Raw genomic sequence first — 113,405 nt, forward strand, 5'->3', positions numbered from 1 at the left:
CAGTTTGCGCTGATGGCGTCACCGAACGCCACCGTGACGATGAGGATGCCCGCGGCCTTCGTGTTCGTCGCGACCGACGTGAAGTTGTTGCACGCGGCTGCGCCGTTCGACGTGCCGATGTCCCCGGCGACGTTCAGGGACGTGTTGCCGGCAATGTTGTTCTCGTTCGGCTGGCCGTCGGTCTCGAAGATGATGGCCTTGCGCACCTCACCGATTCGCGGCGGCAACGTGCCCACGTTGTTGGCGTCCGTGCCGAGCAGGTAGCGCGCGGACGCCTTGAGCGGTGAGGCGAGGTACGTGCCGGTGCTCGACGAGCTGAGGCAGTTCAGCCCCGCGACGAGACTGTTGCCGTTGTTCAGCGGGGGTGGCGCGCCCGGCGCCGTCGGGGTGCCGGTGTAGTCGTTGGAGAACTTCACCGGGATCCAGGGGCCGTTGTTGTCGTTCCCGCTCGCCCGGGTGATGCACGTGTCGCCCAGACTGCTCCGGCCGATCGTGCCCAGGGCCACGTACTGCTGATCCTTAGACATGGTCTGCAGAGTGCTCTTGATGGCGCCGACCATCAGGTTGCGGTCGGGCGTGGACATGCTCCCCGTGCGGTCGGCGACCACGACGACGTCCATCGGGTTGGGCGCCTCCCCGCCGCAGGAGCCCTTGCACGCGGTGGACGTCAGCACGCCGGTCGAGCCCTCATCGATCCCGATCGTCGGGGCGAAGGAGAACGCGACGTTCTTGTCGTCCGTCACGCTCAGGGTGTTGCAGGTGTTCCCGCTGACGGGCGGGCAGGGGATCGCGCAGATCGACTCGTTGCACTTGGCGCCGGCGATCGTGCCGGGATTGCACACCCCGGGGATCTGCGACGTCTTGACCGTCTGCGTCTGACCGGTGGAGGCGACGACACACCAGAAGGAGATGGACGGCGCCGCCTCCGGGTCGTTGGCCTGCGCGAAGGTCTGGGCAGCCGCCGTGGCTGCGACGAAGTCCGGGAGGGCGTAGGAGCCCGCCTGGGCAGCTGCGTCTAGCGCGTTGCTGAGGTTCTGTCGCTGGTGGGCCAGCATGCTGATGTCGATGGCCAGGGCCGCCGCGGCGAGCAGCACGGGAAGCAGCAGGGCCACGACGACGGCGACCGCGCCGCGTTCGCGCGCTCGGCCCAGCTCGCGCCGCATCACTCGATCCTCATCTCGCTGGACTTGACGATCGTCGCATCGTTGCCCAGGCCCAGGGGCGTCAGCCACGTGTGTACGTAGCTGATCTCGACGATCGCGGTGCCGCCAGCTGCGGCATCGGCGTACGAGGCGCACTGGGCGCCCGCCGGCGTCAGGCACAACTCCGCAATCGACGTGGCCGGGAGCGCGGCACCCGGAAGGTCGCTCATCGCGTTCTTGACGACGGTCGTGATCTCGGTGGACGTGGCGCCCAGGCTTGCGACGCGAACTCCCTCACGGGCGGCGTTGCCCACGACCGACGCCGCGTTGATGTAGAGCCCGAAGTCGATGATTCCCAGAACCAGGACGATCAGGACCGGCGACACGAGCGCGAACTCGACGGCGGAGGCCCCACGCTGCGACCGGAAGAGCCACGGCTTTCTATGCGTGGCCTTCTTGCCTTCTTGTGACGCAAAGTTCCTAGGCGTCGTGGTCACCAACGGAGAGGGTCTCGTCAGCTGCGTGGGGACCAGCATCTTTGGAGTGGTCATGTTCGGAACATAGGAGCGAAGCGTCCGCGCGCGAGGGTTTTCCGAGCGATCACTTCTCAAATGACGTGGCTGGTGCTGGGCAGGGTGACGACGTCTGAGCAGGGCGGGCGACGCTTTCGACCATTTGAGGGTGAGTGGACTGAGGGGGCGGGTCTGCCTGCGAAGATGCGCCGGTTCTCGGCTTTTATGTTGACCTTTCCAACCGTCAACAAGGCTAGCTGGCAGGGAAGTACACCCGTGTCACTCACCTCCACTGCGCATGGTTCTCACCCTAGGTCACCCGCATGATGATTTTTCGGCCGCAGAAAAGTTCGCCCCTACGAAGTGGTGCCGACGCCGCAAAGTTCTGCCACGTTTCGGTCCGTCACCGGTTCATACGGAATCGGGAAACCAGCACCGGGAACCCCCTCCCGGCGCACCTCGGAAAGGAACACCATGAACCGCGCAGCCGCTTACCTCGTCACCCTCTACACCGTCGTCGGCGACCGCTTCGAGAACCGGAAGGACCGCGGCGCGACCGCCGTCGAGTACGGCCTCATGGTCGGTCTCATCGCCGTGGCAATCATCGTCGTCGTCGCACTTCTCGGTCGTCAGCTCAGCGCGCTGTTCACCGAGATCACCAACGGGCTCGCCGGCCCCTCCAAGGTCGCGGTCTGATTCGTAACCCGAAGGCTCACTCTCGGCGCGGTGCTCACGCTACGAGCACCGCGCCGGGTGGTCTCCCACCCCTCATCTCACGCATTGTCCCGCCGACACGTAAGGAAATGAGCTCATGGCACGACGAGTCATAGCCGCCGTTGCCGCGATCCTGCTTGCCAGCGTCGGGGCGTTCGTCCTGGTCGGCTACGTCGGCGGCGCCGACCAGCGCGCGATGGCCGGGATGGCGAGCACTAGTGTTCTGGTGGTCCGCAGCCCCATCGCCCAGGGCACCCCCGCAGACCAGCTCATTGAGCTGGTCGAGCCGCGGGAGCTGCCGGCCAAGACCCTTGTCCCAGGCGCCGTCACCACCCTCGACGAGCTCACCGGGCTCGTCGCCACCACCGACCTGCAGCCAGGTGAGCAGCTTCTCGCCGCCCGGTTCGCCAATTCCGTGACCGAGACGGCACCGCATGCCGTCGAGATTCCTGCCGGCATGCAAGAGGTCTCCGTCCTCCTCGAGCCGCAGCGGGTGGTCGGCGGGCACCTCACCGCCGGCGACACAGTCGGTGTCTTCATCTCTCTTAGTGGGGAGGTGCCCCAGACTCACCTCCTCCTGCACAAGGCGCTCGTCACGCAGGTCCAGGGCGCCGTACCTCCGCCCACGACGGAGGGCGCCGCGACCACAGGCGCCGTACCGGCAGCGGAGTTGGCCACGACAGCGGAGTCGGCACCCCCGACCGCAGCCCCCTCTGAAAGCGTCATGGTCACCCTCGCCCTCACCGGTCCCGACGCCGAACGTCTCGTCTTCGGCTCCGAGCACGGCACCGTCTGGCTCTCCAAGCAACCCGCCGACGCCTCCACCGACGGCACCCGCATCGTTACCCCGGAGAACGTGCTCCAATGACACGCACCGTTCTGGCGACCGCCTCGGCGGAGCTCACCCAGCACCTCCATGACGCCACTCGCGGCGACTTCACCGCCCTCCCCCTCGGACCCCTCCCGCAGGAGACCACCGCACTTCTCACCGCGACCGGTGGCGAGCCCCTCGACGTCGTCGTCCTCGACGCCGCCGGCGCGACCGAGCACGCCCTCGCTCTCGCGGCACAACTAGGCCAGGAGCACCCCACCGCAGCAGTCGTCCTCATCAGCGACGAGTGGACTGACCTCGCAGCGACCGCTTTGCGTCACGGCGTCCTCGACGTCATCCGCCCGGATGCCTCCGTCCCCGAGCTGGAGCTCGCGCTCGGCCGTGCCCGACACGTCGCCCAGCTCCGCGCCCACGCCGCACTCACCGGCATACCGGGCAACGACGCCGCCTCCAACCGCGGCCGGGTCATCAGCGTGGCCTCCCCAAAGGGTGGCGTCGGCAAGACGACGGTGTCCACCAACCTCGCCGTCGGGCTGGCGAAGGCCGCCCCGCAGTCAGTGGTCCTGGTCGACCTCGACATCCAGTTCGGGGACGTCGCCCACGCGCTCAACCTCACGCCCGAGTTCACCCTGGTCGACGCCGTCCGCCCCGCCGGCCATGACGCGATGGTCCTCAAGACCTACCTCACCCTCCACGAGACCGGCCTGTACGTCATCTGCGGCTCGGACAACCCGGCCGAGGCCGACGGCATCAACGCCGAGGACGTGGCCAACCTGCTCGAGCTGCTGGCCGCGGAGTTCCGGTACGTCGTCGTCGATACCGCCCCCGGAATGTCCGAGCACACCCTCGCGGCGATGGATCACACCAACGACCTGGTGATGGTCACGAGCATGGATGTGCCCGGCGTGCGGGGACTGCGCAAGGAGCTGGACACCCTCACCGACCTCGGCATGTTCACCGACGCCCGGCACATCGTCATCAACTTCGCCGACCCGAGCCGCGGGCTCTCGGCCGCGGACGTCCGCGGCACGCTCGGCACCGACGTCGACCTCCTCCTGCCGCTGTCGAAGGCCGTCCCGGTCTCGGTCAACCAGGGCGTCCCGCTCCTGCAGAGGGGTGGGCGCGGCCCGGTGACCAAGCAGCTGCGCCGCCTCGTCGAGCGCTTCACGTCGTCCCTGGCCGCGGAGACACGGACCAGTCCCCGCCGATCCTGGGTAGGTGCACGATGAGTCTGTCCGACCGCCTCCGCGCCAAGCAGTCCGCCGTCCCGGCCCTGCTCGAACCGTTTGCCGCACCGACGGCGGTCCCCGCACCCGCCGTTCCCTCCGGGGCTGGCGCCGCACCGGCCGCTGCCGCCGTAGCGGCTCCCGACGCAGCCGCTCTGCCGGCCGCGCCCTCACTGCCGACCGCGCCCGACGACGGCGCATCCCGCCCGGCCGTCCGCCCCGGCTCGCTCTCCGCTCGCCACGCCGCCCCACCCGAGACTGCGCCGACCAGCGACGCGCTCGCCAAGATCAAGGAACGCGCCGCGAACGCCCTGTTCGACCGGGTCGGTGCCCGGCTGAGCGACCCGACCCTCAGTGAGGACCAGCTCCACGCGCTCGTGCGCAGCGAGCTCAACCAGGTCGTGGAGGAGGAGAAGCTGCCCCTGACGGGGGAGGAGCGCAAACGTCTCACCCGCGAGGTCAAGGACGACATCCTCGGCCTCGGCCCGCTCCAGCGCCTCCTCGACGACGAGCGCGTCACCGAGATCATGGTCAACGGCCCCGACCTGGTCTACGTCGAGCAGGACGGCAAGCTCACCCGCAGCCCCGCCCGCTTCACCTCCGAGGAGCACCTGCGGCGCATCATCGAGCGCATCGTCTCCAAGGTGGGCCGCCGCATCGACGACTCCTCGCCGCTGGTCGACGCCCGCCTCGCGGACGGCTCGCGGGTCAACGCGGTCATCCCGCCGCTGGCCTTCAGCGGCTCGTCGCTGACGATCCGCAAGTTCGCCAAGGACCCCTTCCTCGTCGACGACCTCATCCGGTTCGGGACGATGAGCCCCGACATGGCCGTCCTGCTCCGCGCGTGCGTCGAGGCACGGCTGAACATCATCGTCTCCGGCGGCACCGGCACCGGCAAGACCACCCTGCTCAACGTCCTGTCCTCGTTCATCCCCGACGACGAGCGCATCGTGACCATCGAGGACGCCGTCGAGCTCCAGCTCCAGCAGGAGCACGTGGTCCAGCTCGAGTCCCGCCCGCCGAACACCGAGGGCAAGGGCGAGGTCACCATCCGCGACCTCGTGCGCAACTCCCTGCGCATGCGGCCCGACCGCATCGTCGTCGGCGAGGTCCGCGGTGGGGAGTCGCTCGACATGCTCCAGGCGATGAACACCGGCCACGACGGTTCGCTCTCGACCGTGCACGCCAACTCTCCGCGTGACGCCATCGCCCGCCTGGAGACGCTCGTGCTCATGGCCGGCATGGACCTGCCGCTGCGGGCCATCCGCGAGCAGGTTGCCTCCGCCGTCGACGTGATCGTCCAGCTCACCCGGCTGCGCGACGGCACGCGCCGGGTCACCGCGATCACGGAGATCCACGGCCTGGAGGGCGACAAGGTCACCCTGCAGGACGCGTTCGTCTTCGACTACGGCGCCGGCGTCGACGCCGTCACCGGCAAGTTCCTCGGCACCACCGTCCCGACCGGGATGCGGCCACGCTTCACGGACCGCTTCGCCGACCTCGGCATCGCGCTGCCACCGCACATCTTCGCCACCCCGGCCCTCGGAAGGGCAGCGCGATGACCACCGCCCTCTCGCCCGCCGCGACCGGCGCTGTCGCGGCACTCGCCCTGGCGGTCGCCATGAGCGTCTACCTCCTGCTCAGCCCCGGCCCGGTGCGGCTGTCGCGAACCCGGCGGCGCCCCGGCGCCGAAGGCACCAACGCGCTGACCGGAATCGCCAACGCCGCCACCGGCGCCGTCGAGAAGGTGCTGCGACGCCGCGGCGTACGGGTCGGGGCGCTCGAGCGGGCAGGGCTGAAGATGCGGCCCCAGGACCTTGTGTTCCTCGTGCTCGTGGGCGCGGTCGCTGCCGGCGCGATCGGCCTGGCGCTGGCCGGGCCGTGGCTCGCCGTCGTCCTCGCTCTGCTCGCCCCCGTCGGGGCGAAGGTTTACCTGGGCATCCTCGCGGCACGGCGTCAGCGCGCGTTCGCCGACCAGCTCGCCGACTCCCTGCAGCTGCTGGCCTCCACCCTCCGGGCCGGGCACAGCCTGCCCCAGGCGCTGGCGTCAGTGGCCCGCGAGGCGGAGGAGCCGACGTCGGAGGAGTTCGCCCGGGTCATCAACGAGACCCGGGTGGGCCACGACCTCACCGAGGTGCTCGAGGACACCGCCGACCGCATGGGCAGCCAGGACTTCGTCTGGGTCACCCAGGCCATCGCCATCAACCGCGAGGTCGGCGGCAACCTCGCCGAGGTGCTCGACGGCGTTGGGCACACCATCCGCGAGCGACACCAGATCCGCCGCCAGGTGAAGGCACTCTCGGCCGAGGGCAAGCTCTCCGCCTACATCCTCATGGCACTGCCGTTCGGGGTGGTCGGCTTCCTTTCGCTGAGCAACCCGCAGTACCTCGCCAAGTTCACCCAGAGCCTCATCGGCTACGGCCTGATGGGCTTGTCCGTCGTCCTGCTCGTCGTCGGCGGCTTCTGGCTCAGCAAGACCGTGAAGATCAAGTTCTGACGCGGAAAAGGAAACCACTGTGCCCGCTCTCGTCATCGTCGCCATCGCCGCCGTCAGCGCGTCCCTGCCCGTCCTTGCCTGGGTGGTGATCGCCGCCCCGGACCGGGTGCACCGCCGCGCCGTCGCGAATCTGCACCGCGGTCTGCCGGTCGCGGTGCCCCGCAGGCCCCTGGCCCTGGGCGAGCTGCCGCGGCGCTTCACCCCGCCCCGCGCGCTCCGGTCGCTGGACGGGCTCCTCGCCCGCGCCGGGCGCCCGGCCGCGTGGCCGCTGGAGCGGGTGCTGGCGGTCAAGTTGGTCGGCGGTGCCGCCGTCGGGGCGCTCAGCCTCCTGTTCGCCTTCTCCGTGCCCGGCCTGGTGGCAAAGCTGCTCGCCGTCGTGGTCACCGTGGTCGTGTACTTCCTGCCCGAGATCCTCCTGTACAACATTGCGATCAAGCGCAACGAGCAGGTCCAGCTCGACCTGCCGGACACGCTGGACCAGATGACCATCGCTGTCGAGGCCGGCCTCGGGTTCGACGCCGCGATGGCCCGGGCCGCCAAGAACGGCACCGGCCCCCTCGCTGAGGAGTTTGTCCGCGTCCTCCAGGACATCCAGCTCGGGCAGCCGCGCCGGCAGGCGTACGACGCCATCACCGACCGCACCGACGTGACCGACTTGCGCCGCTTCATCCGCGCCATCGTCCAGGCGGACTCCTACGGCGTGTCCGTCGGCGACGTGCTGCGCACCCAGGCGGGCGAGATGCGACTAAAGCGCCGGCAACGGGCCGAGGAGAAGGCCATGCAGATCCCTGTGAAGGTCATCTTCCCGCTCATCCTCTGCATCCTGCCGGTGCTGTTCATCGTCCTCCTCGGCCCCGCCGTGATGGACATCGTCGCCGCCTTCAGCGAGTAGGGGAGCGCGCTGATGTCGGTCGTTGTCGTCCTCCTCACCGCCCTGGCCGCCGGGGCGGCTGCACTCGCCCTCGGGCCGTGGATGCGCCGGGTGGCCCGGGTGCGGTCGCACTGGCTCAGCTCCGGGGCGCACGTCCTGCTCGCCGGCGCGCTCGGGGCGGGAGCGGCCCTGCTCGCCCGGTCCTGGCCGGAGCTGGTGGCCTTCGCCGTGCTCGCCCTCGCCTGCGCGCTGCTAGCGGTCATCGACCTGGCCACCTACCGGCTGCCCGACGTCATCGTCGGGCCGACGTACCTCGTCTTCTTCAGCGCCCTGGCGCTCACGGCCGCGGTCGACGGGGACTGGGGCCGGCTGGGTCGCGCGGCGGCGGGCGCCGGCGTCGTCCTGGTCGGGTACTTCGTGCTCGCCTTCGTCTCCCCGTCCGGGCTGGGCCTGGGCGACGTGAAGTTCTCCGGCGTGCTCGGCGGGTTCCTCGGCTGGTTCGGCTGGCAGCAGGTGCTCCTGGGCACCCTCGCCGCGTTCGTCCTCAGCGCGTGCGTGGCCGGGACCCTGCTCGTGACCCGCCGGGCCGACCGGCGCACCGAGTTCCCGTTCGGTCCGTGGATGGTGGCTGGCGCCGGGATCGGCGCGCTGTGGGTCCCGGGCGTCCTGGGCTGACGGCGTCGGAGCGCCGCTACCCTCGCGGGGTGAGCCCCGACACTTCCCTCCCCACCGCCACCGCCACCGCCGACGGCGGCGTCAGCCCCGACGGCGTCGCTAGCCCCGACGGCGTCGCCCACTTCGAACGGGCCAGGCACTCGATGCGACGTCGCTGCCCATGCCGCACGCCGCCGTCGCCCCGGAGCATGACCGTACCGGCGGCACCACCACCGCCACGGTTCCTCTGGACGGCGTGGACGGGCTCGACGTCGGCGTGTGGGAGATGAGCGCCGGCACCATGACCGACGTCGAGGTCGACGAGCTGTTCGTGGTGCTCGCCGGCCGGGCGACCGTGGAGATCCTCCCGGCGAACGGCTTCACCGCCGCCGTCGCTGAGCTGCGGCCCGGCACCGTGATGCGGCTGGCCGCCGGCATGCACACCGTCTGGACCGTCACCGAGCCGTTGCGCAAGGTCTACGTCGCCCGCTGACGGCGGCTGCGGACCGCCGAGGAGCCGTGTCGGTGCCGCCAGGTAGCCTGAAACGCATGAGCACCCAGACTCCCTCGACCGAGACCGGCCTGCGCGCGGACGGCCGCCGCCCCGACGAGCTGCGCGACGTGCGCATCACCCGCGGCTGGCTCGACGAGGCCGAGGGCAGCGTGCTGGTCGAGTACGGCCGCACCCGTGTGCTCTGCGTGGCCTCCTTCACCGAGGGCGTGCCGCGGTGGCGGCAGGGCTCGGGCCAGGGCTGGGTGACCGCCGAGTACGCCATGCTGCCCCGGGCCACCTCCACCCGCAGCCAGCGCGAGTCCGTCAAGGGCCGCATCGGTGGCCGCACCCACGAGATCTCCCGCCTCATCGGCCGGTCCCTGCGCGCCATCATCGACGTCTCCGCGCTCGGCGAGAACACCATCGTGCTGGACTGCGACGTGCTCCAGGCCGACGGCGGCACTCGCACGGCCGCCGTGACGGGCGCCTACGTGGCGCTCGCCGATGCCGTGGCGTGGGGCACCGCCCAGGGGCACATCAAGCCGCGATCGGGTGCCCCGGTGCTCACCGACTCCGTCGCCGCCGTCTCCGTCGGCATCATCGACGGCCGGCCCGTGCTCGACCTGCCGTACGTGGAGGATGTGCGCGCCGAGACTGACATGAACGTCGTCGTCACCGGCTCGGGCGACTTCGTCGAGGTGCAGGGCACCGCGGAGGGCGTCCCGTTCAAGCGGGCCGAGCTCGACACCCTGCTCGATCTCGCCGTCGCGGGCACCGCTCAGCTGCGCCAGATCCAGGTCGACGCGCTCGCCCAGCCGCTGGCGCGGCGATGACGCCGGTCCCCGCCGGCACCCGGCTCGTGCTCGCCACCCACAACCTGCACAAGGTCCGCGAGCTCGGCGAGATCCTCGCCCCGCTCGTGCTGGGCTTCGACCCGGGGGCGGTGCGCGGCGCCGCCGACCTGGGCGCGAGCGAGCCGGTCGAGGACGGTGTCACCTTCGCCGAGAACGCCCTGATCAAGGCCCGCGCGCTGGCTGCGGCCACCGGTCTGCCGGCCGTCGCGGACGATTCCGGGCTGTGTGTCGATGTCCTCGGCGGCGCGCCCGGGGTGTTCTCCGCCCGATGGGCGGGACGGCACGGGGACGACCGCGCGAACCTCGAGCTCCTGCTTGCCCAGCTCGCCGACGTGCCCGAGCGCCACCGCGGCGCCCACTTCGCATGCGCGGCCGCCCTGGTTACGCCGTCGGGCCTGGAGATCGTGAAGGAGGGCACGATGCCCGGCACCCTGCTGACCGCCCCGCGCGGAGCCGGTGGCTTCGGGTACGACCCCATCCTGCAGCCGGCGGGGGAGACCCGCTCCGCCGCAGAGCTGAGCCCGGCCGAGAAGAATGCGATCAGCCACCGGGGCAAGGCGTTCGCCGCACTGGCCTCGCACATCGTCGCCGCGCTGGGCTAGCGGGCACACCGTCCCGGCGTCGCCCTGACGGAGCACGGCCCTTGGTGGGACAACGAGCCCTAGGGGACGACGGTGCCGGGTGGTCGACCGTCAGCAGCGGCCGAGACCCGGCCGCGCCCACCAGGCCTCCGGTCCTCGGAGGCCGGCGACCCTGAGGTGATCCCCCAATGATGCAGACCCTCCCCGCTACGCCGACCAGCGCCACCCCCGCGGCCAGATGTGCGCCGCCCTCGTCCGCGAGCTCGTACAGCCGCTGACCATCGACAGCGTCGCCGTTCCCGCGCCAGGACCGTTCGAGGCGCCGGTCGGGCCGCTGGCCGACATCAACGCGATCTTCACCGAGATGGAGGAGGGGTGGAGCCTCCTACAGCGCCCGCATCCGGTTGTTACGCGGGTTGTGCTCGAGCTCGGCCAGGCCGAGGGCCTCGAGCAGCGGTGGGAGGTACATGCCGAACCGACCCCGGTAGCCCTTGCGCAGCCCGTACCAGCCGCCGACCGGGTTGTCCGCCGACCGGCCCCACGCCTCGACCGTGCCCTCCTTGGCCGGTTTCTGCTCGTCGGCGGCCCCGAGCGGCACCCAGTCGCCGACCTCCTTGAGCATGGCGTGCAGGTCCCCGACCGCCCGCGCCTGGTAGGTGAGCGTCGTCGCGCCGACCACGCAGACCAGGGTCGGTGGGTCGGCCGAGCCGTCCCGGTACATCGTGTACTCCGAAGTCCCCGGTGGCGTGCGCAGCACCCAGGGATCGTCCTTGGTGCCGGTGGTGTCCTGTGCCATGGTGTTGCCCCTGTCTTCGGCGGGTGGGGTCGGTCGCTATCAGAGGTAGCGCGCCTGGCGCCCCCGGCGCCGTACGAGCACCTCGGGTACCACGCGCCAGCCGATGAGCAGCACGGCGAGCACCGCAGCCGTGACCAGCGGGAAGGCGCCCGAGAGCCCGTCGCCACTGGCCCAGCGCAGGCCGAGGCCCACCACGGTGGTCACCGCCCAGACGAGCACGCCGGTCGGCCAGAGGATCGTCGGCACGTCGCGGGTGCCGGGGGCCATCCACGCCACGACCAACCCGACCACGAACGGCCACGCCGTGCCGAGGTACTCCCCGAGCGGCGTCCCGTGCGTGAGGTTGCCCACCACCACGAACCCCAGCACGCACACCAGGTCCAGGGCGAACCACAGCAGGACGTTGGTGGAGCTGTCGCCAACCGGCTCCGGATCGGTCTCCATCAGCGCAGCCTTCCTAGGTGGGCCAGGGCCTGACGCAACAGGCTCGCATGGCCCTCGCTCATGTCGCCGAGCACCTCGGGCGTCAGCGCCTCGGCGGGGGTCAGCCACGTCAGCTCCAGCGTGTCGTGGCTGGGTCGGCAGTCTCCGACGACCGGCACCACGTAGGCGAGGGAGACGGCGTGCTGGCGGGGATCGTAGAACGGGCTGCCCGGCGTGGGGAAGTACTCCCCGACGGCGTAGGGCAGCGGCGAGAGCGGGATGCGCGGCAGGGCCATCGGACCGAGGTCCTTCTCCAGGTGCCGCTCGAGGGCCTCGCGAACCGTCTCGTGGAAGAGCACCCGTCCGGAGACGAGTGCCCTCGAGATGGTGCCCGCCTCGGTGGCCCGCAGCAGCAGGCCCACCTCCTCGAGCTCACCACGTCCGTCCACCCGCACCGGCAGCGCGTCGATGTACATGATGGGCACTTTGCGGCGCACCAGGGCCAAGTCCTCGGGGGAGAGCCAGGGCCCGAGGTCACCGCTCGCTATGTCACTCACGGAACCGTTCTATCGTGCCCGGCCGCCAGACGCGAGATCGCCCCGCCGTGGGGGCTGCCGGGGCGGGTGCCGGACCCGGCCTGGCCGGTCCGTCCGCGCGGCTGCGGGCGCCGGTCCCGCCGGCGCCCGCAGCCACGTCCGGGTTCGCCGCGCTACTCCACGGTGATCGCGCGCAGGACGTCCACCCGGCTGGCCCGGCGTGCCGGGCCGACCGCGGCGAGCACGCCCACCACGGCGGCGACCACGAGGTAGATCCCGAGCGTGGGGACGGGTACGGCCACCGAGCTGATGCCCTGCTCGCTCAGCGCCCGGGCGAGGGCGACGCCGGCGGCGGTGCCCAGCCCGATGCCGGTGACCGCGCCGAGCAGCGCCATGAGCACGGACTCGCGGCGCACCACCGCGCGCACCTGGCGCTGGGTGGCGCCCACGGCCCGCATGAGCCCCAGCTCGCGGGTGCGCTCGACCACCGAGAGCACCAAGGTGTTGACGATGCCGAGCACCGCGACGATGACCGCGAGCAGCAGCAGCGCGGTGACGATCCCGAGCATCTGGTCGATCTGCGCCCGGACATCGGCCGTGAGATCGGCCGTGTCCTTGACGGCGACGTTCGGGTACCCGGCCAGCGCGTCCGCGATCGACTGCTTCGCGTCGCCCGTGGTCGTGGTGACCAGGATCGACGCGGCCAGCCTGGAGGTGACGTTGGCCTCGTAGTCGCCCAGCTCGAGGATGTAGGCGGACCCTACGAGGTCATCGGCGGTGAAGGTGGCCGCCACGGTCAGGTCGACCGGGCCCGTCTCCGGGAAGGTCACCGTGACGGAGTCGCCCGGCGCGAGGCCGAACGCCTCGGCCTGATCGACGCCGAGCAGCATGGTGCCGGGGCCGAAGTCCTCGACGGAGCCGGCGGTGATGCCGAGGTCGGCGACCTGCTCCAGGTCCGCGGCCGGGGCGCCGACGACGAACGTGCCGGCGTCCTGGACGCGGGCGCCGGAGAAGCGCATCTCCACCGCGGCCTCGACGTCGTCCCGGTCGCGCAGCACCTCGACCACCTCGGGGCTGATCCCGCTGCCCTGACCGACCGGCTGGAGGATGAGGTCCGAGCGCATGCCGTCGCCGACCATGCCCTCGATCGAGCCCTTGGCGGACTCGGCGGTCACGGCCACCGCCGAGACGACTGTCAGGCCGATCGTCAGGGCCAGCGCCGTCGCCGCGGCCCGCTGCGGGGAGCGGGCGATGTTGCGGGCGGCGAGCCGCCACCCGCCTCCTCGTCGGCCACGGCCGGCGACGGCGGCCATCGCCTGGGCGAGCAGCGGACCAGCTGCCACCAGGCCGGCGAACGCCGTCAGCGCCGCGACCCCGGTGAGGACCGGCTGGTCGCCGACGACCGCGCAGGCCGTCAGGCCGCCGAGCCCGGCCACGAGGAGGACGACCCCCGCCACCCGCCGTACGGGCCCGATGCCGGCGGCGGTCGGCGCAGCGTCCCGCAGCGCCTCGATGGGGGCGACCCGCGTGGCGGACAGCGACGGGACCACGGCGGCGGCGACCGTGACGACGACGCCCACGAGCAGCGCGGCCACGACGGTGCGTGGCTCCACGGCCGCGGAGGTGGTCGGCATCTCCATGCCCATCACCGCGAGCAGCTCGCGGATGCCGGTGGCCAGACCCACCCCGGCGCCCAGCCCGAGGGCGGCGGAGACGAGTCCGATGATGCCGGCCTCGATGACGAGCCCGCCGAGGACCTGGCCCCGCTTGGCGCCCACGGCGCGCAGCAGCGCGACCTCGCGACGCCGTTGGGCGACGATGACGTTGAAGGTGTTCCAGATGACGAACGAGCCGACCAGCAGCGAGACCCCGGCGAAGACCAGCAGGATGTTGGTGAACACCCCGAGCCCCTCGCGGATCGCGGCGGAGCCCTCCGCGGCGAGCTGCTCGCCGGTGAGCGCCTCGGTGCCGCTCGGCAGCACGGCCTCGACGTCGGCGCGCAGCTCCTCGGCGCTGACGCCGTCGGTGGCGGCGATGTTGATCTGGTCGACCTTGCCGGTCTTGCCGAGGAGCTCCTGGGCGGTGGTCATGTCGAAGGACGCCATCGTGGCGCCCGCCAGGCTGTCGGTCTCACCGAAGCCGGTGATGCCCGCGACGGTGAACGTCTGGGGCCCGCCCTCGAGGACGACCGTGACGTCGTCGCCGACGGCGTAACCAGCCTTCGCCGCGGTGGCGGCGTCGAGCGCCACCTCGTCGGGACGCACGGGCGCGCGGCCCCCGCGGTAGGAGAAGTTGCCCATGAGGAGCGGGTCCGCCGGGGCGTTCGCGCCGAGCGTGGGCGCACCCCCGGGTTGGACGGCCTCACCGTCCTTGTCGAGGACGAGCGCGAAGCCGGTGAGGCTGCCTTCGGCGGCGGCCACGCCGGGCAGGGCGGCCACCGTCTCGAGGAGGTCGTCGTCGAGCGGGCGCGGCTGGCCCTGGGTGGTGATGTCGGAGTAGGCGGCCTCGGCGCGCACCGCGACGTCGGTGCCCTTGGTCAGGCCGGTGTAGAGCTCGTCGAAGGCCTTGCTCATCGTGTCCGAAAGCACGAACGTGCCCGAGACGAACGCGACGCCGACCGTCACGGCGAGGACGGTGAGGACCAGGCGGAGCTTGTGCGCGAGGAGGCTGCGCAAGGAGACCTTGAACATCGTCTACTCACCCAGCCGCTTCATGGTCTCGAGCACACCGTCGCGGGTAGGCGCGGCCAGCTCGTCGACGATCGCGCCGTCGGCCAGGAAGATCACACGGTCGGCGTAGGAGGCGGCGACCGGGTCGTGGGTCACCATGACCACCGTCTGACCGAGCGTGTCCACGGCCGAGCGCAGGAACGTCAGCAGCTCGGTGCCGGTGCGGGAGTCCAGGGCGCCGGTGGGCTCGTCGGCGAAGACCACCTCGGGCCGGGAGACCAGGGCGCGGGCAACGGCGACGCGCTGCTGCTGCCCGCCCGAGAGCTGGCTGGGGCGGTGTCGCAGGCGGTCGCCGAGCTTGAGGGTGGAGATCACCGTGTCCACCCAGTCCCGGTCGAGGCGGCGGCCCGCCAGGTCGGCCGGCAGGGAGATGTTCTCCTCCGCAGTCAGGGTCGGCAGGAGGTTGAACGCCTGGAAGACGAATCCGAGGCGGTCGCGGCGCAGCACGGTGCGCTCGGCGTCGCTGAGAGTGGCGAGGTCGGTGCCGCCGATTAACGCCTGCCCGGAGGACAGTGTGTCCAGGCCGGCGAGGCAATGCATGAGCGTGGACTTGCCGGAGCCGGACGGGCCCATGATCGCGGTGAAGGCGCCGGGTGCGAAGGAGACGCTCACGCCGTCGAGGGCGACGACGCGTGACTCGGCGTCGGTGCCGTACTCCTTCCGGGCGTCGAGGACCCGGGCGGCGACGCCGCGCTCGGCGGCGGGGGTGGGTGGGACCAGCGCGGTCTGGCGCATGAACGGATTCCTTCGGAGGGTCGGTGGTGCGCAACGGAGGATCCGGGCCGAACGCCCGGTGCCCAGCCTGAAACTAGGGCCGGGCCGGGGTTGCGCGGATCGGCCGCGGGAGCGAGCTTCGGAGCGGGCCCTCCGCCTTGAGGTGGAGCGGGTCTCCGCCTCAGGTGCCAGACAGAACCCGATACAAACCCCAACAGGAGTGCGAGATGTCATCTCCTCCGACAGATGTCACCCCGCCCGTACGGCCGGGTCAGACGTTGACGTGATCAGCGTCGGACTGCAGCGAGTCCCCGGGAAGAATCGTGAGCGCTTCGAGGTCGGGGGCGGCAAGGACCGCGCCGATCGTCTCCGCCGTGCCGGCGACCAGGGTGGAGTCGAAGTCGACCTCGGTGGCCACGCACCAGGCGTGGTCGGCAGGCCAGAACAGGCTGGGTGACTGCGTCCACGGGACCCTCGCGCCGTCGTACCGCGCGAGCTCGGTCATCGCGTCGAGCGGCCCGCGGAACACCCGATACTCGCGGCCGGGCAGCTCAAGGGGCTGCGCGGGCGGGTAGAGAGCGGGCAGCTGCTCGACGGCGCTCGTCCCGCCGTCGGTCAGCGTGAGGCGGGTGCTGGCACCGTTGTGCGATCCCCAGCCCTCCCACATCGCGAAGTAGCAGTCGTCGGGGGCGGCGGTGTGCGTGGCGAGCAGGTCGACCAGTGCCTCGAGGGCGGGGAGCGGGAGGTTCCCCTCGGGTGGTTCGCCGCCCTGCCACAGCTCGGAGTCGTGCGCGTAGGGGTCGTCCGCGCCGATGAGGGCGTGCCACTGCACGGTGGGGTGCACGCGCCGGCCGGTGAGCCGGGCGACGTCGGCCCACGTGGAGTAGCCGTCGCCGTCGTCCCGCGCGACCGGGTGAAGGACCCTTGCGTAGGCGGGGTAGCCGTCCGGTGCGACGCCGGTGACTCGGCCCCACCCGCCGGTGAGGCGGTCGGTGAGCCAGGCGGCCGGGGTGAGGTCGTCGACGATCTGCACCTTGTCTGTCCACATGCCGCCATGGTGGCAGCACCGACAAGGATGGGTGCGCGAGAGGGGACTCGAACCCCTACGCCCGAAGGCACCAGGACCTAAACCTGGCGCGGCTGCCAATTACGCCACTCGCGCTCGCGCCCCAGCGTAGTGGGGCTGTCGGGACGTCAGGCGTCGACGCCCAGCAGCTTGCGCAGCCGGGCCACGTGGCCGGTGGCGCGCACGTTGTACTGCGCCTCGGTGACGGTGCCGTCCGGTGCCACCACCACGGTGGACCGGATGACGCCGACGTAGGTCTTGCCGTAGTTCTGCTTCTCGCCCCACGCGTCGTAGGCCTCGAGCACCTGGTGCTCGGGGTCGGACGCGAGGGGGAAGGTCAGGCCCTCGTCGGCGGCGAACTTGGCGAGCTTGGCGGGCGGGTCGGGGGAGATGCCCACGACGGCGTAGCCCGCGCCCTGGAGAGAGGCGAGGCTGTCGCGGAAGTCGCAGGCCTCCTTCGTGCATCCCGGGGTGCCGGCGGCGGGGTAGAAATAGACGACGACGCCTTCTGTGGCGGCGCGGCGCAGGGCGGCCAGGCTCACCTCGCCGTCGGCGGTGGGCAGCGTGAAGTCGGGGGCGGTGTCGCCGGGGGTGAGGCGCGTCATGGGGGTCTCCGAGAGCTCGAAAGGGTGGGGTCAGGGCCGGACGGCGGCGTCGACCGGCTCAAGCACACCGAGCTCGGCGCGCAGGGTGCGCACGTGCCCGTCGGCGGCCACGTCGTACCAGGCGAGCCGGAGCGTTCCGTCGGGGTTCACCACGAAGGTCGATCGGTGTACGCCGTCGAAGGTGCGGTCACCGAAGGTGAGCGGACCCCAGGTGCCGTACGCCTCGGCGACCGTGTGGTCGGCATCCGAGGCGAGCGGGAAGGTCAGGTGCTGGTCCGCCGCGAACGCCTCGAGGTCTTCGACCGGATCCGCCGAGACGCCGACGACGCCGAACCCGGCGCCGCGGAGGGAGGCGAGGTTGTCGCGGAAGTCGCACGCCTCGGTGGTGCACCCGGGCGTGGCCGCCTTCGGGTAGAAGTACACGACCACCCCGCGCTCGTGCGCCGCACGCAGCTCAGCGAGGGAGACCTGCCCGCCGCCCGCGACGGGCAGGGTGAAGTCCGGGGCGACGTGGGACGGGTGCAGGGGCATGGATCCTCCGATGGTGGGCGTGCGGATCCATCTTGTCATCACCTACTGGAATACGTCAGGCATGCTCCGGAATCCGCGGGTGGGCCGCGCACCGGCACCTGGACAACATCTTCGCCGTGTCTTGACGGTCACACCGAGCGGCCGCGCCCAAGGCGTCTCGCTCGCCCTCGTGGAGCCCGATCCGACGACGCCCGGCTAGCGTCGCCCTGACCGCCTGACGCACCGGAAACCGATGTGCGTCGTCGCCGAGTCCTCCGACTCCGGTGACCGAGCCGCGGGCCGGTAGCGCTCGCAATACTCGGGGGCGCAAAGATGGGAGCCGCCCTTGAGCGTCCGCGCGACGCCGGTTGCCGGCCGGGCCACCGGCTGGAGCGGAAGGCCGACCGTCGCGGGGCTGCAGCAGGAGGGCACGACGTGCGTGGAGGCGTAGGGGGTGGTGGTCCACTCCCAGACGTTTCCGATCATGTCAGCAAGGCCGAAACCGTTCGGGGGGAAGCTTCCGACCGGTGACGTCCCGAACCAGCCGTCGGCACCTGTGTTGTCGTACGGGAAACGTCCCTGCCAGGTGTTGGCCATGAGAGTGCCGCGGGGTCTGAGCTCTTCGCCCCATGCGTAGGTCGCCCCGTCGAGCCCGCCACGGGCGGCGTACTCCCACTCCGCCTCGGTCGGCAGGAACGCGCCCGCCCAGGACGCGTACGCGGCGGCATCCTCGTAGCTCACCTGTACCACTGGGTGGTCGGCCTTGTCGTCGATGCCGCTGCCTGGTCCGTGCGGTGTCCGCCAGGTTGCCCCAGCCCGCCAGTCCCACCACTGCCGCCAGAGGGTGAGGTTCACCGGGCCGGGCGTGCCGACGAACACAACGGAGCCGGGCGCAAGGTCTTCCGCGGCGGCACCGGGAACGAGGGCGGGGTCGACGGGCCGCTCGGCAACGGTGACATAACCAGTGGCCCCGACGAACCTGGCGAAGTCGGCGTTGGTGACCGGATTTACGTCGATCTCGAACCCCGGCACCGTGCGGTCGTGCACGGGTCCCTCGTCGGAGTAGTGCCCCGTCGCGCCCATCCGGAACCGTCCGGCGGGGATACGGATCATGCCGTCGGACGTCACTGGGCCATGTTGGCTGCTCGCCCTCATGGAGTCCTCCCTCGTAACGGGTGACCGTCGCGCCGTTGGCGATGCCGGCCGGGTCATCAGGTACGGGTCCTGTCTTGCACGCCCTCTGCTGGCGACCGCGGTCCAGAGCCCCCTGCCGGCGACCGCGGTCCCGGCCGGCACTCGAGCCGCCCTGGCGAGGCCTGTGGTTTCCCGCCCGTGTCGCCATGATCCCTCGCCGCTGCGCTTGAGCGGTCCGACGGCCTGCGAATCCCCGCTGCAGGGTCATCCATGGCGGGTGACGCCCGTTCCAACCAGCGGTTCTATGGTCGGATGGCAACGTAGGAGGCGGTCATGGCCCAGCAGAGCCCCAGCCCCGCAAGCACTCCTGGAACTGGCGGCGGGCGCACCAAAGCCGGACTGAGCGGCGCGATGCTCGCCACGCTCGCCGGCGGCGGGCTGCTCCTCGTGTTCATCCTGCAGAACCGCGACGACGTCACACTGCAGTTCCTCGTCTGGAGCTTCACCTGGCCGATGTGGCTGTTCACCATCGTGGTGGCCGTACTCGGGTCGCTCGTGTGGATCGGGCTCGGCCTCATGCGGCGTCACCGCCGCCGTGTGGCGAGGCGGGACGCCCGAGGCGACTGACCCGCAGCACCCGGCACCCGGCGGAGGTGCTGCGGTCACGCCGCGCCCTGCCGCGGGCTCGCCCATGGTCGGCAGCGACACGACGCAGAACGGACACGCTCCGACGACGTTTCCCGGGACATGTCGGTACGCCCTCCACCTCGATCGAAGAGCGGTCGCGCAGATCCCGACTAGTCCCGTGCCATGAGGACGCGCAGGTCGGCCTCGTCGTCCGAGATCAGCTCGCCCGCGAGATCGACGGCAACCTGGTGGATCGTGCCGGTGAAGGCGAAGGGGGGCTTGTACTCCGCAGCCGGGGCGCCGAAGTCGGACCCGCAGCTCAGGCCCTCCAGCTCGAACAGCAGCGGTGTGGTGTACGGGAACTCGGCAGCGCCCACCAGGGCGCCGTCGACGTAGAGCTGCGCGCGTCCCGGCACCCCCTTGCCGTGCGGGATGTCCGGGTCGCCGGTTGGCTCGAACTCGTAGCGCAGCACGTGGTGGCCCTCGGTGAGCCCCCCGTCCTCGGAACTCACCTCGAAATGGTCGAGACCGACGTAGTTGTACAGGAAGATGAGCCGGCCGTCCTTGACGTAGAAGCTGTACCCGCCGGCGTCGCCGCCCTGGGCCAGCAGCACACCTTCCGCGCCACCCGCCGGGATCTCGACGTCCGCCTCGATGGAGTACGCGCGGTTGTAGATCGGGGGCGCCGCGAACGGGGGCACCACCGACCCGCCGGGGTAGTACACGAACCGGCTACGCGGCTTCGATGTCTGTGGGCGCGCGGTGGCAAGCCTGGCCTGGGCCGACCCGTCTAGCGGCAGCACCTTGTACTTTGCCGCCTCAGCCCACCAGCGGGAGACGAGGTCACGCAGGATCTGCGGATGGTCGGCGGCGACGTCACGGGACTCGGTGGGATCGTCGCTCATCCGGTAGAGCTCCCAGCCGGTTCGGTCAAGCTCCTCGAGCACGTCGGGCGTGATGGGGCTGCCGAACGAGCGGCCGCTCCGGCTCGCCGTCGTGAAGTCCGGTCCCGGCCAGGGGCACACCGCCCGCCAGCCGTCGTGGTAGATCGAGCGGTGGCCGAACATCTCGAAGTACTGGGTCACGTGCTGCGAGGGGGCGCCCGCCCCATCGAAGGTGCTGGCTAGGCTGACGCCCTCCAGGGGCGTCTGCGGCACACCGCGGACCGTCTCCGGCGGCTGGACTCCGAGCGCATCGAGCACCGTGGGAACCATGTCGATCGCGTGCGCGTACTGCGTGCGGACCTCCCCCCGTGCCGCTATCCCGGCCGGCCAAGCGAGGACGAAGGGGTCCGTCGAGCCGCCGCGGTAGGTCTCTCGCTTCCATCGCCGGAACGGCGTGTCGCCGGCCCACGCCCAGCCCCAGGCGTAGTGGTTGTAGGAGGACGGCCCGCCGAGGTCGTCGATGTGCGCGAGATTGTCCTCGAAGCTCTCCGGCACCATGTTGAAGAAGCGCATCTCGTTGAACGAGCCCGTGGCACCGCCCTCGGCGGAGGCGCCGTTGTCGGAGATGATCATGATGAGCGTGTTGTCGAGCTCACCGATCTGCTCGAGCGTATCGAGGAGCCGCCCGAAGTGGTGGTCCGCGTGCGTGACGAACCCGGCGAACACCTCCATCATCCGCGCGTAGAGGCGCCGCTCGTCCGCCGAGAGCGTCGACCACTCGGGGACGTCCGGGTCCCGGGGCGACAGCTGGGCGTCGGCGGGGAGCAGACCCATCCTCTTCTGGCGCCCGAGGACCGTCTCACGGTAGGCGTCCCAGCCCCCCTCGAACCGGCCCCGGTACCGGTCCGCCCACTCCTTGGCAACGTGGTGCGGCGCATGCCCGCACCCGGTGGCGTAGTACATGAAGAACGGCTTCTCAGGCGCGTTGACGTGCGCGTCGAGCAGGAACGTGATTGCGTGGTCAGCAAGGTCCTCGCTGAGGTGGTAACCCTCGTCGGGGCTCCGTGGTGCGGGGATCGGGGAGTTGTCCAGCGTCAGATCGGGATACCACTGGTTGGTCTCACCGCCGAGGAACCCGTAGAAGCGCTCGAACCCGCGGCCGAGCGGCCAGCGGTGAAAGGGTCCAGCCGCCGTGTTCTCCTCCGACGGCGAGAGGTGCCACTTGCCCAGGCAGAACGCGTTGTACCCCGCGGGCACCAACATCTCAGGCAGCATGCCGTTCTCGAACGGCATGCGGCCGTCATAGCCCGGGTACCCGGTCGCGAGCTCCATGATGCAGGCGACACCGCTCGAATGGTGGTTGCGACCAGTGAGGATGCTCGCCCTCGTGGGCGAGCACAGCGCGGTGGTGTGCATGTTCGCGTAGCGCAGCCCGGCCGCGGCTACCCGGTCGATGTTCGGCGTGTCGACCAGCCCACCGAAGCAGCCGAGCTGGCCGTACCCGACGTCGTCGAGCACGAAGAACAGAACGTTCGGTGCGCCGTCCGCAGCGCGCGCCGGTGCCGGCCAGGCTGGGCTCGACTCATGGACCGTGCGCCCGATCGTGCCGGGGAACTCGCCACCGGGAGGGTACTCAACGAGATCGCTCATCGACGCTCCTGGATCGGGAGGGTTGCACGAGGCGGATGGCGCGACTATCAGCCGTGCCGCTGCACGGGGCATCATCCGGCCGGGGTGACTGGCTCCCGCGTCGCCCTTCCCGCTACGACTGGCGACCGGCGGGGGACGGCGCCTGCCGCGTACGCGGTGGGAGGCCGGCAGGAACAGTCCGTGCAACGTGACGCATGTCGCCCGGGGTGACCGGAGCCTGGCTGCTGGGCGTGTACGACGAAAGGTCCCCGCCCCACGGAGCGGGGACGAGGACCTTCGGGAGTACACCGCCCGGGACTTGAACCCGGAACCCACTGATTAAGAGTCAGTTGCTCTGCCAATTGAGCTAGCGGTGCTCGGCGCCTGCGGAACTCTGCCCCGGCGCGAGTTGAAACATTACCGCACCCGTCGGAGGCCCTCAAACTCCAGGGGTACCCGCGGCCGGGTGACATCAGGCACACCGGCGTCTGGGGGAGGGCATGTCAGTCGCGGAGCGGATGACATGTCGCGAGCAAGTCGCGGGTCAGCGGTGCAGCACCTTCCGGGCGAGGTAGTTGCCGAGGAACTGCACCGCCTGAACGAGGGCCACGATGACCAGCACCGTGATCCACACCGTCACCCAGTCGAAACGCTGATAGCCCTGCGTCAGGGCGAAGTTCCCGAGGCCGCCACCGCCGACGATGCCGGCCAGGGCGGACATGTCCACGACCGCGACGAAGATGAACGTGTAGCCCAGGATCAGCGGGGCGAGCGCCTCCGGGATGACCACCGTGCAAATGATCCGCAGCGGGGACGCGCCCATGGACCGGGCAGCCTCGATCAGGCCCGGGTCGAGCGCCACGAGGTTCTGCTCGACGATCCGTGAGGTGGCGAAGGACGCCATGATCGCCGCCGGCACGATGAAAGCGTCCGTGCCGATACGTGAGCCGGTGATCAGGATCGTCAGTGGACCCATCGCCGTCAGGAAGATGACGAACGGGATCGGCCGCACGAAGTTCACGAGCACGTTGAGGAACGTGAACACCGCGTTGTTCGCGAACAGCCCGCCCTTGCGGGTGGTGTACAGCGCCAGGCCCAGGACGAGGCCCACCAGACCACCCACGCCCAGGGCGACGGCGACGATGTAGATCGTCTCGCCGAAAGCCTCGAGGAACACCTGCCAGTCTTCGGCCCAGTCGAACTTCATCGCTGTTCCTGTCCTTCGCTCGGGGGCGCGCTACCCGTCGCGGGCGAGCCGGGGACGGCGCCGGCGAGCTCGGGGTACTCGTGCACGGTGGTGTGGGTGCGGAGGTCGGTCAGCGCCCCGTCGATGGCGGCGGGCTCGCCGGTGAGGGCGAGCGTGAGCGACCCGAAGGGGCGCTCACCGATCTCGGTGATGCCGCCGTACACGATCGCCCCGTCCACCCGGTACTCGGCGAGGGTGCGCATCAGGCGGGCGGAGGAGCCGGTCTCCTCCTGGATGCCCACGGTCACCAGGGTGCCGGGGTGGGTGGCGGCCAGCCGCCGCAGCGACTCGGGGCTGGGACGGTCCCGCAGCGAGGTGCCGACGAACCGGCGCGTGGCCTCCTGCTGGGGGTTGGAGAACACGTCGTAGACGGCGCCCAGCTCGACTACCCGCCCCAGCTCCATGACGGCGACCCGGTTGCACAGGTACTTGACCACGTCCATCTCGTGGGTGATGACCACGATCGTGACACCGAGCTCGGCGTTGACACGGCGCAGGAGCCCAAGCACGTCGCGGGTGGTCTCGGGGTCGAGCGCCGACGTCGCCTCGTCGGCCAGGAGGATCTTCGGGTCCCGGGCCAGGGCCCGGGCGATCCCCACACGCTGCTTCTGCCCGCCGGAGAGCTGCGGCGGCCGGACATTCGCCTTGTCCGCAAGCCCGACGAACTCCAGCAGCTCGGTCACCCGGGCCGCGCGCCGCACCTTGTCCCAGCCGGCGACGCGCAGCGGGTAGGCCACGTTCTCGGCGACGGTCTTGGACGGGAAGAGGCTGAACTGCTGGAACACCATGCCGATCTCGGCGCGGACTCCGCGCAGCGCCTTCTCGCCCATCGCCGAGACCTCAGCGCCGTCGACCACGAGACGCCCGGTGGTGACCGGCTCCAGGCCGTTGATGAGCCGCACGAGCGTGGACTTACCGGCGCCCGAGTACCCGATGACGCCGAAGATCTCGCCCCGGTCGATGGAGAGGGTGACGTCCTCGACCGCGTGCACCGCGCGCGGGCCGTCGCCGAACGTCTTGTGCACGCCCTCGAGGCGGATGAAGTCGGTCATGGGGTCATTGTCCCGGTACGTCTGGTTCGTTCGCTGACACGGCAGGGGCCGACGGCGGGACGCACCCGCCGTCGGCCCCTGCCGTCTGGGCTCACTTGGTGAGGCTGGCCTGGACCTCGGCGAGGATCTCCTGGAGCTCCGCGGCCGACTGGTTCGCGATGGACGCCGTGTCGCCGGAGCTCTTCATGAGCTCCTTCTCGACCTCGGGGGACTTGTGGAGCTCGATGATGCGCTGGAACAGCTCGCTGTCCGCGTCCTCGGCCCGGGAGACCCAGACGTTGATGTACGGGCGGGCGCCCTCGGACTCGGCGCTGTCCGCGAAGAGCGCGTCGTCGGGGTTGAGGCCGGCGTCGTCGACGAAGTCGTTGTTGACGACCGAGGCGTCGACCGAGTCGAGCGCGACGGCGGTCTGGTTCGCCTCGACCGGCGTGACGGTGACCTTGGAGGCGGCCTCGTCGATGTCGGTGGGGTCGGGGACGATGCCGGCGTCGTCCTTGAGGGTGATCAGACCGGCCTCCTCGAGCACGAACAGCGCGCGGGCCTGGTTGGTCACGTCGTTGGGGATGGCGATCTCGCCGCCGTCGGGGATGTCCTCGACGCTGGTGTGCTTCTGCGAGTACAGCGCCAGCGGGTAGACGGCGGTGGCGCCGATCGGGGTGAGGTCCTGCCCGTCCGCCTCGTTGTACTGGGCGAGGTAGAGGATGTGCTGGAACTGGTTGAGGTCCAGGTCGCCGTCCGTCAGGGCCGGGTTGGGCTGGGTGTACTCGGTGAAGTCGACGATGTCGACGGCGATGCCGTCCTCCTCGGCGAGGTCCGAGAAGACGTCCCACTGCGGGTCGGACGCGCCCACGACACCGATGCGGACGGGGTTGTCCTCGGACCCCTTCTCGGCGTCGCCGCCGGCCTCCGAGTCGCTGCTGCAGGCGGCCAGGGTGAGGGCGAGGGCGGCGGAGGCAGCCAGTGCGACGCCGCGACGGAGGTTGGTGCTCATGGTGGTCCTTCGATCGTGTCTCCGACGCGGCGGGGGCCGGCCGTCGGTGGGGAGGGGGCGCAAAGAGCGGCGCCGCTGAGTCCAAGACTCGTTGCTGCCGGGTCCGGCACGCGAACCAGCGTGCCCAGTTTCTCACCATTCGGAATCACCGTCTCGCCGGTGAGAGTGAGGTCACACGGCTGGTGAGACGGTGCGGGGCGCGGGCGCTGAAGGGGTGCTCAAGCGGGGTCGCCCTCGGGTCGCTGGAGGGGCGTCGGCATGTGACGGGCCGGGCGTCCGGAAGGTCCGCCCGCGGCGACCCGCGGTCCCGCCTGCGCGTCCACGGTAGGTTTGGCGCGTGTCAAAGCCGATCGTGACCCTCGCCACCTGCGCAGCGCTGCCCCATCTCGCCGAGGATGATGCCGCCCTGCCCGACGCCCTCGCCGAGCGCGGCATCGAGCCGCGGATCGCCGTGTGGGACGACCCCGACGTCGACTGGTCCGCCGCTGGGCTCGTCGTCCTTCGCTCGGTGCACGACTACGCCGCGCGGCGCGACCAGTTCCTCAGCTGGGCAGAGTCGGTGCCGAAGATCGTCAACCACGCCGACGTGCTGCGGTGGAACACCGACAAGCACTACCTGCTCGAGCTCGCCGAGCGGGGCATGCCGATGATCCCGACCGTCTGGCTCGAGCCCGAGCGGAAGCTCAGCAAGCACCAGGTGCACACCCGATTCCCCGCAGGCGGTGAGTTCGTGGTCAAGCCGGCGGTCTCCTCCGGGTCGGCCGAGGCGGGCCGGTACACGGCGGTCGACGGGAACTCGCGCCGGGAGGCCATCAACCACGCGATGGACCTGCTGAACCAGGGCCGCACCGTGATGGTCCAGCGCTACCTGGAGTCGGTGGACAAGCGGGGTGAGACCGCGCTGATCTACATGAACGGCCTCGTCTCCCACGCCGTCGAGAAGGAGGCCATGCTCCAGGGCCCGTACCGGCCCGGGACGCAGGCGCCCCGGGAGGTCGCGCACGCGCGCCAGGCCACCGACGCCGAGTGGCGGCTGGGCGAGGAGGTCCGGGGCGCCATCCACTCCTACATCAAGAGCCGGCTGGGCCGCGACGAGCAGCTCACGTTCTGCCGGATCGACGTGGTCGAGGGCCTCAACGGCACCATGAGCGTCATGGAGGTCTCCCTGGTGGACGCCTCGCTGTACCTGTCCACGACGCCGGGTGCTGTCGACAACTTCGCCGACGCGATCGCGGTCCGCGCATTCTGGTAGCGAGCGGCCATCTGGGCGCCGCGTGGCCGCCGTCCGGACGGGCAGCACGACGAAGGGGCGGGTCCGTGACGGACCCGCCCCTTCTTGGTGGGGTGAGTGACGGGACTTGAACCCGCGACATCCGCGACCACAACGCGGCGCTCTACCAGCTGAGCTACACCCACCATGCTGTTGCAGGAAACTCCCGACAACAGTGGATCAGCATAGCGGAACCCGTGCGGCCGCCCGAATCCCGACGGGGTGGCCTATGTCACGCCTGCCCGGATGGCTCCGGAGCGGCGCCGCTCCGGGCGCCGCTCTGGGCGGCGCGCTGCGCCAGCTCAGCGATTGCGAGCGCCGTCGAGGTCGCGGTGACGTCGGCCGCGACCTGCTTCGCGGTGGCAGAGTCCGGGCCGTCGCCGCCGGGAAAGAGCACCGCACGGTAGTAGCGGAGCTCGTCGATCGACTCGAGGATGTCCGCCAGTGCGCGGTGCCCACCGCCCTTGGGCGGCGACTGGAAGTAGGCCCGCGGGTACCAGCGGCGCGCCAGCTCCTTGATGGAGGAGACGTCGATGATCCGGTAGTGCAGGTGGTCGACCAGCTCCGGCATGTCACGCGCGAGGAAGGTGCGGTCGGTGCCCACCGAGTTCCCCGCCAGGGGCGCCCTGCGCGGATCCGGCACCCACTGCCGCACATACTCGAGCACCCGGCGCTGCGCCTCCGCCATGTCGAGCCCGTCGGCCAGCTCCTCGATCAGCCCCGACCGGGTGTGCATGGTGCGGACGACGTCGTCCATCTGCTCCACCGTTCCGGGCGTGGGGGCGATCACCAGGTCGATGCCGGGGTCCAGCGGGCGCAGCTCGGAGTCGGTGACGACGACGGCGACCTCGATGAGGGCGTCCTTGACCAGGTCCAGCCCGGTCATCTCGCAGTCGATCCAGACGATCGCATCCTGAGGTCCATTGTTGCGGCTCACCAGCCCAGGGTAGTGGTGGGCGGCCCCCGCACCCGTCGGCCGACCACCGGGCCAGCGCCTGGGGTCCGACGCGCAGGCTGCCGAGCCGGCGGTTCAAGGCCGGCGAGTGGGGCACACTGCCATCACGGCGGCGCACGCCGCCGTCCAGCAGGCGCCAGAACGAGGGGAGCGACGTGGTCGCTGATCTGCTGATCGCCAAGAACCCGGACGCCGGCTCGTCGCTGCAGTACCTGATCCGGATCCCGCTCGGCGAGCGGGGCCTGGTGCTCAAGACCCGGGACACCTGGCCCGGACCAGCAAGCTGTACTGCCACCGGGCCGACGGGTGGCCAGCCGACGCGGAGATCGTGGAGCGCGTCGCGGTGCGCTCGTGCTCGCGCCGCGGCCCGGCGATCGACCTGGTGCTCGACCGTGCCCGGGAGAACCGGTCCCAGATCGTCCTCACCCGGGCGCGGGGCCGGGAGATGATCTTCTGGCAGTCACCGCGCACCGCGAAGCAGGCGCGGCCCAACGTCGCGCTGCCCACCCGCCGGGCCGCCGGGCAGATCCTCGAGATCCTCGTGGACTCCAGGGAGAAGTACCCGTACACCTTCTCTCACCAGCAGGCGTCCACACAGCGACGGGCACTGCCGGCGGGCGACTACGCCGTCGAGCTCGACGGCGAGGTGGCCGCCGCCGTCGAGCGCAAGTCGCTCGCGGACCTCGCCGGCAGCCTCACCACGGGCAAGCTCACCTACGCCCTCGCCGAGCTGGCAGCACTGCCCCGTGCGGCCGTGGTCGTGGAGGACCGGTACAGCGCGCTGTTCAAGCTCGAGCACGTCTCGGCGGGCGCCGTCGCCGACGCCCTCGCCGAGGCCCAGGCCCGTTTCCCGGCCGTGCCGGTGGTCTTCACCGAGACCCGTCCTCTAGCGCAGGAGTCGACGTACCGCTTCCTCGGAGCCGCGCTGCGGGAGCTGCGCGCCCACGCCGCACCCGCCGCGGCCGAGGTGTTCGCGCCGCAGGACGACGTCCCAGGGGTGGGCGGCGTCGTCGCCCCCGCGGCACGCGCCACGCGCGCCACCAAGCCGCGGGGCGACGGCGAGACCGCGGCGGTGCGGGCCTGGGCGCAGGCGCAGGGGTACACCGTCGCGGACCGTGGGCGGATCGCCGCCGACGTGGTGCGCGCCTATCGGGAGCAGCGCGGCTGACCGGCCTCCTCCCGTGCCCTCAGGTCGTCGGCCGCACGGCGTAGACCAGTCGGGCGAACTGCCCCACCGCCGTCGCCGAGACCAGCCGGAGCCGGTCGGACCCCACCCGGCGCGGCAGCAACGGGGCCCCGCCCGTCAGCGCGACAGGCGCCACCGACAGTGCGATCTCGTCGAGCGCGCCGGCGTCGAGGAACTGGCCCGCCAGGTCCCCGCCGCCGACCACCCAGATATCGCCGTCGCCCGCCGCCGCCCGGATCGCGGGCAGCGCATCGGCCACGCCGCCGGAGACGAACCGAATGTCGGCGCCTTCGGGCACAGGGAGGTCCCGGGTGGTGAAGACGAACGTGGCCTTGTCACCGTGGAACTCCTGCCACTTCTCCGGGTGGGCGAGGATGTCCTGCTCGGCGAGCACCCACTCATAGGTGGTGGAGCCCTCCACCATCACGGTCGCCTCGGCGGGGAACAGCCCGTCGTCCGGCTCCGTGCCGTTCTCGACGGCGAAGAGCCAGGCGAGCGAGTTGTCCTCGTCGGCGATCCAGCCGTTGATGGTCGTCGCGGTGTCGAACACGATGCGCCCCATGCCCGTGACACTAGGGGGCGCCACCGACATTCGGGACTGCCCCGTGGCCACCTCATGCGCGACCTCGTGCCCCCGCTGCGGCGACCCGCCGGGGCGCCGGGCACGACAAGTATCAGTAGGGCGGTGTCTCGCCCCGCCACTCGTCGGCCAGGAGCGCGTACGTGATGCCGTCGAGCCAGGTGCCGGAGCGGTGCAGCGAGTCCCGGATCGTGTAGGCCTCTCGGCGCATGCCGACCCGCTCCATCAGACGCCATGACGCCTCGTTGGCGGCGAAGCAGCTTGCCGTCAGCCGACGCAGGCCAAGACCCTCGAAGCAGAGCCGGATCAGCTCGCGGACGGCTTCGGTCGCGTAGCCGCGCCCGGCGTGGTCGGGGTGCAGGGACCAGCCCAGCTCGGCCTGCACGCCCGTGGCCTGGTCGGCAACCTCGGCCTGGGCCCAGGCATCCTCCACGCTGAGCATGAGGTCGCCGATCACCTGCCCGTCACGCTCGATGACGAGCGTCTTGGCGAGCCGGTCGGGATCCACGAACTGGGCGCCGTACTCCTCCAGGGTGGCAGGGGCTCTGGTGATCCAGCGGTTCACCTCGTCGAGACGGCGGTAGGCCCACGTCGCCACGATGTCGTCGGCGGTGGCCGGGCGAATGGCCAGGCGGGCTGTCCAGACGGGCCACGAGAGGGATGCGAGGTTCGGCACGGCGTCATCGTCGCAGGCGGGACGTCGATGAGCCCGGCACTGCACAGGCCGCCAGCAGCGACGGCGCACCGGTGCCCCCGGCAGGACTCGAACCTGCAACCTACGGATTAGAAGGCCGTTGCTCTATCCATTGAGCTACGAGGGCGCACGGCACAGATTAGCGAAGCGCCGAGCCGTCCCGTGCACGCCCGCGAGCCCGCGCACCACGCCCGCTGCGGCGCGCTTCCGCGGAAGCGGGCGGGTCGTCGTCGACAATGACCCCGTGACCGCTCAGTCAGACGTGATCGACGAGGTCATCGACGACCGGCCCGATGATCCGCGCACCGCACCCCTCACCGACCTCCGCGCCGTGGTCGAACGCCTGAGCTTCCCGCTCGACCTCGAGGCGACCGAGATGCGAGTCCTCCGCGAGCGCGTGCTGACCCAGGTCGACACCCGCCTGCTGCCCCGGCTCCGGGGCTCGGTGCCCGCCGTCGTCGTGCTGGGCGGCTCCACCGGGGCCGGGAAGTCCACCCTGCTCAACACCATCGTGGGTGCCGAGGTCAGCGAGGCCGGCGTCCTGCGGCCCACCACCCGCCGTCCCGTCCTGGCCGTCCACCCCGACGACGCCGCCGCCCTGGAGGCACACCCGCTCACCGCGCTCGCCGACGTCGTCGCCCACGACGGCGTGCCCAACGGGCTGGCAATGCTCGACGCCCCCGACCTCGACTCCGTGCACGCAGACAACCGCACCCTCTCGGCGCAGCTGCTCCAGGCGGCCGACCTGTGGGTATTCGTCACCACCGCCGCGCGCTACGGCGACGCCATCCCGTGGGCCACGCTGCGGGACGCGGACGAACGGGGCATCTCGGTCGCCGTCGTGCTCAACCGAGTGCCGACGGCGGCGCGTGCCGCCGTCCGCGCGGACCTGCTCACCCGGCTCGACGCCGCCGGGCTGGGCTCCGTCCCGCTCTTCCTCATCACCGACGCCGGGCCGCACGAGGGGCCGCTCGACGTGGCCCGCACCGGCGAGCTGGACGCCTTCCTGCGCCTGCTCGCCCGCCGTGAGCAGGCGGCCGGTGTGGTGCGCCGGACCACCCGCGGCACCGGTGGGGGGCTGCGCGCGGCGCTCGGCGCACTCGCGGATGGAGCGGACGCCCAGGGCGCGGCCGTGACCACGCTGCGCACGCTCACCACCGAGGCCATCGCGAAGTCCGCGGCGGCGATCAGTACCGCGCTGCGGGACGGGCAGGCAGCAGCCGGGACCCCCACCGCGCAGTGGGAGGCGGCGTCCGACGGCGGGCCGCTGGCCCCGCTGGTCGGGGCCGGCCGGATCCGCGCAGGCTGGCGTGGCCGCGCGCTCGCCGACCGGAACGCGGCGGCGCAGCGTGTGGCCGACGCGGCCGCCGCGCAGGCAGAGCTCCTCCTCGCCGACGCTCTGCGGGCCGTGCCCGCCGCCCTCACGCGGGCCTGGCCGGACCACGGCGCCCGTGCCCTCGCGACCGCAACCGCTTCGCCCTCGGCGGACGGCCTGGCCGGCGAGGTCGTGACCGCCTGGCGTGCCGCGGTCGTCACCGAGGTGACCCCGCTCGCCCCCGCGCGCACGCCACGCTCGACCTCTCCGGGCTGGCGGCGCTCGTCCAGGCGGCCGGCCTGGGCCTTCCCGGCGCGTCACCCGCCGTGACCCGGCTGCTCGGCGAGGAGGGGGCCGGCGTCCTCGACCGCACCCGCGCCGACATTCTCGCGCGGGCCGGCGCGGCGGTGCGCGGCGCCGCCGCGCCGTACCTCGACGCCCTGGCGGGGCTGCACACCATTGATGGCACCTGTCTGCGGGAGCTGGCCACCGAGCTGGGGGACCTCGCATGAGGCTCACCACCACCACCCGCCCCGCCGCCGCGGACCGCACCGCAGCGGAGCTCGAGGCACGTCTCGCCGTCCTCACCGACGCCCTCGACATCGCGGGCGACCAGGTCGCTCCGGCGGCCGCCGCGACTGCCCGCGCCGACCTGGAGGGCGTCCGCGCCCGGTTCGCCCTGGGTACGGAGCACACGGTCGTGGCCCTCGTCGGCGGCACGGGCTCGGGCAAGTCCTCCCTCTTCAACGCCATCTCGGGGCTCCTCTTCGCCGACGTCGGCATGCTACGACCGACCACCGACGAGGCCGCGGCGTGCGTGTGGGGCGCGGACGCCACCGCCCTCCTCGACTTCCTGCAGGTCGCGCCGCTGCGCCGCATCCAGCGGGAGTCCGAGCTCGATGGCGACCACGAGCGTGACCTGCACGGCATGGTGCTGCTGGACCTGCCCGACCACGACTCGATCGCGCGCGAGCACGCCGAGCAGGTGGACCGGCTGCTGCCGCTGGTGGACCTGCTCGTATGGGTGGTCGACCCGCAGAAGTACGCCGACAACCTCCTCCACGAGCGGTACCTGCAAACGTTGCACGACCGTCAGGAGAACCTGATCGTCGTCGTCAACCAGGCCGATACCCTTCCGGCCGGTGGGGTGGAGAGGGTGCGCGCGCACGTGCTGGAGCTGCTCGCGGCCGACGGGCTGGACGCCGTGGAGGTGCTGGCCACCTCCGCCGCCCAGCAGACGGGCATCGGCGCGGTCCGCGAGCACCTGGCCGACGCCGTCGCCCGTCCAACTACGAGGCTGGTCACTGCGCGGGCCGAGGTCGACGCCGTGGCAGCACGTCTGGCGGAAGAGGTCGGGAGCGCGGAGCCGGACCTGCCCGATACCGGTCGCGCCGCGGCCGAGCTCGCCCGTGCCGCCGGACCGGGCGTGGCCGACGCCGTCGTCTCGGCGGTGCGGACGCGGTGGGTGACCGTATCCACGGCCGGGCTTCCGGTGCGGTGGGCGGCCTGCGTGGACGCGACGGTCGCGTCGGCCGCGGAGCTGGGCGCCGCCACGGGCGACGCCGTCGCCGCGTCGTCCGAGGCCGAGGCGCCGGGGAGCCGGCGGGCGCGACGCTTCACGATCCTCGCCGCCGCGCTCGGGCTCGCGACCGTCGCGTACCTGGTGCTGGCCTTGGTGCAGGGGCTCAGTGCGGCCGCGACGGTGGTGCCGGCGCTGTCCGGGCTGCTCGCCGCCGCGGCGGTGGCTGCCCGGGCCGTCGCCGTGCGCCGCGAGGACGCTGCCGCGGCGACGGCGTCCGTGGAGAGACACCGTGTGGCGGCGGCGGGGGTCGTCGTCGACCGGCTGCTCACGGGCCCAACGGCCGCCGTGCTCGCCCGGCACCGGCAGCTGCGCGAGGCGGTTCGCACGCCCTAGCTGCCACTCCGTCCACAGGCCGTCCCCGGTACTCGGCGGCGGCGTGCACCGACGGGGCACCGTGTGTCTCGTGGCCGGCGCCGGGTCGGCCCGGACCGAGGAGCGAGCATGGCCGACAGGAACGAGATCACGGTGCAGGGCCGGCTGGGTGCGGACCCGGTGCGGCGCGTCGGGGCCAACCGTGCGAGCTGGGTCACCTTCCGGGTGGGCACGACCCCGCGCGGCCGGGACCGGAGCACGGGGGAGTACAAGGACGGGCGCACCGAGTGGTTCACCGTCAAGACTTGGGGTGACCTGTCCGAGAACGTGGCCGACTCCCTCCACAAGGGCAACCCGGTCGTCGTACGCGGCAAGGTGTACGTGGACACCTGGACCGGCGAGAACGGCGAGCGGTGGGACCACGTCATCCATGCCGACGCGGTGGCCGTCGAGATCAAGGGCGGCACGGTCAAGTACACCAAGACGATCCGGGAGCCGGCCGCCGTGCCAGGCACCGCGAACGGTGTGATCACCGGGCCGGACGGGTCCCAGTGGGAGGCGCGGGAGGACGACGACGCCGCTGGCGAGGGCGACGACGCCGCGGCCGAGGACGACGAGAACGCGCAGCTGCCGAGCGATGACGACATCACCGAGGAGGAGCTCGAGGGGGAGTTGTCGGCGGCCGGGCTCGGGACCTTTGGCTGAAAGCCCGGCCAGGGGGCGCGGCCCAGGAGTCTCACGGCCCAGAGTGTGGTGTTGGCAACGCGGAAGGAGATGCGGCGGGGCGGTGTCCTAACCTTGGACACTGAAGCGGTCTGCCCCGGGGCAGACCGACCCCACGTGAAGCGATGCGGAGAGCAGTGGCTGAGTACATCTACTCCATGGTGCGGGCGCGTAAGGCCCATGGCGACAAGGTCATCCTCGATGACGTCACCATGGCCTTCCTGCCTGGCGCCAAGATCGGCATGGTCGGGCCGAACGGTGCCGGGAAGTCCACCATCCTCAAGATCATGGCCGGGCTGGACACGCCCTCCAACGGCGAGGCCCGCCTCTCACCCGGTTACACCGTGGGCATCCTGCAGCAGGAGCCTCCGCTGAACGAGGAGAAGACCGTCCTGGGCAACGTCCAGGAGGGCGTGGCCGAGATCCTGGGCAAGGTCGAGCGGTTCAACGAGATCGGCAACCTCATGGCCGAGCCGGACGCCGACTTCGACGCGCTCATGGAGGAGATGGGCAAGCTCCAGACCGAGATCGACGCGGCGAACGCGTGGGACCTCGACTCCCAGCTCGCCCAGGCCATGGACGCGCTGCGCTGCCCCCCGCCGGACGCCGACGTCAGCATCCTGTCCGGTGGTGAGCGCCGCCGCGTGGCGCTGTGCAAGCTCCTCCTCGAGCAGCCCGACCTGCTGCTCCTCGACGAGCCCACGAACCACCTCGACGCCGAGTCCGTCCAGTGGCTCGAGCAGCACCTGGCCAAGTACCCCGGTGCCGTCATCGCCGTCACCCACGACCGGTACTTCCTCGACCACGTGGCCGAGTGGATCGCCGAGGTCGACCGCGGGCGCCTGTACCCCTACGAGGGCAACTACTCCACGTACCTGGAGAAGAAGGGCGAGCGTCTGCAGGTCCAGGGCAAGAAGGACGCCAAGCTCGCCAGGCGCCTCAAGGAGGAGCTGGACTGGGTCCGCTCCAACGCCAAGGGCCGCCAGGCGAAGTCCAAGGCTCGTCTGGCGCGGTACGAAGAGATGGCCGCGGAGGCCGAGCGCACCAGGAAGCTCGACTTCGAGGAGATCCAGATCCCGCCGGGCCCACGCCTGGGCTCGGTGGTCATCGAGGCCGACGACGTGCGCAAGGGCTTCGACGACCGGGTACTCATCGACGGCCTGTCCTTCTCGCTGCCGCCCAACGGCATCGTCGGCGTGATCGGCCCGAACGGCGTCGGCAAGACGACGCTCTTCAAGACGATCGTCGGGCTGGAGCCGCTGGACGACGGCGACCTCCGGGTCGGCGAGACCGTCAAGCTGTCCTACGTCGACCAGTCCCGGGCCGGCATCGACCCGAAGAAGACCCTGTGGGAGGTCGTCTCCGACGGGCTCGACTTCATCCAGGTCGGCAACGTCGAGATGCCCTCCCGGGCATACGTCTCGGCGTTCGGGTTCAAGGGCCCGGACCAGCAGAAGCCGGCGGGTGTGCTCTCCGGCGGCGAGCGCAACCGCCTGAACCTGGCGCTGACGCTCAAGCAGGGGGGCAACGTGCTGCTGCTGGACGAGCCCACGAACGACCTCGACGTCGAGACCCTCGGCTCGCTCGAGAACGCCCTGCTGGAGTTTCCCGGCTGCGCCGTCGTGGTCAGCCACGACCGGTGGTTCCTCGACCGCGTCGCCACGCACATCCTGGCGTGGGAGGGCGACGAGGAGAACCCGGCCAAGTGGTACTGGTTCGAGGGCAACTTCGAGGCGTACGAGACCAACAAGGTCCAGCGCCTGGGCGCCGACGCGGCACGGCCGCACGCGGTGACCTACCGCAAGCTCACCCGCGACTGACCGCCGCACACCGCGAGCGCCGTCGGGAGATTTCCCGACGGCGCTCGTTGGTTTGTGGCTGCTCGCCAGGTCGGAACCTTCTCGCCCGGGGGAGATCCGGGGGAGATGACGTCTCGCGGCCGCGGGCCCCTCGTTGCTCGGCCGACCCCTAGGGTGGGCCCGGAGCAAAGGAGAGCGGATGGCTCGGCTGACGATCCCGCTGCAGCTGCGGTGGAGCGACATCGACGGGTACCAGCACGTCAACAACGCGCGCATGTTCACGTTGCTGGAGGAGGCCCGCATCGCGGCGTTCTGGGCCTCGACGCCCGGCGACGCGCACTTCGACGCGATCGGCGGCGGCGTCGACCCCGCCGCCCGCACGCACGCGCCGGGCACGAAGGTGCTGGCCACCGGCCCGGGATCGGGCACCAACACCTACATCGCCCGCCAGGAGATCGAGTACCTCGCGCCGCTGCCGTACACGCTGCACCCGATCCCGGTCGAGCTGTGGATCTCCCACCTGGGCGGGGCCAGCCTGGACATCTGCTACGAGATCCCCGGGCCGGACGGGGTCGCGGCGCGCGCCATGACCACGCTGGTGCTCATCGATGAGAAGACCGAGCGCCCACGGCGGATGTCCGAGCAGGAGCGGGAGGCGTGGTCCGCCTACCTGGAGGAGCCGGTCAGGTTCCGCCGTCGGCCGCGGGACGACTGACGCGCTCCGGGGTCAGCCCGACGACGCATTCGCGGAGGACTCGTCCAGCAGGTCGATGACCGCCTGCTCCGGCTTGCCCCGCGTGTCCGGCGGCGTCTCCTCCTCGGGCTTGATCACCCGGCGAGCGAGCCCGGGGTCGACGGTCTCGCCGTCGTGCGCGAGCTCGATCAGGCGCGAGTCGATGTAGGCGGAGCGGCTCACCGCCGGCGTGTTGCCGAGGTAGCCCGCGACGGCGGCGACGGCCTCGCGCTCGGCGCGCAGGAGGGCGCGCTCGCTCTCGACGTCGGCACTGCGTGCCGCGAGCTCCAGCGCCGCCAGCACCGTGCCGTGCCAGGTGCGGAAGTCCTTGGCGGACGCGTCGGACCCGACCCGGTCCTTGATGTAGGCGTTGATGTCGGTGCTCGTGATGTCGTGCCACCCGCCCCTGTCCCGGTAGGCCAGCAGCTCCTCGCCGCCCCCGCGGCGGCGGCGCAGCATCCGCAGCGGAACGACGAGGTCGTCGTCGCGCAGCTGCAGCCGGCGCAGCTGACCCGACTTGGCCGTGTAGACGAAGGTGAGGAGGCCGTCCTTGCCGATGCGGACGTGGTCCTTACGCAGCGTGGCGAGGCCGTGACTGCCGTTGTCCTCCGCGTAGGTCTCCCCGCCGACCCGGAAGAAGCCGCGGTCGAGGAGCCGGAAGGCGACGGCGAGGGCCCGGGCGTGGGGCATGCCTGGCCGGGCCAGGTCGATGGAGACCTGGCGGCGCGCGGCAGGCAGGCGCTGAGCGAGCTCGAGGACGCGGGCGTGCTTCTCGGCGTCGCGCTTCTCCCGCCACGCGGGGTGGTACAGGTACTGCCGCCGCCCGGCGTCGTCGGTGCCGACGGCCTGGATGTGGCCGTTGGGTGCGGGGCAGATCCACACGTCCCGCCAGGCGGGCGGGATCACCAGCGCCTTGCAGCGGGCGATCACCTCAGGGTCGGTGATCCGGGAGCCGTCGACGTCGAGGTACACCCAGCCGCGGCCGGCACGCCGCCGCCCTAGGCCGGGGGAGTCCACGCTCACCCGCCGCAGTCTCATCGCCCGCCTCGCACGGGCACAGTGTGACTCGGGCGGGCGCCACGCGCACGGCAACCGTCGGGGCCCCGCGCCGCCATGGTTACCCTGGGGACGAAATCAGTCCATAACGTTCCGAAATGGAGGTGCGCGGTGTCTCCGGACCCCCAGCATCCCGGGCCTGCGGGAGCGCAGCCACAGTACGAGCAGTCACAGCCATGGCCGAACGCGACACCCCCTGCCTACGGCAACCAGCCGGGCGGTGGGTACGACTCTGGGCCGTCCTACGCGGCGGCGTACCAGGCTGGGAGCTATGGCCCGACGGCTCAGGCCACCGGCGCTCCCCACTCGCCCTACGGCCAGGCGCCATACCCGCCGGCCGGTCAGGGCGGCAGCTCGTTCTTCCACGCCCTCTTCGACTTCTCGTTCAGCAGGTACATCACCCTGACCTTCGCGAAGGTGATCTACGGGATCTCCATCGGCCTCTCCGTCGTGGCGTGGCTCATCTACCTCTTCGCGGGGTTCGCCTACGAACCCGGCCTGGGGGTGCTCACCCTGCTGCTCGGCTGGATCCCCGCCCTCTTCTTCATCATCGTCGCGCGCGTCTCGCTCGAGTTCGCCGTCGCCATGATCAAGACCGCGGAGAACACCTCGGCGCTGGCCGGTCGCCGCTGACGGCCGCGGCGGCCCGCCGGCTCAGCGCCGCCCGGGCCGCCAGCATCCTCGGGGAGCCCGCCAGCGCCGAACGCACGGGGGCCGGACGGTCACATTTCACAGTCTGGCTCAGCGCAACGCGGGCCGGTGCCACTCGCCGTCATCGTCGGTGGGGGCCGGTCGGTCGTCGTCGTCGGGCACCCGCACCATGCCCTCCTGACCCACTGTCGCCACGTGGGCGCCCGACCGGTCGAAGACCTTCGCGATCCCGAGACCGCGCCCGCCCTGCGCGCTGGGGGAGTGCTGGACGAACAACAGCCAGTCATCCACACGCACGGGCCGGTGCCACCACATGGCGTGGTCCAGGCTCGCCACACTCAGGCCCGGTGTGCGCCAGTGCAGGCCATGACGGCGAAGCACCGGCTCGAGCAGCACCTGGTCGCACGCGTAGGCCAGCAGGGCCCGGTGCAGGAGCTGGGTGGTCCCGGCCGGCAACGGCGAACGGGCCCGCATCCACAGCATCTGCTCGTCCGAACGCGCCTGCGGCGCATGCAGGTAGACGCTCTCGTCCACGTGTCGGATGTCGAAGGCGGCGATGGAGGACATGAACTTCGCGACCGGGTGGTCGATCGTGTCGAACAGCGTGATGGCGCTGGTCAGGCTCTCCGGGTCCGGCGCTGCCGGGGCGCTCTCGCCGTGCTCGCGGCCCGGCTGGTCCTCCTGGTAGGAGCTGATCAGCGACAGGATCGGCTTGCCCTGCTGCAGCGCGTGGGTGCGCCGGGTGCTGAAGGACCGTCCGTCGTGCAGCCGCTCTACCGCGAACGTGATCGGCAGGTCCAGCTTGCCCGGGCGCAGGAAGTACCCGTGGACCGAGTGCAGCTGGCGGACGCCGTCGCCGTCGCCGACCAGGGTGTCCGCCGCGGCGACGATCGCCTGCGCGAGCACCTGACCGCCGTAGATGCGCTTGTTGAGCTGTGGCAGCGAGCTGCCCGCGTACTCGTCCCCGCCGAGGCGTTCGAGCCTGAGGGTGCGCAGCACCGAGGCGAGGGGCTCGGCGTCGGTCTCGGGCACCGGCAGCACGTCGGGGCCGGCCGCCACCTCGGGGGTGAGCGGCAGCGGCCGGGGGGACTCGGGCATCGCGTTCCTTCTCTGGGCGGGGCCGCGCCGTCAGATGAGCGGGGTGCGGCTGGTCTCGGGGGTGTTGACCATGGAGTCGGCCGCCCGGATGAGGTAGTCCCACAGCAGGTTCTCGGCCTCGGGGGCGAGGTCGAGCTCGTCGAGCGCCACCCGCATGTGCGTGAGCCAGCGGTCCCGGGCGTCGGGCGTGACGGCGAAGCGGACGTGGCGCATGCGCAGGCGGGGGTGCCCGCGGGTGTCGGAGTAGGTGGTGGGTCCGCCCCAGTACTGCTCGAGGAAGAGGCGCAAGCGCTCCTCGGAGCCCTCCCAGTCGTCCTGGGGGTACATCGGCGCGAGGTGCTCGTCCGTGCGCACGCCCTGGTAGAACCGCGCGACCAGCCGCGCGAAGGTCTCGTGCCCGCCCAACGCGGCGAAGAGCGTGTCCGTCTCGGTCGGTTCGATACTCACGGCGTCATCATCCCACCCGTCACAGGCCCATCTCGGTCAGCACGGGCAGGCCGGCCCGGACGGCGTCGCGGGCGTCCTGGGCCGACTCGGCGTCGACGGCGACCCGCGCCAGCTCCCGGCAGCGCTCGAGGTCCGTTGCGGCGAGCACGGCCGCGACGTCGGCCAGCGCCCGCGGTGTCATCGACAGGCTTGAGACGCCCAGCCCGACCAGGACGACGGCGAGGGCCGGGTCCGCCGCCGCCTCGCCGCACACGCCCACCGGGCGCGCCTGCTGCGCGCCGCCGCGGCACGTGGCCTCGATGAGCCGCAGCACGGCCGGCTGCCAGGAGTCGGACAGGTCGGCGAGGGAGCCGAGGAGCCGGTCGGCGGCCATCGCGTACTGGGTGAGGTCGTTCGTGCCGATGGAGGCGAAGTGGGCGCGGGCGAGGATAGGCCCGGCCAGCAGGGCGGCGCTGGGGACCTCGACCATGACCCCGGCCATGCCCAGCCCGTGCCGGGTGCAGGCCGCCACGAACTCCTCGGTCTCGGCGACCGTGGCCACCATCGGTGCCATGACCCACACCTCGGCGTCCTCCGCCCCGGCCGCCTGCGCGATGGCCTCGAGCTGGTTGTCGAGCACCTCGGGGGCGCGCCGGGCGGTGCGCAAGCCACGCACACCCAGGGCCGGGTTGACCTCCTCCGTGGCCGTGACGAACGGCAGCGGCTTGTCGGCGCCGGCGTCGAGCGTGCGGACCACCACCTTGCGGCCGGGGAAGGCGGCGAGCACGGGACGGTAGGCGGCGACCTGCTTCTCGACGCTCGGCTCCTCGGTGTGGTCCAGGAAGCAGAACTCGGTGCGGAACAGGCCCACGCCCTCGGCGCCCGCGGCGGCGGCCGCCTCGGCGCCGGCCTGGTCGCCCACGTTGGCCAGCAGCGCCACCCGGTGCCCGTCCGCGGTGCGGCCGGCGCCGTCGAACGTGCGCACCCGGGCGGCGCGCTCGGCGGCCCGGCGCACCGTGGCGTCGTCGGGGTCGAGGGTGACCGTGCCTGCGCCGCCGTCGACGAGCACCTGCCGGCCCTCGGTGAGCGCGGCGAGATCACCGGCGCCCACTACCGCGGGGATGCCGAGGGCGCGGGCGAGGATCGCGGTGTGCGACGTCGGCCCACCCTCGGCCGTCACGATCCCCCGCACCTGGGTGGGGTCGAGCAGCGCCGTGTCGGCCGGTGCCAGGTCGTGCGCGACGAGGACGAACGGGTCCGTGCGCCGGGGGACGCCCGGCATCGGGGCGCCGGTGAGGACCGCGATGAGGCGGTCGCGCACGTCGTGCACGTCGCGGGCGCGCTCGGCCATGTAGCCGCCCAAGGCCCGCAGCTGGTCGGCGACCTCCCCGGCCGCCTCCCAGGCCGCGCGGGCGGGGTCGAGATGGTGCTCGCGGACCTTCTGCTGTGCGGCACGCACGAGGGTGGGGTCGGCCGCCATCTGCGCCGTCGTCTCGAGCAGCTCGCGCCGCTCGCCGTCCACCGTGGCGGCCGCCGTCGTCAGGTCGCCCGCCACCTGCTCCGCGGCCGCCGTCACCCGGGCGGCCTCGGCGTCGAGGTCGGCGTCCGGAGCGAGGCGTGCGATGGCCGGTTCCCCGGCCGGCGCGGCGAGCCGGGCCACCGGCCCCGCGGCGAGCCCGGGGCTGACGCCGACCCCACGGACGGAACCTGCGGCGGTACCCGCCACCCCCGCGGCGGTCCTCGCCGCACCAGGTGCGGTCCCGGCCTCCCCTGCTGTGGCCCCTGCTACGAAACCCGTGGCGGCGCGGTCCGGGCTCGCCCCGTACTGCTCGGTGCTCATGTGCGCTCCAGTCGACGACGGCTTGCGGTCATCATGCCCCGACGGCGCCCGCGCGGCCGGGCCGCGGCGGTGGCGGGCGAAGTGAGACGTGTCGCACAGGTAGGATTCCAGCAGGACAAGGTGGGAGCGCCCTCCCACAGCAATCGATCGTGGAGGACATCGCAATGAGCAAGGCCCAGGACATCCTCGCCGCACTTGGGGGTTCCCCCAACGTGGTCGACGTCGAGCCGTGCATCACCCGGCTGCGCGTGGAGGTCCGGGACCCCGCCGCGGTGGGTGAGTCCGACCTGAAGTCGACCGGGGCGTTCGGCGTGGTCCGCTCGGGCCGCATCGTCCAGATCGTCGTCGGCCCGGAGGCGGACAACCTCGCCGAGGAGATCGAGACCCTGCTCTGACCCCCGCGGCGTGAGCGGGCCGCGGGAGCATCCTGCGCCCGCCTGGTGGGGCGTGCCCGACGGCGCCCCGCCGACCTGGCAGGATCGGATCCCGATGCCGGCGACCGTGCCCACCGGGGGCGTGGTGGCCGGCCGAGCAGGAGCGAGATGAGCGACACCTCAGCGCCGTCGTCGGCGCCGCCCGACGACGATCTGCGCCGCCTGGCCGGGGCCCACGGCGTCGCCACGGAGTTCTGGGACTACACCGGGCGGCACCGCCCGGTCACGGCCGCGGCCATCCGCGCCGTCCTCGGCGCCCTCGGTGTGCCGGCCGGCACCTCCGAGGAGGTGCGCGCCGCGCTGGTGGAGGCGGAGCTCGCGCCCTGGCGGGCGCCCCTGCCGCCGTCGGTCGTCGTGCGGGCCGGCCGTGAGCACGAGGTACCCGTGCACGTGCCGGACGGCGCGACAGTGACGGTGCACGTCGACCTCGAGGACGGCGGGACCTGGCCGCTGACCCAGAAGGACCTCTGGGTCCAGCCCCGGGACGTCGACGGCCACCTGACCGGGCGCGCCACGTTCGTGCTGCCCGCGGACCTGCCGCTCGGCTGGCACGAGCTCGTGGCCCAGGTCGACGGAACCCAGACCTACCGGGCGCCGCTCGCGGTCACCCCGGACCGGCTGGCCGAGCCCCGCCTCGCCACCGGGCGCGGCTGGGGCGTGATGGCGCAGCTGTACTCGGTGCGGTCGGCGCGGTCCTGGGGCGTCGGCGACCTCGCCGACCTCGGCGAGCTGACCGGCTTCTTCGGCGAGCTCGGCGCGGACTTCCTCCTCATCAACCCGCTCCACGCGGCCGAGCCGACCGGCCCCATGACGCCGTCGCCGTACCTACCGGTGACCCGACGGTTCGTCAACCCGCTGTACCTCCGGCCCGAGGCCGTGGCCGAGGTGGCCTACCTCCCCGGGCCCCAGCGGGCCCTGGTGGAGTGGGCGGCCGAGGAGGTCCGCCCGGCGAACACCACCAACGACCCCATCGACCGGGACGCCGCCTGGGACGCCAAGCGCCGCGCGCTGGAGGTGGTCTACCAGGCCGGCCGGAGCCGGTCCCGGCAGCGCTCGCTGGAGCGGTTCCGCGCCGAAGAGGGGCACGGCCTGGAGGACTTCGCCCTGTGGTGCGCCCTGCGGGAGCACTACGAGGGGCAGGAGTGGCCCGCCGAGCTGGGCGACGTCCGCTCCCCGTTCGTGGCCCGTGCTCGCCGCGAGCTGGCGGACCGGGTGGACTTCTACGTCTGGCTGCAGTGGGTGGCCGACGAGCAGCTCGCCCACGCCCAGCGGGTGGCGCGGGAGGCCGGCATGGGCCTGGGCGTCATGCACGACCTCGCGGTGGGCGTGCACCCCGGCGGCGCCGACGCCTGGTCGTTACGGGAGGTGTTCGCCCACGGCATCGGCGTGGGGGCACCACCGGATATGTACAACCAGCAGGGGCAGAACTGGAGCCAGCCGCCGTGGCGGCCCGACGCCCTGGCCCGGACGGCGTACGCGCCGCTGCGCGACATGGCACGCACGGTGCTGCGGCACGCCGGGGCCGTGCGGGTGGACCACATCCTGGGGCTGTTCCGCCTGTGGTGGATCCCGGACGGGATGGGCGCGGGCGAGGGCACCTACGTGCGCTACGACCACGAGGCGATGGTCGGCGTCCTGCTGCTCGAGGCGGCCCGCGCGGGCGCCGTCGTCATCGGCGAGGACCTCGGCACCGTCGAGCCGTGGGTGCGCGACTACCTCGCCGAGCGTGGGGTGCTGGGCACCTCGGTGCTGTGGTTCGAGAAGGACCAGCGCGGTTACCCGCTGCAGCCGCAGGACTACCGACGGCTCGTGCTGGCGACCGTGGACACCCATGACCTGCCGCCGGTGGCGGGCTACCTCGCGGAGGAGCACGTCGACCTGCGCGAACGGCTCGGGCTGCTCACCGAGCCGGTCACGAAGGTCCGGCTGGAGGCCCGCACCGAGCGGGAGCGGATGTTCGCCCGGCTGCGCGAGCACGGGCTGGTGGGAGCCGACGCGACCGAGCGTGAGCTCGTCGAGGCGCTGCACGCCTACGTGGTCCGCACGCCCGCGCTGCTCGTCGGTGTCTCGCTCACCGACGCGGTGGGGGAGCGGCGCGCGCAGAACCAGCCCGGGACCGACACGGAGTACCCGAACTGGAAGCTGCCGCTGGCCGACGGCGCCGAGCAGGTGGTCCTCGGGGAGGACCTGCCGGGCTCGGCCCGGCTGCTCTCCCTGGTCGCCGCCGTCCGGACGGCGCTGGGCGAGGACGACCGCCTCGCCCCCTGACCCCGCGAGATGTCATCTTCTCGACGAGATGTCATGACATGTGGCCGAGAAGATGACATCTAGCGGGGACTGCCGAGGGGTCAGGCCGGGCCAGGGCCGGGGTCCCCACCCGCCTCACGCGTGCGGCGGCGCTCCTCGGCGGCCGCGTCCCCGCGCCCGGTGGCGTCCCGTTCGGCGTCGCGCTTGCCGGTGGAGACCGCGGCGGCCTCCTGCGCCTCGTCGAACACCGACGGCGCACCGCCGCCGGGTACGTCGCCCTCCTCCTCGCGGCCCGGGGTGCGCAGGTTCCACCATCGGATGACGAAGCTGAACAGCAGGTAGTAGATGACGGCGTAGCCGAGCCCGATCGGGATGAGCAGCAACGGGCTCGTCGCGATGCCGAAGTTCAGCGCGTAGTCGATCGCTCCGGCGGAGAAGGTGAACCCGTCCTTGATGCCCAACGCGTTGACCAGGGCGAGCGAGGAGCCGGTCAGCACGGCGTGCAGGAGGAAGAGCGGGAACGCCACGTAGGCGAAGGCATACTCCAGCGGCTCGGTGATGCCGGTGAGGAACGACGTCAGCGCGACCGAGAGCATGATGCCGCCGGTGACCTTCCGGCGGTCCGGCCGGGCGTTGCGCCAGATCGCGACGGCGGCGGCCGGCAGCGCGAACATCATGATCGGGAAGAAGCCCGTCATGAAGGTGCCGGCGGTGGGGTCGCCGGCGAAGAAGCGGAACAGGTCGCCCTGCGCGACCTCCCCGGTGGTGGGACTGGTGAACTCGCCGAACTGGAACCACGGCAGGTTGTTGAGCAGGTGGTGCAGGCCGAAGGGGATGAGCAGCCGGTTGAGGGTGCCGAACACGAACCCGCCGAGGACGACGTTGCCCTCGTCCGTGACCCACTCGCCGAAGCCGCCGATGACGAAGTCGAACGCGGGGTAGATGAGCGCGAACAGCACCGCGACGATCACGGCGACGAACGCCGTGATGATGGGCACCAGGCGACGTCCACCGAAGAACGCCAGGTACGGCGGGAGCTTGGTGCGGTAGAACCGTTGCCAGAGCAGGGCGGCGATGATGCCGATGGTGATGCCGCCGAGCACCCCGTAGTTGATCACCGGCTCGCCGCTGTTGTCCGGGAATCCGAACGTCGGCGCGAGGGCGCCGAGCACCGCGTCGAACGTGAGGTACCCGATCAGGCCGGCGAGCGCCGTCGAGCCGTCCGACTTGCGGGCGAACCCGATCGCCACACCGAGCGCGAAGATGATCGGCAGGTTGCCGAACACGGCGTTGCCCGCCGCGGCGAGGACGTCGGCCACGGGCTGCACCCAGCCGAACCCGTTCCAGCTCGCCACGCCCTCCGAGCCGAGCATGTCCGGCTGGCCGAAGCGCAGCATCAACCCGGCCGCGGGCAGAACGGCGATCGGCAGCATGAGGGAACGGCCCACCCGCTGGGCCTGCGCGAACCCGGGAATGTGTCGCTTCTGCCGCACGGCCGGAGCCCCTGCGGTTGTTGACGTCATCCGTGCTCCAAGGATCAGGGGGTGCCCATCCTGAGCGGACCACGGGAGTGGCCCGGCGGACGCCCCGTCGCGTCGGCGGCCAGGGGCACCGATATGCCCGTTTCTCTGGGGCCGATGTCGCACACTGAATCGCCCGGCCGGGGTTGTGTCAAGGTGCCCCGCCGCTGGTCAGGGCCCCACGCCGGGGTCCTCGGGCCCACGCAGGGCACGAGTGTCGTGGCCCGGACCCGGGACGCCTGCCCACGCACTAAGGTTCGAGCAGCGGGCACAGGACACGACGACGAAGGAGCAGACATGAGCCAGGCGGAGCAGATCCTCGCGGCCCTGGGCGGGGACGCGAACATCCTCGACCTCGAGGCGTGCATCACCCGCCTGCGGGTCGAGGTCGAGGACCCTTCGAAGGTTGACGAGGCCGGCCTCAAGGCCGCCGGTGCCTTCGGCGTGGTCCAGCAGGGGCAGGCGATCCAGGTGGTCGTGGGGCCGCAGGCGGACACCATCGCCGAGGACATCGAGGACCTGCGGTGACGGTGCGCGTCCTCGCGCCCGTCGCCGGCACCGTCCTCGCGCTCGAGGCCGTGCCCGACCCCGTCTTCTCCGGCGCCATCGTCGGCCCCGGGATCGCCCTCGACCCCGGCGACGTCGAGACGGCGGAGGTTCTCGCCCCGGTCGCCGGCACGATCATGAAGTTCCACCCCCACGCCTTCGTGCTCGTCGCCGACGGCGGCAACGGTGTGCTCGTGCACCTGGGCCTGGACACGGTCCAGCTCGGCGGGGAGGGCTTCACCCTCCACGCGGCCGAGAAGGACGTGGTCACGCCCGGCCGTCACCTGGTCACCTGGTCGCCGAAGCAGGTCCGGGCCGGCGGCCGCTCGGCGGTCACCCCGGTCATCGCCCTGGAGGCCAAGGCCGAGCAGCTCACCTTCTCGGTCGCGCCCGGCGACGTCGTCGCCGCCGGGGACGAGCTGTTCACCTGGTCCTGACGGTCGCCTGATGACCCGGGGGTACGACGTTGCGGGCCGGGTCTCGGCCGCGCTCGCCGCGCCCGGGGCGGCCCTGCTCCTGGATCTCGACGGCACACTCGTCGACTCTGAGGCCACCCACCGCGCCGCCTTCCACCGCTACTTCCGCAGTCGCGGCTGGCAGGTGGACGACGCCACGGTCCGGGCCTTCGCCGGCCGCCGGGGCACGGAGGTCTTCGCCGAGCTCGACGGCCCGTGGGCGGGCGAGGACCCGCACCAGCTGACCCTCGCCGTGCTCGACAGCCTCGACGTCACCCTCGACCCGCCCGCGCCCGTCCCGGGTGCTGCCCGTGCGGTCGCGGGCTGGCGTGAGGCGGGGGTGCCGGTCGCCGTCGTCACCTCCGCACGCCGCTCCTGGGCACGCGACGCACTGGCGATGCTCGGGGTTGCCGACCTCGGCGTCGAGCTGGTCACCGCCGAGGACACCGCCGCCGGGAAGCCGGACCCCGCTCCCTACCGCCACGCCGCGCACCTGCTCGGGGCCGACCCGGCGGCCTGCGTCGCCGCCGAGGACACCCCCGCCGGGCTGGCCTCCGCCCTTGCCGCGGGCGTCGGCCTCGTGGTGGGCGTGACCACCTCGCACCCCGGGGAGGTGCTCCGCGCCGCCGGGGCGCACGCCGCCGTCGCGGACCTCGAGCCGCTGGTGCCGCCGGCTCAGCGGTCGCGCAGGTAGCGCAGCATCAGCATGTCGCCGGCGGTCAGCACGTGCGCCAGGCGCATCGCCCGGGTCGCCTGCGCCCCGCCGGCGCTGATCCGGCCGGCCCGGCCTCCCTCGAGCACCGGGCTCAGGGTCAGGCACAGCTCGTCGACCAGGTCGGCGGCGATGAGGGTGCCCAGCAGGTGCGGGCCGCCCTCGCACAGCACCTGATGCAGGCCGCGCCGGGTCAGCTCGGCCACCGCACGTGCCGGGTCGACAGCGTCCCGCCCGCACACCACGATGTCGGCGACGGCGGCCAGCGCCCGCCGTCGCCAGGGCGGTGCGCCGGCGTGGGTGAGGACGAGGGGCCGGGAGGGGGCCTGAGTGAAGACGGGCGACTCCGGGTCCAGGTCGAGGCGGGCGGAGACGATGGCGAGCGTGGGGTGGGCCGGCAGGCGCCGGGCGGTGCGCCAGGCGACCGCTGCAGGCTCCAAGGTCATCGCGCCGTAGCCCTCCTGCCGCAGGGTGCCCGCCCCGAGCAGGACGGCGTCGCTCAGCATGCGCAGGGTGTCGAATACCTGCTTGTCGGCGGCGTTGTTCAGCCCGCCGGACAGGCCCTCGTGGGTGGCCGCGCCGTCCAGGCTCGCGATGAAGTTCACGCGCAGGTGGGGGACGTCCCGGTCGGGGACGGCGTAGCGCAGCACCAGCTCCTCGGTGTCCAGCACGGGCTGCACCAGCTCCTCGGTGTCCAGCACGGTGGGTCCCTCCTCTCAGACGTTGTGTCGCAGGTAGGCCGGCTCGCGCAGCCCGAGCACGGCCTCGGTCATGCGGACGGCGTCGACCGTGGCGGTCACGTCGTGGGCCCGGACGATCCGGGCACCCTGCCGCACGCAGAGCACGGCCGCGGCCAACGAGCCCTCCACTCGCCGGCCCCGCTCCCGGTCGAGCGTCTCGCCGACGAAGTCCTTGTTGGAGACCGCGACGAGCGTGGGCAGGCCGAGCGCGGTGATCTCGTGCAGCCGGCGGGTCAGCTCGAGGGAGTGGTACGTGTTCTTGTTGAGATCGTGGCCCGGGTCGATGACGATCTGCCCGGGTGCCACGCCGTACCGCCCGGCACGCGCCACGCGCTCCCGCAGGAACCGGGCCACCTCGTGGACGACGTCGACGTAGCGCGGGCGCGGGTGGTGGGTGTGGGGCGCGGCGAGGGAGTGGGCGATGACCACCGTGGCGCCCGCGGCGGCGACCACCTCGGCCATCGCCGGGTCCCGTAGCCCGGAGGTGTCGTTGACGACGTCGGCACCGGCGGCCAGCGCCCGCCGGGCCACGCCCGGCCGGGCGGTGTCGACGGAGATGACGACGTCGGAGCGGGCCCGGACCGCCTCCACCACCGGCAGCACCCGGGTGAGCTCTGCCGCCTCGGTGACCGGAGGGGTGTCGGGGGAGAACGGCACGCCGCCGACGTCGACCCAGTCCGCACCCTCGGCCACGGCCGCCAGCGCCCGTTCGACGGCCCGGTCCAGGGCGAAGGTCGCGCCGCGGTCGTGGAAGGAGTCCGGCGTGCGGTTGACGATCGCCATCACCGCCACCTGGCGGTCGAAGTCGAACGTCCGCGCGCCGATCCGCCGCACCGGGGCGACCAGCGTCGGCAGCACGAGGCCGGGGTCCATCGGAGGTCCTCTCAGCTCGCCGGGGCGGCGGCGAGCTCCTCGAGCGGCACCCCTGCGTCGGTCAGACGCGTCTCGTCCACCGGGGCGCCCGAGCGGATGAGGGCGTCGATGGGCTTGTTGACGTCCCAGACGTTGACGTTCATGCCGGCGACCACGCGAGAGTCGCGCACCCAGAACGCCACGAACTCCCGCGTCGCCGGGTCGCCGCGGTAGACCACGCGGGCGTCGGCGGTCAGGTCGCCGAAGCCGGAGTACTCCATGCCGAGGTCGAACTGGTCGGTGTAGAAGTACGGCACCTGGTCGAAGGTGACGTCCTGCCCGAGCATGGACCGGGCGACCGCTGGGCCGCTGCGCAGGGCATTGGCCCAGTGCTCGACCCGGTGGTGGTGGCCGAGCCGCGGGTGGAAGGCGCGGGCGACGTCACCCGCGGCCCACACGCCGGGTGCGGAGGCGCGCAGGGAGGCGTCGACCACCACGCCGTTGTCCACCTCGAGACCGGCCGCGCGGGCCAGCTCGTCGTTGGGGACCGCGCCGATGCCCACGACGACGACGTCCGCGGGCACCGCCGCGCCGTCGGCCATGACGCCGGTGACGGCGCCGTCCTGGCCGAGGATCTCCCCGGTGGTGGTGCTCATGCGCAGGTCGACCCCGTGCTCGCGGTGGACGGCCGCGAAGATCGCGCCGAGCTCAGGGCCGAGCGGGCCCTCGAGCGGGACCGCCTCCCGGCCCAGCACGGTGACGTCGTTGCCGTAGCTGCGCGCGGCCGCCGCCACCTCCAGACCGATCCAACCGGCGCCGACGATGGCCACCCGCCGGCCGCCGTCGGCCAGGTCTGCGCGCAGGGCGTCGGAGTCCGCGCGGGTGCGCAGGTAGTGCACGCCGTCGAGGCCCTCCCCGGACCCGGACCCGGTCAGCCGACGCGGCGAGGAGCCGGTGGCGAGCAGGAGCTCGGTGTACGGCAGCTGCTCACCGCTGTCGAGCGTGACCCGGCGGGCGGCGACGTCGAGGGTCTCGGCGCGGCGCCCGAGCAGCAGCGTGACGTCGTGCTCGGGGTACCACCGCTGCGGGTGGACGAACCCGGCCTCACGCTCCTCCTTGCCCATCAGGTAGTCCTTGGACAGGGGTGGGCGGATGTAGGGCCGTTCGGGTTCCTGCCCCACGAGCGTGATCTCGCCGTCGAAGCCTTCCTTGCGCAGCGTCTGCGCCGCCTTGGCACCGGCGAGCCCGGCGCCCACGATGACGATGTGCCTGTCCATTGCTCCTCCTCGGTGGACGCGGGCCACCGGCCCGCGGGATGTGGCGGTCACTGCAGGCCCGCGAGGGCGAAGAACTCCTCGCGGGTACGCGCGTCCTCGCGCAGGGCGCCGTGCAGGGCGCTGGTGACGGTGCGCGAGCCGCTCACCTGCACGCCGCGCAGCGCCATGCACATGTGCTCGGCCTGCAGGACGACGCCGACGCCGCGCGGTGCGAGCCGGTCCTGGAGGAGGTCGGCGACCTGCTGGGTGAGCCGCTCCTGCACCTGCAGGTCGCGGGCGAAGTGGTGGAGCACCCGGGCCAGCTTCGACAGGCCGACGATCCGCTCCCCGGGCAGGTAGGCGATGTGGGCGACGCCGTGGAAGGGCAGCAGGTGGTGCTCGCACAATGAGTGGAAGGGGACGTCGCGCACGAGCACCAGCTGGTCGTAGCCCTCGTCGTTGGGGAAGGTGGTGAGGGTGAACGGCCGGGGGGTCAGCAGCTCGGCCAGCGCGTCCGCCACCCGGCGCGGCGTCTCGGCAAGGTGCGGGCCGCGCGCGTCGTGGCCGAGCGCGGCCAGCAGGTCGGTGACGGCGCGAGTGGCGGCGGCGTGGTCGATACCCCGTGCGTCGGGGTGCGCCTGCGGGAGCGGTGCCCGCGCGACCGGGGTGTCGAGCGGGGCGTTCGGAGCGGGCGGCCGAGCGTCGCGGGTGGACGGCCGGGCGTCGCGGGTGGACGGCCGCGGGTCGAGGGCCGGTGGCCGCTCTGTCAGCGGCCCGGTGGTGATGGTGGTCATCTCGGCCCCCGAAGGTGTGGGCCGCGGCGTCGGCGCCGCGTGACGAGCCCGTGCATCGACCCTAGGTCGCCGAACTTCTTTAGTCAACAGATCTTGTTTTTAGAGTATGATCTCCCCATGGCATCGCCGGACCCGCCGTCGCGGGAGTCGCGACTCTCGGCCCTCGCCGCGCTGGAAGACCCCACGCGCAGGGCGCTGTACACCTTCGTCGCAGCCCGGGAGGCGACGAGCCGAGACGCGGCGGCCGCAGCCCTTGGCCTGAGCCGGAGCACCGCAGCCTTCCACCTCGACCGCCTGGCGCGCGCGGGGCTCCTCGCCGTGGAGTTCCGGCGGCTGGGGGAGCGGACCGGTCCCGGCTCGGGCCGGCCCGCGAAGATCTACCGTCGGGCGGCGGCGGAGGTGAGCGTGTCCGTGCCGGAGCGCCAGTACGAGCTCGCCGGGGAGCTGCTCGCGCGTGCCGTGGAGGAGTCCGGGGACGGAGCCGGCCCGGTGCGCGAGGCGCTGCGCCGCGTGGCGCGCGAGCAGGGCCGGGCCACCGGTGCGGGCGCCACCACCTTCGAGGCCGCGCTCGCGGCAGGCGGGTACGAGCCCCGTCCCGACGCCGCGGGCGGGACCGTGATGGGCAACTGCCCCTTCCATCGCCTGGCGCAGCAGCACACCGCGCTGGTGTGCGACCTCAACCGGGAGCTGGTCTGCGGGCTGGCCGAGGGGACCGGCGCGGAGCGGACCGTGCTGACCGACCCGGGCGCCGGCGGCTGCTGCGTTCGGGTGACGTTGCCGGACGAGCCCGGCGCGCCCACCCCCTGAGGGCACGCACGCCGGGCCTTGGACGCGCCGGCTCAGCGGGCGCGGTCGGCCTGCGGGGCGCGGCGGGCCGCCTCGGCGCGGTCGGCCTCCTGGGCGCGGACGGCGCGGCGGGCGGCGTCGAGGTTCTCCACCACCAGCCGACGCAGCGCCGGCGCTGCGTCGGGGTGGGCGTCCAGCCACTCCTGGGTCAGCGCGACGACGTCCACCCCGTGCTGGCGCGCGAGGCCGGCGAGCCGGTGCGGGTACAGGCCGACGACGATGTTCTGCGCCATCTCGCTGGTCTTCTCCGTCCACACCCGGTCAAGCACGTCGAAGTACGCCCGGGCGAAGGGAGCGAGCAGCGCCCGGTCGTGGACCTGCGGGAACCCGCCGATGACGTTCGACTGCACGGCGTTGGGCAGCGCGTCGGAGTCCACGACGTCCGCCCAGGCGCGGGCCTTGTTCGCGGTGGTCGGGATCGCGGCGCGGACCCGGGCAGCGCTCTGGTGCCCGATGGCCGTGGCGTCACGCTCAAGCTCCGCGTCGATCTCCTGGGCACCGGCGCGCCCGCCGGCGACCAGGCCCTGCAGCAACGTCCAGCGCAGGTCGGTGTCCACGGCCAGGCCGGGTAGCGCCGTCGTCCCGTCCAGCAGGCCCGCCAGAGCGTCGAGCGCGTCGGCACCAACGGCGTGCGCGGCGAGGGCCCGAACGAGCTGCAGCTGGGTGTCCGAGGCGGGCGCCGCCGCACGGGCCAGCTCGAGCAGCCGGCCGGCGACCGCCGGCTCGAGCCCGCGGCGTGCCTCAGGTGCGGTGTACGAGCCCAGCGCGGTGGCGAGCTGGCGGAGCAGCACCTGGACCACCGAGGAGTCGGACTCCGTGGCGACCGCGGTGAGTGCGAGGTCCATGAAGTCCCGGGCCGCCCACTCGCCGTCGCGGGTCATGTCCCAGGCCGAGGCGAGCACCAGGGCGCGGGGCAGCGACTCCGCGAAGCCGCCCAGGTGCGCGACCGCCGTGGCGAGGGACCGCTCGTCCAGGCGCACCTTGGCGTAGGCGAGGTCCTCGTCGTTGAGCAGGATGAGGTCCGGGCGGCGCGTGCCGGCGAGCTCGGGCACATCGGTGCGGGCGCCGTCGACGTCGAGCTCGATGCGCACCGTGCGCTCCAGCCGGGCCTCGGCACCGTCCCCGACGACGTCGTAGCCACCGATGACCAGGCGGTGGGGGCGCAGCTCGGGGTGCTCGTCCGGCGCCTCCTGGACGACGACGAATGAGGCGATCGTCTCGCCCTCACCCTCGCGGGCCGGCTCCGAGACGATGTCCGGGCGCAGGAGGGTCACGCCCGCCGCCTCCAGCCAGATCTTCGACCACGAGCCCAGCTCACGCCCGGAGGTGGCCTCGAGCTCGGTGAGCAGGTCGGGCAGCTCGGTGTTGGAGAACGCGTGCTTCGCGAAGTAGCGCTGGACGCCCGCGAGGAAGGCGTCCCGGCCCACCCAGGCCACGAGCTGCTTGAGGACCGAGGCGCCCTTGGCGTAGGTGATGCCGTCGAAGTTGACCTCGACGTCCTCCAGGTCGTTGATCGGCGCGACGATCGGGTGAGTGGAGGGCAGCTGGTCCTGGTTGTAGGCCCACGACTTCTCCATCGAGGAGAACGTGGTCCACGCGCTGGTCCAGCGGGTGGCCTCGGCGGTGGCGAGGTGAGAGGCGAACTCGGCGAAGGACTCGTTGAGCCAGAGGTCGTTCCACCAGCGCATCGTCACCAGGTCGCCGAACCACATGTGGGCGAGCTCGTGCAGGATCGTCACCGCACGGCGCTCCACCGTGGCCTCGGGCACCTTCGAGCGGAAGACGTAGTTCTCCACGATGGTCACCGCGCCCGCGTTCTCCATGGCGCCGGCGTTGAACTCGGGCACGAAGAGCTGGTCGTACTTGGTGAAGGGGTACGGCTGGTCGAACGCCTTCTCGTAGAAGGCGAACCCGGCGCGCGTGATGTCCATGATCTCTTCGGCGTCGAGGTGCTCGGCCAAGGAGGCCCGGCAGTACACGCCCAGGGGGATGGTCCGCCCGTCGATCGAGGTCAGCTCGCCGGTGACCCGGTGGTAGGGGCCCGCGACGATCGCGGTGAGGTAGGAGGAGATCACCTCGGTGGGGGCGAAGCGCCATGTCGCGGTGCCCCCGGTGCCCGGTTCGGGGTCGGGCGTGGCGGTGTTGGAGACCACGGTCCAGTGCGCCGGTGCGGTGACCGTGAAGGTGAAGGTCGCCTTGAGGTCGGGCTGCTCGAACACTGCGAAGACGCGGCGGGAGTCGGCCACCTCGAACTGCGTGTAGAGGTAGACCTCGCTGTCCACGGGGTCGACGAAGCGGTGCAGGCCCTCGCCGGTGTTCATGTACCGGCAGGTGGCCATCACCTCGACCACGTTGTGCTCGGCGAGCCCGGTCAGCGCGAGCCGGGAGTCGGCGAACGCCGCGGTGTCCACCGCGGCGCCGTTGAGGGTGATGCTCTCCACCGACTCGGCGATGAGGTCGAGGAAGGTGCTTGCCCCGGAGGTGGCGTCGAACCGGAGCGTCGTGGTCGAGCCGAACACCCGCTCGCCCCGGGTGAGGTCGAGCACGACGTCGTAGGTCGACGTGGTGACGGTGCGAGCCCGCTCCTGGGCTTCGGCGCGGGTGAGGTTCTCTCCGGGCATGGGTCTCCTTCGCTCTGCGCCGGCGGGCGCTGGTGGTGCGCGCACGGCACGCACCCAGCCGATCCTGCCACGCGGCCTGGCGGCGGCCGACCTGATATCCGCGGGCTCGCGGCGCCGCGGGTGCCTGGGGTCCTCGCTCACGACCGATCACGCTGACGGGTCCGCCGGCCTTTCGGTCCCCTGTACGGGAGGTGCCCAGGCGGGACGCCGGATCAGGCAGAACGGGTGCCCGGCCGGGTCGGCGTAGTCATGGCTGGAATCCGGTGCCGTCAGCGGGCGCGCCCCGAGGGTGAGCACCCGGGCGTGTGCGGTCTCGAGGTCGTCGACTTGACGTCGAGGTGGATCTGTTGCGGATACCGAGGGTCCGGCCAGCGCGGTGGCTGGTGGTCGGGAGCACGCTGGAAGGCGATGCCCGGGGCCTGGTCGTGGGACGAGACCACGACCCAGCCGCTGTCGTAGTGACGGGCAGGCCCACGCCTACGAGGTCGACGATGTGCCCCGCCTCACAGGGCCGAGTAAACGGACACCTGTGTACACGACCCAGCGAGTAACGCACCATGAGGGTATGACTGAGACGACCCCCGCCACCGACACCGCCGACTTCTGGTTCGACCCGATGTGCCCCTGGGCCTGGATGACGTCCCGCTGGATCGGCGAGGTCGAGCAGGTCCGCAACGTCTCCGTGCGCTGGCACGTGATGAGCCTCTCCGTGCTCAACGAGAACCGTGAGCTGCCCGAGGACTACGCCGACCTCATGCAGCGTGCCTGGGGCCCGGTCCGCGTGGTCAACGCCGCCCGCGAATTGCACGGCGACGACGTCGTCAAGCCGCTCTACGACGCCCTCGGTACCCGCATCCACCTGCAGCAGCGCGGCAACGACCTGCCCGCCGTGATCGACGAGGCGCTCGCCGAGGTCTCGCTGCCCGCCGAGCTCGCGCGGTACGCCGGCACCGACGAGCTGGACGAGTCGCTGCGCGCCTCGCACAAGAAGGCCATCGACCTCGTCGGTGAGGACGTCGGCACCCCGGTCGTCGCCGTCAACGGGACCGGCTTCTTCGGCCCCGTCGTCACGCCCGCCCCCAAGGGCGAGGACGCGGGCAAGCTCTGGGACGGCGCCGTGGCGGTGGCGAGCATCGACGGGTTCTACGAGATCAAGCGCACACGGACCTCCGGGCCGATCTTCGACTGAATGGCGTAGCGTGGCCCCGGCCCGAGCGGGGCCGTGGCGGGCGCCTTGCGGCGCCGCGCGGCCCGGCCGTCGCGCCCGCCCAGCCGGCCGGAGCACGCCGGCGCGGAGCCGGGCGCACGGTCGTGCTGCGGGAGCACACCGGCGACTCCCGAGGAGTCAGCACGCCGGCCCGGGGGAGGAACAGGAGTGCGGATGCAGGCAGGAACCCGACGGCTCAGTGGCGCGGAGACCGCGATCGCGGTGGTCGCCGCCGTGCTCGTGCTCGTCTTCGCCGTGATGGTGGCGATGCGTGTGTCCGGCCCGGGCGGGCAGGCCCCCGCTGCTGCCAGCGGCTCGCAGGAGACCACGGCGACCAGCACCGCTCCCGAGGAGCCAGCCACCGCGGGTGAGGACCTCTCGGGTGTCTCCTTCGACTTTGCGGCCCCCAGCGGGAACATCGCCTGCAGCATCGACGCCGAACGGGCGCTGTGCGGGATCGCCGACTTCAGCTACGCCGACTCCATCCCGAGCGCGGTGGTGGCGGCGTGCGAGGGCAGCGTCGGGCACTTCCTCCAGGTGTCCGCCGAGGGTGCCGAGCTCGTGTGCGACACCTCGGGCCAGCAGCTGCAGATCGACACCTCCGGACTGCCTACCCTCGGCTACGGCCAGGAGCGCACCGCCCAGGGCTTCACCTGCACCTCGAGCGAGACCGGTATGTCGTGCGCGCACGACGACGCGGGCTACTCCTTCGCCGTACGCCGCGCCGCGTACGACCTGAGCTAGCCGGTGAGCGAAGCCGCACCCGCGGGACTGGCCGGCGCCCTTCCCGCACGCAGACTCGGCGCCGCCCTCTTCGCGATGGCGGTCGGCTCCTTCGCGATCGGCACCACCGAGTTCGCGACCATGGGTCTGCTGCCCCGGATCGCGGCCGACTTCGGGGCCACCCTGCCGGAGGCCGGCCACCTCGTCTCCGCCTACGCGCTCGGCGTCGTCGTCGGCGCACCGCTGATCGTGCTGGCCCTGCCACGCACCCCGCGCACCGGCATGCTCGTTGGACTCGCCGTGGCGCTCGCCCTCGGCAACGCCTTCTCCGCCCTTGCGCCCACCATGCCGACCGTGCTGGTGGCCCGGTTCGTCGCGGGCCTGCCGCACGGGGCGTACTTCGGGATCGCGGCCGTGGTCGCGGCCGCCATCTCCCCGCCGCAGCGGCGCGGCCGGTCGGTCTCGCTGGTGATGGTGGGCCTGACCGTAGCCACCACCCTGGGCGTGCCGGTCTCCACGGCGCTGGGTCAGGGCGTCGGGTGGCGCGCCGCGTACTGGCTGGTCACCGTGGTGGCCCTGCTCGCCGCGGTGGCCATCTGGCGGTGGGTGCCGCCGGTCGCGGTCCGCGCCGGGGCGACGGCCCGGCGAGAGCTCAGCGCGCTGCGATCGCCGCAGCTGTGGCTGGCCGTGGCCACCGGCGCGATCGGATTCGGCGGCATGTTCGCCGTGTACAGCTACATCACCCCGACGATGACGGACGTAGCCGGTATCGCCGAGAGCCAGGTGCCCTGGGTGCTCGCGCTGTTCGGGGCGGGCATGACGGTGGGCACGGTGCTCGGCGGACGCCTCGCCGACCGGTCGATCTTCGGGGCGATCTTCACCGGGTTGGCGGCCATGGCCGTGACGCTTGCGCTGTTCGGGGCGGGTGCGACGGGGCCGGCGCGCGCCGTCCTCCTCGTGGTGTTCGTCGCCGTGGCCAGCCAGTTCATCGGCCCGGCCCTGCAGACCCGGCTGCTGGACGTCTCGCGCGAGGGGCCCTCGCTGGGGGCGGCCCTGCACCACAGCGCGCTGAACATCGGTAACGCGCTCGGTGCGTGGGTGGGCGGCGTCGTCATCGCTGCCGGTTACGGCTTGCTTGCCCCGGCCTGGGCCGGGTCCGTGCTCGCCGTGGCGGGCCTGGGCCTCGCCGTGGTCTCGTGGGCGCTCGAGCGCCGTGCGGGCGCCCCGGCCCGGTTCGGTCAGGCGATCGAGCCGACCGCCTGACCGAACCGGGGCGCGCGGGTCACCAGATGTGGACGCGCTCCTCGGGCGGGAGGTAGAGCGCGTCCTCAGGCGTGAGGGCGAAGGCCTCCACGAAGGCGTCCATGTTCCGCACCACCCCGTTGCACCGGAACTCCGCGGGGGAGTGCGGGTCGATCGTCAGCAGCCGGATGATCTCCGCGTCGCGGCCCTTCTCCCGCCAGATCCGGGCCCAGGAGACGAAGACGCGCTGCAGGCCGGTCAGCCCATCGACCTCCGGGGCGTCCGCCAACGAGGCGATCCCGTCGGCGCGAAGCGCGATCTCGTAGGCCTTCACCGCGATGGAGAGTCCGCCGAGGTCGCCGATGTTCTCCCCGATGGTCAGGGCGCCGTTCACATGGTGCGAGCCGTCGAGCTGGGCCGGGGAGTACGCGGCGTACTGCTTGATGAGCACCTTCGTGCGCTGCTCGAACTCCGCGCGGTCCGCCTCCGTCCACCAGTCCGTCAGGCGCCCGGTGCCGTCGTACTTCGAGCCCTGGTCGTCGAAGCCGTGCCCGATCTCGTGCCCGATGACAGCACCGATGCCGCCGTAGTTCCACGCGTCGTCGGCCGTAGGGTCGAAGAACGGCGGCTGCAGGATCGCCGCGGGGAAGACGATCTCGTTCATCGTCGGGTTGTAGTAGGCGTTGACCATCTGCGGCGGCATGAACCACTCGTCGCGATCCATGGGCTTGCCGAGCTTGTCCAGGTCGCGGCGCTCCTCGAACAGGTGCGCCGCGCGCACGTTGCCGAGCACGTCGGTGGGGTCGATCTCCAGGGCGGAGTAGTCACGCCACTTGTCCGGGTAGCCGATCTTCGGGCGGAACGCGTCGAGCTTGGCCAGTGCGCGTGCCTTGGTCTCCTCGCCCATCCAGTCCAGGGAGCCGATCGACTCGCGGTAGGCGGCGATGAGGTTGTCGACCAGTCGCTGCATCTGGGCCTTGTGCTCGGGCGGGAAGTGCCGGGCGACGTACAGCTCGCCGACCGCCTCGCCGAGGCCGCCCTCGACCAGCGCCACCCCGCGCTTCCACCGCTCGCGCAGCTCCTCGGCGCCGGTGAGGGTGCGGCCGTAGAAGTCGAAGTTCTCGTCCACGAAGGCTTGGGGGAGGTAGGGCGCCCGCGCGTGGACCACGTGCCAGGTGAGCCACATCCGCAGCGAGTCCGTGTCCAGGGAGTCCCAGGCCGCCGCGAACGCGGTGAGGTAGGAGGGCATCGCCACGATCGTGTGGTCGAAGGCCCCCTCCGGCACGGCCAGGGCGGTGCGCCACAGGTCCCATTCGAACCCCGGCGCGGAGGCGACGAGGTCGGCCCAGTCGGTGGGGTTGTTGATGAGGTCCGCCTCGCGGGACTTCACCCGGTCCCAGTGGCCCGCAGCGAGGGTGGTCTCCACCGCCATGACGCGCTCCGCGGCCCCCATCGCCTCGTCCTCGGTGACCAAGCCGGTCAATGCGAGCATGGATGCCACGTGCGCGACGTAGGCGGTCCGCACCGCCGCGTGCGCCTCGTCGCGGTAGTAGGACTCGTCCGGCAGGCCGAGGCCGGACTGCCAGAAGAAGACCGTGTAGCGCTCGGGGTCGTTGAGGTCGGTGTCGACGCCGTAGCCGACGCCGCCGGTGACGCCGGTGGGCTGCAGCGCACCCATGGCCCGGACGAGCGCGGGCTTGTCGAGCGCGGCCGTGAGCAGCTCCAGGTCGGCGCCCAGCGGGGCGGTGCCGAGCGCCTCGATGCGTTCGGTCGCCATGAACGAGGCGTAGAGGTCACCGATCTTGCGGGCGTTCTCCGGGCTGCCCAGCCGGGCCGCCGCCTCGGCCGGCGAGGCGTCGCCGGAGGGTGCCGCGGCGTCCCCGTCAGCTGACTCGCCTTCGGCGCGACGCGCTGCATCCTCGATGATCGCCCGCACCCGCTCCTCGGAGCGGTCGCGCAGCACCAGGAAGGAGCCGTCCCGCGCCCGGTCGGCCGGGACGACGTGCTCGCGCAGCCACGTGCCGTTGACGTGGCGGAACAGGTCGTCCTGCGGCCGCACAGCGGTGTCCATGGCGTCGAGGTCGCTCATCGGCGAGGACTCGTTGACATCGGTCGTCGTCATGCCCCGACCCTACGGCAGGGCACTGACACCGGGCGTGCGGCCGGAGCGCCGGCACCGGTCGCGGCGAATGGCACGGCCCGCCGTGCCGGCTTGGCACAATGACCCCCATGCGTATCCACATCGCCGCCGATCATGCGGGATTCGAGCTCAAGGCCACGCTCGTCGAGCACCTCACGGCCGCCGGTCACGACGTCGTCGACCACGGCGCCGAGACCTACGACGCCCAGGACGACTACCCGCCCGTGTGCTTCGCCGCCGGTGCCGCCGTCGTGGCGGAGCCCGGCTCGCTCGGCATCGTCCTGGGCGGCTCGGGCAACGGTGAGCAGATCGCGGCGAACAAGGTGCCCGGTGTGCGGGCGGCGCTCGCCTGGAACGTGGAGATCGCGGCCCTCGCCCGTGCGCACAACGACGCCAACGTCGTTGCCCTGGGGGCGCGGCAGCACTCCGTGGACGAGGCGACGGCGATCGTCGAGGCCTTCCTGGCGGAGCCGTTCTCCGGGGATGCCCGGCACCAGCGCCGGATCGACCTCGTCGCCGCGTACGAGGGCGCCCGCGCCCGCTGACGGACCGCGGGCCGGGGACGTTGCGAGGGCCTGTGGACAAGCCGCCACCGCGCGCGGTGCTCGACGCGTTCGGCGTGTCCGCGGACCCTCTCCCGCTGGCGGGCGGGCAGGAGAAGGCCTGGCAGGTGCAGGGTCTCGTGCTCAAGCCCCTCGACATGTCGGTCGCGGAGCTGCGGTGGCAGGAGGGTGTCCTGGCGGCGCTCGACGGCGCCCTCGACGTCCGCGTCGCGCCGCCTGTCCGCTCGGCACACGGCAGACTGGTCGTCGCCGGCTGGACCGCCTGGCGCTACGAGGGCGGCTCGCCGGCGACCCCGGACCGGTACGGCGACGTGGTAGCTGCTGGGCGCGCGTTCCACGAGCACCTTCGACGGTGTCCTCGGCCGGCTCTGCTGGACAGCCGCGACCACCCGTGGGCGCGGGCGGACCGGGTCGCCTGGGGGGAGGCGTCGCTCGACGACGGCGCTCGCCTCCCGCACGTGGCGGCGCTGCTCGAGCTCCGCCGGCCGGTCGATGCCCCGGCCCAGCTCGTCCACGGGGACCTCACCGACAATGTCCACCTGCACCCGGACCTGCCGCCGTTGGTGCTGGACTTCTCGCCGTACTGGCGGCCGCCGTCGTACGCCACGGCGATCGTGGTTGCCGACGCCGTCGTCTTCCGTGGCGCTCCATTCGATCTCGTCGCGGAGGTGCGCGCCCAGGAGACCACCGAGTTCCCCCAGATGCTGGTCCGGGCGCTCCTCTTCCGGGCGGTCGCCGACCACCTGCTGGCGCCCGACAAGAGCGAGGAGTGGGCCCGCTGGTTCGCCCCGGCGGTCCGGGTGGTCGCCGAGCTCGCCGGCGGCGGTTGAGGAGGCGAGCTCGCCGGCGGCGGTTGAGGAGGCGAGCTCAGCCCGCTCGGATGGTCGAGGCGAGCTAGCGACTCAGGTTCGCTAGAAGCCCCAGCTCATCGCCGGCGCCACCGGCCACCCGAAGGCGGCCGACGCCGCAGCCAGCGTGCCGGGGGTGATCTCACGCGCACGGCCGGCCAGCGCCAGCGCCCCCAGCGAGGTGCCGCCCAGGTAGACGGCGGCCAGGTCGGCGACGTCCAGTGCGACGTCCGCGCCACGGGTCGCGGGGACCACGGTCGCGACGTCCGGGCCGCCCCGCAGGTGCCAGCGCCCGGAGTTGCCGGGGAGCACCGTGTCCCGGACCTCGAGCACGACGTCGACCGGTGCCTGGTAGTGCCGGGCCGACAGGGCGGCGGGCACGTCGAGCAGGCGCAGCCACACGCCGTCGTGCTCCACGGCCCGTGCGGCACGGTGGTCGACCACGAGGCCACGCAGGGCGTCGTCGGTCGCCAGCTCGCCGGTCTCGACCGAGCTCATAAGGTCCAGATCCGCGAGCGTGCCCCACAGCGCCCGGGCGGCTGCGGCATCGAGCGCAACCGCCTCGCGGACCTTGACCACGCCCAGGGGATCATGAGCGGCGGACCAGGACGAGTGACGGCGGAAGATCGCGTACCCGCGCGGCTCGCCGGCCGCGGTGCAGACCACGGCGATCCGCAGCGCCTCAGCCCCGCGCCGCTCGGAGGGGCGGTCGAGCAGCGGGCGACGGCGGAGCACCGGGGTGTCCCGGGTGATCCAGCCGGGCCGGTCGACCGCGGCGTGCACCTCCTGCAGGAGCGTGGTGTGCCGGTCCGGATCGGCGCTCTCCAGCTCCACTACGAGGTCGTCGCTGCCCGGCACCTCGCGCAGGTCCGCACGCCGCGGCAGCGTCATGTGCACGTGGTGGGTGGCGATGCCGTAGCCGTAGCGGCCGTAGATGCCGGCCTCCGCGGCGTTGAGGGCCGAGACGATCTCCCCGCGCGCGATCGAGCGATGCAGGTGCGCGACGACCATGGCTCGCGCCAGGCCGCGACGACGGTGGCCCGGGTGCACGCTGACCCACGTCAGCCCGGCCGTGGGGACCCGCTGGCCGCCCGGCACGGGCAGGGTGAAGGCGTAGGACGAATGAGCGGCGACCAGCCGCGGCACGTCGCCGCGTCCGTCCCAGATGCCGACCGAGCGTCCCGGCTCGAGGGGCCAGCGCCACACGGCCTCATCCTCCGGCTCGGTGAAGTCGGCGAAGGCCCAGCGGTCGATGTCGAGCAGTGCCTCGCGGTCGCCGGTGTCATCGAGCTCAGCGAGCCGGTACCCGGCGGGCAGCGTGACGCCGAGCGCGTCGAGATCAGGAAGCGTGGTGGTGGGGAAGGTCACGCGGACGAGGATGCCAGGCCCGGTGGACCTGGGGCGAGCGGAATCTCCTCGGGCGGCGCGTCTAGCGTCCGGTACGTGGCCGGGCGGCCGCCACCGCGAGGACGACGGCGAGCGGCACCAGCACCACCACCAGGACCGGCAGCAGTGTCAAGAGCCAGGCGCTGACACCGACCAGGACACCCTGCGAGAGCCAGCGGACGACGTCGGCCCGACCGGCCTGAGCGCGCTTGGCCACCGCACCCGCTCGGGCGCGCTCGCCGGCGTCGCCCTCGGTGAGGAGAAGGGCACGCAGGGTCCGGGCGCGGGCGAGGGTCGCCACCGCCCCGCACAGCAACCAGCCGCCGCCCGCGACGAGCGCGCCGGCCCAACCGGCCCGGGCGAGCACGGCGACAGCGAGCGCGACCACGGGGGCGAGGGCCGCCGTCGTCAGGGCGCCGACGATCAGGGCGCCAGAGCTGGAACGACCGCGTACGGCGCCGACGACGGCGACACCGATGGCGGTGGCCACCGCCCAGCCCACCATCGTGATCGTCAGCGCGGACACCGCGGCGCCCGTGCCGGCGGCGCCGACAGCCACGACCATTGCCACCGCGATCACCACCACCGCTGTGGCGATCATGGTGACGGCGCGGACCAGGGCGCTGCGGCGGGCCGCTCCCACGATCGCCGCGACGTCGAGGTGCTCGTGGGGCACGGAGTCGTCGCAGTGCTCGCAGCGGTAGGACGCTGGAGCGGGGGAAGGGGCGGTAGTGGTGTGCTCGCTCATCGTGCTTGCGATCATAAGGGCGTGCACCCAGACCGGACCGAGCTGACCGAGCTCGTGCTCGACGTCGTCGACCAGATCCCGGCCGGCCGCGTGACCACCTATGGGCTGGTCGCCGAGGCCGTCCGGGCCGTGTCCGGGCGCGGCCACGCCCGGCATGTGGGGACGATCATGGCGACCTACGGTGCGGAGGTGCCGTGGTGGCGGGTGGTGCGCGCCGACGGCAGCCTGCCGCGGCAGCTGCGCGAGCGGGCGGTGGCGCACTACCGCGAGGAGGGCACGCCGATGAGCGGGTTCGTGGCGGGCCGGGTGGAGCTGCACCGGGCCCTGTGGGACGCGCCGCAGGCGTGGCAGGCGCCGGCGGCGGCGTCCGGCGCGGGGAGCTCCGATGCCTGAGGGGCACACCGTCCACCGGCTCGCGCACGCGTTCCGCGAGCTCTTCGGCGGGCAGCGCCTCGAGGTCAGCTCGCCGCAGGGACGCTTCGCGGACGGTGCCGCGCTGCTGGACGGTCAGGTGCTCGTGGCCACGGAGGCACACGGCAAGCACCTGTTCCTCGCCTTCGCACCCGAGGGGCGGGACGACGTCGCCGTCCTCGCGGAGACCGCCGCGGCCGCGCCTGAGTCGCCGGACGCGGCCCTGCATGGCGACGGCGTGCGCTGGCTGCGCGTCCACCTGGGCCTGTACGGCTCCTGGCGCTTCGCGGGCGACGAGACGTTCCACGCCCCGCACGCGATCGGCGCGCCACGGCGCCGGGTGGGGGAGGAGGAGACCGCCGTCGCGCTGTCCCCGGACGAGGCGTTCGAGGATGTCGAGGAGGTCGGCGCGGACGACGGCGCCGGCTCTGCGGCCGCTCGGTCCGGGGCCGAGGGGGAGGTGGTCGACGCCGGCCGGCGCTCGGTCCGACCCGGAGCGGCGACCGCCACTGCGACGGCGGCGTGGCGGGTGCCGGCACCGCGCGGTGCGGTGCGGGTTCGGCTCCTCGGTGAGCACGGAGTCGCCGACCTCACCGGACCGACCGCCTGCGAGGTGGTCACTGCCGACGAGAAGCAGGCGGTCCACGACCGGCTCGGCCCTGACCCCCTGCGCGCCGACGGCGACCGCGAGGCGTTCGTGCGAGGCGTGCGCAAGCGTCGCCGCACGGTCGGTGAGCTGCTCATGGACCAGTCGGTGATCGCGGGCGTGGGCAATATCTACCGGGCCGAGGCCCTCAACCGGTCACGGGTGCATCCGCTCCGCCTCGGCCAGGACGTGTCCGTCGCCAAGCTGCGCGCCATCTGGGACGACCTCGCCGTGCTCATGGCCGACGGCGTCACCACCGGCCGGATCGTCACCACCCGTCCCGAGGACCGCCACGACCCCGAGGACCGCTGGTACGTCTACCACCGCTCCGGTCGGCCGTGCCTGGTGTGCGGGACGAAGGTGGCCGAGGCGCCCATGGCCGGTCGCCGGCTGTTCTGGTGCCCGCGGTGCCAGCGGGCGCCGCGGCCCTGACGCCTACCGTCGATTCCTGCTCTCCGCTGTGCCCGCCACGTGACGCGGCGAGTGCTCCTGGACGCCTGAGAATTGTCGCAATACTCGATGATTAGCAATCTGTGCGACATATGAAGCCGATTGCCGTGAGTCGCAAATTCGGATTCTTCCTTCTCTTGCGTTGATTGCCGCGGATAGCCGCGCTGTGCTTGCGAGAATCGCCGCACTCTTGGGATAACCCCCTTCTCACCCCGCGGGTGAGGGGTGGGAGAGGTCCTTTCACCTTGCTACTCACCCCAAGGGTGGGCCACTCTTGGGCGACTGGGTTAATTAACGGGTGAACGATCCCCGAAATGTTCTCAAACCTAGTTTCAGGTATTTGTAGGTAATTATGTTTCTGCATGAGACGCAATATTCCGACTCTCATGTGCAGGAGCATTCATGTCATTCATCAGCGACAAGGCGTCGCGGACCATCCCAACTGCCTTCGGCGTGCTGGCCCTCGCCGGAGGAATGCTGATCGCGGTGACGCCCGCCGGGGCCCACGAGGCGGCGGTGTGTGTCCCGCGCGCCGAGGTCCCGGCCGTCGAGGCGGTCTACTCCAACGAGACGGAGACCACTGGCTGGCTGACCAGCCCGCCAGCCGGCTCGGGATGGAAGGTGCTCGAGTCGAAGAGCGTCACGGACACGCCGGCCGTCCCCGGCAAGCCCGCCGTGACGCACAAGGAGTACGACATCGCGCGTTACCAGCGCACCGGCTGGGTCAGCGCGGACGAGGCCCCGAAGGGGTGGAAGCAGGTCGCCGAGCGGGTCTCGGTGGAGGAGCAGTCGCACTACGTGTACGACATCGCTCGCTATAGGCAGACCGACTGGGTCCGGGAGTCGCCGGGCGAAGGTTGGAAGCAGATCGGCAAGCGCAAGGTCGTCGATGTCGAGCACAAGGATGCAATCACCGAGGAACAGCGCGAGTGGTACCGCTACACCAAGACTGGCGACGCCGTCCTCCCGGAAACTCACGACGAATACGTCTTTGAGCGTCAGGTCCCGGTCTACACGTACGAGAAGGAGACCACGGGCTGGCTTCTGGACGCCCCAGGTGGTGCGGGCTGGACGGTCGCCGGAACCAAGACAGTCGTGGAAGTGGAGGCTCACCCCGGTACGCCGCCGACCTACACGCACAAGTGGTCCGAGACCAGCCCGGGGCACGGCTGGGCCCAGACGGACGAGAAGCGGCAGAACGGCACTCGAACGATCGAGACAGACAACTCCTCACTCGGCACGGTCACGCACGAACTGTGGAAGAAGCGCGACCGAGGGACCTGGGATTACGACTGGAAGAAGACCCCCTTCAACCCGGGCCATCACTCCGACTGGGTGTTCGCGGGCGAGTACAAGGTCGTCGTCCCCGTCTACGAGTACAAGTGGACGAAGGTGACCGACGCGGGCACGGCACCCGTCACCGAGGTCAGCCACGACGAGTACATCTTCGAGCGCACTATCAAGAAGCAGACCGGGACCGAGGCCGAGCGCACCGACTGGGTCCCCTCCGCCCCAGAGGGTGAGGGCTGGACGCAGGTCGAGAAGCGCACCGTGACCGACAAGGAGGGGTACCCCGAGCAGGGCACCCAGGAGGTCGTCTGGTCCGCCGATCGCCCCGAAGGTCAAGGGTGGGTGCACACCGGCAAGACCCGCGTCCACGAGCTCGAGGCCGAGGTCCAGGAGGAGTCGCACTACGAGTACAAGTTCGCGAAGTACGAGCGTCGTGACGGTGTGAAGGAGGTCCCGGACGGCTGGGTCGTCAAGGACAAGCGCAAGGTCGTCACCGTCGAGGAGGAGCGCGAGTACCAGTACGCGCAGTACGAGTGGAAGTCCGGTGTCACGGACGTTCCCGAGGACTGGAAGATCAAGAACACCAGGACCGTGGTGGACCACGAGGCGGTGCCAGGAAAGCCGGCCGTTACCCACGACGAGCACCGCTACTCGAGAACAGAACGGGTGCTGGTCACGCCCGGCCGGGACGCCATCCCCGCGACGGATTGCCCGGTACCTGGCAAACCAGGAGACGGTACGCCGACTACCCCACCGGTGATTCAGCCAATCATCCCGGTCCAGCCGGTAGTCCAGCCGGTCGCTCAGTCCGTGACCAAGCCCGCGGCCGTGGCCAAGCCGGCGGCCGAGCGGCTGCCGGAGACGGGAGCTGAGGTTGGCCTCCTCGCCACCCTTGCGGTTGGGCTGGGTGGCCTGGGCGCCGTGCTGACCCGTAGGAGTCGCAGAGCGAGCGACGAGAGCTAACCGCGCTCAATCGGCGGCCGCAGCGCTTGGGCGCTGCGGCCGCCGACCATGTCTGGGTCCAGCCGTCTGTCATCAGCCGACCCTGGCCTACCGCGCTCAACCTGGAGCAGAAGGACGTGGGACGGAACGTCGCGGCCGGTGCCCTGGCGACCTTCGCGGCCTGGCAGCTGGTCTCCGTGCAGCGCTCGCCGCGGCGGTCGCGAACCGAGGCCCACGCGGTTCAGATGTAGAGCGCCGGGTCCGCGTAAGGGTCCAGCACCAGGGCGGCCGGCGGCGCCGGCCGCGCCCGGGCGGGCACGCCCACGGCGACTGCGCCGGGCGGCACGTCCTTGACCACGACGGCGTTGGCACCCACCTTCGCGTCGGAACCGACGCGAACGGGGCCCAGCACTTTCGCGCCCGCGCCGATCATCACGCGGTCGCCCACCGTGGGGTGCCGCTTGCCGCGGCTCATGGTGGTGCCGCCCAGGGTGGCGCCGTGGAACATCACGACGTCGTGACCCACCTCGGCCGTCTCGCCGATGACCACGCCCATGCCGTGGTCGATGAACAGCCGCCGGCCCAGCCGCGCCCCCGGGTGGATCTCGATGCCCGTGCGGGCCCGGGTGAACTGGGAGAGGAGCCGGGCCGGCAGCCGCAGCAACGGGCTCGCGTGCCACATCCGGTGCGCAACCCGGTGGACCCACAGTGCGTGCACGCCGGGATAGGCCAGCGCCACCTCGAGCCGGCTGCGCGCCGCCGGGTCACGGCGGCGCGCAGTCTCGAGGTCCTCCACCAGCAGCTGGCGGAACGTCACATGCGGGTCGGGCACGTCAGTCGACCAGGCCCTCGAACAGGATCGTGGAGAGGTAGCGCTCACCGAAGGACGGGATGATGACGACGATCGTCTTGCCCGCCATCTCCGGGCGCTTGGCGACCTGCACGGCCGCCGAGAGCGCGGCGCCGGAGGACAGCCCCACGAGCAGGCCCTCCTCGGTGGCTGCGCGGCGGGCCCACTGCACCGAGGTCTCGGCGTCGACGTCGATGACCTCGTCGTAGATGTTTGTGTCGAGGATCTCGGGGACGAAGTTCGCGCCGATGCCCTGGATCTTGTGCGGGCCGGGCTTGCCGCCGTTGAGGATCGGGGACTCGGCGGGCTCGACGGCGAACATCTTCACCTCGGGCTTGCGCTCCTTGAGCACCTGGCCGACGCCGGTGATGGTCCCGCCGGTGCCGATCCCCGCGACGACGGCGTCGACGGCGCCGTCCGTGTCCGCCCAGATCTCCTCGGCGGTGGTCTTACGGTGGATCTCCACGTTGGCGGGGTTGGCAAACTGGCGTGCGAGGACGGAGCCCGGGCGCTCCTTGGCGATCTCCTCGGCCTTCTCGACGGCGCCGCGCATACCGTCGGCGGGCTCGGTGAGGATCAGCTCGGCGCCGTAGGCCCGCAGCAGGGCCTTCCGCTCCTTGCTCATCGAGGAGGGCATGGCCAGCACGACGTCGTAGCCGCGGGCCGCGCCCACCATCGCCAGGGCGATGCCGGTGTTGCCGGACGTCGCCTCCACGATCGTGCCGCCCGGCTTTAGCGCGCCGGCAGCCTCGGCGGCGTCGACGATCGAGACGCCGATACGGTCCTTGACGGAGTTGGCGGGGTTGTAGAACTCGAGCTTGGCGAGGACGGTGGCGCCCGCGCCGTCGGTGATCTTGTTCAGCCGCACGAGCGGGGTGCGCCCGATGAGCTCGGTGACGTCGTTGTAGACCTTGGCCATGGTTCTCCTCTTTCGGGGGTGCGTCTGACCCACCCGCGAGGGGCGGGGGCTTGGGGAACTTCACGGGTCGCGCGGCCCGGGGCCGCGGGAGCGCCTGGCATGCGGGTGGTCCCGCACGCTAGAGCCGGGCGCTCTACAGACAGCTGCCCGGGCAGCAGCACGCCAGGACGATGACGGGGAGGGCGGCGAGCGTGGTGCTCATTGCGGCGTCCTCTCGGTCGGGGCGGGCAGGCCGGTTTGATGCCGGTCTTGAAACCTCAATCACCCTAGCGCGTGATCCATCTCATGCGCACGTACGTCCGCGCCGCGAACGAGCCGGGGGCGAGCCCCTACGCCGTTGCCGCGCCGGCGCCCGTCGCTGTCGCCCCGTCGTCGTCCGGCGTACCGGGTGCGTTCCCGCGTGCGCGTTCGGCGTAGGTGTTGAGCAGCGCCGCCCCGGTGGCGGCGTCGTCGACCGTGACGACGAGCCGGCGCCTACCGGTGCGTTCGACGACGATCGCTTCGCCGCGCCGCACCACCACTCCGACGGTCTCGTCCATGGCCGAGCGCAGTCCCCAGCCCCCGAACTCGCGGATCGGGGAGACGTCCCGCACATAGGCGCGCACGACCTCGGCCGCCGGGACGTGCTGGCGCGGCCAGCCGAAGGAACCACGCGCGGTGAGGCCGCCTGCGTCCACCCGCACGTCCCACACGAACATGGTCAGGGCCACGGGGACGATGACCAGCATGATGACGGCGACGAACCAGCTCTGCGTCACCACGGCGAAGCCCAGGGAGGCGGCCGCGTAGACCAGTACCGCGTACCAGATCCACCGGCGGGACCGGGCGCTGGGGCCGGCCTGGCGCGTCCAGACGGCCCGCTCGTGCGTACCCAGGGCGGTGCGGGGGGCGTCGCCGGGCACCGCCTCGACCGCGGGGAGGTCCGGGTCGGCGCCTGCCAACGCACCGGCCAGGGCACCTGCAGCGAGCGCGGCCACCACGGTAAGGAGGAACCCGCCGTCGGGGGAGCCGGCCTGGAACGGGTCGTCGAGCCCGACGTGGAGGAGCACCTGTGTGAGCAGGATGCCGGCGAAGAACACCGCGCATCCCGTGGCCAGCCCCAGCACGAGGCGTCGCACCAGCGCGGTGCGCCCGGTGGCGAGCGACAGGACTGCCAGCACCACCAGGCTGACGCCGCCGATCACCCCGGCCTCCCGCAGCAGCTCGGCGTGGGTGCCCACCCGATCCACCCCGTCGACCCCCCAGTGCAGCGCCACCTGCGCCGGCAGCCGGGGAAGCAGGCGCAGCACCACGATCCAGGCGGCCGCCGTGACGAGCACGGGTACGACGACGCCGAAGAGCCATGCGCGACCCCGGTGCGGCAGGGCCCGGCGCCCGGTCGGTGATCCGCTGGTGGTCATCACTTCTCCTCGGTGGCGATCATGGCGGCGACGGCGGAGAGCGGCAGCCCCAGCGCGTGCGCCTCTCGGCGCACCACCTCGAGGGCCTGCCCCAACCGCTCGTACTGCTCGGCGGCGTGCGCGGTGACGACGGCGCCCCGTCCGCGCCTGAGCTCGAGCAGCCCCTCGTCGCGCAGCTGTTGGTAGGCGCGCAGCACGGTGTGCTGGTTGATGTCCAGCGACTCCGCGAGGTCTCGGGCGGCCGGGAGCCTCTCGCCGGAGCGCACCGTGCCGGCCACGACCGCGGCGCGGACCTGCGCCGCGAGCTGCTCGAAGAGCAGCGCGGTTGAGGTCGGGTCGATGCGGAGCAACACGCTTCCAACTTAGTTGTTCTAGTGCAACTAGAGCAACTGTTCCTGCTCGGCGGGTCGAGGGGTTGGTGGCGGGGTGTCGGCACGTCGAGGTCGATGGCGGGTTGTCGGCCGGTCGAGGTCGGTGGCGAGACGTCGAGGTGCCGGTGTTGTGCCGAGGCACCGGTGGCGTGCGGTCAGACCCGGTGCTCGACCACGGTGGTGCCGACCGCGCGCGGGAGGGCCGCGCCCGACGTGAGGGAGGCGAGCAACGACGCGAGGGCTGCGCCGTCGCCGCTGGCCAGGGTCAGGCGCACCCCGGCGGCCGCGTACGCCACGTCCTTCACCTGCACGCCGCGGCCGTGGAGCTCGGCCTCCACCCGGCCGGCGTCGGCGTGCGGCAGGTCCACCTCCCACAGGCCGAGGCGCTCGAGCCGGACCCGGGCTGCGCCGTCGAGCGCGGCCTGCACCGCTTCGGAGTAGGCCCGGACCAGGCCGCCGGTGCCGAGCTTGATGCCGCCGAAGTACCGCACCACCACGGCGGCGACGTCCGTGAGCCCGGAACCGCGCAGCACCTCGAGCATCGGCATGCCCGCGGTGCCGGCGGGCTCGCCGTCGTCGGAGGAGCGCTCGACGCGATTGGCGCCGGGGATGTCGACGATGAACGCGGAGCAGTGATGCCGGGCGTCGGGGTAGCGGTGCCGGGCGTCGGTGACGAGGGCGCGTGCGGCGTCCTCGTCGCCCACGCGGCGCAGCAAGGTGATGAAGCGTGAGCGGCGCACCTCGGTCTCGGCGTGGACGTCGGCGCCGCCCACCAGCTTGAGGTCGCTCACCCGCCGAGTATCCCCCGAGCCGCGAGCCGGGCCTGAAGCGGCGGTGCGTCACGCCAGGGCTCGCGGGAATGATCGGCCGCCGTCATCGTTGTACCGACCGAGCGCGAGCATCCGACGCACCGACGTGGTCGGGCGACGTCGGCGTACCGGACGGCACGCCGCGGGATGCCGGAGAGGAGCCATCATGAAGAAGGACATCCACCCCACATACCGGCAGATCGTCTTCCGCGACACCGCCTCGGACTTCTCGTTCCTCACGAGGTCCACGCTGGACTCGTCCAAGACGATCGAGTGGGAGGACGGGAACACCTACCCGGTGATCGAGGTGGACATCTCGTCGGCGTCCCACCCGTTCTACACAGGGAAATCGCGGGTCGTCGACACCGCCGGCCGCGTGGAGAAGTTCAAGCGCCGCTACGGCCAGAAGTAGCCCCTGCCGCGCGGGTGTGACGTGGGCCGGAGCGGGCAATCTCACAGCCGATGTAGGATGCTCAGGTTGGCCACACGCCCCCTCCTCGTGGGAGGGTAGGCGTCGGCAATTACCCCCTACTTACGGAAGGAGCGGCAAGGGCATGGCAGTTCCCAAGCGCAAGATGTCCCGCAGCAACACCCGCTCTCGCCGGTCCCAGTGGAAGGCCGAGCTCACCGAGCTCGTCGTCATCCGCGTCCAGGGCCGCGAGGTGAAGGTGCCCCGGCGACTGGCCAAGGCTTACCAGAAGGGTCTGGTGGTCGAGGCCTGACCTCGACTCCAACCCTGCGAAAGGCCCCTGCACCGATGGTGCGGGGGCCTTCGTCATTCCCGACGGCGGCGCGTGTGTGGCATGTCTGAAGTCCGTGGGGAATGCGACGCGCGAGCCGGCGCCGGGAGCGCGGAGCGCCATGCGCCGGAGGTGGGGTGCTGCTGCTCGAGCAGCCACGCCGTCGGCGGGGAAACCCGGCTACAGCCCCTGCGGCCGGCCCTCGCCGGCCTGCCAGAAGAGAGGTGTGGAGCGGGTGACCAGAATCGAACTGGCACCATCTGCTTGGAAGGCAGAGGCTCTACCATTGAGCTACACCCGCGCGGGAAGGTCCGCGGGGTCGATTGTAACCAGAACTCTCGGCGCCGTCCGCAACGCGCGCCGTGGACGGGCCGCGGTCCCGTGGGACGTAGAATCTGCGGCGACGCCGGTAGCCGGCGTGACGGGATGTGGCGCAGGTTGGTAGCGCGTCCGCTTTGGGAGCGGAAGGTCGTGGGTTCAAATCCCGCCATCCCGACAGGTGTGATGTCGCAAGACATCGGCGACAGCCCGAACCCTCAGTTCGAGGGTTCGGGCTTTGTCGTGTTCCTGGGGTTTGGTAGGTGCGGCTGGTGTCCAGGGTGAGCTGGCGGAGGATCTCGCCTGGCGGAGGATCTCGCCGGTGGGGACTGCGGCGATGGTGATGGCAGGTCCTGGATGAGCCTCACGACGGGGTTGGGGCGTGGGTTCGTCCGACGCCGATCTTGTACAGGTGGCCGCTGTAGCGCAGGGTGACCTTGCCCTGGCCGTCGATCCTGTCGGTGCGGACGCGGTGGTCCCGACCGGCGGGTGAGCCGATCGGGACGGCCTTGGGCCGGCCAGCGTAGGCCGCCCGCGGGGTGCGTCTGCCGAGGGAGCGGTGCGGGCGGATGTTGTTGTCGTAGGTGACGAAGGCGTCGAGCTGGGCCTGGAGCCCGGCCAGGGTGGTCGCTGCCTCCCGGGTGGCGAGGTGCTTCTTTAGCGCGCCCAACCGGTGCGGCACCGTTGCGTCCGGTTTCCGGTATCCGCGCAGGCGAGGTCCATATTGCGCATTTTCGATGCAACGCTTCCGTGAGATAGGTCACGGCGTTAGCGTCATGTGTCGATAAGAAAGATGGCCGCGCGCGTCCCCGCTGGGCCCGGAGCAGAAAGGCCTGGGATGACTGACGCCGGCGAGAACTGGGCGGCCCGAGCCGCCTGCGCCCAGATGGACCCTGAGGATCTGTTCGTGCGGGGAGCCCGTCAGCGACCGGCTCGCGAGATCTGCTTCGGCTGCCCGGTCCGCCGGGAGTGCCTGGCGGATGCGCTGGACTCGCGGACCGAGTTCGGTGTGTGGGGTGGGATGACGGAACGGGAGCGGCGCGCGCTGCTCCGGCGCCACCCCGCCGTTACGGACTGGCGTGCCTGGCTCGAGTCGCGAGACGAGGAGATCGTCACCATCTGGGGGCGCCGGCAACGGATGAGTAGCGTGTCCTTTGACTTGGCCTGACCGCACTTCCTGCTCGGGTGCGCTCGGCGAGGGACGTGCTGTCACTGTCACGGCTAGAGGGCCGGGAGGTGCCACCCGCGGCCCGCGTGCCCTAGGATTGGTCGGTCCGTGCCCCGACCGTCGCCGCGGCTCCTGGCACGCACGGAGTTTCCCGCCGTCAGCAGGCGGGCCCTGACCGACCATCCGATGAGTGGAGAGCACCGCAGTGAAGAGCGCCGTCGAGAACCTGGAGCCCACCCGGGTCAAGCTGACCGTGGAGGTGTCGTACGACGAGCTCAAGCCGAGCCTCGACCACGCCTACTCCCACATCGGGGAGCAGGTCAACGTCCCCGGCTTCCGTAAGGGCAAGGTGCCGCCCCGCATCCTCGACCAGCGCGTCGGTCGCGCGGCCGTGATCGAGCACGCCGTCAACGACTCCCTGTCCGAGTTCTACGGCCAGGCCGTCGCGGAGACGGAGATCAAGCCGCTCGGCCAGCCCAGCATCAACGTCACCGAGATCCCCGCCGTCACCGGCACGCCGGGTGGCCAGCTCGTCTTCGAGGCCGAGGTCGATGTGCGCCCGGAGATCACCCTCCCGGCGCTGGACACCCTCGAGATCACCATCGACGACGTCGACGTCGCCGACGAGGACGTCGAGGAGCGGCTGACCACGCTGCGCGAGCGCTTCGGCTCGCTGGTGGGCGTGGACCGCCCGATCCAGGACGGCGACTTCGTGGTCATCGACCTGAGCGCGAAGGTCGGCGACGAGGAGGTCGACTCGGTCTCCGGCGTCTCCTACCAGATCGGCGCGGGCAACATGCTCGACGGTCTCGATGAGGCGCTCACCGGCGCCAGCGCCAACGAGACCAAGACGTTCACCGCGGCCCTGGCCGGCGGCGAGCACGCGGGTGCGGACGCGGACGTCACCGTCACCGCCACCGCCGTCAAGGAGCGCGACCTGCCGGCCGCGGACGACGAGTTCGCCCAGCTCGCCTCCGAGTTCGACACCATCGAGGAGCTCCGCGCGGACCTGCGCGCCCAGGTCGGCAAGGACAAGGACGCCAACCGCGCCGTCCAGGCTCGCGACCTGCTGCTCGAGAAGCTGCGCGAGGCCACGGACTTCCCGGTGCCCACCGGCGCCGTCGACGCCGAGATCAAGCGTCACCTCGAGGCCGAGGGCAAGGGTGAGGACGACCCCCACGGTGAGGAGGTGCGCGAGGAGATCACCCAGCTCCTGCGCGAGCAGCTGCTGCTGGACACCCTCTCCGAGCAGCTCCAGGTGGCCGTGACCCAGAACGAGCTCCTGGAGTTCCTCGTCTCCAACGCCCGCCAGTACGGCATGGAGCCCAACCAGTTCATCCAGGCGGCTGCCCAGACCGGGCAGATCCAGGCCTTCACCGGCGAGATCGCCCGCAACAAGGCGCTCGCCATCGCGCTGCGTCAGGTCACCGTCAAGGACGGCGCCGGCAACGAGGTCGACCTGAGTGACTTCATCGGCTCGGACGAGCTCGACGCCGCCGGCCCCGACGCCGTCGCGTCGCCCGCCTCGGCGAAGTCGCCCGAGTCGGGTGAGTCGGCCGAGTCCGCCGACTCCCCGGAGTCCGCTGACTCCCCGGAGTCCGCTGACTCCCCGGAGTCCGCCGACTCGCCTGACGAGGCCGGCGAGGAGAAGGCAGCCGAGGCCAAGGCCGAGAAGGCCCCCGCCAAGAAGCCCGCCGCCAAGAAGGCACCGGCCAAGAAGGCCACCGCGGAGGACGCCGAGGCGCCGGCCGAGAAGGCGCCCGCCAAGAAGGCGCCGGCCAAGAAGACCGCCACCAAGGACGCCGAGGCGCCGGCCGAGGAGGCCCCCGCCAAGAAGGCACCCGCGAAGAAGGCTGCCGCCAAGGCCGCCGAGGAGTAGCAAGCACTTCCGCCACGGGCCCGGCACCACCAGGTGCCGGGCCCGCGGCGTACCCCGGCGACCGACTCAGGGTGCGCCGTGAGCGAAACGGCGGGCCCCGTGAAAGGTTCGGTCGCCGGGCGGCGTTAGTGTCCTAGGACCGACCAGACCGGCCGTGACGGCTGGGCGCCACCCGGGCGAGAAGGAGCGTGGACGTGAGCGAGCAGATGCCGCAGCTGAGGACCGAGACCGCAGGCATGGGCCTGACCGACAACATCTACAACCGGCTGCTCAAGGAGCGGATCATCTGGCTGGGGACGGAGGTCCGTGACGACAACGCCAACGCCATCTGCGCCCAGATGATGCTGCTCGCCGCCGAGGACCCTGACAAGGACATCTACCTGTACATCAACTCCCCGGGTGGCTCGATCACCGCCGGGATGGCGATCTACGACACGATGCAGTTCATCCAGCCGGACGTCTCGACCGTGGCGATGGGCATGGCGGCGTCGATGGGGCAGTTCCTCCTCTCCTCCGGCACGAAGGGCAAGCGGTTCGCCACCCCGCACGCCCGCGTGATGATGCATCAGCCCTCCGGCGGCATCGGCGGTACGGCGACCGACATCCGCATCAACGCCGAGCTGATCCTGCACATGAAGCGGGTCCTCGCCGAGCTGATCGCCTCCCAGACCGGCAAGAGCGTCGAGCAGATCAACAAGGACTCCGACCGCGACCGCTGGTTCACCGCCCCAGAGGCACTCGAGTATGGCTTCATCGACCACGTGGTCGAGCACTCCGCCTCTGTGCCCGGCGGTGGCGGCACCAACGCGAAGTAACGCCGCCCCCTCTCGCCGACCCCACCATCACAGGAGCCCAAGTTGACCGCACAATTCCTCGGCCAGGCCGGCCTGCTGCCGACGTCCGCCGCCCCCGCCATGCCGTCCGCCCGCTACGTGCTGCCCCAGTTCGAGGAGCGCACCGCGTACGGCTACAAGCGTTCGGACCCGTACACCAAGCTCTTCGAGGACCGCATCATCTTCCTCGGTGTGCAGATCGACGACGCCTCCGCCGACGACGTCATGGCCCAGCTGCTCGTGCTGGAGAGCCAGGACCCCGACGGTCTGATCACCATGTACATCAACTCGCCAGGCGGATCCTTCACGGCGCTGACGGCGATCTACGACACGATGCTGTACATCAAGCCGCAGATCCAGACCGTCTGCCTGGGCCAGGCGGCCTCCGCCGCGGCGGTGCTGCTCGCGGCCGGCTCGCCCGGCAAGCGGCTGGCCCTGCCCAACGCCCGCGTGATGATCCACCAGCCGTCCTTGGAGGGTGGGGGCTACGCACAGGCCTCGGACATCGAGATCCACGCCAACGAGGTGCTGCGCATGCGTGCGTGGCTCGAGGAGACCATCGCCGAGCACACTGGCAACGCCGTGGAGCAGGTCCGCAACGACATCGAGCGCGACAAGATCCTCACCGCCGCCCAGGCGAAGGACTACGGGATCGTCGACCAGGTGCTGGAGTCCCGCAAGGCCCCGCAGCTGACCAAGGCCTGACCGCCGTCGTCGTCCTGGGCGCCGGGCACCTTTGCCCGGCGCCCAGGATGGGTGACCCCTGCCCGACGCCGTGCCCGCCCAGATCCGTTGTCCACCGATCGTGGCGCGCAGGACAGGAGGGTGCGTCGTGGTGTGGAATGGACGGGTGCGGCCGGTAGCGTCAGGCATGCACGGAACGAGAGACGAGAGGGTGGTGGAGCCCGGTGGTTCGCACGGGTGAGGGAGCGGACCTGCTCAAGTGCTCGTTCTGCGGAAAGAGCCAGAAGCAGGTCAAGAAGCTCATCGCAGGTCCTGGGGTCTATATCTGCGACGAGTGCATCGACCTGTGCAACGAGATCATCGACGAGGAGCTCGCGGAGTCAAGCGAGCTCGGCCTGGTGGACCTGCCCAAGCCGCGGGAGATCTTCGAGTTCCTCGAGGACTACATCATCGGCCAGGATCCCGCCAAGCGGTCCCTCGCCGTCGCCGTCTACAACCACTACAAGCGCGTCCAGGCGAAGGAGACCTCCTCCCAGGACGACTCGGGCGTGGAGATCTCCAAGTCGAACATCCTCCTCGTCGGCCCCACGGGCACCGGCAAGACCTACCTGGCGCAGACGCTCGCGAAGATGCTCAACGTGCCGTTCGCCATCGCCGACGCCACGGCCCTGACCGAGGCGGGCTACGTGGGCGAGGACGTCGAGAACATCCTGCTCAAGCTCATCCAGGCCGCCGACTTCGACGTCAAGAAGGCCGAGAAGGGCATCATCTACATCGACGAGATCGACAAGATCGCCCGCAAGAGCGAGAACCCGTCGATCACCCGGGACGTCTCCGGGGAGGGCGTGCAGCAGGCCCTGCTGAAGATCATCGAGGGCACTCAGGCGTCGGTGCCCCCGCAGGGCGGGCGCAAGCACCCCCACCAGGAGTTCCTGCAGATCGACACCACCAACGTGCTCTTCATCGTGGCCGGCGCCTTCGCCGGGCTCGAGGAGATCATCTCCGCCCGCACCGGCCGCCGCGGCATCGGCTTCGGGGCCCCGCTCCGCTCGGCGGACGCCGAGGACGACCTGTTCGGCGAGGTCCGCCCGGAGGACCTGCACAAGTTCGGCCTCATCCCCGAGTTCGTCGGCCGTCTGCCGATCGTGGCGACGGTGAGCAAGCTCGACCAGTCGGCCCTGGTGCGCATCCTCACCGAGCCCCGAAACGCGCTCGTCAAGCAATACCAGCGCATGTTCGAGATCGACGGCGTCGAGCTGGAGTTCACCGACGATGCCCTCGAGGCCATCGCGGACCAGGCGCTGCTGCGCGGCACCGGTGCCCGCGGCCTGCGGGCGATCATGGAGGAGGTGCTGCGCGAGGTGATGTTCGAGGTGCCCTCCCGCGACGACGTCGCCCGCGTGGTCGTCAGCCGCGAGGTGGTCCTAGAGAACGTCAACCCCACGCTCGTGCCGCGCGAGGCCCCCAAGCGCCGCACGCCGCGCGAGAAGACGGCCTGACCCGCCAGACCCGCGCACCGACTTGACGTCGACGGGGTCGGCGTCATCCCTCCCGGGATGGCGCCGGCCCCGCCGTCGTTCCGGCCCGCAGGCTCTCGGACCTGGGCCCATCGGCTCGTCGCCAGGGCACGTTGCAAGGGAGCCGGCGAATCGGGCCATCGGGTCCATTTCGCCGGCCCCCGGATCCGGTGCCGGCGGGGGGTGGCATGGCCCACCTGAGTCGTGCACAGTTGGTGGGACCACCGTCCCCGCGACAATGAGGTGCTCGATGCGACTTGACCGGATCACCGCCGACCTTCCTGCAGACACCCCAATCGCCACGGTCGTGCTGGATGCGACCCGGGAGAGCGAGACGGGCGACCAGGCGGTGCTCACACGGTGGAAGGACCTCAGGCGCGGACTCGAGAGCCAGCAGGCCGACGAGCCCACCCTCGCGGCGCTCGACGAGCGCATTCGCACCATCAGCAAGGCCGCGGGCAAGCACGGGCGCGTCCTGGTGGCGGGCCGCGGGTCCGTGCTCCTGGACTGCGCGCTGGCGGAGCCGCCGGCCGCCGACGAGGCGATCTACGATCACGGCCCGAACGTGTTCGCGCTGGCCCGCGCCGCGGACGAGCACGTGCGCTACCTCCTCGTCTCCGTGGACCGTTCCGGCGCGGACCTGACGCTGCACGAGTCGGCCGCCGCGCACAACGCGGGCGTCGGCGCCACCCTCGAGGGCGGCCACGACGAGCTGTCCAAGGCCAACACAGGTGGCCGGTCCCAGCGGCGTTACGAGACCCGCGTGGAGGACTCCTGGGACCGCAACGCCGAGGCCGTCGCGGCCGAGCTGGACCGCGTGGTCAGCGAGCGACGCCCGGAGCTGGTGGTCCTCACCGGCGACATCCGTGCCCGCTCGCTCGTCGCCGACTCGGTCGGCCAGCACGCGCGTGAGCTGCTCGTTCTCGTCGAGGGCGGCTCCCGCGCGGAAGGGGTCAAGCCCGAGGTCTTCAACGCACGTGTGGCCGCGGCACTGGAGCAGTGCCGGCTGCGCCGTCGCGAGTCCGTGCTGGACCGGTTCCGGCAGCTGCAGGGCCAGGACGGGGCGGCGGTGACAGGCCGGGAGGACGTTCTCGCCGTGCTTCGCCGCGGGCAGGTCTCCGAGCTCGTGATCACCGAGGCGGTCGCAGGTACGCCGTCGTCCCTGGCCGCCAAGCAGCTCTGGGTGGGCAACGGGCCGTTGGAGATCGGGCTGACCCAGCAGGACGTCGTCGACCTCGGGGCGACGGCGCCGCACCAGGTCCGCGCCGACCTCGCCCTCGGTCGCGCCGCACTGGCCCAGGGAGCCGGCATCACGGTGGCCGACGACGCCGCCCTCACCCTGGCGAACGGCGTCGGCGCGCTGCTGCGGTGGGACGACGCGGCTACCCCCAACGAGCACGTCTTCACCCAGAGCGCCGACCAGCACCGCGAGGGCGGCAACCGTCAGGGGCGGCGCCAGGCGCTCACCGAGCCGCGGTAGGGCGTACGCGGACGGTTCCCCGCCCCCGCCCGCCCCGCCCGCCCCGCCCGCCCCGCCCGCGCCCAGCCCCCGCCCGTCCGTCCGCGAGATGTCATCTTCTCGGTGAGATGTCATCTCCGGCGGGCGGGGCGGTGGCCGCCCGGCGCCGGGTCGCGCCGCGTCACCGGGCCGCACTGCGTCACCGGGTCGCGCCGCGTCACCGGGCTGCACTGCGTCACCGGGCCGCGCCGGGTCCGCCGTCGCGGACGTCCCGACACCCGCCCGAGCGGGAACCGTAGGATCGCGCCATGACCACCCCGGGGATCCACCGCAGCAACGAGCCCGCCGACGTGCCCGACGAGCTTCGCGAGGCCCGGGCCACCATCGACAACATCGACGCCGCGCTGGTGCATCTGCTCGCGGAACGGTTCCGTTGCACCAAGAGGGTCGGGGTGCTCAAGGCGCGGCTGGACCTGCCGCCCTCGGACCCCAGCCGTGAGGAGCGTCAGGTGGCGCGGCTGCGCGCCCTGGCGGAGGACGCCGGGTTGGACCCGGTCTTCGCAGAGAAATTCCTCAAGTTCATCGTCGAAGAGGTCATCCGCCACCACGAGGACATCGCCGGCTCACTGGCGAACGGGGGCGACGTGGGCGCGCGGGCGGAGGCCTGACGGCACTCCGCCCGGCACCCCGCCTCCCGCGCTGTTCTCCCGCGCACGTCCTCACGCATGAGGTGCCGCGTTCTCGGCGACTGCCATGACATGGCGCTGCGGCGACGGCGGCGATGGCCTCTCACCGCGCCGATGACATTTCGTCGAGGAGATGACATCTCACTGAGGAGATGACATCTCGCCGAGAAGATGACATCTCACGGGGAGGGGGAGTCAGGAGTAGATCCGCTCCACCGCGTCCGCGAAGTCCGTCATCACCAGAGCCCTCTTCACCTTCTGCGAGGGTGTCAGGTACCCGTTCTCCATCGTGAAGTCCGTGGTCAGTACGGAGATCTTCCGGATCGACTCCGCCCGGGAGACCGCCTCGTTCGCGCGGGTCACCGCCCGGTCCAGCGCCGCCAGGACCCGCTCGTCCGCGGCCGCCTCCTCCACGGTCATGTCCGGCAGGCGGTGGTTGGCCAGCCAGCCCGGCAGCATGTCGGCGTCGAGGGTGACCAGCGCCCCGATGAAGGGCTTGCCCTCACCGACCACCACCACCTGGGAGACCAGCGGGTGGCCACGCAGCCGGTCCTCGAGCACCGCGGGGGCGACGTTCTTGCCGCCGGCGGTCACGATGATCTCCTTCTTGCGGCCCGTGATGCGCAGGTAGCCGTCGGCGTCGAGAGTGCCCAGGTCACCCGTGACGAACCAGCCGTCGGCATCGAACGCCGCCGCCGTCGCCTCGGGGTTGTCGCGGTAGCCGCGGAAGACGTGGTTGCCCTTGATGAGCACCTGCCCGTCGTCGGCGATCCGGATCTGCGTGCCCGGGTAGGGCGGGCCGACGGTGCCGATCTTGACCAGCCCTGGCCGGTTGACCGTGGTGGGCGCGCCCACCTCCGTCAGGCCGTAGCCCTCGAGCACCTGGACCCCGATGCCGCGAAAGTAGTGGCCCAGCCGTTCACCCAGGGGCCCGCCGCCGGAGACGGCGTAGACCAGCTCGCCGCCCATGGCGGCCTTGATCTTGCCGTAGACGAGGCGGTCGGCCAGTGTGCGCTGGGCCTTCAGTGCCGGGGACGGCCCCTCGGCGGAGTCCAGCGCCCGAGAGTAGGTGATGGCCACCTTGGCCGCCCAGCGGAAGATCCGCTGCTTGGCCCCGGAACCGGCCTTGGCGTCGGCGGAGTTGTAGACCTTCTCGAACACCCGCGGCACGGCGAGCAGGAAGGTGGGCTTGAAGACGCCGAGGTCGGCCACGAGGTTCCGGGCGTCGGGCACGTGCCCCATGACGGCGCCCGAGTAGACGCACAGCACCTGGACGAACCGGGCGAAGACGTGCGCCATCGGCATGAACAGCAGGGTGCGCTTGTCCGCGCCCCGGACCACCTCGCTGAAGTTCGGGTCGTCGGTCCCGTTGACCACCAGCGTCACGAAGTTGCCGTGCGTCAGCTCGACACCCTTCGGCCGGCCCGTGGTGCCCGAGGTGTAGATGATCGTGGCGAGGCTGGTCATGTCGACCGTGGTGGTCCGCCGGGTGACCTCCTCCTCCGGCGTGGCGGCTCCGGCGGTGGTCACCTGCTCCAAGGCGCCGGCGTCGATGACGTAGACCTTCTCCAGGCTCGGCGCCTTCCCGATGAGGCTCTCCACGGCCGCCGCCTGGGCGTGCGTCTCGGCGAAGACGAACTTCGCGGCGGAGTCGGTGACGATCCACTCGATCTGCTCCGCCGAGGAGGTCTCGTAGATCGGGACCGGCACCGCGGCGACGGACCAGCTCGCGAAGTCCAGCACCGACCACTCGTAGCTGGTGTGGCTCAGGATCGCCACCCGGTCCCCAGGATGGACGCCCAGGGCGACCAGGCCCTTCGCCACCCCCATGACGTCGGTCGCGAACGTCCGCGTGGTCACCGGGACGAACTCCGTGCCCAGGGCTGACTTGCGCTCGAAGATCACGCTCTCGGGCTGACGGGCCAGCCGGTCGGTCAGGATGCCCGGGATGGACATGTCGGGCGTGAGCCGCCCGACGCCGGGGGTGCTCGCCTCCCGCGGGGCGCCCGTCTGCTGGGTTCCTACCGTCTCGGCCATGTGCTCGTCCCTTCTCTGGCCGCCGCGGCGGCCGGGTGGGCCGCGCGGCGGCCCGTGTGGCACCGCGGCCGGGCACGAGGCCCGACGGCGGTGGTGGTCGGTCAGCGACGCGGTTCGGGCTCGTCGAGCTCGTGGTCCGTCACGGTGGCCTGCTCGGCGCCGTCGACGCCCACGAGCTGCAGCTCACCGCGCACGCGGCCCGCGGCGCGCAGGTCACCCAGGGCCTGCTCCACCAGGGCGACGGCGGAGCTCGGGACCTCCAGCCGTACCCGCGCGTAGGTGGTGCGCTGGGAGACCTTGGCCTCGGACTTGACCTTGCGCAGGGCAGCGAGGGCCTGGCCGGTCGCGTCGATCAAGGTGGGGTCGCCGTCGGCCGCGGCCGTACGCAGGGGGGCGGCGGTGGGCCAGGAGGCCTGGTGCACCGAGCCGGTGCGGTACCAGTGCCAGACCTCCTCGGTGGCGAAGGGCAGCACCGGGGCGAACAGCCGCAGGAAGGTGTCCACCGCGATGGCCAAGGCGGCACGGGCCGAGGCGGCGTCGGCCTCGGGCAGGTCGCCGTCGCGGTTGTAGGCGCGGTCCTTGACCAGCTCGAGGTAGTCGTCGCAGAAGGTCCAGAAGAACGTCTCGGCGACCTCGAGGGCCTTGGTGTGGTCGTACGCCTCGAACGCGGCGGTGGCCGCCGCCACCACGTCGGCCAGGCCGGCGAGCATCGCCCGGTCGATCGGGGCGGTGACGGCGGCCGGGTCGAGCACGAGCGGCTGGTCCCCGCCCATGGTCAGGGCGAACTTCGAGGCGTTGAGGATCTTGATGGCGAGGCGGCGGCCGATCTTCATCTGCCCCACCTCGAACGCGGCGTCCGTGCCCAGCCGGGCCGAGGCGGCCCAGTAGCGCACGGCGTCGGAGCCGTGCTCCTCGAGCAGCCCCATCGGGGTGACGACGTTGCCCTTGGACTTCGACATCTTCTTGCGGTCGGGGTCCAGGATCCAGCCGCTGATCGCGGCGTGCTTCCACGGCAGGGCGCCGAACTCCAGGTGGGCGCGGACGACGGTGGAGAAGAGCCAGGTGCGGATGATGTCCTGACCCTGCGGGCGCAGGTCCATCGGGTAGACCCGCTCGAACAGGTCCTGGTCGCGCAGCCAGCCGCCGACGATCTGGGGGGTGAGCGACGACGTCGCCCACGTGTCCATGATGTCGACCTCGCCGACGAAGCCACCGGGCTTGCCGCGCTGGTCCTCGGTGTAGCCCGGCGGCACGTCGGTGCTCGGGTCGACCGGCAGGGCCGACTCGTCCGGGGTGAGCACACGGTCGTAGTCCGGCTCGCCGTCGGCGCCCACGGCGTACCACACCGGGATCGCGACACCGAAGAAGCGCTGACGGGAGATCAGCCAGTCGCTGTTGAGGCCGTTGACCCAGTTGTCGTACCGCACCCGCATGAAGTCGGGGTGGAAGTCGAGCTCCTTGCCGCGGGCGATGAGGTTCTCGCGCAGCTCGTTGCCGTCGGCCTCGGGGTAGGGGCGGCCACCGTTGCGGATGTACCACTGCCGCGAGGTGACGATCTCCAGCGGCTTGTCGCCCTTCTCGAAGAAGTTCGTCTTCCGCTGGGTGGGGGTGGGCTCGCCATCGAGGTCGCCGCTGGCGCGCAGGGCGTCGACCACGGCCTTGCGGGCGGAGAAGGTGGTCTTGCCGGCCATCTCCTCGTAGGCGGCGCGGCCGCCGTCGGTGGTCAGCCAGTCCGGGGTCTCGCGCAGGATGCGACCGTCGCGGCCGAGCACCGGGCGGGTGGGCAGGTCGAGCCCGCGCCACCACTGCACGTCGGTGAGGTCACCGAAGGTGCAGCACATCGCGATGCCGGCGCCCTTGTCCATCTCCGCGGCCGGGTGGGCCAGCACGGGCAGCTCGACACCGAAGACCGGGGACGTGACCGTGGTGCCGAAGAGCGGCTGGTAGCGCTCGTCGTCGGGGTGGGCGATGAGGGCCACGCACGCGGGGAGCAGCTCGGGGCGGGTGGTCTCGATGTGGACCGGGCTGCCATCCGGCTGGTGGAAGGCGACCTTGTGGTAGAAGCCCGGGTAGTCGCGGGCCTCGAGCTCGGCCTGGGCGACGGCGGTCTGGAACGTCACGTCCCACAGTCCCGGCGCGGCCGCCTGGTAGGCCTCGCCGCGGGCGAGGTTGCGCAGGAAGCCGGCCTGGGCGACGAGCCGGGCGTCGTGCCCGATGGTCTGGTAGTGGTGGTTCCAGTCCACGCTCAGCCCGAGGTGGCGCCACAGCGACTCGAACTGCTGCTCGTCCTCGGCGGTCAGGCGCAGGCACAGCTCGACGAAGTTCCTCCGGCTGATCGGGATCTGGTCGGCGGCCTTGATGGACTTGCCCTCGCCGCCCTCGTGGGGCGGGGTGAAGTCCGGGTCGTAGGGCAGGGAGGGGTCGCAGCGGACCCCGTAGTAGTTCTGCACGCGCCGCTCGGTGGGCAGGCCGTTGTCGTCCCAGCCCATCGGGTAGAACACGGCCTTGCCCCGCATGCGCTGGTAGCGGGCGACGACGTCGGTGTGGGTGAAGCTGAACACGTGGCCCACGTGCAGCGAGCCGGAGACGGTCGGGGGCGGGGTGTCGATCGAGTAGACCTGCTCGCGCGTGGCGCTCCGGTCGAACGCGTAGGTGCCCGCCTCGGTCCAGGCGGAGTTCCAGCGGTCCTCGAGCCCGTCGAGGCTGACCTTGTCCGGTGCCTGCGGGGCCGGGAGGGTCTCGGTCTCGGGCACGGTACCGGCCAGGGGTGCGTCGCTCATGGTGACCGATTCTTTCACGACGGCGGTAGTGCGCGGCATCACGGTCATCACGGCCCCGGAACGCCCGGCTCAGTCGGCCGAAGCCGGCCGCTCTGGTCGGTGTGAGCGCGTCTTTCGCCCGGCGTTGGGGCTGACGCCCGGCGTGGAAGCTCGCCACCGCCGCACGCCCCCGCCGTCGCACTCAGCTGCGGGCGAGCGTGATGAGCCGGTCGAGGATGTGCTCGCCGTCGACCCGGATGCCGTCGTGGTGGTACTCGTTGGTGATCCACGGCCGCAGGTTCTGCACCGCTCGGGCGGTCTCCTGGGACAGCTCCACCGGGACGAACATGTCGTCCGTGTACACCGCCGCCGCCACCGGCACCGTGTTCTCGGCGAGGACCTGCGGGTCGTAGAGCGCGGGGAAGTCCTCCTTCGCCGCGAGCAGGTCCGCCGCGGCGGCGAGCGGGGCGAGCGCTGGGTCCTCACGCAGCTGCCAAGGGTAGATGTGCTCACCGGTGAGGTGGTAGGGGGTGGCGTGCCAGGCGGGGTCGGCGTCCTCGGCCATGGTGGCGAACTCGCCGCGCACGCGGTGTGCCGCCCAGTGGGTGGCCGCGCGCTGGGCGTAGATCGTCTCGTGCAGCACCGCGTACAGCTCGCGGCCGGCGTAGCTGAGCAGGGCGCCGGCGTCGGCGAGGAAGCCGCGCGAGAGCCGGCGGGCGCCGGCCACGGTCACGAAGGGGTCCTCGAGGAGGTAGTGCAGGGCGTCGAAACCCAGACCGGCGCCGAGCCGGGTGCCCACCTGCCGCAGCCGTCGGGCGCTGAGCCGTTCCCCGGTGGGCAGCAGCTCCTCGGTTTCCGCCAGGTGCCGGGCAACCTCACGCAGGGTCGCCTGGTCGTCGGGGTAGCGGGCGAAGTACTGGGCGTTGCGGCGGGCGGTCTTGGCGTAGGTGAGCCGGTAGACCTGCTCGGCCGGCGTGGTCAGACCCGGCAGCCCACCGGTGACGAAGGCCTCGCGGAGCCCGCCGGGGGCCGTCGAGAGGTAGCTGATGATGACGAACCCGCCGTAGGACTGGCCGAGCACCGACCAGGGTCGGTCGCCGGCCAGGTGCCGGCGCAGGGCCTCGGCGTCGGCGACGATGGCGTCCGCCCGGAAGTGGCTCAGATAGGCGGCCTGCGCGGCGGCGTCCCCGCGTGCGGTGATGGTCAGCGCGTCGCCCGGGGTGGACAGCCCGGTGCCGCGCTGGTCGAGGAGCACCACCCGGTAGTCCCGCAGGGCCCTGTCGATCCACCCGGAGATCCGCGCCGGCCGGTCGCCCCGCCCGCCGGGCCCACCCTGGAACCAGACGAGGTGCGGCTTCTCGGCACCGCCGTCGCGCACGATCTCACGGGCGAAGATCTCGATGGTCTCCCCGCCCGGCGCGGCGTGGTCCAGGGGCACGGTGAGACGGTGCGCGAGGACGTCGTGGCCGTCGAGGCGGTACCGGGTGGTGTCCATGCCGGCCATTGTTCCCTGCCCGCGTTCGCGCCCGCGGTGGAGCGCCGGCGCCTGTGGAGCCTTGGCCCGCGTGGAGGGTCAGCGCTCGCGGAGCGTCGGTGCCGGTCGGGTGGCGTTGGCACCTTCGGCGTCGGACAGCCGCGCCATCGTGGCCTCCGCCCGGCGCACCCGCGCCAGGGCGTGCCCGGGCAGGGCGTCGGTGAGGAACTCGTAGTGGTCCGCCGTCGCCCGGGCGGCCCGGTCGCCGGTGCGGGCGGCCGCGACCGTGGCGGCCCACCAGTCGGCGATGTCGCCCCAGCCGGGTGCGGCGAGCGAACCGCCGAAGTGCTGGACGGCGAGGGACGCGCAGAGGGTGGCGAACCGCAGCCGCTGCTCCAGCGCCCAGCCCTGCAGCGTGCCTGTGACCAGGGCGGCGGCGAACACGTCCCCGGCGCCGGTGGCGTCGATGGCGTCCACCTGCAGCGCCTCCACCTGCGCCTCCTCGCCGGATGCGGCGTCGACGGCGAGCGCGCCCTCCGCGCCCAGGGTGACCACGACCAGCGGCACGTGCGCGGACAACGCCCGGGCGGCCTGGAGCGGGGTGTCGGCGCGGGTGTACGCCAGCGCCTCCACGACGTTGGGCGTGAAGGCGTGGCAGCCGTTGAGGAGCTCCAGGTGGCCCGGGTCCCACGTCTCCGACGGGTCCCACGCGGCGTCGGCGAAGACCAGGGTCCCGGCCTCGGCGGCGGCGCGCCACCACGGCTCCGTACCCCGGGCGGTGCCGGAGAGCTCGGCGACGACGGCGCGGGCCGGCGGGGCGCCGGCGAGCAGCTCCGCAGGTGGTTCCGGGTCCTGATGACCGTGGGTGACCATCGCCCGGTCGCCGTTCAGCGCCATCGAGACCGTCACCGACGTGTGCCAGCGGCGGTAGCGCCGGGAGGGTGTCAGGTCCACGCCCTCCTGCTCGCCGAGCACCGTCCACAGCCAGTCGGCGTAGGCGTCGTCGCCGAACCCCGCGGCGAGGCCGGTGCGGAGGCCGAGCCGGGCCGCGGCGACCGCCAGGTTCGCGATGCCGCCTGGCGCCGACCCCATGCCCGTGGCCCACACCTCCGTGCCCGCGCGCGGCGCGGTCGGCAGGCCGGTGAAGACGATGTCGAAGAAGACGGGCCCGGAGACCAGCAGGTCCAGGGAGTCGGCGGAAGAGGCGCTCACGCTGGCCGATCCTGCCACCGCAGTACGGTGAACAGCGTGAAGCTCACGATTCTCGGCGGGGGCGGCTTCCGCGTCCCGCTCGTGTACCAGGCCGTCGCCGCCGCCCGCGGACGGGTGGACGTCACCGACGTCGTGCTCCTCGACGATGACGCCGCCCGCCTCGCCGTCATGACGGACGTGCTCGCCCAGCTTGCCGCCGAGACCGGTGGTGCCCCCGGCGTGCGCGCCGCTACGGACGTGGACGACGCCGTCGCCGGGGCCGACGTCATCTTCTCGGCGATCCGCGTAGGCGGGACGGCGGGGCGCACCCATGACGAGCGGACGGCGCTGGCCGCGGGGGTGCTCGGGCAGGAGACGGTCGGGCCGGGCGGCCTAGCCTATGCCCTGCGGACCGTCCCGGTGGTCGACGCGCTCGCGGCCCGCATCGCCGAGCTCGCCCCGCATGCCTGGACGATCAGCTTCACCAACCCCGCCTCGATCGTCACCGAGGCGATGCGCACCCACCTGGGCGACCGGGTGGTCGGCATCTGCGACACGCCCATCGCGCTCGTGCGCCGCACGCTGCGCGCCTGCGGGCTGGATCCGCGTGCGTTCGACCGCGGCGAGGTGGAGGTGGACTACGCCGGCCTCAACCACCTCGGGTGGCTGCGCGGGGTCCGCGCGGAAGGGACGGAGCTGCTACCGGCGCTGCTGGCGGACGACGCCGCGCTCGCGGGCCTCGAGGAGGTCCGGCTCATGGGCGCCGGCTGGGTGCGCGCGCAGCGGGCGCTGCCCAACGAGTACCTGTACTACTACGACTTCACACGCGAGGCCTTGGCGGCGATCACCGCGGAGGAGCGGACCCGTGGTGAGTTCCTCGCGCGCCAGCAGGGCGATTTCTACGCCGCGGCCGCCGCAGCACCCGGGAACGCCCTGGCGCTGTGGCGCGCGGCGCTCGCCGAGCGGGAGGCCACGTACATGGCCACCGAGCGGGAAGGAGCCGCCGCGGGGGAGCGGGAGGCGGAGGACCTCGGCGGGGGCTACCACGAGGTGGCGGTGGACCTCATGGCGGCGCTGCTCGGCGGTGAGGAGCACCGCATGATCCTGGACGTCGCCAACATCGGCGACGACGGCGCATCGCTCGTGCCGGGCCTGCCGGCGGACGCCGTCGTCGAGGTGCCTGTACGAGTCGACGGCGCCGGGGTGCACCCGCTCGCCCCGCAGACCCCGCTGACACCGGCCATGCTCGCCCGGGTGGCCGCGGTCAAGGCCTGCGAGCGGCTCATCATCGAGGCCGCCCGAACCGGCTCGCGCGAGGCGGCCTGGCAGGCGTTCGCGATGCATCCGCTGGTCGACTCTGCCGCCGTCGCGCGCGGGCTCGTGGAGGCGTACCTGCCCGGCTGAGCTCTGGGCACCTCACGTTCACGAGGTCTCGTCGTGGCACCGCGGCTTCTCAGCGCGGCGCGCGCCGCGGCGAGTTGTCTTGTGGTGCGCCGTTGGATGGTGACCGGCGGCGCGCCTCCTGCGACCGGCGCGGACATAGCAGGCTCGAGACGCCGCCGCACCGCCCGTGGCGGCCGCTGGCCGCTGCCGCTGGCTGGCCGCTGGCCGCTGGCCGCTTCCGCTGGCTGGCCGCTGCCGCTGGGCGCTTCCGCTGGCCGCTTCCTTTCCAACTCGCCTCAATATGCCCAGGCATGTGTCGGCATCGAGCCCGCCGGGCGACGCTTTTGTGCACAGGCAGCCGTCCGTGTCGGAGTGATGTCGGTGGCGCGTCGTAGTGTTCGAACATCAGTTCGATGATGTGCTGAGGGGGTGGGACCGGTGCCGGAAGTCGATGCGGATGTGGTGGTGCCGCCGCCTGGTGGGTCGGCGCCGTCGGAGCTGCTGAGTGCCGTCCGTGTGGCGGTGGCCGGATTGACGGCGGGGGCGCCGGTGTCGGGGCCGGGCTGGGGCCACGCGGAGCGGGAGGGTGTGATCGCCGGCCTTGATGGGGTGATCTCGTCGTTGACGTTGTATCGGGGGCAGTTGCTGGTCGCGCACAAGGAGGACGGGCGGTGGGGCACCGCGCTGGACCGGGACTTCGCGGACTGGCGGGGCCGGGCGAGCGGGACGGGCCGGGGCCCGGCGGTAGGTGAGTTGCAGGTCGCGGAGGGGTTGGCGGCGATGCCCGAGGTCGCGGACGCGGTCGCGGGTGGGGAGCTGACGCTGGAGCATGCGCGGGCGTTGACGCGGTTGCGGGCCACGGGGTCGGCGGAGGTCAAGGCCGCTCTGGAGGGCGGAGCGGCGGCGGACCTGGTGGCCAAGGGCAAGAGCCTGAGTGCGCCGGAGCTGGCGCGGGAGGCGAAGAAGGTCGCCGCGGCGATCGATGCGCAGGCCGCGCAGGACAGTTTCGCGGCGGTGTGGCGGCGTCGGTCGGTGGCCACCCGCCGGGGTGCGGGCGGGCGGGTAGGTGAGTGGTTCCTCGATGATGTGGGCGGCACGATCGTGGAGACCGCGTTGGACGCGATCGTGGGCAAGCCGGGCACCGATGATGACCGGACCCGCGAGCAGCGCCGCGCGGACGCGTTGGTGACGATGGCCTCGCGGGTGTTGCAGGTCGGCGCGGACCGGGTCGGGGCCCAGATCCGCCCGCATCTGGCGTTGATCGTGGAGGAGCAGACCTGGGCGGCGCTGCTGGCGCGCCGGGCCGCGATCGAGGCCGCCGACCAAGCCGCGGTCGATGCCGCGGCCGGGTTCACCGGTGCCGCGTTCGGTCTGGGTCCGGACGGGCTGCCCCGCGCCCTGGGCACCCTGGACACCGCCGGCACCGACGGCCGCGACACCGCCGGCACCGACACCTCCGGCACCGACTGTGGCGGCGCTGGTGGTGGGCGGGACGGGTGTGTGCCGGCGCGGCGGGTGGTGCTGCCGGGTCTGCCGCCGTTGCCGAACGTGGCGCCGGCGGTGCTGGAGGACGGGTCGCTGGTCCCGGGTGGGGAGCTGGACCGGATCGTGTGCGACTGTCAGGTCACCCGGATCGTGATGGACGCGGCGTCGATGCCGTTGGACGTGGGGCAGACCCAGCGGTTGTACAACCGGGAGCTGCGCCGGGCGGTGACCACCCGGGACCGGCACTGTCAGTGGCCGGGGTGCTCGATCCGGGCGGCGTGGTGCGAGGTCCACCACGTGTGGTTCTGGGCCAACGGTGGGCCGACGGCGTTGTGCAACGGGTGCACGTTGTGCATCTATCACCATCACCGCGTCCACGACGAGCACATCCGCATCACGATCCTGGCCGACGGGTTCGACTTCCACTACCGCGACGGCCGGCACCTGGGCACCACGCATCGACCACCCCGGCCCTCAGGGGCCCGCCGCGCGACCACCGGTAATGTGGTTCCGGACGCGTTGACGCCGGCGCGGACGACCTGCCACGACCCGCTGATCGAGTCCTGGCCTCCGACGCTGGACCAGACCCCGCGCGCGGGGGCGAGTACCGGACCGGCAACCACCGGAACACGCAAAGCCCAGCCCACCGCGACGACGCTGACATCGGCGACGTCAGGCGCCGACGGGACCGGCACACCCCGTCCGGGCGCCCCGCCAGGGAGCCAGCCCAGCGCCCCACCCGGTGGCCAGCCCGGGGCGCCGCCAGGAGGCCAGCCCGGAGCGCCGCCAGGAGGCCAGCCTGGGGCACCGCCAGGGAGCCAGCGAGGTGCCCCGCCCGGGAAGTCTGCAGGCGCTCACCCTCAACCATTGCTGTGGGTCGACGGCATCCCAGCCGGACAGGCTACGGAACCGCCCTTCTGACCAGACAGGTCATGCGGGGGCCGCGCCACGCAGTCACTCTCCACGGTCCCGTCCGGAACGTCCGGACGGGACCGTGCCGCGTGTGCTGGTCGGTCCCGACGCGCGGTGTGCCGGTGAATCCGAACGCTCAGGTGTGGACCCAGGTTCATCCCCCTCGATGCCCGCGGGCGACAGGGGCCGACGTAGGCGTCCCGAGGACACGACCGCCCGTTCCGCCTGCACGTCATCGCCCCCTGCGAGACGCTAGGGGCCTCGAGCACCGGCGGCGCCCCTGGCTGCCGGAGATGGGGAGTGACGATGACCATCCGACTGTGGTCGCGCGAAGGCGAACCCGAGCAGAGCGCCGATTTCCGCCGCGTGCTGTGGACCGGCGAGCACAGCCAGCTGGTCGTCATGACCATCCCGGTCGGCGGCGAGATCGGTGAGGAGACGCACTGGGAGTCGGACCAGATCCTCAGCTTCGTCGCCGGCGCCGGCAAGGCGGTCATCGAGGACGAGGAACAGTTCGTGGCACCAGGCGACATCGTCGCGGTTCCGGCAGGTACACGGCACAACTTCGTCAACGTCGGCCCCAACCCTTTGGTGCTCTACACGATCTACGGCCCGCCCGAACACGCGGACGGCGCGGTGCACCACACCAAGGAGGACGCCGACACCGCTGAGGAATCGGGCGAGGACGAACCGCCACAGCAGTGAGGAGTGGTGACCGTGATGCGCGGATCCGGCAGCGAGCCGTGCGTCGGTCTCCGACGCCGCGCGCGCAGTGACCTGCCAGGATGACGGTCATGAGCCTGACGATCGGTTATGCAGCGGCGCTGGAGCAGTTCGCGCCTATGGAGGCGGTGGAGTACTCCGCCATCGCTGAGCAGCACGGCTTCTCCGGGGTGATGGCGGCGGACCACTTCCAGCCCTGGACGCCTACGCAGGGGCAGGCGGGGTTCGTGTGGAACGTGCTCACCGCCGTCGCCGAGCGCACGCGCGGCGACCTCGGTCCCGGGGTGACCGCGCCGACGTTCCGCTGGCACCCCGCGATGGTGGCGCAGGCCTCGGCGACGCTGGCGGCGATGTACCCGGGCCGGCACTGGCTTGGGCTGGGCTCGGGAGAGGCGCTCAACGAGCACATTCTCGGGCAGTACTGGCCCGAGGCACCTGAGCGGATCAACCGGATGTTCGAGGCCATCGAGATCATCCGCAAGCTCTTCACCAACTCCGCGGCGGGCAAGGACACGAAGCATGCCGGGACGTTCTACAAGCTTGAGTCCACCCGGTTGTGGACGATGCCGGACCAGGCGCCGCCGATCCTGGTAGCGACCGGCGGGCCGGTGACCGCCAAGCGGGCCGGCAAGCACGCCGACGGCCTGATCACGGTGGGGGCGCCCCTGGAGAAGATCGGGAACCTCTTCGAGAAGTTCGCTGCAGGTGCGAAGGAAGCCGGCAAGGACCCCGAGGCGATGCCCAAGGTGCTTCAGCTGCACCTGTCCTGGGCGCCGACCGATGAGGAGGCACTGGCCAACGCGCTCGACCAGTGGCCCAACGGCGGGATGAAGTTCCCCAAGGCGGACATCCGCTCCCCGTTCGATTTCGCGGCGATGGCCAAGTTGGTGCGGGAGGAGGACTTCGCCGGCCGCATGGTGATCTCGGCGGACCCGGACGCGCACCGGGCGGAGATCCAGCGCTACGTCGACCTCGGGTTCGACCGGATCTACCTGCACAACGTTGGCCGCAACCAGGCCGAGTGGCTCGAGGTCTTCGGACGCGACGTCCTCCCGAACCTCGCCCGATGAGCGCGCAGGAACCGATCGAGCGCGGGAACCCCGACGCACCGACCGAGCGCGGGAACCCCGACGCACCGACCGAGCACGAGCCCTCCGACGCCACCGCGCCGGCAGCGATGGTGCTCGCTCAGGCGCCCGACGGCGTGCCCACGATCACCAACGGGGACGACCTCGCCGCTCGCCTCACACCCGTCCTTGCCGCGCTCACCTGGCCGGACGGCACGACCGGCGTCGCCGAGGGCGACGTCGTGGTGGTGGCCTCCAAGGTCGTCGCCAAGGCGGAGGGGCGGCTGGTCGCCGCGCGTGACGCCACCGAGCGCGACCAGGTGATCGCGGGGGAGACCGTCCGGGTGGTCGCCACGCGCGAGCGGCCTGATGGGTCCGTGCTGCGCATAGTCGAGAACAGGCAGGGCCTCGTGATGGCGGCCGCCGGCGTCGACCTCTCCGACGTGCCCGCCGGCACTGCTCTGCTGCTCCCCGAGGACCCGGACGCCTCCGCTCGACGCCTGCGCCGCGGGCTGCATGCACGTCTGGGAGTGCGGCCCGGCGTCCTGATCACGGACACAGCCGGCCGTCCGTGGCGCCGGGGGGTGGTCGACATGGCCATCGGCGCCGCCGGGGTGCGGGTGCTGGCCGACCACCGCGGACGCCATGACGCCTACGGACGCGAGCTGCAGGTCACCGTCGTCAACCTGGCCGACGAGATCGCCGCCGCCGCCGAGCTGGTCAAGGGGAAGGCCGCCGGGCGGCCGGTCGCCGTCGTGCGGGGCATGGCCCACGCCGTCACCGTCGAGGACGGCGACGGCGCCGCGACCCTGATCAGGCCCCCTGCCGAGGACATGTTCCGCAAGGGCGTCAGCGAGGAGTGAGCCCGCCGCGACCGCGTTGGGCGCGTGTCAGGCGGCGCCGGGACGGTGGTCACCCCGCAGTCGGCCGACCGATCAGGCGGGGTCGAAGACGAGCAGGTCTCGCCCGCCGGCGACCACGCGGTGCGCCCGAACACCGTAGACCGCACTGACCAGCTCGGCGGTGAGCACCTCGCCCGGGTGACCCGCGGCGACCACACGGCCGGCGTCCAGGACCAGCACGTGGTCGCAGGATCGCAGCGCGTGGTTGAGGTCGTGCAGGGCGGCGAGCACCGTCACGCCGTCGTCGGCTAGCTCGCGCGCCAGGCCGAGCACGGCGAGCTGGGCGGCGACGTCGAGGTGGTTCGTAGGCTCGTCGAGCAGCAGCACCTGAGGTTCCTGCGCCAGCGCCCTGGCAAGGTGCACGCGTTGACGTTCCCCGCCCGACAGGGTCGCGAAGTCACGGCCGGCGGTGGCCCCCGCGCCCGTGCGGGCCATCGCCCGATGAGCGACGTCAACATCGGCGACCGAGTCCCCGCCCCAGCGCGGACGGTGCGGGGTGCGGCCCAGGAGGACGACGTCGAGCACGTCGTGGGCGACGTCGGAGGCGGCGTCCTGCTCGACCAGGGCGAGCGCGCGGGCGCGCTGGCGGCGGGTCAGACGGGTCAGCTCCGCCCCCGAGAGCAGGAGGGTGCCCTGGGCCCGGGGGAGGGCACCGACCAGTAGGCGCAGGAGCGTGGACTTCCCGGCGCCGTTGGGGCCGACGACGGCGCACACCGCGCCGGCCGGGACGGTCGCGTCGACGCCGTCGAGGATGGTGACCGGGCCGGCCGCGTAGGTCAGGGCGGCGATGTTGAGGGCCGGGACACGGTCAGCTGCGTCCGCCGTCGAGCTGGAGTAGGCGCCGGTGGGCCCGAGCGTGGCGGCTGCATGGTCGAGGCTGGCCGCTGTCTGGTCGCGGGTGGTGGCCGGCTGGTCGAGGTCAGCGGCCTGCTGGTCGACGGCGGCGGCCGCATGGTCGAGGCTGGCGTCTGACCGATGATGTGCGGCGTACGCGCCGTCGAGCGCGACGGACCCACGGGCGGCGTCTGGTTGTGTGCTCATTCCCGGCCCCTTCGGCGCAGCAGCACCGCGAACACCGGCGCACCGATCGCAGCAGTGAGGATGCCGACGGGCAGCTCACGCGGCTCGAACATGCTCCGAGCCACGGTGTCTGCGAGCAGAAGGAAGATCGCCCCGCCCAACGCGGCGACCGGCAGCAAGCGGTGGTGCCGCCCACCCACCAGGAGCCGGACGGCGTGCGGCACGACCAGCCCCACGAACCCGATCGACCCGGCAACCGAGACCAGCAGGGCCGTCAGCAGCGCGCCCGCCCCCAGCAGCACCCACCGCGTCCGGGTCACGGCTATGCCCAGCGAGGCGGCCGAGACGTCCCCGAACGTGAAGGCGTCGAGCGTGCGGCCCTGGGCTGCGAGGAACGTGCCCACCACGGCGGTCGCGCCCACGGCGAGCCACGCCTCGGACCAGGTGGCCCCGCCGAGCGAGCCCATGAGCCAGGAGAGGATCTCGCGGTAGGAGTCGCCGGTGGCGGACCAGAAGATGACGAAGCTGACGATGGCGGAGCCCAGCTGGGCGACGGCCACCCCGGCCAGGACCGTGCGCACCGGGGAGAGTCCGCCGTCCCGCCGGGCGGCCAGCGCCAGGGTCACGACGAGGGCGGCCAAGGCGCCGACGAACGCGGCGACCGGCAGCGCCGCGGACAGGCCCAGCACCAGCACCAGCACCGCGCCGACCGAGGCACCCGACGAGACGCCCAGCAGGTAGGGGTCCGCCAACGGGTTTCGGGTGAGCGCCTGCATCACCGCGCCCACCACGGCCAGACCGGCACCGACAGCGGCCGCGGCGAGCACCCGCGGGGCACGCCCCTGCCAGATGATCGCGTCCTGGATGACCGTGAGCGGATCCGCCGGGCAGGTGACCCCGGGCCCGGCCGCGGTGCACACGTGGTGCCAGGCCGAGGCCCACACCTCGCCGACGGTGATGTCCGCCTGTCCCAGCGTGACGGCCCAGCCGGCCGTCGCGGCGAGCACCACGGCCAGGCCGAGCAGGACGGCGCCCGGCAGCAGGCCCCGGCGGGACACCCCGGCCGCGCCTGCTGGCGGTCGCGTGTCTGCCTGTGGCCGAGCGTCCACGGGCGGTCGCGTGTCTGCCTGTGGCCGAGCGTCCACGGGCGGTCGCGTGTCTGCCTGTGGCCGAGCGTCCACGGGCGGTCGCGTGTCTGCCTGTGGCCGAGCGTCCACGGGCGGTCGCGTGTCAGTCGGCGGCCGCGGGTCTGCCGGAGGTCGGACTACGGCGCCGCTCTCGGCGACCACGTCTGAGGCAGCTGCGGCATCCGGTCCGCTCCGCGACGCCGACCTCACGTCCCCGCCTCGAGCTCCGTTAGCTGGGCGGCCAGGTCCGTGACGGCCCCGACGTTGCGGACCCCCGCCTCGGTGGCCGGGAACGGCACGGTGAGGTAGCGGCCTTCCTGCACGGCGGGGAGCGCCGCCGTCACCGGGTTGGACTCGAGCACCTCGATCTTGTTCGCCGCGGTGTTCCACGCCGAGTCCACGAGCACGATGACGTCCGGCTCACGTTCGGCGACGGCCTCCCAGGCCAGCGACGTCCACGTGTCCGCCACGTCACCGGCCACGTTGTCCAGCCCTACTGCGTCCATGATCATCTGCGGCGCCCCGATGCCGGCACCGACGAACGGCGTGTCGGACCCGGAGGAGTACCACAGCGCGCTCAGGCCGGTGTCGGAGGGAACGACCGCCTCGAGCTCCGCGCGCTGCTCGGCGACCAGGGCGGCGGCGGCCTCCGGCTCGCCGAGCACCGCGCCCATCTCCTCGATCTCCGCGAACACGAGGTCGAACGTCAGCCGCTCCGGCTGGTACTCACCCTTGCAGGCCGACGGCGCGACATAGGTGGCGATGCCCAGATCGGCGTACATCGCGCGCTCGCCGGCTCCGTCTGCGGAGAGGTTGGACTCCCATCCGGCGTACACCAGGTCCGGCTCCAGGTCGAGCACCGCCTCGGCGGAGGGGTTCTTCTCGGCAAGCACCGGGGGCTCGGCCGCACCGGCGAGCTCGGTCGGGATCGCGCCGTCGGAAAATGCGGTGCCTGCGAGCCGGTCACCGGCCCCGAGCGCGAGGACCATCTCTGTCGCGGAGGACTTGATCGTCACGATGCGCTGCGGCGGGGCATTCACGGTGGTCTCCACGCCGCAGGTCGTCACCGAGAGCGGGAACCCTCCCGCGTCCGGTTTCGCGGACGGTTCGGCGGAGGTGCCCCCGGCAGGGCCCTCCGGCACGGCAGACGCACTCCCACCGGGCCCGTTCGGCGCGGCGGTGCCCGCGCCGCAAGCCGCCAGAACCAGGGCGGCGCCGGCGAGGACGGCGACGACGGCGGGGGTGGTGCGGCGGCGGACGTGGACGTGACCGGGCACGGGGACTCCAGGTGGTGGAGGAGGGCCGGTCGCGAGGGTCACAGCGCCCACACGCCGGTGGCGGGAACGGGCCATAGGCCCACGTCCAGGCCCACTCGCCGGGCCATGCCCGGCCCGGGGTCCGTGGCGATCCTACTCACTGGTGCCCGGCCGGGACCCGCTTGTCCGTAACGCCCCGGAAGGTCTGGGCGCTCTGGTACGTTCCGAGACCACCGACGCGTGGAAGCGTCGGCAGAACGCCGCGTATCGCGCCGCCGGGGCTGCTTTCGCACCGTGCCGACGGCGCACCTGAGGTCCTTGTGGCCGCCGACACCTGCGGTGCGGTGCCGGCCCGGCCCCCGATGCGACTGCGCCCGGCTGGCCCGGGACAGCCAGACCCAACCGTGCCGGCTGGTCCGGCACGGCCCCCACCGGTTGACGCGGGCTGGTCGGGGCCGATCTGTCGACGCGTCTCAGAGCCACGCGGAGGAATCTCGATGACAACCGTCAAGGTCGCCCTGACCCAGACGCCCTGGACCGGCGACCGGGAGTCGATGACCCGGCTGCACGAGGACTTCGCGCGGCAGGCTGCCGCGCAGGGTGCTCAGATCATCTGCTTCCAGGAGCTCTTCTACGGGCCCTACTTCGGCATCACGCAGGACACGAAGTACTACGACTTCGCCGAGGGTGTCGAGGGGCCGACCACACGGCGGTTCGCCGCGCTTGCCAAGGAGCTCGGCATGGTGATCGTCCTGCCGGTCTACGAGGAGGAGCAGCCCGGCATCCTGTACAACACCGCGGCCGTCATCGACGCGGACGGGACCTACCTGGGCAAGTACCGCAAGCACCACATCCCGAACCTGCCGAAGTTCTGGGAGAAGTTCTACTTCCGCCCCGGCAACCTCGGCTACCCGGTGTTCGACACCGCCGTCGGGCGCATCGGCGTCAACATCTGCTACGACCGGCACTTCCCCGAGGGCTGGCGCGCGCTGGGCCTGGCCGGCGCACAGATCGTCTTCAACCCCAACGCCACCGCCCCGGGCATCTCCAACCACCTGTGGGAGATCGAGCAGCCCGCCGCGGCCATCGCCAACGGGTACTTCGTCGCGGCCTCCAACCGGGTCGGCGCCGAGACCAACGAGTACGGCGACGACGCCGTCACCTTCTACGGCAGCTCCTACGTCGTGGGCCCGGACGGGCACTTCGTGGGCGACTGGGCCTCGAAGACGGACGCGGAGGTCAAGGTCTGGGACGTCGACCTGGACCAGATCCGTGAGGTCCGCGAACGCTGGCAGTTCTTCCGCGACCGCCGCCCCGACGCCTACGACGCCATCGTCGAGCCCTGAGGAGGGGACAGTCGATGAAGACGCTCATCACCGGGGGCACGGTCGTCAACGCCACCGGCGCCACGCCCGCCGACGTGCTCATCGACGGCGAGACCATCGCCGCCGTCGTCGCCCCCGGCTCGACCCTGCTCGGGTTCGACCTGGCCGCCAACGTGGACACCGTCGTCGACGCCTCCGGCAAGTACGTCATCCCCGGCGGCATCGACGCGCACACCCACATGGAGATGCCCTTCGGGGGCACCTTCGCCTCCGACACCTTCGCCACGGGAACGACGGCGGCCGCCTGGGGTGGCACGACGACCATCGTGGACTTCGTGGTCCAGTACGCCGGCGAGAACCCGCTCGAGCAGTACGCCGCGTGGCACGAGAAGGCCGCCGGGAACTGCGCCATCGACTACGGCTTCCACCAGATCCTCTCCGACGTGCAGGACTCCTCGCTCACCGCGATGGACGAGCTCGTCGCCGAGGGCGTCACGAGCTTCAAGCTCTTCATGGCCTACAAGGGGGTGTTCCTCTCCGACGACGGCCAGATCGTCAAGGCCATGCAGAAGGCCGCGGACAACGGCTCGCTGGTGATGATGCACGCCGAGAACGGCTCGGTGATCGACCTGCTCGTCCAGCAGGCTGTCGCCCGCGGCGACACCGCGCCCTATTTCCACGGCCTGACCCGGCCCTGGCAGGCGGAGGAGGAGGCCACGCACCGGGCGATCATGCTGGCCAACCTGACCGGGGCCCCGCTGTACGTGGTCCACGTCTCCGCCAAGCAGGCCGCCGAGCAGATCGCGCAGGCCCGCGACCGGGGCCAGAACGTCTTCGGGGAGACCTGCCCGCAGTACCTCTACCTCTCCCTCGAGGAGCATCTCGGGGCACCTGGCTTCGAGGGGGCGAAGTGGGTGTGCTCCACGCCGCTGCGCGCCCGTGCCGAGCACCACCAGGACCACATGTGGCGCTCGCTGCGCACCAACGACCTGCAGATCGTCTCCACCGACCACTGCCCATTCTGCATGAAGGGCCAGAAGGACATGGGGGTGGGGGACTTCTCCAAGATCCCCAACGGCATCGGCGGCGTCGAGCACCGCATGGACCTGATCTACCAGGGCGTGGTGACCGGCGAGATCTCCCTGGAGCGGTGGGTGGAGCTGTGCTGCACGACGCCGGCCCGCATGTTCGGTATGTACGGCCGCAAGGGGGTCATCGCCCCTGGCGCCGACGCCGACATCGTCGTCTACGACCCCAACGGGCACACCAGCATCGGGCTGGGCAAGACCCACCACATGAACATGGACTACTCCGCCTACGAGGGCTTCGAGATCGACGGGCACGTCGACACGGTCATCTCCCGCGGCAACGTCCTGGTCGACGACGGCGAGTTCCGCGGTCGGGTCGGCCACGGCCGGTACGTCAAGCGCGAGCTCTCCCAATACCTGATCTAGCCGCCCCTCCCGAACCTCATCGAGGAGTACGCATGGACTTCGGCGTCGTCCTGCAGACCAACCCGCCATCCTCCCGCGTGGTCGAGCTCGCCCGCCAGGCCGAGACGCACGGCTTCAGCCACGTGTGGACGTTCGACTCGCACCTGCTGTGGCAGGAGCCCTACGTCATCTACAGCCAGATCCTCGCCGCCACCCGCAAGGTGATGGTCGGGCCCATGGTCACCAACCCGATCACCCGGGACGTGACGGTGACGGCGTCGACGTTCGCCACCCTGAACGAGATGTTCGGCAACCGCACCGTCTGCGGACTCGGTCGCGGGGACTCGGCCGTGCGGGTGCTCAACGGCCGCCCCGCGTCGCTGGCCCAGCTGCGGGAGTCCGTGCACGTCATCCGTGAGCTCGCGAACTCCCGGCCGGTGGAGATCAACGGCTCGACCGTGCGCTTCCCGTGGGCGCACGACTCGCGCCTGGAGGTGTGGGTGGCCGGGTACGGGCCCAAGACCCTGGCGCTGACGGGCGACGTCGCCGACGGGTTCATCCTCCAGCTCGCCGACCCCGACGTGACGGCGTGGACGATCCAGGTGGTGCGCGAGGCGGCCGAGAAGGCCGGGCGCGACCCCGACGCGCTGCAGTTCTGCGTGGCCGCGCCGATGTACATCGGCCAGGACCGTGCGCACATGCACGACCAGTCCCGGTGGTTCGGCGGCATGGTCGGCAACCACGTGGCCGAGCTGGTCGCACGGTACGGGCAGGACTCGGACTTGCCCAGGTCTCTGACCGACTACGTCGCGGGGCGCACCGACTACGACTACAACGAGCACGGGCGGGCCGGCAACACCCACACCGAGTTCGTGCCGGACGACATCGTCGAGCGGTTCTGTGTCCTGGGCACCTGGCAGGAGCACGTCGCCAAGCTCACCGAGCTGCGCGGGCTCGGCGTGACCCAGTTCGCCGGCTACCTCATGCATGACAACAAGGAGGAAACCCTGCGCCAGTACGGCGAGCACGTCATCCCCGCGATGCGCGACCTGGTCCTCGCGAAGGTATGAGCACACCGCCGGCCCGCGCCGCCCGGTCCGCGCCGGACGGCCTGGTCCCCGACGTCGCGGCGGCGGTCTCGGCCGAGCCGGGCGTCCCAGGCGCCACCCCGGTGCCCGGGGGCTCGCGGTCACCCAACCGGTGGCCCTGGGCGGGCGGGTCGTGGCCCCGCTGGGTGCGGACGGCGGTGCTCGGGATCGCCGGTGTGCTGATGCTGGCCCTGGTCTGGGAGCTGTACAAGCTCCTCGGCCCGGTGGAGGGCGTCAGCGTCGGCGAGACGCGGGTGCTGCCCCGCACGGACGAGCGGTCCATGCCGCACGTGTGGGAGATGGTGTCGCGGCTGTTCCAGCCGGCGACCGGGGCGCCCGGGGCGCCGCCGCTGCTCGTGCCGCTGCTGAGCGCATCGGTGTTCACCCTGGCGGTCGCGATGCTCGGCTGGTTCGTGGGCGTCGTCGTCGGGGCGGCCCTCGCCGTCCTCATGCTGCGCTGGCGGCTCGCGGAGTCCGCCGTCCTGCCGTGGGTGATCCTCAGCCAGACGGTGCCGCTTGTCGCCCTCGCACCGCTGGTGGTCGGCTGGGGCGGGCGCATCCACATCGGTTCCCTGGAGTGGGAGCGGTGGATGTCGGTGGCGGCCATCTCCGCCTACCTGTCGTTCTTCATGGTGGCGGTCGGGACGCTGCGGGGGTTGAAGGCGCCCGACGCGGTGCACGTAGACCTGTTCCGCAGCTACGCCGTTGGCTGGTGGCGCACCCTCGTGCGGTTGCGGCTGCCGGCGGCGGTCCCCTTCCTGCTGCCCGCCCTGCGCCTGGCGGCCGCTACCTCCATCGTGGGGGCGATCGTGGCCGAGGTCTCCACCGGCACCGCCGGCGGGATCGGCCGCCTCATCATCAGCTACGCCCAGTCCGCCAGCGGCGACCCGCCCAAGCCCTGGACCGCGATCTTCGCTGCCGCCGCCCTCGGGCTGGTTGCCGCCGGGCTTGTCTCCCTCGTCGGGACGGGCCTGCGTCGCTACCGCTTCTCGGAGGTCTCATGAGCACCGCCACACCCGCCGCCGGGCACCGTCACGCCGCCAAGGTCGCCGGCGCCGTCGCCGTCCGTGCCGAGCAGGTGGGCAAGGTCTTCCCCGGCAGGGGCGGCGACGTCGTCGCCCTCCAGGACGTCTCGATGAGCGTGGCACCGGGCGAGTTCGTCTCCCTCATCGGTCCCTCCGGGTGCGGGAAGTCCACTCTGCTGCGGCTCGTCGCCGACCTGGACGCGCCCACGTCTGGCTCCCTCGAGGTCTTCGGGCGCACGGCGGACGCGGCGCGCCGCGCCCAGGACTACGGGATCGCCTTCCAAAGCGCCGGCCTGCTGCCGTGGCGCACGGTCCGGGGCAACGTCGAGCTGCCGCTCGAGCTGCACGGCGCCAACCGGCGGGTGCGGCGGGCGCGGGCCGACGAGCTGCTGGCCCTGGTCGGGCTCACCGACTTCGCCCAGGCCTACCCCCACCAGCTCTCTGGCGGGATGCAGCAGCGCGTCGCGATCGCGCGGGCGCTGGCCGAGTCGCCCAGCCTGCTGCTGATGGACGAGCCGTTCGGCGCGCTGGACGAGATGACCCGCGAGCACATGCAGACCGAGCTGCTGCGCATCTGCGCAGAGACCCGAGCCGCCGTCATCTTCGTGACCCACTCCGTCCCGGAGGCCGCCTACCTCTCCGACCGGGTGGTCGTCATGTCACCGCGGCCGGGCCGGGTGCAGGAGATCGTCGACGTCGGACTGGGGGAGGCGTTCCGTCGGGAGGCGGCGCTGCGGGAGGACGAGGCGTTCTTCCGGGCCGTCACCCGCGTGCGTGAGGCGCTCCACGGCGTCGAGCCCGCGAGCAGGGCGGCCGCGGCCAACGCAGACGAACCCACGACCGGCTGGAACGACGACGGGCCCGCTGCGGACCCGAGCGCCGACGAGCCCACCGCGCAGCGGAACGGCGAGCGCACCGCCGGGCCGAACGGCGAGCGGACCGCCGGACCGAACGACGAGCGCACCGCCGGGCCGAACGGCGAGCGCACCGCCGGGCCGAACGGCGCGCCCGCCGCCGGGCGAAGCCCTGGTACGCCCGCCGCCGCACCGGGAGCGGACCGGTGAGGGCGGCGCGTGCCGTCTCGCACGTCGCGGCCCCGCTGCTGCTCGGGGTCCTCGGGCTCGCGGCGTGGGAGTGGCTGGTGCTCGCCGCGGACCTCAAGCCGTACCTGCTGCCAAGTCCGACCGCGATCGGCGCCGAGCTCGTCGCCTCCGGCCGGCTGGTGCTGGACGACACCCTTTCCACCGGGTGGAACGTGCTGGTCGGGCTCGTCGCCGGGGCCGTGGCCGGTGTCGTCGTCGCCCTGGCGGCCGCGCGTTCACGCCTGCTCGACGGGGTGGTGTCCCCGCTGGCCGCTGCCGCGGCCGTCATGCCGATCGTCGCGCTGGCACCGGTGCTCAACAACATGTTCGGGTCCACCACGGAGGTCTCCCGGCAGATCATCGTCTCCGTCGTGGCGTTCGCACCGGTCTTCTTCAACACCCTCAAGGGCCTGCGCCAGGTGCGACCGGTGCACCGGGACCTCATGCGCGCCTACGCGGCGAGCGGCTGGCAGGTGGCGCGGACCGTCACCCTCCCCGGAGCGGTGCCATACGTGTTCACCGGGCTGCGGCTCGCATCGGCCGTGGCCGTGATCGCCGCGGTGGTCGCCGAGTACTTCGGCGGCCGCCAGAACGGTCTCGGTTCCGCGATCACCTCGGCCGCAGCAGCCAGTGCCTACCCACGTGCGTGGGCGTACGTGGTCGGGGCGATCGTGCTCGGCCTGGTGTTCTACTGCGTGACCCTCCTGCTCGAACGACTCGTCGCGCGCCGCATGGGCGGTGCCGTGGCCTGATCGCTCAATTTTGTCCCCCGTCCCCCGTACGACCGAGAGGATCCACGATGAGGCTCACGAAACTGTCCGCCGGGGTGGCCGCAGCCGCCGCGGCCTCGCTTCTGCTGGCCGCCTGCGGTGACTCGGGCGACCCGGCGGCACCGGGCGATGATGCGACGAGCGAAGCGGGCGGAGAGCTCACCCCGGTCTCACTCCAGCTGCAATGGTTCATTCAAGGGCAGTTCGCCGGCTATCTCGCCGCTGACGCCCTCGGCTACTACGAGGACGCCGGGCTCGACGTCGAGATCGTCGAGGGCGGCGTGGACATCGTGCCGCAGGCCGTGCTGGCGGACGGGACGGTCGACTACGCGATCGCCTGGGTCCCCAAGGCGCTCGCCTCCCGGGAGCAGGGGGCCGGGATCACCAACGTCGCGCAGATTTTCGAGCGGTCCGGCACCTTGCAGGTCGCCTGGGCGGACTCGGGCATCTCCGCCTCGGCGGACCTCGCCGGCAAGAAGGTGGGCAACTGGGGCTTCGGCAACGAGTTCGAGCTCTTCGCGGGCATGACCGGTGCCGGCCTCGACCCCGCCACCGACGTCACCCTCGTGCAGCAGCAGTTCGACATGAACGCGCTCCTCGCACGCGAGATCGACGCCGCCCAGGCGATGACGTACAACGAGTACGCGATGCTGCTCGAGGCGGAGAACCCCGACACCGGTGAGCTCTACACTGCCGACGACTTCACCGCCATCGACTGGAACGACGAGGGCGTCGCCATGCTCCAGGACGCGGTGTGGGCCAACACCGAGCGGCTCGAGGGCGACGCCGACTACCAGGCCACCACGGTGGCATTCCTGACCGCGTCGTTGCGCGGGTGGATCCACTGCCGCGACAACGTCGAGGAGTGCCGCGACATCACCGTGGCCGCCGGCTCCCAGCTGGGCAACAGCCACCAGGCGTGGATGGTCAACGAGATCAACAAGCTCATCTGGCCCTCGACGAACGGCATCGGCACGATCGACAAGGCCATGTGGGACCAGACCGTTGAGATCGCCATGACGGCGCAGAACGACCAGGGCGCCACGGTGCTCACCCGTGAGCCCGAGGGCCTGGCCTACACCAACGACTACGTCGAGCAGGCCCTCGAGGCGCTCAAGGCCGACGGTGAGGACGTCATGGGCGAGGGCTACAAGCCGATCGAGGTCGAGCTCGCCGCAGGCGGGAACTAGAACCGATCGCCGCGGTCCGGGACCGGCACGTGCCGGTCCCGGACCGCGCGGCTCACGGCGCGCGGCTCAGGACGCGCGGCTCAGAACGGAGTGGACGCGGGGACAACCCGCGGTCAGGTCTGTGCGCGGGTGACCCACGCCGCGCGCCACTCGGGCGCCTCGAACGGTTCGGCCCAGTACGCCGTCTCGCGGGCGATCCTGCCCTCGCGCATCTCGAAGACGAACACGCTGTTGTAGGCCGGCCCGCCGTAGTCCAGCGTCGCCTCGAGCACGACGAGGTCGCCGGCACTGAGCACCCGCCTCGGCGTGACGGTGGGCAGGCCGGGGAACGCGCCGTACACGGCGCGCCGGTTGTCGCCCCCGATCACCTGCTCGCCGGACTGCGGCCAGTCCATCACGGCGTCCTCGTGGAACAGCTCGTCCATGACCTCGACCCGTTTGTCGTTGAGGCACTGGACCAGGCGCTCGACGACGGCACGGTTCTCGTTCTCGCCCATGGCGTCCACCTTCCGGCGGGGTCCGCACCCGTCCGGGTGCGGACGAGGTCAGCGTAGCCCCGGGACGCGGACGTCGACCCAGACGAGACGATGGTCGGAGCTGGGGGACGGGAACTGGCCGGTCAGCTCCGAGCCGGGCTCGTCCGCCATCGGCCAGAACACCCCGGCCCCACGCACCGGCAGGTTCCTCGAGGGCAGGACGTAGTCGACCCGCAGGTTCCCCGGCGCGGTGTCGTCGAAGTCGGCCGTGTCCCGGGCCGGGTCGCCGCGGTGGGCCACGTTCGCGCCGCGCTGGGTGGCAGCGGCCTCGACCGCCCCGCCGGAGGTCGGTCGCGGGTCCCGCACGCGACGGTGGTCCAGGAGCTGGTCGATCGCGCCCGGCACGGAGTCCCCGTCGAGCGGATCGGCGTTGTAGTCACCGGTGACGACGAACCTTGCACCGGGCGTCAGGCCGCCGGTGCGGCCCGCGTCGTCGTAGATGTAGTCGTCCGCCCGGCCGCCGGAGACGTAGTCGGCCCAGAACCGGATCTCGTCGTGGTTGCGCCGGCCGTTGCGGTCCTCCGGACCGTCGAAGCTGGGCGGGGTGGGGTGCGCGGCGAGGACGTGCACCGTGGTGTTCCCCACCTGCACGGGCACGTCCCAGTGCGACTTGCTGGACAGCGGCAGCACGTCGAGCTCCTCCGGTGCGTACCAGTCGGCCGCCGCGGGCGTGGCCGGGTCGTCCGGCAGCAGCGCGCCGGGCATGTCCCGCCACAGGAAGCTCTGGAAGGTGCGCACCCGGTCGGTGTCGATGGGGTAGCGGGAGAGCACGACCATGCCGTACTGGCCGGGGAACGTGCCGAAGCCGAGCGCGTCACTGGCGCCCTCGGGCGTGCCGGGCGAGCCGACCACGCCGTCGTTGTCCAGGTCGTGGCCGGAGGGCAACCCGGTGTTGAACGGCACGGTGGGCGGCGCAGCGTCTTCCGGGGCGGTGACGCCCAGGCCGGTGTCGCCTGACTCGGTGTCGTCGCGCGTCTCGGCCAGGCCTGTGTAGACGTAGGGATAGTCGACCGGTGCGGCGCCGCCGGCGACGAGACCCGCCTGGAGGTACTTCTCGCGGAAGTCCCGCACAGCCTGCCCGGTGGGATCGTCGTCGAACTCGTTGAGCAGCACGACGTCCGGGGCGGTGAGCCTGATGATCTCCGCGACGGCGCGAGCCTGCGCGTCCGCACCGGTCGCGAGGTCGGCGGCGAGCTGGCCCTCGGCGGCCCGGTTCAGGGAGGCGTTGAAGGTCGCTACCCGCAGGGTGGAACGGTCGTCCGGGCGGGCTGTGGGCTCGGCGGCGGCGGGCACGGCCAGGCCTGCGGCCACCACGGCCGCGACCCCGAGGGCGCCGAGCGCCCCAGCCTGCACGCGCATATGGCCAAGGTAACAACTGCACCAGCGTTCCGAAAGGAAACGGTCGCGGCCGGTGAGCGGTGAGCGGTGAGCGGTGAGCGGTCAGCCGTCAGGCGCCCAGCTCGCGGTCCCGGTCCACGGTGGCCTGCACCCCGCGCACGACGGCGGGGGAGAACCCCGCGTCCTCCATCGCAACGAGGCCTGCCACCGTGGTCCCGCCGGGGGAGGTGACGGTGTCCACCAGGTCCGCGGGGGTGGCGCCGTCGGCGGCGCGCTCGAGCACCATGCGGGCGCTGCCGAGCACCGCCTGCGCGGCGATCCGCACCGCCTGAGCCTTGGCGAGCCCGTTCTTGACGCCACCGCGCGCGAGGGCGTCGATGAACGTGAACACGAAGGCCGGCGAGGCGCCGGCGATGGCCGAGTAGGCGGCGAAGTCCCGCTCCGGGAGCACGATCGCCCGGCCCACGTTCTCGAAGAGGCCGACGACGGCGTCGACCTGGTTCTCGCTGGCCTCGGCGTTGCCGCACACCGCGGCCATGCCCGCGCCGATCTGGGCGTTGACGTTCGGCATCACCCGCACCACCGCCTGGCCCTCCGGCAGGAGCTCGGCGAGGCGGTCCAGTGTGGTGCCGGCCGCGAGCGAGACGACCAGCGAGCCCTGCTCGGCCAGCAGGTCCTGCAGCGGGGCGAGCACGTCGGCGATCATGTGCGGCTTCACCGCCAGCACGACGACGCCACCGGCGCCGACCTGCTCGACCAGCTCGTCGTTGGTGTCCACCACGTCCACACCGGTCTCGCGGGCGAGTGCCTGCGCGGAGTGCCCGTGGGCGCTGGTCACCACCACGTCCTCGGGGGCCAGCGACCCGGAGGCGACGATGCCGCGCACGATCGCGCCGGCCATGTTGCCGGCACCGATGAATCCGACCCTCATGCTGCTCCCTCGTCCGTTGGGGCCAGTATGGCCCGCGGCACGCGGGATCCACGGCATGCCGCCGCGTGGAAGCGGCAGCTGCCTCAGCCCGCCGCGGGGGAGCGGCAGCTGCCTCAGCGCGCCGCGGGGGAGCGGCAGCTGCCTCAGCGCGCCGCGGGGGAGCGGCAGCTGCCTCAGCGCGCCGCGGGGAAGCGGCAGGTGCTCAGCGCACCGTGCCGTCGGCCGCGTCCACGCGGACCTCACGCTCGCCGTCGCCGGCGCGGACCTTCACCTTCCACACGACCCCGTTGTCCTCGGTCTCGAGCTCGACATCGTCCACCACGCCGCCGGACTGGGCCACGGCGGCATCGATGGCGTCGGCGAGCGTCACGGTGGCGGTGCCGAGGGCGGCACGGTCGTCGTCGTCGAGGTCGTCGTCCGGCTGCTGCCGGAGCACCTGCGTGCCGTCCGAGCCCACGGCGACGTCCTCGGCGCCGCCGGCGCCCACGACGGTGATCTCGTAGTCCCCGTCGTCGTCGTCCCGGTCGAGGTCGGCCGCCCGACCGCCGGGCACCGCGTTCTCGGCGGTCCGCACGGCGGTGAGGGCCGCGTCACCGGTCGCGGCGGCGTCGGCGTCGGCGCCGTCGTCGGCCGTGGGGCTGGGCGACGGCGTGCCGGGGCTGGCGCTCGGGGTGTCGGCCTCGCCGGCGGGCGACTGCTCGATCCCGGGCAGCGGCACCTCCTCCCGGGTGGAGCCGCAGCCGGCGAGCAGCAGCACGGTCGCGGCGGCGGCAGCAGCGCGTCGTCGGTCCATGCGGACCATCCTGCGGGCCGTGCGCGGTGATCGCATGCGGGTCGGCTCGGGGGCCGCAGGACGATCCGGTAGTGAGCGGTAGACTCCGCGGTACAGGCGTCGACCCGGCCATCACCGGCGAGCCTCCGGAAGAACAGGACCCGCACCCCGCTCCGCGCGGGTCCCCAGTAGAACCGGACGGGCGGGCCCGTCACAGCCTTTCTCGAGCGGTCACGACCGGCTGGCGCCGGGCGGGGCAAGCGGGGTGGTACCGCGGTACCGTGCCGCGCGGGCAGGTCCCGCGGGTACGGCGTCGTCCTCGCAGCCAGCAGCACCGATGAACCGACCGAGGAGCACCATTGGCCGACCAGCCGCAGCGTTACCCCCTCCACCGCCCGGGCAGCGAGGTCGTGGCCTCGCCGAGCTTCCCCGCGCTCGAGCAGGAGGTGCTGGAGTACTGGAAGCGTGACGACACCTTCCAGGCCTCGATCGACAACCGGGACGCCGGGACCGACGGCGAGGGCGAGTTCGTCTTCTACGACGGCCCGCCGTTCGCGAACGGCCTGCCCCACTACGGCCACCTGCTCACCGGGTACGTCAAGGACGTCGTCGGCCGCTTCCAGACCCAGATCGGGCACCGCGTCGAACGGCGCTTCGGCTGGGACACCCACGGCCTGCCCGCCGAGCTCGAGGCGGAGCGGATCCTGGGCATCAAGGACAAGTCCGAGATCGAGGCCATGGGCATCGAGGCCTTCAACAAGGCCTGCCGTGACTCGGTGCTGAAGTACACCAACGAGTGGCAGGACTACGTCACCCGCCAGGCCCGCTGGGTCGACTTCGACAACGACTACAAGACCCTCGACACCACCTTCATGGAGTCGGTGATCTGGGCCTTCAAGCAGCTCTACGACAAGGGCCTGGCCTACGAGGGCTACCGGGTGCTGCCGTACTGCTGGCACGACCAGACCCCGCTGTCCAACCACGAGCTGCGCATGGACGACGACGTCTACCAGATGCGTCAGGACCCCTCGGTCACGGTCGGCGTGCGCCTGGAGACCGGCGAGCTGGCCCTGATCTGGACCACCACGCCGTGGACCCTGCCGTCCAACCTGGCGGTCGCCGCCGGGCCCGAGATCGACTACGTCACCGTCGCGCCGGCCGAGGGCCCGCTGGCGGGGGAGCGGGTCATCCTCGCCAAGTCGCGGCTGCACGCCTACGCCCGCGAGCTGGGCGAGGAGCCCGACGTGGTGGCCACCTACCCCGGCACCGAGCTGGTGGGGCGGCGCTACGCCCCGATCTTCGACTACTTCGTCGGCCGCCCCGACGACGAGGCGCCCGGCCCGAACGCCTGGCAGGTGGTCGCCGCCGAGTACGTCACCACCGAGGACGGCACCGGCCTGGTCCACCAGGCGCCCGCGTTCGGTGAGGACGACATGGCCGTGTGCCAGGCCAACGGCATCGGCACTGTCGTCCCGGTGGACGACGGCGGCCGGTTCACCACCGAGGTGCCCGACTACGCCGGCTCCCAGGTGTTCGAGGCGAACAAGGCCATCATCGCCGACCTCAAGCACGGCACCGGGCCCCTGGCCCGCCGGCCGCAGGCCGAGCGCGCCGTGCTGGTGCGCCAGGAGACCTACGACCACTCCTACCCGCACTGCTGGCGCTGCCGCACACCCCTGATCTACAAGGCTGTGACGAGCTGGTTCGTGCGCGTCAGCGAGTTCCGCGACCGGATGGTCGAGCTGAACCAGGACATCACCTGGGTGCCCGAGCACATCAAGGAGGGCCAGTTCGGCCACTGGCTCGCCGGCGCCCGCGACTGGTCCATCTCCCGCAACCGGTACTGGGGCACCCCGATCCCGGTGTGGGTCTCGGACGACCCCGCCCACCCGCGCATCGACGTCTACGGCTCCCTCGCCGAGCTGGAGGCCGACTTCGGCCGCCTGCCGCTGGACCGCGACGGCGAGCCGAACCTGCACCGGCCCTTCATCGACGAGCTGACCCGCCCGAACCCGGACGACCCCACGGGCCAGTCCACCATGCGCCGGATCCCCGACGTGCTGGACGTGTGGTTCGACTCCGGCTCCATGCCCTACGCGCAGGTGCACTACCCGTTCGAGAACCGGGACTGGTTCGAGCACCACAACCCCGGCGACTTCATCGTGGAGTACATCGGGCAGACCCGCGGCTGGTTCTACACCCTGCACGTGCTGGCCACCGCGCTGTTCGACCGGCCCGCGTTCCGGACCTCGGTCTCCCACGGCATCGTGCTCGGCTCCGACGGGCGCAAGATGAGCAAGTCCTTGCGCAACTACCCCGACGTCACCGAGGTCCTGGACCGGGACGGCTCGGACGCCATGCGCTGGTTCCTCATGAGCTCGCCCATCCTGCGCGGCGGCAACCTCGTCGTCACCGAGGAGGGCATCCGCGAGAACGTCCGGCAGATTCTGCTGCCGCTGTGGAACACCTGGTACTTCTTCGCCCTTTACGCCGGCACGGTCGACGGCGGTCGCGGCTACCTCGCCCGGCCGGTCGCCCTCGACGACGCCGCGGAGGTGGCCGGCCTGCACGTCATGGACCGCTACCTCCTGGCCCGTACCCGCGACCTCGCCGCCCAGGTCAAGGACCAGCTCGAGCGCTACGACGTGCCCGGTGCCACGCAGTCCGTCCGTGAGCACCTGGACCTGCTGACCAACTGGTACGTGCGCACCTCCCGGGACCGGTTCTGGGCCGAGGACGCCGGCGCGTTCAACACCCTCTACACCGCCCTGGAGGTCCTCACCCGTGTCATGGCCCCGCTCGCCCCGCTGGTCAGCGAGGAGATCTGGCGCGGCCTGACCGGCGGGCGCAGCGTCCACCTGACCGACTGGCCCGCGCTGCCCGCCACCGTGGCCGACCCCGAGCTGGTCGGCGCGATGGACCAGGTCCGCGACGCCGTCTCGGCGACCCTGGGCCTGCGCAAGGCCAACGCGCGCCGCGTGCGCCAGCCGCTGCGCACCCTCACGGTGGTGGTCGACGCACCGGGCGCGCTGACCCCGTTCACCGGCCTCATCGCCACCGAGGTCAACGTCAAGGACGTCGACGTACGGGCCCTGGGCGACGGCGCCGCCGAGCAGTTCGGCGTGGTCACCAAGCTCACGGTCAACGCCCGCGCAGCCGGGCCGCGGCTCGGCAAGGACGTCCAGCGGGCCATCAGGGCCGCCCGGGACGGCTTCTGGGAGCAGCGGGAGGGCGGTGACGGCGCGCCGACGGTTGTCGTGGACGGCATCGAGCTGAAGGCCGAGGAGTTCACGCTCACCACCGAGGTCGCCGGCGGCGAGGACGGCTCCGCCGTGGCCGGCATGCTGCCCGGCGGCGGCTTCGTGGTCCTGGACATCGCCGTCGACGACGAGCTCGCCGCCGAGGGCTACGCCCGCGACGTCGTGCGCCTGGTCCAGGACGAGCGCAAGGCGACCGACCTGTACGTCGCCGACCGCATCCACCTCGACCTGGTCGTCCCGGCCGACAAGCTCGAGTGGGTCCAGACCCACCGCGACCTCGTGGCCCGGGAGACCCTCGCGCTCGAGGTGCGCGTGGTCGCCGGCGACGTCGAGACACCGCAGATCCGCGTGGAGAAGGTGGACGCCTGATGGACCAGCGAACTCCGGGCGACGTCCCCGAGGAGACCGGCGCCGCCGGTCCGGGCCCCGCCGGCGCTGCCCGCCGGGACCCCGCCGAGGCCGAGCGCGAGGCGCAGGAGCGCATCGCGGCGTTCATGGCGGCCGCCGACGCCCCGGACGACGGCGTCGA

At 72.1% G+C, this 113,405-nt stretch carries 104 protein-coding genes, 6 tRNA genes and 2 pseudogenes (2 of these 112 only partly in view); 58 read left to right on the forward strand and 54 right to left on the reverse strand.

The window, feature by feature from the left end; genetic code table 11:
- Positions 1-1,163, reverse strand: the 5' portion of a protein-coding gene (locus tag FE374_RS05415) for a pilus assembly protein TadG-related protein (RefSeq protein WP_139927586.1). Its footprint begins 232 nt before the window's first position; only the first 1,163 of its 1,395 coding nucleotides appear in the window; it begins with the start codon at positions 1,161-1,163; its stop codon lies off the left edge, out of view.
- On the reverse strand, positions 1,163-1,693 hold the full coding sequence (locus FE374_RS05420; RefSeq protein WP_230978469.1) for a TadE/TadG family type IV pilus assembly protein: 531 nt from the start codon (positions 1,691-1,693) through the stop codon (positions 1,163-1,165). Before FE374_RS05420 ends, FE374_RS05415 begins: the two co-directional genes overlap by 1 nt.
- A gap of 435 nt (positions 1,694-2,128) precedes the next feature.
- Here FE374_RS05420 and FE374_RS05425 point away from each other — a divergent pair, with 435 nt between their 5' ends.
- The 10 genes from FE374_RS05425 to rdgB all read left to right on the forward strand — a co-directional run bounded on the left by FE374_RS05425 (position 2,129) and on the right by rdgB (position 10,397).
- Positions 2,129-2,350 (forward strand): Flp family type IVb pilin, encoded by a 222-nt coding sequence (locus FE374_RS05425; RefSeq protein ID WP_139927587.1) that lies wholly within the window; start codon positions 2,129-2,131, stop codon positions 2,348-2,350.
- Between the two features lie 115 nt (positions 2,351-2,465).
- Positions 2,466-3,236: a Flp pilus assembly protein CpaB gene (cpaB, locus tag FE374_RS05430; RefSeq protein ID WP_139927588.1), complete on the forward strand. Its 771-nt coding sequence runs from the start codon at positions 2,466-2,468 to the stop codon at positions 3,234-3,236.
- The gene (locus tag FE374_RS05435; RefSeq protein ID WP_139927589.1) at positions 3,233-4,429 is read left to right on the forward strand and encodes an AAA family ATPase; all 1,197 of its coding nucleotides are present in this window, start codon (positions 3,233-3,235) and stop codon (positions 4,427-4,429) included. The genes cpaB and FE374_RS05435 overlap by 4 nt, the downstream gene beginning before the upstream one ends.
- Positions 4,426-5,988, forward strand: coding sequence for a CpaF family protein (locus tag FE374_RS05440; RefSeq protein WP_139927590.1), 1,563 nt, complete (start codon positions 4,426-4,428; stop codon positions 5,986-5,988). Before FE374_RS05435 ends, FE374_RS05440 begins: the two co-directional genes overlap by 4 nt.
- A complete protein-coding gene (locus tag FE374_RS05445; protein ID WP_139927591.1) occupies positions 5,985-6,923 on the forward strand; it encodes a type II secretion system F family protein in 939 nt (312 codons plus the stop codon). The genes FE374_RS05440 and FE374_RS05445 overlap by 4 nt, the downstream gene beginning before the upstream one ends.
- Before the next feature lie 19 nt (positions 6,924-6,942).
- Positions 6,943-7,815 carry a type II secretion system F family protein gene (locus FE374_RS05450; protein WP_139927592.1) on the forward strand — a complete coding sequence of 291 codons (873 nt, stop codon included), beginning with the start codon at positions 6,943-6,945 and terminating at the stop codon, positions 7,813-7,815.
- 12 nt (positions 7,816-7,827) lie between these two features.
- A complete protein-coding gene (locus FE374_RS05455; RefSeq protein ID WP_139927593.1) occupies positions 7,828-8,469 on the forward strand; it encodes a prepilin peptidase in 642 nt (213 codons plus the stop codon).
- A 160-nt stretch (positions 8,470-8,629) separates the two neighbouring features.
- Complete coding sequence (locus FE374_RS05460; protein ID WP_139927594.1) at positions 8,630-8,941, forward strand: cupin domain-containing protein; 312 nt, start codon at positions 8,630-8,632, stop codon at positions 8,939-8,941.
- A 56-nt stretch (positions 8,942-8,997) separates the two neighbouring features.
- Positions 8,998-9,774 carry a ribonuclease PH gene (gene rph, locus FE374_RS05465; protein ID WP_139927595.1) on the forward strand — a complete coding sequence of 259 codons (777 nt, stop codon included), beginning with the start codon at positions 8,998-9,000 and terminating at the stop codon, positions 9,772-9,774.
- Positions 9,771-10,397 (forward strand): RdgB/HAM1 family non-canonical purine NTP pyrophosphatase, encoded by a 627-nt coding sequence (gene rdgB, locus FE374_RS05470; protein ID WP_139927596.1) that lies wholly within the window; start codon positions 9,771-9,773, stop codon positions 10,395-10,397. Before rph ends, rdgB begins: the two co-directional genes overlap by 4 nt.
- A gap of 364 nt (positions 10,398-10,761) precedes the next feature.
- Here rdgB and FE374_RS05475 read toward each other — a convergent pair whose 3' ends face one another.
- From FE374_RS05475 to FE374_RS05520, 10 genes are all read right to left on the reverse strand, one after another.
- Positions 10,762-11,172: a DUF6855 family protein gene (locus FE374_RS05475; RefSeq protein ID WP_139927597.1), complete on the reverse strand. Its 411-nt coding sequence runs from the start codon at positions 11,170-11,172 to the stop codon at positions 10,762-10,764.
- A 39-nt stretch (positions 11,173-11,211) separates the two neighbouring features.
- The gene (locus FE374_RS05480; protein WP_139927598.1) at positions 11,212-11,616 is read right to left on the reverse strand and encodes a DUF3054 domain-containing protein; all 405 of its coding nucleotides are present in this window, start codon (positions 11,614-11,616) and stop codon (positions 11,212-11,214) included.
- A complete protein-coding gene (locus FE374_RS05485; protein WP_139927599.1) occupies positions 11,616-12,152 on the reverse strand; it encodes an NUDIX hydrolase family protein in 537 nt (178 codons plus the stop codon). Before FE374_RS05485 ends, FE374_RS05480 begins: the two co-directional genes overlap by 1 nt.
- A 152-nt stretch (positions 12,153-12,304) precedes the next feature.
- Complete coding sequence (locus tag FE374_RS05490) at positions 12,305-14,821, reverse strand: ABC transporter permease (RefSeq protein ID WP_139927600.1); 2,517 nt, start codon at positions 14,819-14,821, stop codon at positions 12,305-12,307.
- A 3-nt stretch (positions 14,822-14,824) separates the two neighbouring features.
- Positions 14,825-15,595, reverse strand: a complete 771-nt coding sequence (locus tag FE374_RS05495) for an ABC transporter ATP-binding protein (protein WP_139927601.1) — start codon at positions 15,593-15,595, stop codon at positions 14,825-14,827.
- Positions 15,596-15,845: 250 nt separating this feature from the next.
- Positions 15,846-16,622 carry a hypothetical protein gene (locus FE374_RS05500; RefSeq protein ID WP_139927602.1) on the reverse strand — a complete coding sequence of 259 codons (777 nt, stop codon included), beginning with the start codon at positions 16,620-16,622 and terminating at the stop codon, positions 15,846-15,848.
- A 32-nt stretch (positions 16,623-16,654) separates the two neighbouring features.
- A tRNA-Leu gene (locus FE374_RS05505) sits at positions 16,655-16,736 on the reverse strand.
- A gap of 32 nt (positions 16,737-16,768) precedes the next feature.
- Positions 16,769-17,245, reverse strand: coding sequence for a peroxiredoxin (locus FE374_RS05510; protein ID WP_139927603.1), 477 nt, complete (start codon positions 17,243-17,245; stop codon positions 16,769-16,771).
- A 30-nt stretch (positions 17,246-17,275) separates the two neighbouring features.
- Positions 17,276-17,776, reverse strand: coding sequence for a peroxiredoxin (locus FE374_RS05515; RefSeq protein ID WP_139927604.1), 501 nt, complete (start codon positions 17,774-17,776; stop codon positions 17,276-17,278).
- 195 nt (positions 17,777-17,971) lie between these two features.
- Positions 17,972-18,868: a formylglycine-generating enzyme family protein gene (locus FE374_RS05520; protein WP_139931388.1), complete on the reverse strand. Its 897-nt coding sequence runs from the start codon at positions 18,866-18,868 to the stop codon at positions 17,972-17,974.
- A 354-nt stretch (positions 18,869-19,222) separates the two neighbouring features.
- On the opposite strand from FE374_RS05520, the gene FE374_RS05525 reads away from it, so the two are divergent.
- Positions 19,223-19,516, forward strand: a complete 294-nt coding sequence (locus FE374_RS05525; RefSeq protein WP_139927605.1) for a lipopolysaccharide assembly protein LapA domain-containing protein — start codon at positions 19,223-19,225, stop codon at positions 19,514-19,516.
- Between the two features lie 170 nt (positions 19,517-19,686).
- Here the strand turns inward: FE374_RS05525 and FE374_RS05530 are convergent, their stop codons facing one another.
- The 5 genes from FE374_RS05530 to FE374_RS05550 all read right to left on the reverse strand — a co-directional run bounded on the left by FE374_RS05530 (position 19,687) and on the right by FE374_RS05550 (position 25,318).
- A complete protein-coding gene (locus tag FE374_RS05530; protein ID WP_139927606.1) occupies positions 19,687-22,050 on the reverse strand; it encodes an arylsulfatase in 2,364 nt (787 codons plus the stop codon).
- Between the two features lie 283 nt (positions 22,051-22,333).
- Positions 22,334-22,406, reverse strand: a tRNA-Lys gene (locus tag FE374_RS05535).
- A 167-nt stretch (positions 22,407-22,573) separates the two neighbouring features.
- Entirely contained in the window at positions 22,574-23,236 is a 663-nt protein-coding gene (locus FE374_RS05540) for a methionine ABC transporter permease (RefSeq protein WP_139927607.1), read from the reverse strand.
- Positions 23,233-24,327 carry a methionine ABC transporter ATP-binding protein gene (locus tag FE374_RS05545; RefSeq protein ID WP_139927608.1) on the reverse strand — a complete coding sequence of 365 codons (1,095 nt, stop codon included), beginning with the start codon at positions 24,325-24,327 and terminating at the stop codon, positions 23,233-23,235. The genes FE374_RS05540 and FE374_RS05545 overlap by 4 nt, the downstream gene beginning before the upstream one ends.
- Before the next feature lie 91 nt (positions 24,328-24,418).
- Positions 24,419-25,318, reverse strand: coding sequence for a MetQ/NlpA family ABC transporter substrate-binding protein (locus FE374_RS05550; protein WP_139927609.1), 900 nt, complete (start codon positions 25,316-25,318; stop codon positions 24,419-24,421).
- 337 nt (positions 25,319-25,655) lie between these two features.
- On the opposite strand from FE374_RS05550, the gene FE374_RS05555 reads away from it, so the two are divergent.
- Complete coding sequence (locus tag FE374_RS05555) at positions 25,656-26,570, forward strand: ATP-grasp domain-containing protein (protein ID WP_139927610.1); 915 nt, start codon at positions 25,656-25,658, stop codon at positions 26,568-26,570.
- 88 nt (positions 26,571-26,658) lie between these two features.
- Here FE374_RS05555 and FE374_RS05560 read toward each other — a convergent pair.
- Both FE374_RS05560 and orn read right to left on the reverse strand, forming a co-directional pair.
- Positions 26,659-26,734, reverse strand: a tRNA-His gene (locus tag FE374_RS05560).
- A gap of 86 nt (positions 26,735-26,820) precedes the next feature.
- A complete protein-coding gene (gene orn, locus FE374_RS05565; protein WP_139927611.1) occupies positions 26,821-27,525 on the reverse strand; it encodes an oligoribonuclease in 705 nt (234 codons plus the stop codon).
- A 173-nt stretch (positions 27,526-27,698) separates the two neighbouring features.
- Here orn and FE374_RS05570 point away from each other — a divergent pair.
- Positions 27,699-28,711: pseudogene (locus FE374_RS05570) on the forward strand (ERCC4 domain-containing protein).
- A gap of 19 nt (positions 28,712-28,730) precedes the next feature.
- On the opposite strand, the gene FE374_RS05575 reads toward FE374_RS05570, so the two are convergent.
- The 3 genes from FE374_RS05575 to FE374_RS05585 all read right to left on the reverse strand — a co-directional run bounded on the left by FE374_RS05575 (position 28,731) and on the right by FE374_RS05585 (position 30,130).
- Entirely contained in the window at positions 28,731-29,291 is a 561-nt protein-coding gene (locus FE374_RS05575) for a dihydrofolate reductase family protein (RefSeq protein ID WP_139927612.1), read from the reverse strand.
- Positions 29,292-29,403: 112 nt separating this feature from the next.
- Complete coding sequence (locus tag FE374_RS05580; RefSeq protein WP_139927613.1) at positions 29,404-29,985, reverse strand: GNAT family N-acetyltransferase; 582 nt, start codon at positions 29,983-29,985, stop codon at positions 29,404-29,406.
- 72 nt (positions 29,986-30,057) lie between these two features.
- A tRNA-Arg gene (locus tag FE374_RS05585) sits at positions 30,058-30,130 on the reverse strand.
- A gap of 117 nt (positions 30,131-30,247) precedes the next feature.
- Here FE374_RS05585 and FE374_RS05590 point away from each other — a divergent pair.
- The 6 genes from FE374_RS05590 to FE374_RS05615 all read left to right on the forward strand — a co-directional run bounded on the left by FE374_RS05590 (position 30,248) and on the right by FE374_RS05615 (position 36,449).
- Entirely contained in the window at positions 30,248-31,648 is a 1,401-nt protein-coding gene (locus FE374_RS05590; RefSeq protein ID WP_139927614.1) for a GTPase, read from the forward strand.
- Positions 31,645-31,830, forward strand: coding sequence for a hypothetical protein (locus FE374_RS05595; RefSeq protein ID WP_139927615.1), 186 nt, complete (start codon positions 31,645-31,647; stop codon positions 31,828-31,830). Before FE374_RS05590 ends, FE374_RS05595 begins: the two co-directional genes overlap by 4 nt.
- Positions 31,827-33,233: a GTPase gene (locus FE374_RS05600; protein WP_139927616.1), complete on the forward strand. Its 1,407-nt coding sequence runs from the start codon at positions 31,827-31,829 to the stop codon at positions 33,231-33,233. Before FE374_RS05595 ends, FE374_RS05600 begins: the two co-directional genes overlap by 4 nt.
- Before the next feature lie 108 nt (positions 33,234-33,341).
- Complete coding sequence (locus FE374_RS05605; protein ID WP_139927617.1) at positions 33,342-33,917, forward strand: single-stranded DNA-binding protein; 576 nt, start codon at positions 33,342-33,344, stop codon at positions 33,915-33,917.
- 155 nt (positions 33,918-34,072) lie between these two features.
- On the forward strand, positions 34,073-35,755 hold the full coding sequence (gene ettA, locus FE374_RS05610; RefSeq protein ID WP_139927618.1) for an energy-dependent translational throttle protein EttA: 1,683 nt from the start codon (positions 34,073-34,075) through the stop codon (positions 35,753-35,755).
- A 178-nt stretch (positions 35,756-35,933) separates the two neighbouring features.
- Entirely contained in the window at positions 35,934-36,449 is a 516-nt protein-coding gene (locus FE374_RS05615; protein ID WP_139927619.1) for an acyl-CoA thioesterase, read from the forward strand.
- 12 nt (positions 36,450-36,461) lie between these two features.
- On the opposite strand, the gene FE374_RS05620 is transcribed toward FE374_RS05615, so the two are convergent.
- Positions 36,462-37,490 (reverse strand): DNA topoisomerase IB, encoded by a 1,029-nt coding sequence (locus FE374_RS05620; RefSeq protein ID WP_230978471.1) that lies wholly within the window; start codon positions 37,488-37,490, stop codon positions 36,462-36,464.
- A gap of 144 nt (positions 37,491-37,634) precedes the next feature.
- On the opposite strand from FE374_RS05620, the gene FE374_RS05625 reads away from it, so the two are divergent.
- Positions 37,635-38,156: a DUF4282 domain-containing protein gene (locus FE374_RS05625; RefSeq protein ID WP_168205605.1), complete on the forward strand. Its 522-nt coding sequence runs from the start codon at positions 37,635-37,637 to the stop codon at positions 38,154-38,156.
- Between the two features lie 108 nt (positions 38,157-38,264).
- Here FE374_RS05625 and FE374_RS05630 read toward each other — a convergent pair whose 3' ends face one another.
- Genes FE374_RS05630 through ptsP form a run of 3 tightly spaced genes read right to left on the reverse strand, consistent with a single transcriptional unit; the run spans position 38,265 to position 41,538 of the window.
- Positions 38,265-39,272 (reverse strand): acyl-CoA thioesterase, encoded by a 1,008-nt coding sequence (locus FE374_RS05630; RefSeq protein WP_139927622.1) that lies wholly within the window; start codon positions 39,270-39,272, stop codon positions 38,265-38,267.
- A 30-nt stretch (positions 39,273-39,302) separates the two neighbouring features.
- A complete protein-coding gene (locus tag FE374_RS05635) occupies positions 39,303-39,719 on the reverse strand; it encodes a globin (protein ID WP_330998441.1) in 417 nt (138 codons plus the stop codon).
- Positions 39,720-39,738: 19 nt separating this feature from the next.
- Positions 39,739-41,538 carry a phosphoenolpyruvate--protein phosphotransferase gene (ptsP, locus tag FE374_RS05640; protein WP_139927623.1) on the reverse strand — a complete coding sequence of 600 codons (1,800 nt, stop codon included), beginning with the start codon at positions 41,536-41,538 and terminating at the stop codon, positions 39,739-39,741.
- Between the two features lie 164 nt (positions 41,539-41,702).
- On the opposite strand from ptsP, the gene FE374_RS05645 reads away from it, so the two are divergent.
- Positions 41,703-41,933, forward strand: coding sequence for a glucose PTS transporter subunit EIIB (locus tag FE374_RS05645; RefSeq protein WP_139927624.1), 231 nt, complete (start codon positions 41,703-41,705; stop codon positions 41,931-41,933).
- Positions 41,934-42,080: 147 nt separating this feature from the next.
- Complete coding sequence (gene malQ, locus FE374_RS05650) at positions 42,081-44,240, forward strand: 4-alpha-glucanotransferase (protein WP_139927625.1); 2,160 nt, start codon at positions 42,081-42,083, stop codon at positions 44,238-44,240.
- Between the two features lie 80 nt (positions 44,241-44,320).
- Here the strand turns inward: malQ and FE374_RS05655 are convergent, their stop codons facing one another.
- Positions 44,321-45,742 carry a PTS transporter subunit EIIC gene (locus FE374_RS05655; RefSeq protein ID WP_139927626.1) on the reverse strand — a complete coding sequence of 474 codons (1,422 nt, stop codon included), beginning with the start codon at positions 45,740-45,742 and terminating at the stop codon, positions 44,321-44,323.
- A 294-nt stretch (positions 45,743-46,036) separates the two neighbouring features.
- Between FE374_RS05655 and FE374_RS20380 the strand changes: the two genes are divergently transcribed.
- The 3 genes from FE374_RS20380 to FE374_RS05670 are packed head-to-tail and all read left to right on the forward strand — an operon-like array spanning position 46,037 to position 47,434.
- On the forward strand, positions 46,037-46,267 hold the full coding sequence (locus tag FE374_RS20380; RefSeq protein ID WP_143419457.1) for a glucose PTS transporter subunit EIIB: 231 nt from the start codon (positions 46,037-46,039) through the stop codon (positions 46,265-46,267).
- Positions 46,264-46,722, forward strand: a complete 459-nt coding sequence (locus tag FE374_RS05665) for a PTS sugar transporter subunit IIA (RefSeq protein ID WP_139927628.1) — start codon at positions 46,264-46,266, stop codon at positions 46,720-46,722. The genes FE374_RS20380 and FE374_RS05665 overlap by 4 nt, the downstream gene beginning before the upstream one ends.
- Positions 46,723-46,732: 10 nt before the next feature.
- A complete protein-coding gene (locus tag FE374_RS05670) occupies positions 46,733-47,434 on the forward strand; it encodes an HAD family hydrolase (protein WP_139927629.1) in 702 nt (233 codons plus the stop codon).
- Here the strand turns inward: FE374_RS05670 and FE374_RS05675 are convergent.
- From FE374_RS05675 to folE, 4 genes are read right to left on the reverse strand one after another with little or no spacing between them, the layout of a single operon-like run.
- Positions 47,416-48,153 (reverse strand): pyrimidine reductase family protein, encoded by a 738-nt coding sequence (locus FE374_RS05675; RefSeq protein WP_223173651.1) that lies wholly within the window; start codon positions 48,151-48,153, stop codon positions 47,416-47,418. The two genes, FE374_RS05670 and FE374_RS05675, sit on opposite strands and share 19 nt — an antisense overlap.
- A gap of 15 nt (positions 48,154-48,168) precedes the next feature.
- Positions 48,169-49,065, reverse strand: coding sequence for a dihydropteroate synthase (gene folP / locus FE374_RS05680; protein ID WP_139927630.1), 897 nt, complete (start codon positions 49,063-49,065; stop codon positions 48,169-48,171).
- An 11-nt stretch (positions 49,066-49,076) separates the two neighbouring features.
- Positions 49,077-50,321 carry an NAD(P)/FAD-dependent oxidoreductase gene (locus FE374_RS05685; RefSeq protein WP_139927631.1) on the reverse strand — a complete coding sequence of 415 codons (1,245 nt, stop codon included), beginning with the start codon at positions 50,319-50,321 and terminating at the stop codon, positions 49,077-49,079.
- 47 nt (positions 50,322-50,368) lie between these two features.
- Positions 50,369-51,094 carry a GTP cyclohydrolase I FolE gene (folE, locus tag FE374_RS05690; protein WP_139927632.1) on the reverse strand — a complete coding sequence of 242 codons (726 nt, stop codon included), beginning with the start codon at positions 51,092-51,094 and terminating at the stop codon, positions 50,369-50,371.
- Between the two features lie 117 nt (positions 51,095-51,211).
- Between folE and FE374_RS05695 the strand changes: the two genes are divergently transcribed.
- On the forward strand, positions 51,212-51,901 hold the full coding sequence (locus FE374_RS05695; protein WP_139927633.1) for a helix-turn-helix transcriptional regulator: 690 nt from the start codon (positions 51,212-51,214) through the stop codon (positions 51,899-51,901).
- Positions 51,902-51,933: 32 nt separating this feature from the next.
- Here the strand turns inward: FE374_RS05695 and pepN are convergent, their stop codons facing one another.
- A complete protein-coding gene (pepN, locus tag FE374_RS05700; protein ID WP_139927634.1) occupies positions 51,934-54,561 on the reverse strand; it encodes an aminopeptidase N in 2,628 nt (875 codons plus the stop codon).
- Positions 54,562-54,708: 147 nt separating this feature from the next.
- Positions 54,709-54,858 carry a hypothetical protein gene (locus FE374_RS20175; protein WP_330998442.1) on the reverse strand — a complete coding sequence of 50 codons (150 nt, stop codon included), beginning with the start codon at positions 54,856-54,858 and terminating at the stop codon, positions 54,709-54,711.
- Between the two features lie 268 nt (positions 54,859-55,126).
- On the opposite strand from FE374_RS20175, the gene FE374_RS05710 reads away from it, so the two are divergent.
- The 3 genes from FE374_RS05710 to FE374_RS05720 all read left to right on the forward strand — a co-directional run bounded on the left by FE374_RS05710 (position 55,127) and on the right by FE374_RS05720 (position 57,754).
- Entirely contained in the window at positions 55,127-55,750 is a 624-nt protein-coding gene (locus FE374_RS05710; protein WP_139927635.1) for a mycothiol-dependent nitroreductase Rv2466c family protein, read from the forward strand.
- A gap of 192 nt (positions 55,751-55,942) precedes the next feature.
- Positions 55,943-56,512 carry a hypothetical protein gene (locus tag FE374_RS05715; protein WP_139927636.1) on the forward strand — a complete coding sequence of 190 codons (570 nt, stop codon included), beginning with the start codon at positions 55,943-55,945 and terminating at the stop codon, positions 56,510-56,512.
- A 3-nt stretch (positions 56,513-56,515) separates the two neighbouring features.
- Entirely contained in the window at positions 56,516-57,754 is a 1,239-nt protein-coding gene (locus FE374_RS05720; RefSeq protein ID WP_230978472.1) for an MFS transporter, read from the forward strand.
- A 19-nt stretch (positions 57,755-57,773) separates the two neighbouring features.
- Here FE374_RS05720 and FE374_RS05725 read toward each other — a convergent pair whose 3' ends face one another.
- Positions 57,774-59,855 carry a M13 family metallopeptidase gene (locus FE374_RS05725; RefSeq protein WP_139927637.1) on the reverse strand — a complete coding sequence of 694 codons (2,082 nt, stop codon included), beginning with the start codon at positions 59,853-59,855 and terminating at the stop codon, positions 57,774-57,776.
- A gap of 107 nt (positions 59,856-59,962) precedes the next feature.
- Here FE374_RS05725 and FE374_RS05730 point away from each other — a divergent pair, with 107 nt between their 5' ends.
- Both FE374_RS05730 and FE374_RS05735 read left to right on the forward strand, forming a co-directional pair.
- Positions 59,963-60,418: a ribose-5-phosphate isomerase gene (locus FE374_RS05730; RefSeq protein ID WP_139927638.1), complete on the forward strand. Its 456-nt coding sequence runs from the start codon at positions 59,963-59,965 to the stop codon at positions 60,416-60,418.
- A gap of 32 nt (positions 60,419-60,450) precedes the next feature.
- Complete coding sequence (locus tag FE374_RS05735) at positions 60,451-61,266, forward strand: hypothetical protein (RefSeq protein ID WP_139927639.1); 816 nt, start codon at positions 60,451-60,453, stop codon at positions 61,264-61,266.
- 81 nt (positions 61,267-61,347) lie between these two features.
- Here the strand turns inward: FE374_RS05735 and FE374_RS05740 are convergent, their stop codons facing one another.
- Together FE374_RS05740 and FE374_RS19755 are read right to left on the reverse strand one after the other, a co-directional pair.
- The gene (locus tag FE374_RS05740; protein WP_230978473.1) at positions 61,348-62,652 is read right to left on the reverse strand and encodes a GNAT family N-acetyltransferase; all 1,305 of its coding nucleotides are present in this window, start codon (positions 62,650-62,652) and stop codon (positions 61,348-61,350) included.
- Positions 62,653-62,713: 61 nt separating this feature from the next.
- A complete protein-coding gene (locus FE374_RS19755) occupies positions 62,714-63,418 on the reverse strand; it encodes a hypothetical protein (RefSeq protein WP_139927640.1) in 705 nt (234 codons plus the stop codon).
- A gap of 21 nt (positions 63,419-63,439) precedes the next feature.
- Between FE374_RS19755 and FE374_RS19760 the strand changes: the two genes are divergently transcribed.
- The 3 genes from FE374_RS19760 to FE374_RS05760 all read left to right on the forward strand — a co-directional run bounded on the left by FE374_RS19760 (position 63,440) and on the right by FE374_RS05760 (position 67,178).
- On the forward strand, positions 63,440-63,811 hold the full coding sequence (locus tag FE374_RS19760; RefSeq protein ID WP_230978474.1) for an MGMT family protein: 372 nt from the start codon (positions 63,440-63,442) through the stop codon (positions 63,809-63,811).
- Positions 63,804-64,907 carry an Fpg/Nei family DNA glycosylase gene (locus FE374_RS05755; RefSeq protein ID WP_139927642.1) on the forward strand — a complete coding sequence of 368 codons (1,104 nt, stop codon included), beginning with the start codon at positions 63,804-63,806 and terminating at the stop codon, positions 64,905-64,907. The genes FE374_RS19760 and FE374_RS05755 overlap by 8 nt, the downstream gene beginning before the upstream one ends.
- Positions 64,908-65,327: 420 nt before the next feature.
- A complete protein-coding gene (locus FE374_RS05760) occupies positions 65,328-67,178 on the forward strand; it encodes a hypothetical protein (protein ID WP_139927643.1) in 1,851 nt (616 codons plus the stop codon).
- A gap of 220 nt (positions 67,179-67,398) precedes the next feature.
- Here the strand turns inward: FE374_RS05760 and epsC are convergent, their stop codons facing one another.
- The 5 genes from epsC to FE374_RS05785 all read right to left on the reverse strand — a co-directional run bounded on the left by epsC (position 67,399) and on the right by FE374_RS05785 (position 71,488).
- Positions 67,399-67,989 carry a serine O-acetyltransferase EpsC gene (gene epsC / locus FE374_RS05765; protein ID WP_139927644.1) on the reverse strand — a complete coding sequence of 197 codons (591 nt, stop codon included), beginning with the start codon at positions 67,987-67,989 and terminating at the stop codon, positions 67,399-67,401.
- A 1-nt stretch (position 67,990) separates the two neighbouring features.
- Positions 67,991-68,926: a cysteine synthase A gene (gene cysK / locus FE374_RS05770; protein ID WP_139927645.1), complete on the reverse strand. Its 936-nt coding sequence runs from the start codon at positions 68,924-68,926 to the stop codon at positions 67,991-67,993.
- A gap of 329 nt (positions 68,927-69,255) precedes the next feature.
- Positions 69,256-70,326, reverse strand: a complete 1,071-nt coding sequence (locus FE374_RS05775) for a DUF1648 domain-containing protein (RefSeq protein ID WP_139927646.1) — start codon at positions 70,324-70,326, stop codon at positions 69,256-69,258.
- Positions 70,326-70,679, reverse strand: a complete 354-nt coding sequence (locus tag FE374_RS05780) for a GntR family transcriptional regulator (RefSeq protein WP_139927647.1) — start codon at positions 70,677-70,679, stop codon at positions 70,326-70,328. The genes FE374_RS05775 and FE374_RS05780 overlap by 1 nt, the downstream gene beginning before the upstream one ends.
- 173 nt (positions 70,680-70,852) lie before the next feature.
- Complete coding sequence (locus FE374_RS05785) at positions 70,853-71,488, reverse strand: IMPACT family protein (RefSeq protein WP_139927648.1); 636 nt, start codon at positions 71,486-71,488, stop codon at positions 70,853-70,855.
- A gap of 184 nt (positions 71,489-71,672) precedes the next feature.
- Between FE374_RS05785 and FE374_RS05790 the strand changes: the two genes are divergently transcribed.
- Together FE374_RS05790 and rpmF are read left to right on the forward strand one after the other, a co-directional pair.
- Positions 71,673-71,918 carry a type B 50S ribosomal protein L31 gene (locus FE374_RS05790; protein WP_139927649.1) on the forward strand — a complete coding sequence of 82 codons (246 nt, stop codon included), beginning with the start codon at positions 71,673-71,675 and terminating at the stop codon, positions 71,916-71,918.
- 142 nt (positions 71,919-72,060) lie between these two features.
- A complete protein-coding gene (gene rpmF / locus FE374_RS05795; protein WP_139927650.1) occupies positions 72,061-72,228 on the forward strand; it encodes a 50S ribosomal protein L32 in 168 nt (55 codons plus the stop codon).
- Positions 72,229-72,473: 245 nt separating this feature from the next.
- Here rpmF and FE374_RS05800 read toward each other — a convergent pair.
- Positions 72,474-72,547: transfer RNA gene (locus FE374_RS05800), tRNA-Gly, on the reverse strand.
- Positions 72,548-72,668: 121 nt separating this feature from the next.
- Here FE374_RS05800 and FE374_RS05805 point away from each other — a divergent pair.
- Positions 72,669-72,742, forward strand: a tRNA-Pro gene (locus tag FE374_RS05805).
- A 186-nt stretch (positions 72,743-72,928) separates the two neighbouring features.
- Here the strand turns inward: FE374_RS05805 and FE374_RS05810 are convergent.
- Complete coding sequence (locus FE374_RS05810; RefSeq protein WP_168205606.1) at positions 72,929-73,234, reverse strand: integrase core domain-containing protein; 306 nt, start codon at positions 73,232-73,234, stop codon at positions 72,929-72,931.
- A gap of 168 nt (positions 73,235-73,402) precedes the next feature.
- Between FE374_RS05810 and FE374_RS05815 the strand changes: the two genes are divergently transcribed.
- The 7 genes from FE374_RS05815 (at position 73,403) to FE374_RS05845 (ending at position 80,772) form a co-directional block, all read left to right on the forward strand.
- Positions 73,403-73,732, forward strand: coding sequence for a WhiB family transcriptional regulator (locus FE374_RS05815; RefSeq protein ID WP_139927652.1), 330 nt, complete (start codon positions 73,403-73,405; stop codon positions 73,730-73,732).
- A 205-nt stretch (positions 73,733-73,937) separates the two neighbouring features.
- Complete coding sequence (gene tig / locus FE374_RS05820) at positions 73,938-75,611, forward strand: trigger factor (RefSeq protein WP_139931398.1); 1,674 nt, start codon at positions 73,938-73,940, stop codon at positions 75,609-75,611.
- Between the two features lie 206 nt (positions 75,612-75,817).
- Positions 75,818-76,426 (forward strand): ATP-dependent Clp protease proteolytic subunit, encoded by a 609-nt coding sequence (locus tag FE374_RS05825; RefSeq protein WP_139931400.1) that lies wholly within the window; start codon positions 75,818-75,820, stop codon positions 76,424-76,426.
- A 99-nt stretch (positions 76,427-76,525) separates the two neighbouring features.
- Positions 76,526-77,149, forward strand: coding sequence for an ATP-dependent Clp protease proteolytic subunit (locus tag FE374_RS05830; protein ID WP_139931402.1), 624 nt, complete (start codon positions 76,526-76,528; stop codon positions 77,147-77,149).
- A 203-nt stretch (positions 77,150-77,352) separates the two neighbouring features.
- A complete protein-coding gene (gene clpX, locus FE374_RS05835; RefSeq protein WP_139927653.1) occupies positions 77,353-78,627 on the forward strand; it encodes an ATP-dependent Clp protease ATP-binding subunit ClpX in 1,275 nt (424 codons plus the stop codon).
- 325 nt (positions 78,628-78,952) lie between these two features.
- A complete protein-coding gene (locus FE374_RS05840; RefSeq protein ID WP_230978475.1) occupies positions 78,953-80,125 on the forward strand; it encodes a baeRF2 domain-containing protein in 1,173 nt (390 codons plus the stop codon).
- 287 nt (positions 80,126-80,412) lie between these two features.
- Entirely contained in the window at positions 80,413-80,772 is a 360-nt protein-coding gene (locus tag FE374_RS05845) for a chorismate mutase (RefSeq protein ID WP_139927655.1), read from the forward strand.
- A 213-nt stretch (positions 80,773-80,985) separates the two neighbouring features.
- Here the strand turns inward: FE374_RS05845 and FE374_RS05850 are convergent, their stop codons facing one another.
- The 4 genes from FE374_RS05850 to FE374_RS05865 all read right to left on the reverse strand — a co-directional run bounded on the left by FE374_RS05850 (position 80,986) and on the right by FE374_RS05865 (position 88,272).
- Positions 80,986-82,827 (reverse strand): AMP-dependent synthetase/ligase, encoded by a 1,842-nt coding sequence (locus FE374_RS05850; protein ID WP_388042965.1) that lies wholly within the window; start codon positions 82,825-82,827, stop codon positions 80,986-80,988.
- 101 nt (positions 82,828-82,928) lie between these two features.
- Positions 82,929-85,607, reverse strand: a complete 2,679-nt coding sequence (valS, locus tag FE374_RS05855) for a valine--tRNA ligase (RefSeq protein ID WP_139927656.1) — start codon at positions 85,605-85,607, stop codon at positions 82,929-82,931.
- Positions 85,608-85,788: 181 nt separating this feature from the next.
- A complete protein-coding gene (locus FE374_RS05860; RefSeq protein ID WP_223173652.1) occupies positions 85,789-87,081 on the reverse strand; it encodes an alpha/beta fold hydrolase in 1,293 nt (430 codons plus the stop codon).
- Between the two features lie 78 nt (positions 87,082-87,159).
- Positions 87,160-88,272, reverse strand: a complete 1,113-nt coding sequence (locus tag FE374_RS05865) for a carbohydrate kinase family protein (RefSeq protein WP_230978476.1) — start codon at positions 88,270-88,272, stop codon at positions 87,160-87,162.
- A gap of 36 nt (positions 88,273-88,308) precedes the next feature.
- Between FE374_RS05865 and FE374_RS05870 the strand changes: the two genes are divergently transcribed.
- The 5 genes from FE374_RS05870 to cofE all read left to right on the forward strand — a co-directional run bounded on the left by FE374_RS05870 (position 88,309) and on the right by cofE (position 94,684).
- The gene (locus FE374_RS05870) at positions 88,309-89,655 is read left to right on the forward strand and encodes a family 4 glycosyl hydrolase (protein WP_139927659.1); all 1,347 of its coding nucleotides are present in this window, start codon (positions 88,309-88,311) and stop codon (positions 89,653-89,655) included.
- Positions 89,656-90,276: 621 nt separating this feature from the next.
- Positions 90,277-92,040, forward strand: coding sequence for an HNH endonuclease (locus FE374_RS05875; protein WP_168205607.1), 1,764 nt, complete (start codon positions 90,277-90,279; stop codon positions 92,038-92,040).
- Between the two features lie 297 nt (positions 92,041-92,337).
- Positions 92,338-92,736 carry a cupin domain-containing protein gene (locus tag FE374_RS05880; RefSeq protein WP_139927661.1) on the forward strand — a complete coding sequence of 133 codons (399 nt, stop codon included), beginning with the start codon at positions 92,338-92,340 and terminating at the stop codon, positions 92,734-92,736.
- A gap of 89 nt (positions 92,737-92,825) precedes the next feature.
- Positions 92,826-93,824, forward strand: a complete 999-nt coding sequence (locus FE374_RS05885) for a TIGR03557 family F420-dependent LLM class oxidoreductase (RefSeq protein WP_139927662.1) — start codon at positions 92,826-92,828, stop codon at positions 93,822-93,824.
- Entirely contained in the window at positions 93,821-94,684 is an 864-nt protein-coding gene (gene cofE, locus FE374_RS05890) for a coenzyme F420-0:L-glutamate ligase (RefSeq protein ID WP_456319088.1), read from the forward strand. Before FE374_RS05885 ends, cofE begins: the two co-directional genes overlap by 4 nt.
- 72 nt (positions 94,685-94,756) lie before the next feature.
- Here cofE and FE374_RS05895 read toward each other — a convergent pair whose 3' ends face one another.
- From FE374_RS05895 to FE374_RS05905, 3 genes are all read right to left on the reverse strand, one after another.
- Positions 94,757-95,764 carry an ABC transporter ATP-binding protein gene (locus FE374_RS05895; protein ID WP_139927663.1) on the reverse strand — a complete coding sequence of 336 codons (1,008 nt, stop codon included), beginning with the start codon at positions 95,762-95,764 and terminating at the stop codon, positions 94,757-94,759.
- Positions 95,761-96,801, reverse strand: coding sequence for a putative F420-0 ABC transporter permease subunit (locus FE374_RS05900; RefSeq protein WP_230978477.1), 1,041 nt, complete (start codon positions 96,799-96,801; stop codon positions 95,761-95,763). Before FE374_RS05900 ends, FE374_RS05895 begins: the two co-directional genes overlap by 4 nt.
- A gap of 275 nt (positions 96,802-97,076) precedes the next feature.
- Positions 97,077-98,147 (reverse strand): putative F420-0 ABC transporter substrate-binding protein, encoded by a 1,071-nt coding sequence (locus FE374_RS05905; RefSeq protein WP_230978478.1) that lies wholly within the window; start codon positions 98,145-98,147, stop codon positions 97,077-97,079.
- 476 nt (positions 98,148-98,623) lie between these two features.
- Here FE374_RS05905 and FE374_RS05910 point away from each other — a divergent pair, with 476 nt between their 5' ends.
- From FE374_RS05910 to FE374_RS05940, 7 genes and pseudogenes are all read left to right on the forward strand, one after another.
- Positions 98,624-99,472: a nitrilase-related carbon-nitrogen hydrolase gene (locus tag FE374_RS05910; protein ID WP_139927665.1), complete on the forward strand. Its 849-nt coding sequence runs from the start codon at positions 98,624-98,626 to the stop codon at positions 99,470-99,472.
- Between the two features lie 14 nt (positions 99,473-99,486).
- Positions 99,487-100,905: a dihydropyrimidinase gene (gene hydA, locus FE374_RS05915; RefSeq protein ID WP_139927666.1), complete on the forward strand. Its 1,419-nt coding sequence runs from the start codon at positions 99,487-99,489 to the stop codon at positions 100,903-100,905.
- Positions 100,906-100,937: 32 nt separating this feature from the next.
- Positions 100,938-101,954, forward strand: coding sequence for a TIGR03842 family LLM class F420-dependent oxidoreductase (locus tag FE374_RS05920; protein ID WP_139927667.1), 1,017 nt, complete (start codon positions 100,938-100,940; stop codon positions 101,952-101,954).
- Positions 101,951-102,976: an ABC transporter permease gene (locus tag FE374_RS05925; protein WP_139927668.1), complete on the forward strand. Its 1,026-nt coding sequence runs from the start codon at positions 101,951-101,953 to the stop codon at positions 102,974-102,976. The genes FE374_RS05920 and FE374_RS05925 overlap by 4 nt, the downstream gene beginning before the upstream one ends.
- Positions 102,973-103,815, forward strand: a pseudogene (locus FE374_RS05930) (ABC transporter ATP-binding protein); the annotation flags it as partial. The gene FE374_RS05925 and the pseudogene FE374_RS05930, both read left to right, overlap by 4 nt.
- Before the next feature lie 242 nt (positions 103,816-104,057).
- Positions 104,058-104,831, forward strand: a complete 774-nt coding sequence (locus FE374_RS05935) for an ABC transporter permease (protein ID WP_223173654.1) — start codon at positions 104,058-104,060, stop codon at positions 104,829-104,831.
- A gap of 47 nt (positions 104,832-104,878) precedes the next feature.
- Positions 104,879-106,039 carry an ABC transporter substrate-binding protein gene (locus FE374_RS05940; protein ID WP_139927669.1) on the forward strand — a complete coding sequence of 387 codons (1,161 nt, stop codon included), beginning with the start codon at positions 104,879-104,881 and terminating at the stop codon, positions 106,037-106,039.
- Positions 106,040-106,152: 113 nt separating this feature from the next.
- Here FE374_RS05940 and FE374_RS05945 read toward each other — a convergent pair whose 3' ends face one another.
- The 4 genes from FE374_RS05945 to FE374_RS05960 all read right to left on the reverse strand — a co-directional run bounded on the left by FE374_RS05945 (position 106,153) and on the right by FE374_RS05960 (position 109,637).
- Positions 106,153-106,536: a nuclear transport factor 2 family protein gene (locus tag FE374_RS05945; protein WP_139927670.1), complete on the reverse strand. Its 384-nt coding sequence runs from the start codon at positions 106,534-106,536 to the stop codon at positions 106,153-106,155.
- A gap of 48 nt (positions 106,537-106,584) precedes the next feature.
- Positions 106,585-107,934 carry an endonuclease/exonuclease/phosphatase family protein gene (locus tag FE374_RS05950; protein WP_139927671.1) on the reverse strand — a complete coding sequence of 450 codons (1,350 nt, stop codon included), beginning with the start codon at positions 107,932-107,934 and terminating at the stop codon, positions 106,585-106,587.
- A gap of 88 nt (positions 107,935-108,022) precedes the next feature.
- Positions 108,023-108,844, reverse strand: a complete 822-nt coding sequence (proC, locus tag FE374_RS05955) for a pyrroline-5-carboxylate reductase (RefSeq protein ID WP_139927672.1) — start codon at positions 108,842-108,844, stop codon at positions 108,023-108,025.
- Between the two features lie 202 nt (positions 108,845-109,046).
- Positions 109,047-109,637, reverse strand: a complete 591-nt coding sequence (locus FE374_RS05960) for a PepSY domain-containing protein (protein ID WP_139927673.1) — start codon at positions 109,635-109,637, stop codon at positions 109,047-109,049.
- Between the two features lie 338 nt (positions 109,638-109,975).
- Here FE374_RS05960 and ileS point away from each other — a divergent pair, with 338 nt between their 5' ends.
- On the forward strand, positions 109,976-113,245 hold the full coding sequence (ileS, locus tag FE374_RS05965) for an isoleucine--tRNA ligase (RefSeq protein ID WP_139927674.1): 3,270 nt from the start codon (positions 109,976-109,978) through the stop codon (positions 113,243-113,245).
- Positions 113,245-113,405 carry the beginning of a bifunctional folylpolyglutamate synthase/dihydrofolate synthase gene (locus FE374_RS05970; RefSeq protein WP_139927675.1) on the forward strand. Its footprint extends 1,519 nt past the window's final position, so 161 of the gene's 1,680 nt are visible here — the first part of the coding sequence; its start codon is at positions 113,245-113,247; the stop codon falls past the right edge of the window. Before ileS ends, FE374_RS05970 begins: the two co-directional genes overlap by 1 nt.

The organism is Georgenia yuyongxinii (assembly GCF_006352065.1).
In the GTDB taxonomy this organism is placed as follows: domain Bacteria; phylum Actinomycetota; class Actinomycetes; order Actinomycetales; family Actinomycetaceae; genus Georgenia; species Georgenia yuyongxinii.

Coding starts and splice junctions, on each gene's coding strand:
- FE374_RS05420 (WP_230978469.1), bottom strand. CDS start 1,693: ATGACCACTCCAAAGATGCTGGTCCCCACGCAGCTGACGAGACCCTCT.
- cofE (WP_456319088.1), top strand. CDS start 93,821: ATGAGCGCGCAGGAACCGATCGAGCGCGGGAACCCCGACGCACCGACC.
- FE374_RS05715 (WP_139927636.1), top strand. CDS start 55,943: ATGCAGGCAGGAACCCGACGGCTCAGTGGCGCGGAGACCGCGATCGCG.
- folP (WP_139927630.1), bottom strand. CDS start 49,065: ATGGACCCCGGCCTCGTGCTGCCGACGCTGGTCGCCCCGGTGCGGCGG.
- FE374_RS05830 (WP_139931402.1), top strand. CDS start 76,526: ATGCCGTCCGCCCGCTACGTGCTGCCCCAGTTCGAGGAGCGCACCGCG.
- FE374_RS05790 (WP_139927649.1), top strand. CDS start 71,673: ATGAAGAAGGACATCCACCCCACATACCGGCAGATCGTCTTCCGCGAC.
- FE374_RS05815 (WP_139927652.1), top strand. CDS start 73,403: ATGACTGACGCCGGCGAGAACTGGGCGGCCCGAGCCGCCTGCGCCCAG.
- FE374_RS05910 (WP_139927665.1), top strand. CDS start 98,624: ATGACAACCGTCAAGGTCGCCCTGACCCAGACGCCCTGGACCGGCGAC.
- folE (WP_139927632.1), bottom strand. CDS start 51,094: ATGACCACCATCACCACCGGGCCGCTGACAGAGCGGCCACCGGCCCTC.
- FE374_RS05475 (WP_139927597.1), bottom strand. CDS start 11,172: ATGGCACAGGACACCACCGGCACCAAGGACGATCCCTGGGTGCTGCGC.
- FE374_RS05845 (WP_139927655.1), top strand. CDS start 80,413: ATGACCACCCCGGGGATCCACCGCAGCAACGAGCCCGCCGACGTGCCC.
- malQ (WP_139927625.1), top strand. CDS start 42,081: ATGAGCGACACCTCAGCGCCGTCGTCGGCGCCGCCCGACGACGATCTG.
- FE374_RS05575 (WP_139927612.1), bottom strand. CDS start 29,291: ATGGGGCGCATCGTGTTCGACACCGCGACGACCATCAACGGCTGGATC.
- FE374_RS05860 (WP_223173652.1), bottom strand. CDS start 87,081: ATGGACACCACCCGGTACCGCCTCGACGGCCACGACGTCCTCGCGCAC.
- FE374_RS05630 (WP_139927622.1), bottom strand. CDS start 39,272: ATGCCCGAGTCCCCCCGGCCGCTGCCGCTCACCCCCGAGGTGGCGGCC.
- FE374_RS05710 (WP_139927635.1), top strand. CDS start 55,127: ATGACTGAGACGACCCCCGCCACCGACACCGCCGACTTCTGGTTCGAC.
- FE374_RS05895 (WP_139927663.1), bottom strand. CDS start 95,764: ATGAGCACACAACCAGACGCCGCCCGTGGGTCCGTCGCGCTCGACGGC.
- FE374_RS05500 (WP_139927602.1), bottom strand. CDS start 16,622: ATGTGGACAGACAAGGTGCAGATCGTCGACGACCTCACCCCGGCCGCC.
- FE374_RS05885 (WP_139927662.1), top strand. CDS start 92,826: ATGAGCCTGACGATCGGTTATGCAGCGGCGCTGGAGCAGTTCGCGCCT.
- FE374_RS05460 (WP_139927594.1), top strand. CDS start 8,630: ATGCCGCACGCCGCCGTCGCCCCGGAGCATGACCGTACCGGCGGCACC.
- FE374_RS05940 (WP_139927669.1), top strand. CDS start 104,879: ATGAGGCTCACGAAACTGTCCGCCGGGGTGGCCGCAGCCGCCGCGGCC.
- cpaB (WP_139927588.1), top strand. CDS start 2,466: ATGGCACGACGAGTCATAGCCGCCGTTGCCGCGATCCTGCTTGCCAGC.
- rpmF (WP_139927650.1), top strand. CDS start 72,061: ATGGCAGTTCCCAAGCGCAAGATGTCCCGCAGCAACACCCGCTCTCGC.
- FE374_RS05530 (WP_139927606.1), bottom strand. CDS start 22,050: ATGAGCGATCTCGTTGAGTACCCTCCCGGTGGCGAGTTCCCCGGCACG.
- FE374_RS05670 (WP_139927629.1), top strand. CDS start 46,733: ATGACCCGGGGGTACGACGTTGCGGGCCGGGTCTCGGCCGCGCTCGCC.
- FE374_RS05695 (WP_139927633.1), top strand. CDS start 51,212: ATGGCATCGCCGGACCCGCCGTCGCGGGAGTCGCGACTCTCGGCCCTC.
- FE374_RS05945 (WP_139927670.1), bottom strand. CDS start 106,536: ATGGGCGAGAACGAGAACCGTGCCGTCGTCGAGCGCCTGGTCCAGTGC.
- FE374_RS20380 (WP_143419457.1), top strand. CDS start 46,037: ATGAGCCAGGCGGAGCAGATCCTCGCGGCCCTGGGCGGGGACGCGAAC.
- FE374_RS05440 (WP_139927590.1), top strand. CDS start 4,426: ATGAGTCTGTCCGACCGCCTCCGCGCCAAGCAGTCCGCCGTCCCGGCC.
- FE374_RS05755 (WP_139927642.1), top strand. CDS start 63,804: ATGCCTGAGGGGCACACCGTCCACCGGCTCGCGCACGCGTTCCGCGAG.
- FE374_RS05880 (WP_139927661.1), top strand. CDS start 92,338: ATGACCATCCGACTGTGGTCGCGCGAAGGCGAACCCGAGCAGAGCGCC.
- proC (WP_139927672.1), bottom strand. CDS start 108,844: ATGAGGGTCGGATTCATCGGTGCCGGCAACATGGCCGGCGCGATCGTG.
- FE374_RS05645 (WP_139927624.1), top strand. CDS start 41,703: ATGAGCAAGGCCCAGGACATCCTCGCCGCACTTGGGGGTTCCCCCAAC.
- cysK (WP_139927645.1), bottom strand. CDS start 68,926: ATGGCCAAGGTCTACAACGACGTCACCGAGCTCATCGGGCGCACCCCG.
- rph (WP_139927595.1), top strand. CDS start 8,998: ATGAGCACCCAGACTCCCTCGACCGAGACCGGCCTGCGCGCGGACGGC.
- pepN (WP_139927634.1), bottom strand. CDS start 54,561: ATGCCCGGAGAGAACCTCACCCGCGCCGAAGCCCAGGAGCGGGCTCGC.
- FE374_RS05615 (WP_139927619.1), top strand. CDS start 35,934: ATGGCTCGGCTGACGATCCCGCTGCAGCTGCGGTGGAGCGACATCGAC.
- rdgB (WP_139927596.1), top strand. CDS start 9,771: ATGACGCCGGTCCCCGCCGGCACCCGGCTCGTGCTCGCCACCCACAAC.
- FE374_RS05775 (WP_139927646.1), bottom strand. CDS start 70,326: ATGACCACCAGCGGATCACCGACCGGGCGCCGGGCCCTGCCGCACCGG.
- FE374_RS05850 (WP_388042965.1), bottom strand. CDS start 82,827: ATGGCCGAGACGGTAGGAACCCAGCAGACGGGCGCCCCGCGGGAGGCG.
- FE374_RS05925 (WP_139927668.1), top strand. CDS start 101,951: ATGAGCACACCGCCGGCCCGCGCCGCCCGGTCCGCGCCGGACGGCCTG.
- FE374_RS05725 (WP_139927637.1), bottom strand. CDS start 59,855: ATGACGACGACCGATGTCAACGAGTCCTCGCCGATGAGCGACCTCGAC.
- FE374_RS05760 (WP_139927643.1), top strand. CDS start 65,328: ATGTCATTCATCAGCGACAAGGCGTCGCGGACCATCCCAACTGCCTTC.
- FE374_RS05425 (WP_139927587.1), top strand. CDS start 2,129: ATGAACCGCGCAGCCGCTTACCTCGTCACCCTCTACACCGTCGTCGGC.
- FE374_RS05520 (WP_139931388.1), bottom strand. CDS start 18,868: ATGATCCGTATCCCCGCCGGACGGTTCCGGATGGGCGCGACGGGGCAC.
- FE374_RS05455 (WP_139927593.1), top strand. CDS start 7,828: ATGTCGGTCGTTGTCGTCCTCCTCACCGCCCTGGCCGCCGGGGCGGCT.
- FE374_RS05950 (WP_139927671.1), bottom strand. CDS start 107,934: ATGCGCGTGCAGGCTGGGGCGCTCGGCGCCCTCGGGGTCGCGGCCGTG.
- FE374_RS05600 (WP_139927616.1), top strand. CDS start 31,827: ATGAGGCTCACCACCACCACCCGCCCCGCCGCCGCGGACCGCACCGCA.
- FE374_RS05525 (WP_139927605.1), top strand. CDS start 19,223: ATGGCCCAGCAGAGCCCCAGCCCCGCAAGCACTCCTGGAACTGGCGGC.
- FE374_RS05550 (WP_139927609.1), bottom strand. CDS start 25,318: ATGAGCACCAACCTCCGTCGCGGCGTCGCACTGGCTGCCTCCGCCGCC.
- FE374_RS05540 (WP_139927607.1), bottom strand. CDS start 23,236: ATGAAGTTCGACTGGGCCGAAGACTGGCAGGTGTTCCTCGAGGCTTTC.
- FE374_RS05495 (WP_139927601.1), bottom strand. CDS start 15,595: ATGCGCCAGACCGCGCTGGTCCCACCCACCCCCGCCGCCGAGCGCGGC.
- FE374_RS05920 (WP_139927667.1), top strand. CDS start 100,938: ATGGACTTCGGCGTCGTCCTGCAGACCAACCCGCCATCCTCCCGCGTG.
- FE374_RS05490 (WP_139927600.1), bottom strand. CDS start 14,821: ATGTTCAAGGTCTCCTTGCGCAGCCTCCTCGCGCACAAGCTCCGCCTG.
- FE374_RS05510 (WP_139927603.1), bottom strand. CDS start 17,245: ATGACGCGCCTCACCCCCGGCGACACCGCCCCCGACTTCACGCTGCCC.
- FE374_RS05435 (WP_139927589.1), top strand. CDS start 3,233: ATGACACGCACCGTTCTGGCGACCGCCTCGGCGGAGCTCACCCAGCAC.
- ptsP (WP_139927623.1), bottom strand. CDS start 41,538: ATGAGCACCGAGCAGTACGGGGCGAGCCCGGACCGCGCCGCCACGGGT.
- hydA (WP_139927666.1), top strand. CDS start 99,487: ATGAAGACGCTCATCACCGGGGGCACGGTCGTCAACGCCACCGGCGCC.
- FE374_RS05480 (WP_139927598.1), bottom strand. CDS start 11,616: ATGGAGACCGATCCGGAGCCGGTTGGCGACAGCTCCACCAACGTCCTG.
- FE374_RS05445 (WP_139927591.1), top strand. CDS start 5,985: ATGACCACCGCCCTCTCGCCCGCCGCGACCGGCGCTGTCGCGGCACTC.
- FE374_RS05730 (WP_139927638.1), top strand. CDS start 59,963: ATGCGTATCCACATCGCCGCCGATCATGCGGGATTCGAGCTCAAGGCC.
- FE374_RS05685 (WP_139927631.1), bottom strand. CDS start 50,321: ATGGACAGGCACATCGTCATCGTGGGCGCCGGGCTCGCCGGTGCCAAG.
- FE374_RS05545 (WP_139927608.1), bottom strand. CDS start 24,327: ATGACCGACTTCATCCGCCTCGAGGGCGTGCACAAGACGTTCGGCGAC.
- valS (WP_139927656.1), bottom strand. CDS start 85,607: ATGAGCGACGCACCCCTGGCCGGTACCGTGCCCGAGACCGAGACCCTC.
- FE374_RS05515 (WP_139927604.1), bottom strand. CDS start 17,776: ATGCCCCTGCACCCGTCCCACGTCGCCCCGGACTTCACCCTGCCCGTC.
- FE374_RS05605 (WP_139927617.1), top strand. CDS start 33,342: ATGGCCGACAGGAACGAGATCACGGTGCAGGGCCGGCTGGGTGCGGAC.
- FE374_RS05960 (WP_139927673.1), bottom strand. CDS start 109,637: ATGGACCGACGACGCGCTGCTGCCGCCGCCGCGACCGTGCTGCTGCTC.
- FE374_RS05655 (WP_139927626.1), bottom strand. CDS start 45,742: ATGACGTCAACAACCGCAGGGGCTCCGGCCGTGCGGCAGAAGCGACAC.
- FE374_RS19755 (WP_139927640.1), bottom strand. CDS start 63,418: ATGAGCGAGCACACCACTACCGCCCCTTCCCCCGCTCCAGCGTCCTAC.
- FE374_RS05825 (WP_139931400.1), top strand. CDS start 75,818: ATGCCGCAGCTGAGGACCGAGACCGCAGGCATGGGCCTGACCGACAAC.